The sequence below is a fragment of the Nocardia sp. JCM 34519.1 genome, from assembly GCF_020361265.1.
Lineage (GTDB): Bacteria > Actinomycetota > Actinomycetes > Mycobacteriales > Mycobacteriaceae > Nocardia > Nocardia arthritidis_A.
The window spans coordinates 286,881-402,223 of sequence record NZ_JAIRBR010000004.1 but is presented as its reverse complement, the minus strand read 5'-3'; the positions used below and the strand labels follow the sequence as shown (position 1 = coordinate 402,223).

At 68.0% G+C, this 115,343-nt stretch carries 101 protein-coding genes (1 of these 101 only partly in view); 34 read left to right on the top strand and 67 right to left on the bottom strand.

Annotated elements, in window-relative coordinates; translation table 11 throughout:
• Positions 1–390: 390 nt before the first annotated feature.
• The 5 genes from LGY53_RS13860 to LGY53_RS44390 all read right to left on the bottom strand — a co-directional run bounded on the left by LGY53_RS13860 (position 391) and on the right by LGY53_RS44390 (position 4,592).
• On the bottom strand, positions 391–1,386 hold the full coding sequence (locus LGY53_RS13860) for a sulfate/molybdate ABC transporter ATP-binding protein (RefSeq protein ID WP_225727223.1): 996 nt from the start codon (positions 1,384–1,386) through the stop codon (positions 391–393).
• 20 nt (positions 1,387–1,406) lie between these two features.
• Positions 1,407–2,213: a sulfate ABC transporter permease subunit CysW gene (cysW, locus tag LGY53_RS13855; protein ID WP_167473287.1), complete on the bottom strand. Its 807-nt coding sequence runs from the start codon at positions 2,211–2,213 to the stop codon at positions 1,407–1,409.
• 123 nt (positions 2,214–2,336) lie between these two features.
• Entirely contained in the window at positions 2,337–3,227 is an 891-nt protein-coding gene (gene cysT / locus LGY53_RS13850; RefSeq protein ID WP_225727075.1) for a sulfate ABC transporter permease subunit CysT, read from the bottom strand.
• Positions 3,228–3,258: 31 nt separating this feature from the next.
• Positions 3,259–4,302, bottom strand: a complete 1,044-nt coding sequence (locus LGY53_RS13845) for a sulfate ABC transporter substrate-binding protein (RefSeq protein ID WP_225727074.1) — start codon at positions 4,300–4,302, stop codon at positions 3,259–3,261.
• Between the two features lie 200 nt (positions 4,303–4,502).
• Positions 4,503–4,592 carry an Ms4533A family Cys-rich leader peptide gene (locus LGY53_RS44390; RefSeq protein ID WP_374111176.1) on the bottom strand — a complete coding sequence of 30 codons (90 nt, stop codon included), beginning with the start codon at positions 4,590–4,592 and terminating at the stop codon, positions 4,503–4,505.
• An 89-nt stretch (positions 4,593–4,681) separates the two neighbouring features.
• Between LGY53_RS44390 and LGY53_RS13840 the strand changes: the two genes are divergently transcribed.
• Positions 4,682–5,740, top strand: a complete 1,059-nt coding sequence (locus LGY53_RS13840; RefSeq protein WP_225727073.1) for a M48 family metallopeptidase — start codon at positions 4,682–4,684, stop codon at positions 5,738–5,740.
• Between the two features lie 77 nt (positions 5,741–5,817).
• Here LGY53_RS13840 and LGY53_RS13835 read toward each other — a convergent pair whose 3' ends face one another.
• Complete coding sequence (locus LGY53_RS13835; protein ID WP_225727072.1) at positions 5,818–6,117, bottom strand: hypothetical protein; 300 nt, start codon at positions 6,115–6,117, stop codon at positions 5,818–5,820.
• Positions 6,118–6,203: 86 nt separating this feature from the next.
• On the opposite strand from LGY53_RS13835, the gene LGY53_RS13830 reads away from it, so the two are divergent.
• A complete protein-coding gene (locus LGY53_RS13830; protein WP_225727071.1) occupies positions 6,204–8,186 on the top strand; it encodes a glycoside hydrolase family 15 protein in 1,983 nt (660 codons plus the stop codon).
• A gap of 52 nt (positions 8,187–8,238) precedes the next feature.
• Here LGY53_RS13830 and LGY53_RS13825 read toward each other — a convergent pair whose 3' ends face one another.
• The gene (locus LGY53_RS13825) at positions 8,239–10,047 is read right to left on the bottom strand and encodes a dynamin family protein (protein ID WP_225727070.1); all 1,809 of its coding nucleotides are present in this window, start codon (positions 10,045–10,047) and stop codon (positions 8,239–8,241) included.
• A gap of 70 nt (positions 10,048–10,117) precedes the next feature.
• Positions 10,118–12,337, bottom strand: a complete 2,220-nt coding sequence (locus tag LGY53_RS13820) for a hypothetical protein (RefSeq protein ID WP_225727069.1) — start codon at positions 12,335–12,337, stop codon at positions 10,118–10,120.
• Between the two features lie 334 nt (positions 12,338–12,671).
• On the opposite strand from LGY53_RS13820, the gene LGY53_RS13815 reads away from it, so the two are divergent.
• Genes LGY53_RS13815 through LGY53_RS13805 form a run of 3 tightly spaced genes read left to right on the top strand, consistent with a single transcriptional unit; the run spans position 12,672 to position 15,315 of the window.
• A complete protein-coding gene (locus LGY53_RS13815; RefSeq protein ID WP_225727068.1) occupies positions 12,672–13,046 on the top strand; it encodes a hypothetical protein in 375 nt (124 codons plus the stop codon).
• 26 nt (positions 13,047–13,072) lie between these two features.
• Entirely contained in the window at positions 13,073–13,765 is a 693-nt protein-coding gene (locus LGY53_RS13810) for a response regulator transcription factor (RefSeq protein ID WP_225727067.1), read from the top strand.
• The gene (locus LGY53_RS13805; protein WP_225727066.1) at positions 13,762–15,315 is read left to right on the top strand and encodes a HAMP domain-containing sensor histidine kinase; all 1,554 of its coding nucleotides are present in this window, start codon (positions 13,762–13,764) and stop codon (positions 15,313–15,315) included. Before LGY53_RS13810 ends, LGY53_RS13805 begins: the two co-directional genes overlap by 4 nt.
• Before the next feature lie 98 nt (positions 15,316–15,413).
• Here the strand turns inward: LGY53_RS13805 and LGY53_RS13800 are convergent, their stop codons facing one another.
• Both LGY53_RS13800 and lepA read right to left on the bottom strand, forming a co-directional pair.
• Positions 15,414–16,031 carry a Uma2 family endonuclease gene (locus LGY53_RS13800; RefSeq protein ID WP_225727065.1) on the bottom strand — a complete coding sequence of 206 codons (618 nt, stop codon included), beginning with the start codon at positions 16,029–16,031 and terminating at the stop codon, positions 15,414–15,416.
• Positions 16,032–16,067: 36 nt separating this feature from the next.
• Positions 16,068–17,963 carry a translation elongation factor 4 gene (gene lepA / locus LGY53_RS13795; protein WP_167473275.1) on the bottom strand — a complete coding sequence of 632 codons (1,896 nt, stop codon included), beginning with the start codon at positions 17,961–17,963 and terminating at the stop codon, positions 16,068–16,070.
• 390 nt (positions 17,964–18,353) lie between these two features.
• Here lepA and LGY53_RS13790 point away from each other — a divergent pair, with 390 nt between their 5' ends.
• Both LGY53_RS13790 and LGY53_RS13785 read left to right on the top strand, forming a co-directional pair.
• Positions 18,354–18,905, top strand: a complete 552-nt coding sequence (locus tag LGY53_RS13790; RefSeq protein ID WP_167473274.1) for a type II toxin-antitoxin system PemK/MazF family toxin — start codon at positions 18,354–18,356, stop codon at positions 18,903–18,905.
• Between the two features lie 17 nt (positions 18,906–18,922).
• Complete coding sequence (locus LGY53_RS13785; protein WP_225727064.1) at positions 18,923–19,330, top strand: DUF5360 family protein; 408 nt, start codon at positions 18,923–18,925, stop codon at positions 19,328–19,330.
• A 23-nt stretch (positions 19,331–19,353) separates the two neighbouring features.
• Here LGY53_RS13785 and LGY53_RS13780 read toward each other — a convergent pair whose 3' ends face one another.
• From LGY53_RS13780 to LGY53_RS13765, 4 genes are all read right to left on the bottom strand, one after another.
• Positions 19,354–20,142, bottom strand: coding sequence for an aquaporin (locus LGY53_RS13780; RefSeq protein ID WP_225727063.1), 789 nt, complete (start codon positions 20,140–20,142; stop codon positions 19,354–19,356).
• Between the two features lie 69 nt (positions 20,143–20,211).
• On the bottom strand, positions 20,212–21,054 hold the full coding sequence (locus LGY53_RS13775) for a transglutaminase family protein (protein ID WP_225727062.1): 843 nt from the start codon (positions 21,052–21,054) through the stop codon (positions 20,212–20,214).
• Positions 21,051–22,025: an alpha-E domain-containing protein gene (locus LGY53_RS13770; RefSeq protein ID WP_225727222.1), complete on the bottom strand. Its 975-nt coding sequence runs from the start codon at positions 22,023–22,025 to the stop codon at positions 21,051–21,053. Before LGY53_RS13770 ends, LGY53_RS13775 begins: the two co-directional genes overlap by 4 nt.
• On the bottom strand, positions 22,025–23,728 hold the full coding sequence (locus LGY53_RS13765; RefSeq protein WP_374111175.1) for a circularly permuted type 2 ATP-grasp protein: 1,704 nt from the start codon (positions 23,726–23,728) through the stop codon (positions 22,025–22,027). The genes LGY53_RS13770 and LGY53_RS13765 overlap by 1 nt, the downstream gene beginning before the upstream one ends.
• A 239-nt stretch (positions 23,729–23,967) precedes the next feature.
• Between LGY53_RS13765 and rpsT the strand changes: the two genes are divergently transcribed.
• On the top strand, positions 23,968–24,228 hold the full coding sequence (rpsT, locus tag LGY53_RS13760; RefSeq protein WP_167473270.1) for a 30S ribosomal protein S20: 261 nt from the start codon (positions 23,968–23,970) through the stop codon (positions 24,226–24,228).
• Positions 24,229–24,531: 303 nt separating this feature from the next.
• Positions 24,532–24,786, top strand: a complete 255-nt coding sequence (locus LGY53_RS13755; protein ID WP_167473269.1) for a hypothetical protein — start codon at positions 24,532–24,534, stop codon at positions 24,784–24,786.
• A gap of 10 nt (positions 24,787–24,796) precedes the next feature.
• On the opposite strand, the gene LGY53_RS13750 is transcribed toward LGY53_RS13755, so the two are convergent.
• Complete coding sequence (locus LGY53_RS13750; RefSeq protein WP_225727061.1) at positions 24,797–25,657, bottom strand: helix-turn-helix transcriptional regulator; 861 nt, start codon at positions 25,655–25,657, stop codon at positions 24,797–24,799.
• 159 nt (positions 25,658–25,816) lie between these two features.
• Between LGY53_RS13750 and LGY53_RS13745 the strand changes: the two genes are divergently transcribed.
• Entirely contained in the window at positions 25,817–26,890 is a 1,074-nt protein-coding gene (locus LGY53_RS13745) for an aldo/keto reductase (protein ID WP_225727060.1), read from the top strand.
• A 92-nt stretch (positions 26,891–26,982) separates the two neighbouring features.
• On the opposite strand, the gene LGY53_RS13740 is transcribed toward LGY53_RS13745, so the two are convergent.
• From LGY53_RS13740 to LGY53_RS13665, 16 genes are all read right to left on the bottom strand, one after another.
• A complete protein-coding gene (locus LGY53_RS13740; protein ID WP_374111174.1) occupies positions 26,983–28,239 on the bottom strand; it encodes an LCP family protein in 1,257 nt (418 codons plus the stop codon).
• A 65-nt stretch (positions 28,240–28,304) separates the two neighbouring features.
• A complete protein-coding gene (gene holA, locus LGY53_RS13735) occupies positions 28,305–29,276 on the bottom strand; it encodes a DNA polymerase III subunit delta (RefSeq protein WP_225727059.1) in 972 nt (323 codons plus the stop codon).
• A gap of 44 nt (positions 29,277–29,320) precedes the next feature.
• Positions 29,321–29,731: a PIN domain-containing protein gene (locus tag LGY53_RS13730; protein WP_225727220.1), complete on the bottom strand. Its 411-nt coding sequence runs from the start codon at positions 29,729–29,731 to the stop codon at positions 29,321–29,323.
• Positions 29,732–29,775: 44 nt separating this feature from the next.
• The gene (locus LGY53_RS13725; protein WP_225727227.1) at positions 29,776–30,066 is read right to left on the bottom strand and encodes a hypothetical protein; all 291 of its coding nucleotides are present in this window, start codon (positions 30,064–30,066) and stop codon (positions 29,776–29,778) included.
• Positions 30,067–30,125: 59 nt separating this feature from the next.
• Positions 30,126–32,609 (bottom strand): ComEC/Rec2 family competence protein, encoded by a 2,484-nt coding sequence (locus LGY53_RS13720; protein WP_225727058.1) that lies wholly within the window; start codon positions 32,607–32,609, stop codon positions 30,126–30,128.
• 28 nt (positions 32,610–32,637) lie between these two features.
• Positions 32,638–33,663 (bottom strand): helix-hairpin-helix domain-containing protein, encoded by a 1,026-nt coding sequence (locus LGY53_RS13715; protein ID WP_225727057.1) that lies wholly within the window; start codon positions 33,661–33,663, stop codon positions 32,638–32,640.
• A 178-nt stretch (positions 33,664–33,841) separates the two neighbouring features.
• A complete protein-coding gene (locus LGY53_RS13710) occupies positions 33,842–34,684 on the bottom strand; it encodes a DegV family protein (RefSeq protein WP_225727056.1) in 843 nt (280 codons plus the stop codon).
• Entirely contained in the window at positions 34,685–35,416 is a 732-nt protein-coding gene (octT, locus tag LGY53_RS13705; RefSeq protein ID WP_225727055.1) for a diglucosylglycerate octanoyltransferase, read from the bottom strand. It abuts the gene before it with no gap.
• Positions 35,406–36,065, bottom strand: a complete 660-nt coding sequence (locus tag LGY53_RS13700) for a histidine phosphatase family protein (protein WP_225727054.1) — start codon at positions 36,063–36,065, stop codon at positions 35,406–35,408. Before LGY53_RS13700 ends, octT begins: the two co-directional genes overlap by 11 nt.
• Entirely contained in the window at positions 36,062–36,466 is a 405-nt protein-coding gene (rsfS, locus tag LGY53_RS13695) for a ribosome silencing factor (protein ID WP_167473257.1), read from the bottom strand. Before rsfS ends, LGY53_RS13700 begins: the two co-directional genes overlap by 4 nt.
• Positions 36,463–37,137, bottom strand: coding sequence for a nicotinate-nucleotide adenylyltransferase (gene nadD / locus LGY53_RS13690; RefSeq protein WP_167473256.1), 675 nt, complete (start codon positions 37,135–37,137; stop codon positions 36,463–36,465). Before nadD ends, rsfS begins: the two co-directional genes overlap by 4 nt.
• A 93-nt stretch (positions 37,138–37,230) precedes the next feature.
• A complete protein-coding gene (locus LGY53_RS13685; RefSeq protein ID WP_225727053.1) occupies positions 37,231–39,294 on the bottom strand; it encodes a hypothetical protein in 2,064 nt (687 codons plus the stop codon).
• Positions 39,295–39,296: 2 nt separating this feature from the next.
• Positions 39,297–41,120, bottom strand: a complete 1,824-nt coding sequence (locus LGY53_RS13680; RefSeq protein ID WP_225727052.1) for an HSP90 family protein — start codon at positions 41,118–41,120, stop codon at positions 39,297–39,299.
• Between the two features lie 58 nt (positions 41,121–41,178).
• Complete coding sequence (locus LGY53_RS13675; RefSeq protein WP_225727051.1) at positions 41,179–42,603, bottom strand: VWA domain-containing protein; 1,425 nt, start codon at positions 42,601–42,603, stop codon at positions 41,179–41,181.
• A gap of 3 nt (positions 42,604–42,606) precedes the next feature.
• Entirely contained in the window at positions 42,607–43,482 is an 876-nt protein-coding gene (locus LGY53_RS13670; protein WP_225727050.1) for a MoxR family ATPase, read from the bottom strand.
• Between the two features lie 44 nt (positions 43,483–43,526).
• Positions 43,527–44,792, bottom strand: coding sequence for a glutamate-5-semialdehyde dehydrogenase (locus LGY53_RS13665; RefSeq protein ID WP_225727049.1), 1,266 nt, complete (start codon positions 44,790–44,792; stop codon positions 43,527–43,529).
• A 43-nt stretch (positions 44,793–44,835) separates the two neighbouring features.
• Between LGY53_RS13665 and LGY53_RS13660 the strand changes: the two genes are divergently transcribed.
• The 4 genes from LGY53_RS13660 (at position 44,836) to LGY53_RS13645 (ending at position 49,499) form a co-directional block, all read left to right on the top strand.
• The gene (locus LGY53_RS13660) at positions 44,836–45,714 is read left to right on the top strand and encodes a ribokinase (protein ID WP_225727048.1); all 879 of its coding nucleotides are present in this window, start codon (positions 44,836–44,838) and stop codon (positions 45,712–45,714) included.
• A 64-nt stretch (positions 45,715–45,778) separates the two neighbouring features.
• Positions 45,779–47,143: a glutamine synthetase family protein gene (locus LGY53_RS13655; protein ID WP_225727047.1), complete on the top strand. Its 1,365-nt coding sequence runs from the start codon at positions 45,779–45,781 to the stop codon at positions 47,141–47,143.
• Between the two features lies 1 nt (position 47,144).
• On the top strand, positions 47,145–48,206 hold the full coding sequence (locus tag LGY53_RS13650) for an amidohydrolase family protein (RefSeq protein WP_225727046.1): 1,062 nt from the start codon (positions 47,145–47,147) through the stop codon (positions 48,204–48,206).
• Positions 48,207–48,275: 69 nt separating this feature from the next.
• Complete coding sequence (locus LGY53_RS13645) at positions 48,276–49,499, top strand: RtcB family protein (protein WP_225727045.1); 1,224 nt, start codon at positions 48,276–48,278, stop codon at positions 49,497–49,499.
• 45 nt (positions 49,500–49,544) lie between these two features.
• On the opposite strand, the gene LGY53_RS13640 is transcribed toward LGY53_RS13645, so the two are convergent.
• On the bottom strand, positions 49,545–50,033 hold the full coding sequence (locus LGY53_RS13640; protein WP_167473246.1) for a hypothetical protein: 489 nt from the start codon (positions 50,031–50,033) through the stop codon (positions 49,545–49,547).
• 151 nt (positions 50,034–50,184) lie between these two features.
• On the opposite strand from LGY53_RS13640, the gene LGY53_RS13635 reads away from it, so the two are divergent.
• Positions 50,185–52,305 carry an ATP-dependent DNA helicase RecQ gene (locus tag LGY53_RS13635; protein WP_374111173.1) on the top strand — a complete coding sequence of 707 codons (2,121 nt, stop codon included), beginning with the start codon at positions 50,185–50,187 and terminating at the stop codon, positions 52,303–52,305.
• 175 nt (positions 52,306–52,480) lie between these two features.
• Here the strand turns inward: LGY53_RS13635 and LGY53_RS13630 are convergent, their stop codons facing one another.
• From LGY53_RS13630 to LGY53_RS13615, 4 genes are all read right to left on the bottom strand, one after another.
• The gene (locus LGY53_RS13630) at positions 52,481–52,696 is read right to left on the bottom strand and encodes a hypothetical protein (protein ID WP_225727044.1); all 216 of its coding nucleotides are present in this window, start codon (positions 52,694–52,696) and stop codon (positions 52,481–52,483) included.
• Positions 52,697–52,757: 61 nt separating this feature from the next.
• Complete coding sequence (locus LGY53_RS13625) at positions 52,758–53,339, bottom strand: hydrolase (protein ID WP_225727043.1); 582 nt, start codon at positions 53,337–53,339, stop codon at positions 52,758–52,760.
• A gap of 11 nt (positions 53,340–53,350) precedes the next feature.
• Positions 53,351–54,760, bottom strand: a complete 1,410-nt coding sequence (locus LGY53_RS13620) for an MFS transporter (RefSeq protein ID WP_225727042.1) — start codon at positions 54,758–54,760, stop codon at positions 53,351–53,353.
• The gene (locus LGY53_RS13615; protein WP_225727041.1) at positions 54,757–55,215 is read right to left on the bottom strand and encodes a MarR family winged helix-turn-helix transcriptional regulator; all 459 of its coding nucleotides are present in this window, start codon (positions 55,213–55,215) and stop codon (positions 54,757–54,759) included. Before LGY53_RS13615 ends, LGY53_RS13620 begins: the two co-directional genes overlap by 4 nt.
• A gap of 135 nt (positions 55,216–55,350) precedes the next feature.
• Here LGY53_RS13615 and ligD point away from each other — a divergent pair, with 135 nt between their 5' ends.
• Positions 55,351–56,310: a non-homologous end-joining DNA ligase gene (ligD, locus tag LGY53_RS13610; protein WP_225727040.1), complete on the top strand. Its 960-nt coding sequence runs from the start codon at positions 55,351–55,353 to the stop codon at positions 56,308–56,310.
• A gap of 88 nt (positions 56,311–56,398) precedes the next feature.
• A complete protein-coding gene (locus LGY53_RS13605; RefSeq protein ID WP_225727039.1) occupies positions 56,399–57,346 on the top strand; it encodes a D-isomer specific 2-hydroxyacid dehydrogenase family protein in 948 nt (315 codons plus the stop codon).
• A 41-nt stretch (positions 57,347–57,387) separates the two neighbouring features.
• Here the strand turns inward: LGY53_RS13605 and LGY53_RS13600 are convergent, their stop codons facing one another.
• On the bottom strand, positions 57,388–58,110 hold the full coding sequence (locus tag LGY53_RS13600; protein WP_225727038.1) for a helix-turn-helix domain-containing protein: 723 nt from the start codon (positions 58,108–58,110) through the stop codon (positions 57,388–57,390).
• Positions 58,111–58,355: 245 nt separating this feature from the next.
• On the opposite strand from LGY53_RS13600, the gene LGY53_RS13595 reads away from it, so the two are divergent.
• The 6 genes from LGY53_RS13595 to LGY53_RS13570 all read left to right on the top strand — a co-directional run bounded on the left by LGY53_RS13595 (position 58,356) and on the right by LGY53_RS13570 (position 64,434).
• Positions 58,356–59,171, top strand: coding sequence for an alpha/beta fold hydrolase (locus LGY53_RS13595; RefSeq protein WP_225727037.1), 816 nt, complete (start codon positions 58,356–58,358; stop codon positions 59,169–59,171).
• A gap of 92 nt (positions 59,172–59,263) precedes the next feature.
• Positions 59,264–60,247, top strand: a complete 984-nt coding sequence (locus LGY53_RS13590) for an alpha/beta hydrolase (protein WP_225727036.1) — start codon at positions 59,264–59,266, stop codon at positions 60,245–60,247.
• Position 60,248: 1 nt separating this feature from the next.
• Positions 60,249–61,154, top strand: coding sequence for an SDR family oxidoreductase (locus tag LGY53_RS13585; protein WP_225727035.1), 906 nt, complete (start codon positions 60,249–60,251; stop codon positions 61,152–61,154).
• A gap of 7 nt (positions 61,155–61,161) precedes the next feature.
• Positions 61,162–62,082 carry a ferritin-like domain-containing protein gene (locus LGY53_RS13580; RefSeq protein WP_225727218.1) on the top strand — a complete coding sequence of 307 codons (921 nt, stop codon included), beginning with the start codon at positions 61,162–61,164 and terminating at the stop codon, positions 62,080–62,082.
• Positions 62,083–62,096: 14 nt separating this feature from the next.
• Positions 62,097–63,593, top strand: a complete 1,497-nt coding sequence (locus LGY53_RS13575) for an NAD(P)/FAD-dependent oxidoreductase (RefSeq protein ID WP_225727034.1) — start codon at positions 62,097–62,099, stop codon at positions 63,591–63,593.
• Between the two features lie 79 nt (positions 63,594–63,672).
• Positions 63,673–64,434, top strand: a complete 762-nt coding sequence (locus tag LGY53_RS13570) for a MerR family transcriptional regulator (protein ID WP_225727217.1) — start codon at positions 63,673–63,675, stop codon at positions 64,432–64,434.
• Here the strand turns inward: LGY53_RS13570 and LGY53_RS13565 are convergent, their stop codons facing one another.
• Complete coding sequence (locus LGY53_RS13565) at positions 64,435–65,199, bottom strand: ABC transporter permease (RefSeq protein ID WP_225727033.1); 765 nt, start codon at positions 65,197–65,199, stop codon at positions 64,435–64,437.
• Between the two features lie 17 nt (positions 65,200–65,216).
• Entirely contained in the window at positions 65,217–66,497 is a 1,281-nt protein-coding gene (locus LGY53_RS13560) for a glycosyltransferase (RefSeq protein ID WP_167473236.1), read from the bottom strand.
• Between the two features lie 73 nt (positions 66,498–66,570).
• Between LGY53_RS13560 and LGY53_RS13555 the strand changes: the two genes are divergently transcribed.
• The gene (locus LGY53_RS13555; protein ID WP_225727032.1) at positions 66,571–69,120 is read left to right on the top strand and encodes a cytochrome P450; all 2,550 of its coding nucleotides are present in this window, start codon (positions 66,571–66,573) and stop codon (positions 69,118–69,120) included.
• Positions 69,121–69,125: 5 nt separating this feature from the next.
• Here LGY53_RS13555 and LGY53_RS13550 read toward each other — a convergent pair whose 3' ends face one another.
• Genes LGY53_RS13550 through LGY53_RS13515 form a run of 8 tightly spaced genes read right to left on the bottom strand, consistent with a single transcriptional unit; the run spans position 69,126 to position 79,986 of the window.
• The gene (locus tag LGY53_RS13550; RefSeq protein ID WP_225727031.1) at positions 69,126–70,037 is read right to left on the bottom strand and encodes a UbiA family prenyltransferase; all 912 of its coding nucleotides are present in this window, start codon (positions 70,035–70,037) and stop codon (positions 69,126–69,128) included.
• The gene (locus LGY53_RS13545) at positions 70,034–70,648 is read right to left on the bottom strand and encodes a nitroreductase family protein (protein ID WP_225727030.1); all 615 of its coding nucleotides are present in this window, start codon (positions 70,646–70,648) and stop codon (positions 70,034–70,036) included. Before LGY53_RS13545 ends, LGY53_RS13550 begins: the two co-directional genes overlap by 4 nt.
• A gap of 2 nt (positions 70,649–70,650) precedes the next feature.
• Positions 70,651–71,601 carry a ScbA/BarX family gamma-butyrolactone biosynthesis protein gene (locus LGY53_RS13540; protein WP_225727029.1) on the bottom strand — a complete coding sequence of 317 codons (951 nt, stop codon included), beginning with the start codon at positions 71,599–71,601 and terminating at the stop codon, positions 70,651–70,653.
• Positions 71,598–72,512 (bottom strand): nucleoside-diphosphate kinase, encoded by a 915-nt coding sequence (locus LGY53_RS13535; protein ID WP_225727028.1) that lies wholly within the window; start codon positions 72,510–72,512, stop codon positions 71,598–71,600. The genes LGY53_RS13540 and LGY53_RS13535 overlap by 4 nt, the downstream gene beginning before the upstream one ends.
• Positions 72,509–73,594 (bottom strand): SDR family oxidoreductase, encoded by a 1,086-nt coding sequence (locus LGY53_RS13530; protein ID WP_225727027.1) that lies wholly within the window; start codon positions 73,592–73,594, stop codon positions 72,509–72,511. Before LGY53_RS13530 ends, LGY53_RS13535 begins: the two co-directional genes overlap by 4 nt.
• Positions 73,591–73,854, bottom strand: a complete 264-nt coding sequence (locus tag LGY53_RS13525; protein ID WP_225727026.1) for an acyl carrier protein — start codon at positions 73,852–73,854, stop codon at positions 73,591–73,593. The genes LGY53_RS13530 and LGY53_RS13525 overlap by 4 nt, the downstream gene beginning before the upstream one ends.
• Positions 73,851–77,264 (bottom strand): AMP-binding protein, encoded by a 3,414-nt coding sequence (locus LGY53_RS13520; protein WP_225727025.1) that lies wholly within the window; start codon positions 77,262–77,264, stop codon positions 73,851–73,853. Before LGY53_RS13520 ends, LGY53_RS13525 begins: the two co-directional genes overlap by 4 nt.
• Entirely contained in the window at positions 77,254–79,986 is a 2,733-nt protein-coding gene (locus LGY53_RS13515; RefSeq protein ID WP_225727024.1) for a phosphoenolpyruvate synthase, read from the bottom strand. Before LGY53_RS13515 ends, LGY53_RS13520 begins: the two co-directional genes overlap by 11 nt.
• 186 nt (positions 79,987–80,172) lie before the next feature.
• Here LGY53_RS13515 and LGY53_RS13510 point away from each other — a divergent pair, with 186 nt between their 5' ends.
• The 3 genes from LGY53_RS13510 (at position 80,173) to LGY53_RS13500 (ending at position 82,776) form a co-directional block, all read left to right on the top strand.
• Complete coding sequence (locus LGY53_RS13510) at positions 80,173–80,886, top strand: ESX secretion-associated protein EspG (RefSeq protein WP_225727023.1); 714 nt, start codon at positions 80,173–80,175, stop codon at positions 80,884–80,886.
• A gap of 83 nt (positions 80,887–80,969) precedes the next feature.
• Positions 80,970–81,344 carry a hypothetical protein gene (locus tag LGY53_RS13505; protein ID WP_225727022.1) on the top strand — a complete coding sequence of 125 codons (375 nt, stop codon included), beginning with the start codon at positions 80,970–80,972 and terminating at the stop codon, positions 81,342–81,344.
• A gap of 187 nt (positions 81,345–81,531) precedes the next feature.
• Positions 81,532–82,776 carry a hypothetical protein gene (locus LGY53_RS13500; protein ID WP_225727021.1) on the top strand — a complete coding sequence of 415 codons (1,245 nt, stop codon included), beginning with the start codon at positions 81,532–81,534 and terminating at the stop codon, positions 82,774–82,776.
• Between the two features lie 556 nt (positions 82,777–83,332).
• Here the strand turns inward: LGY53_RS13500 and proB are convergent.
• From proB to LGY53_RS13440, 12 genes are all read right to left on the bottom strand, one after another.
• Positions 83,333–84,469 (bottom strand): glutamate 5-kinase, encoded by a 1,137-nt coding sequence (gene proB, locus LGY53_RS13495; protein WP_225727020.1) that lies wholly within the window; start codon positions 84,467–84,469, stop codon positions 83,333–83,335.
• 14 nt (positions 84,470–84,483) lie between these two features.
• A complete protein-coding gene (locus LGY53_RS13490; protein WP_225727019.1) occupies positions 84,484–84,954 on the bottom strand; it encodes a hypothetical protein in 471 nt (156 codons plus the stop codon).
• Positions 84,955–84,956: 2 nt separating this feature from the next.
• Positions 84,957–86,408, bottom strand: a complete 1,452-nt coding sequence (gene obgE / locus LGY53_RS13485) for a GTPase ObgE (protein WP_225727018.1) — start codon at positions 86,406–86,408, stop codon at positions 84,957–84,959.
• Positions 86,409–86,528: 120 nt separating this feature from the next.
• Positions 86,529–86,795 (bottom strand): 50S ribosomal protein L27, encoded by a 267-nt coding sequence (gene rpmA, locus LGY53_RS13480; RefSeq protein WP_167473223.1) that lies wholly within the window; start codon positions 86,793–86,795, stop codon positions 86,529–86,531.
• 31 nt (positions 86,796–86,826) lie between these two features.
• The gene (gene rplU / locus LGY53_RS13475; RefSeq protein ID WP_167473222.1) at positions 86,827–87,138 is read right to left on the bottom strand and encodes a 50S ribosomal protein L21; all 312 of its coding nucleotides are present in this window, start codon (positions 87,136–87,138) and stop codon (positions 86,827–86,829) included.
• 358 nt (positions 87,139–87,496) lie between these two features.
• Positions 87,497–90,652: a translation initiation factor IF-2 N-terminal domain-containing protein gene (locus LGY53_RS13470; protein ID WP_225727017.1), complete on the bottom strand. Its 3,156-nt coding sequence runs from the start codon at positions 90,650–90,652 to the stop codon at positions 87,497–87,499.
• A 483-nt stretch (positions 90,653–91,135) separates the two neighbouring features.
• The gene (gene ndk / locus LGY53_RS13465) at positions 91,136–91,552 is read right to left on the bottom strand and encodes a nucleoside-diphosphate kinase (RefSeq protein WP_167473220.1); all 417 of its coding nucleotides are present in this window, start codon (positions 91,550–91,552) and stop codon (positions 91,136–91,138) included.
• A gap of 197 nt (positions 91,553–91,749) precedes the next feature.
• A complete protein-coding gene (locus LGY53_RS13460) occupies positions 91,750–91,983 on the bottom strand; it encodes a hypothetical protein (RefSeq protein WP_225727016.1) in 234 nt (77 codons plus the stop codon).
• A gap of 94 nt (positions 91,984–92,077) precedes the next feature.
• Positions 92,078–92,242, bottom strand: a complete 165-nt coding sequence (locus LGY53_RS13455) for a hypothetical protein (RefSeq protein WP_225727015.1) — start codon at positions 92,240–92,242, stop codon at positions 92,078–92,080.
• Between the two features lie 123 nt (positions 92,243–92,365).
• Positions 92,366–92,776, bottom strand: coding sequence for a DUF4233 domain-containing protein (locus tag LGY53_RS13450; RefSeq protein ID WP_225727014.1), 411 nt, complete (start codon positions 92,774–92,776; stop codon positions 92,366–92,368).
• A 111-nt stretch (positions 92,777–92,887) separates the two neighbouring features.
• Positions 92,888–94,258: a folylpolyglutamate synthase/dihydrofolate synthase family protein gene (locus LGY53_RS13445; RefSeq protein WP_225727216.1), complete on the bottom strand. Its 1,371-nt coding sequence runs from the start codon at positions 94,256–94,258 to the stop codon at positions 92,888–92,890.
• A 74-nt stretch (positions 94,259–94,332) separates the two neighbouring features.
• Positions 94,333–97,011, bottom strand: coding sequence for a valine--tRNA ligase (locus tag LGY53_RS13440; RefSeq protein ID WP_225727013.1), 2,679 nt, complete (start codon positions 97,009–97,011; stop codon positions 94,333–94,335).
• Between the two features lie 607 nt (positions 97,012–97,618).
• Here LGY53_RS13440 and LGY53_RS13435 point away from each other — a divergent pair.
• The gene (locus LGY53_RS13435; RefSeq protein WP_225727012.1) at positions 97,619–98,203 is read left to right on the top strand and encodes a helix-turn-helix domain-containing protein; all 585 of its coding nucleotides are present in this window, start codon (positions 97,619–97,621) and stop codon (positions 98,201–98,203) included.
• 9 nt (positions 98,204–98,212) lie between these two features.
• Here the strand turns inward: LGY53_RS13435 and LGY53_RS13430 are convergent, their stop codons facing one another.
• Together LGY53_RS13430 and LGY53_RS13425 are read right to left on the bottom strand one after the other, a co-directional pair.
• Complete coding sequence (locus LGY53_RS13430; protein WP_225727011.1) at positions 98,213–99,166, bottom strand: diacylglycerol kinase; 954 nt, start codon at positions 99,164–99,166, stop codon at positions 98,213–98,215.
• On the bottom strand, positions 99,163–100,740 hold the full coding sequence (locus LGY53_RS13425) for an FAD-binding oxidoreductase (RefSeq protein WP_225727215.1): 1,578 nt from the start codon (positions 100,738–100,740) through the stop codon (positions 99,163–99,165). Before LGY53_RS13425 ends, LGY53_RS13430 begins: the two co-directional genes overlap by 4 nt.
• A 162-nt stretch (positions 100,741–100,902) precedes the next feature.
• Here LGY53_RS13425 and LGY53_RS13420 point away from each other — a divergent pair, with 162 nt between their 5' ends.
• Both LGY53_RS13420 and LGY53_RS13415 read left to right on the top strand, forming a co-directional pair.
• Complete coding sequence (locus tag LGY53_RS13420; protein ID WP_167473213.1) at positions 100,903–101,523, top strand: TetR/AcrR family transcriptional regulator; 621 nt, start codon at positions 100,903–100,905, stop codon at positions 101,521–101,523.
• A gap of 37 nt (positions 101,524–101,560) precedes the next feature.
• Positions 101,561–103,102 (top strand): glycerol-3-phosphate dehydrogenase/oxidase, encoded by a 1,542-nt coding sequence (locus LGY53_RS13415; protein ID WP_225727010.1) that lies wholly within the window; start codon positions 101,561–101,563, stop codon positions 103,100–103,102.
• Positions 103,103–103,222: 120 nt separating this feature from the next.
• On the opposite strand, the gene LGY53_RS13410 is transcribed toward LGY53_RS13415, so the two are convergent.
• Entirely contained in the window at positions 103,223–103,684 is a 462-nt protein-coding gene (locus tag LGY53_RS13410) for a MarR family winged helix-turn-helix transcriptional regulator (protein ID WP_225727009.1), read from the bottom strand.
• Positions 103,685–103,783: 99 nt separating this feature from the next.
• On the opposite strand from LGY53_RS13410, the gene LGY53_RS13405 reads away from it, so the two are divergent.
• Both LGY53_RS13405 and LGY53_RS13400 read left to right on the top strand, forming a co-directional pair.
• Positions 103,784–104,431 carry a nitroreductase family protein gene (locus LGY53_RS13405; protein WP_225727008.1) on the top strand — a complete coding sequence of 216 codons (648 nt, stop codon included), beginning with the start codon at positions 103,784–103,786 and terminating at the stop codon, positions 104,429–104,431.
• A 78-nt stretch (positions 104,432–104,509) separates the two neighbouring features.
• A complete protein-coding gene (locus LGY53_RS13400; protein ID WP_225727007.1) occupies positions 104,510–107,191 on the top strand; it encodes an FHA domain-containing protein in 2,682 nt (893 codons plus the stop codon).
• Here the strand turns inward: LGY53_RS13400 and LGY53_RS13395 are convergent.
• The 5 genes from LGY53_RS13395 to LGY53_RS13375 form a co-directional block, all read right to left on the bottom strand.
• Complete coding sequence (locus LGY53_RS13395; RefSeq protein ID WP_225727006.1) at positions 107,142–108,101, bottom strand: alpha/beta fold hydrolase; 960 nt, start codon at positions 108,099–108,101, stop codon at positions 107,142–107,144. The two genes, LGY53_RS13400 and LGY53_RS13395, sit on opposite strands and share 50 nt — an antisense overlap.
• A 214-nt stretch (positions 108,102–108,315) precedes the next feature.
• Positions 108,316–110,385, bottom strand: a complete 2,070-nt coding sequence (locus LGY53_RS13390) for a serine/threonine-protein kinase (protein WP_225727005.1) — start codon at positions 110,383–110,385, stop codon at positions 108,316–108,318.
• On the bottom strand, positions 110,382–111,389 hold the full coding sequence (locus LGY53_RS13385) for a hypothetical protein (RefSeq protein ID WP_225727004.1): 1,008 nt from the start codon (positions 111,387–111,389) through the stop codon (positions 110,382–110,384). Before LGY53_RS13385 ends, LGY53_RS13390 begins: the two co-directional genes overlap by 4 nt.
• A gap of 85 nt (positions 111,390–111,474) precedes the next feature.
• Positions 111,475–111,825, bottom strand: coding sequence for a hypothetical protein (locus LGY53_RS13380; protein ID WP_225727003.1), 351 nt, complete (start codon positions 111,823–111,825; stop codon positions 111,475–111,477).
• A 166-nt stretch (positions 111,826–111,991) separates the two neighbouring features.
• Positions 111,992–112,165: a hypothetical protein gene (locus LGY53_RS13375; protein WP_225727002.1), complete on the bottom strand. Its 174-nt coding sequence runs from the start codon at positions 112,163–112,165 to the stop codon at positions 111,992–111,994.
• 597 nt (positions 112,166–112,762) lie between these two features.
• Between LGY53_RS13375 and LGY53_RS13370 the strand changes: the two genes are divergently transcribed.
• Both LGY53_RS13370 and fdhD read left to right on the top strand, forming a co-directional pair.
• On the top strand, positions 112,763–115,060 hold the full coding sequence (locus tag LGY53_RS13370) for an FdhF/YdeP family oxidoreductase (RefSeq protein ID WP_225727001.1): 2,298 nt from the start codon (positions 112,763–112,765) through the stop codon (positions 115,058–115,060).
• Positions 115,053–115,343 carry the 5' end (the start) of a formate dehydrogenase accessory sulfurtransferase FdhD gene (gene fdhD, locus LGY53_RS13365; protein ID WP_225727000.1) on the top strand. 549 nt of this gene lie beyond the right edge of the window, so the window shows 291 of its 840 coding nt (coding positions 1–291); its start codon is at positions 115,053–115,055; its stop codon lies off the right edge, out of view. Before LGY53_RS13370 ends, fdhD begins: the two co-directional genes overlap by 8 nt.

Below are 115,343 nucleotides of genomic sequence, written 5' to 3'. Positions count from 1 at the left end.
CCGGCGTGTCGCCGATCACAACACGGCGGTTTACCAATTGATCATCGCATCTACCAGGCAGTATGCGTTACAAGTAAATCATTCCGCGAATATCTAATTCATCCGGTAATAACGGCGATTCCATAAATCAGCGGACAGGTGCACCCGATAGCCGCACCGGACGGGCAGCTCATACAACACCGCCGCGGATACATGACTTACCGAGAAGCGGTCGCCATACGAGCGCACGGCGGCCGAAATCGCGCGCCGGTGCGCGCACGCATCGGATCGGAATTCCATGACTCGATCATCGAGTGACGAACGCCCGCAAGCAACCCCCGAGGCGGCGAATGTGGATAACTCGGGGCTGTGGAGAACTCCGAATCCCGGTTCGGCACACCGGTATTCGAATCACTGCGCGGGCAGGTCCGGAATCCGGGTGGCACGCACGTACACCGTCTCGCCATCCGAGAGCCGCAGTGCCTCCGCGTCACCGCGCGTCACCTGCGCCGCGAACAGATCCCCCGTCGCGGCATTGCGCAGTTCCACCCGCACCTCGAAGCCGAGATGCACCACCCGCTCCACTGTCGCCCGGGTGACGCCTGCGGATTCCGCGGTGCCCTCGTGCGCGGCCAACGCCATACCGGGATCGCGCCCGACCCGGATATCGTGCGGCCGCACCAGATGCCCGTTCAACCGGGCCACCGCGCCGAGGAAGGACATCACGAATTCGTTCGCGGGACGGTCGTAGACATCCTCCGGCGTGCCCACCTGCTCGATCCGGCCCCGGTTCATCACCGCGATCCGGTCGGCGACATCGAGCGCCTCCTCCTGATCGTGGGTGACCAGCACGGTGGTCACATGGACCTCCTCGTGCAGCCTGCGCAGCCAGGTCCGCAGGTCGGCGCGCACCTTGGCGTCCAGCGCGCCGAACGGTTCGTCCAGCAGCAGCACCTGCGGATCCACCGCGAGCGCGCGGGCCAGCGCCATGCGCTGACGCTGGCCGCCGGACAGTTGCGCCGGATACCGGTGCTGGAAACCGTCCAGCCCCACGATGCCGAGCAGTTCGTCCACCCGCTTGGCGATCTCGGCCTTGGGCCGCTTGCGGATCTTCAGACCGAAGGCGACGTTGTCGCGCACCGTCATATGTTTGAACGCGGCGTAGTGCTGGAAGACGAAGCCGATATCGCGCTTCTGCGGCGGCACCCCGGTGACATCGCGGTCGCCGATCACGACGACTCCGGCATCGAGGGTTTCCAGTCCGGCGATGGCGCGCAGCAGCGTCGACTTACCGGATCCGGACGGGCCGAGCAGCGCGGTGAGCGCGCCGGACGGGATATCGATCGAGACGTCGTCGAGCGCGGCGAAGCTACCGTAGCGCTTCTTCGCACCCGAGACCGAGATCATGTTCTTGGTGTCGACCGAGGTCATTTGGTCGCTCGCTTACGTTCGAGGAGGGTCATCAGCAGCAGGGTCACCAGGGCCAGCCCCATCAACAGGGTGGCCGCGCTGTACGCGCCGAAAGTGTTGTGGTCGTTGATGTATCGGTTGTGCACCAGCAGGGTGAGCGTCAGCGATTTACCGGGCAGCGCCGAGGAGACCATGATCACCGCACCGAATTCGCCGAGTGCGCGGGCCACCGTGAGCACGATGCCGTAGGTCAGGCCCCAGCGGATGGCGGGCAGGGTGATCCGCCAGAACGTCTGCCAGCGCGACGCGCCGAGGGTGGCCGCGGCCTGTTCCTGATCGTCGCCGATCTCGTGCAGCACCGGTTCGACCTCGCGCACCACGAACGGCAGCGTCACGAAGATGGTGGCGATCACCATGCCGGGCAGATTGAAGATGACCTTGATGCCGAGATCTTCCAGTCCGCCGAACCAGCCGTCGACACCCCACAACAGGATCAGCGCGACACCGACCACCACCGGCGACACCGCGAACGGCAGATCGACGATGCCCTGAACCAGGTTGCGGCCCGGGAACTTTCCACGCACCAGCGCGATCGCGGTGACAATGCCGAAGATCACGTTCACCGGCACCGTGATCGCGACGATGAGCAGCGAGAGCTGGAACGCCGAGATGGCGGCGGGCGTGCTGATCGAATCGACGAACGCGCCGATCCCCTTCTCGAAGGTGCGCCACAGGATGATGATCAGCGGAAGCAGCAGCAATACGAACAGGTAGGCCAACGCCACCGTCCGCAGTGAAACCCTAGTAAGCGCAGAAAGTTTCATCCCACTCTCCCCTCGGAGCCACGCCACGCAGATCGGGGAAGCGAAGCGCCCCCGATCTCGGACCAACGCCTGGTACGCACGACGAAAGCCGAGCGCCAGCGAGGTGTCGTCGTGTGTACCCCTTCATCGCGTGGCCTGCTCTTTCCGTGCCGACCGCTCGGCGAGCAGCCGCAGCACCAGCAGCGTCGCGAACGAGATGACAAGTAGCGCAACCGAAACCGCGGCCGCGTTGACCGGCCGGTCGATCTCGATCTGCTTCTGGATGTACTGCGAGGCCATCTCGGTCTTGCGCGGGATATTGCCGCCGATCAGCACCACCGAACCGTATTCGCCGATGGCACGGGCGAATGCGAGGCCGCCGCCGCTGATGATCGATGGCGCGAGCGTCGGTAATACGATGCGGCGGAAGGTGGTCCAGTTGTCGGCGCCCAACGACAGCGCCGCCTGTTCGACCTCCCGGTCCGCCTCGATCAGCACCGGCTGCACCGAGCGCACAACGAACGGCAGCGTCACGAAGGCCAGCGCGACGATCAGACCCGGCTGCGTCGCGTTGAGGTGGATATCGATCGGGCTCTGCGGGCCGTAGAGCGCGAGCAGCACGATGCTGGCCACGATCGTCGGCAGCGCGAACGGCAGATCGATCAGCGCGTTGACAATCCCCTTGCCGGGAAACCGGTCACGCACCAGCACCCAGGCGACGAGGGTGCCCATCACCACGTTCACCAGCGCGACGATCACCGAGACCAGCACGGTGATCCGCAGCGCGTCCACCGCGGCGGGCGCGCTGACCGCGGCCCAGAAACCGGACCAGCCCTCGTCGAACGAGGTGACGGTCAGCGCGGCGAGCGGCAGCAGCACGATGACGCTGAGCCACAGCACCGCCGTCGCGATGCCGAGCGGGCCGACCGAACCGGTCACCCGCAGCCAGGACCAACGCCCGCGCGAAGGTGCCACCGACCCGCCGAGACTCGGATCGTCCCCGGTCTCGGTGTCTGTACGGTCTGTCACTGTCATGAGTATTCCGGGTGCGCTCTGGATTTCCGGTTTACTTCGTCGCCTTGTCGTAGATCACCGCGACCGAGCCGGTGTCCGGGGTGAACAGGTCCTTGTCCACCGTCTTCCAGCCGCCGAGGTCGGCGATGGTCCACAGTTTCTGCGGCGCCGGGAAATCCTTGGCGTAGTCGGCGCTCACCTGCGGGTCGACCGGGCGGAATCCGGCAGCGGCCCAAGCCTTCTGACCCGCGGGCGTGAACAGGAAGTCTTTGAACGCCACCGCTTTCTCCGCATTCTTGCTGTTCTTCAGCACCGCGACCGGATTCTCGATCTTGAAGGTGGTGGGCGGGATGAGGTGTTCCAGTTTGTCGCCGTTGCGCTCGGAGAAGATGGCCTCGTTCTCGTAGCTGATCAGCACGTCACCGGTGCCCTGCAGGAAGGTTTCGGTGGCCTCGCGGCCCGATTTCGGCTGCACCTTCACATGGTCCTTGGTGATCAGCTTGCTCAGGTAATCCAGGCCGGCCTGCGGGTTCTTCCCGCCCTCCGACTTGGCCGCGTACGGCGCCAACAGATTCCACTTGGCCGAACCGGAGCTGAACGGGTTCGGGGTGACCACCTCGACACCCGGCTTCAGCAGGTCGTCCCAGTCCTTGATGCCCTTCGGATTGCCGGGCCGCACCGCGAGCACCACCACCGAGGTGAACGGAATTCCCTTGGTGGCGTCGGCATTCCAGCTCGAATCCACCAGGCCCGCGTCGACCAGGCGGGTGATGTCGGGTTCGACGGAGAAGCTCACCACATCGGCGTCGGCGCCGTCCTTCACCTTGCGGGACTGATCGCCGGACGCGCCGTATGACTGCTGGATCTGGACGCCCTTACCCTTCTCGGACTTGTTGAACTCCGGAATCACCTTGTCGAAACCGGGTTTCGGCACCGAATAGGCGTAGAGGTTGAGCGTGCCGCCGCTCTTGTCGCCGCTGCCGCCGCCGACGGTGTCGCTGGCCCCGCCGCCGCATGCGGTGAGGACGACCGCCGCGAGCGCGGTGACGGCGACGGCGGCGTACCGGCGCGGAGCGAGCCAAGATTTGCGAGACATCGGCTGGTGCCCTTCCTGCGGGATCACCGTCGCCGCTGGGATGGCCGGACGGTGACGAAAAAATGATGGTGATCGGTAGACCCGCCGCACTGACAGTGCGGCGGCGGCGCGACTACGACCCGGAGGGCCGCCGGTGGGGTACGTCTGCGAAGGTGCGCGCCAGTCTACGGGGCAGGGACGCGCGGACGTACCGTCGCCGCTCAGCGACAGAGAATATCCGCGACGGCGAGCTCCCCGACCGCGATCAACGCCAGTTCATGGCGGACCTGCGGGACGGAACTCGAAGACACGGGCAGACTGTAGCAGAGCAGTTACGACGAATTCGAATCAGTCGAATTCGATCACTGTGAATTAATCCGCGACAACGGGGGTTTTACCTATGACGACAAGTCCGGACCGGATCCGCACCCGCTTTCCCGACATCAGCACACGGGCCTGGGAGCATCCGGCCGACCGCACGGCGCTGGTGACGCTGCGCACGCTCAGCGGTTTCGACACCATCCTGCGCACACTGTCGGGGCTGTTCCAGGAACGCCAGCACCGGCTGCTCTACCTGGCCACCGCCGTCAGGGTGGACGAGCGGCAGTTCCGCTCGCTGCACCAGCTGCGCCAGGACTGCGTCGAAATCCTGGACACCACAACGGTTCCCGAGATGTTCGTGATGCAGCATCCGACCGTCAACGCGTTCACCATCGGCATGGACCAGCCGTTCATCGTGCTGACCACCGGTTTGATCGATCTGATGGATACCGAGGAGCTGCGTTTCATCGTCGGGCACGAGCTCGGGCACGCCCTGTCCGGGCACGCCGTGTACCGCACCATGCTCATGCACCTGCTGCGGATTTCGTCCAGCATCGGCTGGATGCCGGTGGGCGGCTGGGCGATACGCGCGATCGTCGCCGCGCTGATGGAATGGAGCCGCAAATCCGAGCTGTCCGGCGACCGGGCCGGGCTGCTGTGCGGCCAGGACGTCGACGCGTCGGTGCGGGTGCATATGAAGACGGCTGGCGGCACCTGGATCAAGGAGATGGATCACGGCGCGTTCCTGATGCAGGCCGACGATTACGAGCGCTCCGGCGATCTGCGCGACGGCGTGCTGAAGCTGCTGAACCTGGAATTGCAGTCGCATCCGTTCTCGGTGCTGCGGGCCGCCGAACTGCGCAGCTGGATCCAGTCCGGCGACTACGGGCGGATACTCGACGGCAACTACCCGCGCCGCGAGCAGGACCGCGACATCCGGATCGGCGACGAGATCAAGGAGGCGGCGCGCGTCTACAAGCAGAACTTCGACCAGTCCGAGGATCCGCTGATCAAGACCGTGCGCAACCTGGGCCACGATTTCGGAGCGGCGGTGAATACGGTCGGGCAGGAGGTCAACGACGTCGTATCGAAGGTCGGCAGGGCGTTCACCGACTGGCGCGGCGGCAACGACCGCTGATCAGCGGGTGATCAGCCAGGCGACGATCACCAGCACCAGCAGGGCGACCAGGGCGAGCTGAACGCGGGACCGAGGCATCAGCGCGCCCCGCTCTGCACCACGGTGCGCGCCTCGGTCTCGGCGGGCGGCGGCAACGGCACCTCCACCGGCGCCGCCAGGCGCGACCCGAGCGATCGGCGTCGCGCCAGCTCGCGGCGGACCGCCGCCCGGTCCCGGCCGAGCAGATGCAGCGCGGCGCGCAGCGAACGGTCGAGGGTGTATGCGATGGCGAAGCTCACCGGCACCATGCCGAGCAGCACCACCAGAAATTGTGGGATGAAGGGCAGCCCCGCAACCCACAGCTCGACGCCGTCCCACCAACCCGCAATGCTGTGCACGAGGCCCAGCCTAGTACGACGCCGCCGGAGCGAGCGCGGGCAGTTTGGTTGTGGACGCCGGGCCCGTACCGACAGATCATGTGTCCATGGCGTACACGGACGACTACGACGTCGACGAACCGAAGGATCTGCCGATCCTCAGCCCGCTCACCGATATCCAGGGGCAGGCGCTCTATCCCCCGATCGATGACTACGCCTTCCTGTCCGACTGCGAGACGAACTGCCTGATCGCCAGCAATGGCGCGGTCGAGTGGATGTGCGTGCCGCGCCCCGACTCCCCCAGCGTGTTCGGCGCGATGCTGGACCGCAGCGCGGGTCATTTCCGGATCGGCCCGTACGGCGTCAACGTGCCTGCCGCACGCCGCTACCTGCCCGGCGGCATGATCCTGGAGACCACCTGGCAGACCGAGACCGGCTGGCTGATCGTGCGCGACGCGCTGGTGCTCGGCCCATGGCACAACAACGATCAGCGCAGCCGCACCCACCGCCGCACCCCGATGGATTGGGATGCCGAACACCTGCTGCTGCGCACGGTGAAATGCGTGAACGGCACGGTCGAACTCGAGATGAGCTGCGAACCGGCTTTCGACTACCACCGGGCCGGGGCGCGCTGGCAGTACACCGGCAAGGTGTACGAGGAGGCGACGGCCGTCTGCGCGGGCGATCCGTCGACCTGTCCGACGCTGGTGCTCACCACCGATTTGCGACTCGGCCTGGAGGGCCGGGAGGCGCGGGCGCGCACCAGGATGCAGGAGGGCGACGAGGTTTTCGTCGCGCTCACCTGGTCCGAGCTGCCGGCGCCGCGCACGTATGAGGATGCGGCGCAAAAGATGTGGCAGACCACCGAATATTGGCGGCAGTGGGTGACGCTCGGCAATTTCCCGGATCACCCGTGGCGTGGCTACCTACAGCGCAGCGCGCTCACTTTGAAGGGGCTCACCTACGCGCCCACCGGCGCGCTGCTCGCCGCCGCCACCACATCGTTGCCGGAAACCCCTGGCGGCGAACGCAATTGGGATTACCGCTACACCTGGGTGCGCGACTCCAGCTTCGCGCTGTGGGGCCTGTACACATTGGGGCTCGACCGCGAGGCCGACGATTTCTTCGCCTTCCTCAACGACGCGACCACCGATGAGAACGGCGATGCCGTTCCGCTGCAAGTGCTTTACGGCATCGGCGGCGAACGCGACATCACCGAGACCACCCTCGACAACCTCGGCGGCTACGACCAGGCCCGCCCGGTGCGCATCGGCAACGGCGCGTACAACCAGGACCAGCACGATATCTGGGGCACCATGCTCGACGCGGTGTACCTGCACGTGAAATCGCGGCAGCAGGTGCCGGAGACGCTGTGGCCGCTGCTGGAACGCCAGGTGCATGCGGCGATCGCGAAGTGGCGCGAACCCGACCGCGGCATCTGGGAGGTGCGCGGCGAGCCGCAGCATTTCACCTCGTCGAAGGTGATGTGCTGGGTTGCGCTGGACCGCGGTGCGAAACTCGCCGAACTGCACGGCCAGATCGAGCGGGCCACCGAGTGGTACGCCATCGCCGACGAGATCAAGGCCGACATCCTGGCCAACGGCGTGACCGGCACCGGCGTGTTCACCCAGACCTATGGCGGCGAAACCCTCGATGCCTCACTGCTTTTGGTGGTGCTGGTGCGGTTCCTGCCGCCGGACGACCACCGGGTGCGCGCCACCGTGCTCTCCATCGCGGACCGGCTCACCGAGAACGGCCTGGTGCTGCGCTACCGCACCGAAACCACCGACGACGGACTCTCCGGAGCGGAGGGTTCCTTCACCATCTGTTCGTTCTGGTTGGTGTCGGCGCTGGTGGAAATCGGTGAGCTGCAACGGGCCAAACACCTGTGCGAGCGGCTGCTCGGCTACGCGAGCCCACTGCAGCTGTACGCCGAGGAGATCGATTCGCGCAGCGGACGCCACCTCGGCAACTTCCCGCAGGCGTTCACGCATCTGGCGCTGATCAATGCGGTCACCCATGTGATCAGGGCCGAGGAGTCGCGCGACGCCGGGCAGTTCCAGCCCGCGCATGGGCCGTCCGGGCACTGAAAACGAAAGCGGCCCGGTCACATTCGACCGGGCCGCGCTGGGCTTCGAAATATCAACCGGCTCCGGTCAATTTGTCGGCGTGCGCGCGCAGCGCCTGCAGACGACCCAGCTGTGCCTCGAATTCGACGGACCGATCCTTGCCGTTGTCACCGTATTTGGCGTAGGCCTCCTCCGCGGCCCGCAGCGACTCGTCGGCGCCGCGCAGCACATCGGTCGCCACCTCGGTGAAATGGTCGCGCAGCGCACGCTGCATGGCGCGCAAGCGATTCCGCGATTCCTTGCCGACCTGGAAGATGACGTCGTCCATCAGACGGGACACCGCGACCTTCGCCTCGGCGCGGCGGCGCTGCTTGCGCGACCGGCGCACCTCCCACAGCGCGTTCACGCCGAGCAGCACGCCCGCGCCCACCGAATACCAGTTCACCAGCGACATTTTCAGCAGGCTGGTGACCAGGCCGACCATCAGTATGCCGCCGTAGGAACCGCGCAGCGCGGACAGGAATTGTTCGGTGACACCGGCTTTCGCGCTCTCCAGCGGTTCCAGCGGCTGCACCGGCTCCAGCACCTCGCCGGGATTGTTCAGGCGCAGATCCGGTGACGGCGGATTGCGGTGGTCCGCAGGGAATTTCGCGGCCACCTGATCGCACAGCTCCACCGATCGGTAGTGCGCCATGACGAAGTTCTCCTCGACCGCCTCGGCGATCTTGGCGTCGAGATCGGCGCCGAAATCCTTCCAGCGCCGGGCCGGATCGATCTTGCCGATCTCGATTTCGGTCTCCCGCACGATATTTCGCAGCCGATGCCGCAGATCATGCTCGACATCGGCCATCAGCTCCGTCGCGCCGTCCATCAGCGTGACCTGCCAGCTCGCGGTGCGCTGACGCAGCTGGTCTGCCTCGTCGCGGGCGGCGATCAGTCGCTGGGTGAGCTCGTTGCGGCGGCGCGGGTTGCGCAACCCGTCCGCCTCGGCGCGCAGCGTCTGCGCCAATTGGTCCGCGACGAGCCGGATATCGTGCACCGCGGCATCCAACGCGACCGAGTCGGCGCGGGCGACGACGTAATCGCGCAGATGGTCGATCAGCTGCGGCACACCGGATTCGATATCGCGCTGATAGTTGCCCGCGGCGTCGGCCTGCCGGTGCAGCAGCGCCGAAACCGGCGCCACCGCGAAACCGAGACCCGACGCGTCCAGCAGATCGCGGTTGCGCTGCTGGATATGCGACCACTGCGGGTATAGGTCGATCTTGTTGAGCACGCAGATCACCGTCGGGCAGACCTGCTCGATCCGGCGCAGATAACCGATCTGCTCATGGGTCAGCTCGGTGCCCGCATCAGCGACGTACAGCACGACATCGGCGGCCGCGATCATCGACCAGGTGGTGTTGTCCTGGGTGTGCCCGCCGGGGGCGTCCATCACCACGATGCCATCGGCGAGCAGTCGGCTCGGCTCGGTGAACTCGGCCCGGATCACGCCCTCCGCCGCCAGCGCCGGACCCGGATTCAGCGGGTCGACCGGCTGGCGTTCGGTGCGTCCCGGCGCGACCGCGCGCACCAGGGTCGCGGTCGATTCCGGACCGTATTCGACGATCACCGGCACGCTCAGCGCGCTGTCGGTGGCGCTGACCTCGGCCCGCACCAGGCTGTTCACCAGGGTGCTCATACCGTTCTTGGCATCGCCGACGACCACGAGCCGCACCCGCGGATCGCTCACCCTGGCCCGGACCATCGCAAGACGGCCGCCGAGGTCTTCGCGACCGGCGGATCGGGTCATCTCCCGCAGCTCGTCGAGAATCCGGATGACCGGGGCCATCGCGTCCGGATGTTTCACCGTCGCGGCCTTCATCCCGGCAGCGGCAGACAACCCGCCTCCTTACTCTGGTTCACTCGCACTGGCAACGACGCCCCCCTTTACTACCACCCCCCTGATCGGATCAGATCAGCCCGATACCGTCCGTAGGCATCAGGTGATGTGCGTCGGTAAGGGTCGTATCGGGCAGCACATGCGCCGAAAGGTGGTGTGTCGTGCCCGAGAGCGAACCACCCATCAGCGCGGACTGGTCGTATGACGGCACGTCCGCGACCGGCAGCACATGCACCGCGCCGTGATCGGCCACCGGGAAGATCGCACCGTTGTCGCCCGAGATGGGATGCGGCTGCGAGTACGGCGTCGGCATTGGCTGGATCGGGGTGACCGGCACCGGATGCGGATTCACCGACGGCACCGTATGCCCCGGATCGACGGCGGTCGGCGGCTTGATCGGCACCGTACTCGGCACCGGGACCGGCACATGCGTCGGCGGCTGGACCGGGACGGTCACCGGAACCGTCGGTTCGGTGGGCACGGTCGGCCCGCCGTGCGTGGGGACCGACGGCTGCGTGGTCGGCACCGATGGCAAGGTGCCGCCGGTTCCGGTACCGGTTCCGGGTTCGTCACCGGTCGAGGTGCCGGGGCGAGTGGTCGGCACGGTGCCCGACGAGTTCGGCACCGTCGGTTTGACGATGCCGCCGTCCGTGCCGGTGGGCGGGATCGTCGGAATCGGGACGGCCGGGGTGGTCACGCCGCCCGGCACATGGGTGGGAACGGTCACGTCGGAACCGGGCAGCTTGGTCGGCACCACCGGCGGGACGACCGCGCCGGTCGGCGGGACAACGGTGGACGAGATGGGACCCGGCTTGACCGGATCGACCACCGGGTGATCCACCGGCTTGACCGGCACCGGGCGAGTGGGCTCGAACAGCGCGGGCACGACCGCGGCGGGCGCCGTCAGCGGCGACGGACCCGTATGCACGCCAACGACATTCGCGATCGGAGTATGCGCGATATCCGGCTGGATGGTGGTCTGCAACGGCGTGGTCACCACCGGCTGCGCGACGCTCGCGATCGGCGCGGGCGCCGGGGCCGTCGGGATCGGCGCCGTGGTGGCCAGCGGTTGCGCGACCGGCTGGGTCGTGGCCAATTGGGTCGGGGCCTGGGGAGCCACCGGCTGCGCGAACGTCTGCGCGACGGGCTGCGGCTGTGCCAAACCCGGCGACTGCGTCAAACTCGGCGACTGGGCGCCCGCGACCGAGGTGGCGGGCGCGGTCGAGGAGATGCCGGTGGGCGCGGAACTTCCGGAGCTCAGCCCGAAGCCCTGGTTGCCCTGCTGATCCAGGCCGGATCGGGAGGTGCCGTCCGGAACATGCAGGCCGCTGCCGAGGTAGTCGGTGAAGTGATCGAGCTGGTCGCCGACCTTGCCCGCACCCACATCGACCTTCATCTCGGAGTGCACGTAGACGCCGTCGAGGCCGACGTGCACATCGAATTTCGTCTCGGTACCGAGGAAGAGGCCGACACCGTCACTGTGACCGACGCCGTCGAATGGGCCGCCGTCGCTGACGGGCTGTGTGCCGGGGATCTCGAACGGATTCGAACCGCCGGTGAACCCGGTGGTATCCGGAATGCCGAAGCCGTGATCGCCACCGAGGCCGTGCCCGGGCAGACCGAAACCGCCCGGCTGGTTGAACGCGCTGCCGCCGAAATCGGGCAGGCCGAAACCGCCCGACTGCGCGCCGGGAATCGTGAAGCCGCTCGACTCATCGACCATCGCATCCGCGGCCTCGTCCGACGTGCCGGGCAGGGCCATACCGGACGACGGATGGCTGCCGGGAATATGCATACCGCCCGGGTATTCATATCCGTGCGTGCCGGGGATGCTCATGCCCGAGCTGTCCGGAACGGGGTCGGCGCCCGGAATCGGCAGTCCGGCGTCGGTGCCCGTGCCATCGAAACCCGGCAGCGGAAGACCGGACGCGCCATGGCCGACGCCGGTCTGGCCCGGCAGGGCGAAGCCGTCGTGCTCGCGCGATACCTGCTGGTTGGGCGAATGATGGGCGGGCGGGGTGGAGTCGGGAGCGGGATCCGGGAAGGTCACCGTCGGGCTCGGCCCGGGATCGGGATCGCCGCCGTGCACCCAGCCGGTATTCCAGCTGTCCAACCGGGAGGAACCCGGCGGCTGCGGATGCCCGGCGCCCGCGGAGGCCACAAGGGCGCCGCCTGTGACTATCGCACCGGCCCGCGCCACCCGGGCGACGCCGGTCGCTACCCGGTACGCGGTGTCGCCCGCCTGCTCGCCGGCCTCGGTGTCGTCGTCGAAGGGCAGGTCACGCGTCATCGAAACTCACTCTCGTCAATCCAGCATCCTCACACGCCGGGTCGACCGAGTGAAGATCACCTAAAACGATATCCGGAAAACCCAACCAACACAGTCCCGGGGCAAACCTTGCCAGCCGTGAAACCAGAACGGAAGCCCCCTATTCACTGGCCTTCCGTACTGGGTCGAGCTCGGTTATCTCCCCATGATCGCGGAGTTATCTCCGCCCGGCAGTCCGTTCCGTCCGGAACTAAGAGTTCTCTAATAGACGCTCAACGAGCGGTGAAGATCCGCTTCCTACCGTCGGACTGGCCGACCACCCGGTCGGTGGCTATCGACGCGAAGGAGCAATCAGATGAAGGCAACCACCCGACGCAGACGCATCGGCATCGTCCTCGCCGGGGCGGGGTTGACCGCCATCGCGCTCGCCAGCGGCAGCGCGGCAGCCGAGCCATCGGTCTCCGCAGTACCCCGGGTGATGGTGAATCCCGAAGGTTCCGGCGGACCGACGTTGACGCAGATCACCCCGCACGACGCCGTCCCGGCCCAGGTCGGCCCGTCGGGTCAGGCACCCGAATTGACCTGTGTGCTCCCGACCGCGCCCGGCGACCCGAGCGTCATCGCCTACCGATGCGACCATCCCGGTGTCGAGGTCCGCCCCGCCATCCCCTCCGACGCCGTCCCCGCTCGACCCGCCGCCCCACTGCCGAGCGGAAGTGCGGGCTTCTGACACACCGCCGGCCGTAGGGTGACGCCATGACCGGTCATCGGATCCTGGTCGTCGACGACGAGGTTCGCGTGCTGACCTCGCTGCGGCGCGGGCTGGAACTGTCCGACTTCGAGGTCGTCACGGCGGGTGACGGGGCGCAGGCACTGACCATGGTGCGCAATACCGCGCCCGACGCGATGGTGCTCGACGTCAATATGCCCGTACTCGACGGTGTCGGGGTGGTCACCGCACTGCGCGCGATGGGCAACGACATCCCGATCTGTGTGCTGAGCGCGCGCACCGCGGTCAGCGATCGGATCGCCTGCCTGGAGCGCGGCGCGGACGACTACCTCACCAAACCCTTCGATCTCGGCGAGCTCGTCGCCCGGCTGCGCGCCCTGCTGCGCCGCCGGGCGGCCGCGCCGGAACGCCCAGCCGAACTGCGGCAGGTCGGCGAGGTGCAGATCGACCTGGCCGGGCACCGGGTACTGGCCTGCGGCGCGCCGGTCGAGCTGACCAAACGGGAATTCGAGGTGCTGGCACTGCTCGCCGAGAACACGGGCATCGTGCTCAGCCGCGAGCAAATCCTTTCCGCCGTATGGGGTTACGACTTTGCCACCGATACCAATGTGGTCGACGTCTTCGTCTCCTACCTGCGGCGCAAACTGGAGGCGCCGGGCGCGGCCCGGGTGGTGCATACGGTGCGCGGCGTCGGATTCGTCCTGCGGGAGCAGCCATGACCGGAGTACTGGCCGAACGTCCGTCGAGTCCGGATCGGCAGCATCTCGGAAAGACGGCCCGGCCGCCGCACCGGCGGGAACATCGCTCGCCATCGCTGCGGACCCGGGTCGCGCTGGTGTCCGGGGCCGTCGCCGCGCTGGTGGCGCTGACATTGGGCATCACCTATACCGCGCTGCTCGGTGCGGCGGGGTCGCGTCAGCTCGACGACACCCTTTCCTCGCTCGGAATCATCGTCGCGGGACCTCGGCAAGGTGTTCCGGCGCAACCTCTTTCGCCGGATGTCGCCGGACCGCTGGCCAAGACCGGGACGCCGTTCGCCACCGCGCAACCGAATCCGGGTTCGCCGCATGTGGGTAATGCGCCGACGCAACCGGACCAGACACCGTCGCAGCCCGGTAACGCACCGGCGCCACCGAATCCCGCGACGCCACAGCCGAATCCTGGATCGCCGAACGCGGGTAGCCCGCCGTCTCCATCGCAGACGAAACCCGCTGAACCGCAAGTGAATCAGGCGCCTGAACCGCGAGACGAGCGGCAGGTCACCGTTCCCCGCGACGAGACGCTGGCCAAGGTGGACGGGCTGCCCGGCGTCACGGTAGCGCTCAACCCCGACCGCGACCGGGTCGATGCGGCGGTGCGGGACAGCCAATTGATCGGTGTCGCAATAGGAGTCGCGGGCGTCGCACTGGCGGCGCTGCTCGGCTGGCTGCTCGCGGGCTACGCGGCCCAACCGCTGCGCAGGCTCGCCACCGCCACCCACGGCATCGACACCCTCGACGAGCTGCCGCCACTGTCCGGCCGCGGCGCCCGCGAGGCGGAGGAACTCTCCGACGCCATCACCAGGATGCTGGCCCGCCTGGAGTCCGCGCACACCGCGACAACTCGCGCACTGGCCGGCGCCCGGGATTTCGCCGCGGTCTGCGCACATGAGCTGCGCACCCCGCTCACGGCGCTGCGCACCGATCTACAAGTGTTGGCCACCAAGGACATTCCCGCCGAACAGCGCCACACCATCATGTCCGACGTCCTGCTGGCCGAACAGCAGATCGAGACCACACTCACCGATCTCGAGCGCCTGGCCGTCGGCGAACTCACCGAATCCGACGCCTTCGAACCCTTCGAACTGTGCGAAACCCTGGACCGCGCAGTGCAGGACGCCCAGCGTCGGCATCCGGATACGCATATCGAACTCACCACCTGCACCCCGGTAACCGTCACCGGGCTGCCCGGCGGAATCATGCTCATCGTCAACAACGCCGTGGCCAACGCCGTTCAGCACGGTAAGGCCCGAAACATCAGCGTCACAGCCGATTCCACCGGCGACACGGTCGAGCTGCTGATCGACGACGACGGCACCGGCATCCCGGAACCCTTGCGCCACAAAGCCTTCGACCGTTTCGTCAAGAGCCCCAGCTCCCCCGGCTCCGGCCTCGGCCTCGCCCTCATCCGCCAACAAGCCGAACTCCACTCGGGCACAGCCGAACTCACCGAAAGCCCGTCAGGCGGCACCCGCCTGCGGGTGCGTCTCACCGCGGAACCGCCGGGGTGAGGTCGGCCCTGGTGTGGCGCTGAGCCGAGCTGCCACGCTGCCGTCCGAGGCCGAAGATCTGCGCCGCCGGATCGACGTCCAGCCCGGCCGCGCCGGGTTCAGATTCGCTCCAAATCCTCGAAGGCGACGTTGATCTTCATCCCGAGCGGCAGCTCCGTCGCCAACACCTCACGGTGCGGTACGACCAGCTGATAGTTGCGAGCGCTCCAGTCCAGCCGATACTCCTCGATCGAATGGATCCGGTCACCGTCCATGACGACGATCAAATAGACCGGAATCCCTTGCGCCGCATACTCCGCCCGCTTGTCGTTGAAGTCGACCTCGACATCGGAGGAGGTGATCTCGATGGCGACGATGACGTCATCGGACCACAGCCGAGCACCGGCCTCGAGGCAACGCAGGACGCTGATGTCGGGACGGCGGAAGGTGAATCGCTTGCCGTCCCGGGTCGAATGCGGATTCTTGCTCCGGAATCGCATATCCGTGTCTTGGAGAACATCGATGCACGGATCCGCGACACCCGTAGGCCTGGCCGCCAGCAGCGCCATCGTCAGGTTTCGCGACACGCGCTGATGCCCCGGCGTCGGCGATTCGCAGAATACGACCCGACCGTCGACCACCTCGATCGTCCGGCAGACCTCGGCGGGCAACGCGTCGTACTCGGCCTCGGTCAGCAGAAGACTGGACGGGTCCGTCGCCCATGCGGGCAGCGACATGATCGAACTCCTTCGCGATCAGCGGTGCTGTCGAACCTACTTCTTATCCTTCGGCTTATCCGACTGCGCGTCGGAGGACAGCGCGGCGACGAAGGCCTCCTGCGGGACGTCCACCCGGCCGATGGTCTTCATCCGCTTCTTGCCCTCCTTCTGCTTTTCCAGCAGTTTGCGTTTGCGGCTGATGTCACCGCCGTAGCACTTGGCCAGCACATCCTTGCGGATGGCCCGAATGTTTTCGCGGGCAATGATTTTCGAGCCGATGGCGGCCTGGATGGGCACCTCGAACTGCTGGCGCGGGATGAGCTCGCGCAGTTTGGTGGTCATCTTGTGGCCGTAGGCCTGGGCGGCGTCCTTGTGCACGATCGCGCTGAACGCGTCCACCGCCTCACCCTGCAACAGGATGTCCACCTTCACCAGCTGCGATTCCTGCTCGCCCGCCTCCTCGTAGTCGAGCGAGGCATAGCCGCGGGTGCGTGATTTCAGCGAGTCGAAGAAGTCGAAGATGATCTCGGCCATCGGCATGGTGTAGCGCAGCTCCACCCGGGTGTCGGACAGGTAGTCCATGCCGCCGAGTTCACCGCGGCGCGACTGGCACAGCTCCATGATCGAGCCGATGAATTCGCTCGGCGAGATGACTGTGCATTTGACGATCGGCTCGAATACGCTGCGCGTCTTGCCTTCCGGCCAGTACGACGGGTTGGTGACGATATGTTCGGTGCCGTCCTCCATCTCCACCCGGTACACCACGTTGGGCGCGGTGGAGATGAGGTCGAGATCGAATTCGCGCTGCAGCCGCTCGCGGGTGATCTCCATATGTAGCAGTCCGAGGAAGCCGCAGCGGAAGCCGAAGCCGAGCGCCACCGACGTTTCCGGGGTGTAGCTGAGGGCGGCGTCGTTGAGCTGCAACTTCTCCAGCGCGTCGCGCAGGTCCGGGTAGTCGGAGCCGTCCACCGGGTACAGGCCCGAGTAGACCATGGGCCGCGGTTCGCGGTAGCCGGTGAGCGGTTCGGTGGCGCCGCCGCGCGCGTGCGTCACGGTGTCGCCGACCTTCGACTGGCGCACATCCTTCACGCCGGTGATCAGATAACCCACCTCGCCGACGCCGAGACCGCTCGTCGGCTTGGGTTCCGGTGAGACGATGCCGATTTCCAGCAGTTCGTGGGTGGCGCCGGTGGACATCATCTTGATCTTCTCGCGCGGGGTGAGCTTGCCGTCCACCACGCGGACGTAGGTGACGACACCGCGGTAGGTGTCGTACACCGAGTCGAAAATCATTGCGCGCGCGGGCGCGTCGGCATCGCCGACGGGCGGCGGCACCTGCCGGATCACCTCGTTCAGCAGTTCCGGGACGCCGACGCCGGTCTTACCGGAGACGCGCAGCACCTCCGACGGATCGCAGCCGACGATGTGCGCGAGCTCGGCGGCGTAGCGGTCCGGGTCGGCGGCGGGCAGATCGATCTTGTTCAGCACCGGGATGATCGTCAGATCCTTGTCCAGCGCCAGGTACAGGTTGGCCAGCGTCTGCGCCTCGATCCCCTGCGCCGCGTCGACCAGCAGGACCGCGCCCTCGCAGGCCTCCAGCGCACGCGACACCTCATAGGTGAAGTCGACGTGGCCGGGCGTGTCGATGAGGTGCATGACGTAGTCGGTGCCGTCGACCTGCCACGGCAGCCGCACGTTCTGCGCCTTGATGGTGATGCCGCGTTCGCGTTCGATATCCATCCGGTCCAGGTACTGGGCGCGCATAGCCCGCTCCTCGACCACACCGGTGAGCTGCAACATCCGATCGGCCAGCGTCGATTTGCCGTGGTCGATATGCGCGATGATGCAAAAGTTCCGGATCCGGGACGGATCGGTGAACGTCGTGTCGGCGAAGCTGGGGGCCACGGGACTCCTGGTTGATGTCGGAAACTGCGCACCATATCGTCCCATGGCCCGCGACCCCGCCCGGCCTCAGGTATTGCGCCACGCCCGCCGACAAGCGGATTCACACCGCGGCCGGGCTCGGCAACCGGCCATCGATCACACCGGGCCATAGGCTTCAATTGGGTGGAATCGGCGTTCTGAGCGTCACCGTGACGTCGGTTACACCTGCTTCGCCGAGCGACCATGACGCCCCGGCCGGCACTGGTGCGGCCGGCTGGAGAACCACGCATCGCGGTTGGGCCCGAAGGACCCTCGAGACAAGCCATATCGCGGACCGACCGCCGAAATCACGGCCCACGAATCGCCGATTGACCGGGGAGTTCAGCAAATTCGCAGCGGCCGGATCCGAAATCCGGCTCGGGTGAAGGTTTCTCGGCGCGCGGTTATTCTCCGAAGATGGCCCGAAGTTGGAACTCACTCGGCAAACAGCTAGGTCTCCTTGCGAAGGAGCAGGGGCCTCGACTCGTTCGCCAGCAGGGACCGCGACTGGTCGACAAGCTGGTCGGGACGCTGGCCCAGCGCCGCCCTTCGGGGGTGGCGGTGCGTCCCGCGGCCTCGACGCCGGTGCCGACCGGGGAGCGGGCCCGCCAGATCGTGTACGCACCGCACCTGGACGGTCGGGCCGATCCCGGCGAGATCGTCTGGACCTGGGTGCCGTTCGAGGAGGATCCGCACAACGGCAAGGACCGCCCGGTGCTGGTGGTGGGGCGCGAGCGCCGCACGCTGCTCGGGCTCATGCTGTCATCGAATCCGGAACGCGCATACGATCGCAATTGGATCGGAATCGGCAGGGGCAGTTGGGATCCCGACGGCAGGCCGAGCTGGGTCCGGCTGGACCGGGTGCTCGACGTGCCGGAGGCGGGCATCCGCCGGGAGGGCGCCATCCTGGCGCGCAAGACATTCGACCTGGTGGCCCACCGGCTCTGCGCCGAATACGCTTGGCACTGAAGATAATCGGAGATTTCATGAATCGGGTGCTCGGGCCGACCAAGGTGGCCATGCTGATCACCGATATCGGCTTCCTGCTGTACTGGGCCGCCGCCTTCGCCCGGCTGATCCCACCGGATCTGGCCTACAAGGATTACACCAACCCGATTCTCAGCGACTGGAATTTCTCGTTCGTCGCACTCGATCTGGCCGCCAGCGCAACGGGTTTGGCGAGCCTGTGCCGGGTGTCCGGATCGCGGACGCTGATGACGGTTTCGCTGACGTTGACGAGCACTGCCGGACTGCAGGCGATCGCGTTCTGGGCGCTGCGCGGCGATTTCAGCGTGCTGTGGTGGGTGCCCAACCTCTTCCTGCTGCTGTTCCCGCTGCCCGCCCTGGTGACGTTGACTTGCACGCCAACGCCACCAGGCCGCACCGCCGACTGAAATCGCCCCGCGCACAACGCCGTTCAGGACACCAGCGGCCGCGATCGGCCGAACAGCATTCCGTAGACGAGCGCGCCGAGCGCCCCGCCGATCAACGGGAACACCACGAACGCCCACACCTGCCCCATGGCCCCGTCCTGATAGGGCGCGACGCCGAGACTGCGGGCCGGATTCACCGAGGTGTTGTCCACCGGAATGGAAACCAGGTGGATCACGGCCAGGGTGACGCCGATCGACAACCCGGCAAGTGGCACGTCCGACAGCTGATCGGTCGAGGCCAGCACCACGAACACCAGCAGCGCGGTGAGCATCACCTCGACGATGATCATCGCCGCCATCCCGTAACCGTCCGCGACCACCACCTGGCCCAGTGGGCCGGTCTCCGCCGACGGGCTGTGCCTGCCCCAGCCGTTCGCGCCGAGACCGTTCACCGCGCGATCGTAGGACGGCAGGTTCTTCGCCAGCGCGAACAGCACGATTCCGGCCAGGAACGCGCCGATCAGCTGCGCGATCACATAGCCGGCCGCGGTGAGCCCGGAAATCCGGCCGAGCAGCAACTGACCGACGGTTACAGCCGGATTCACATGACAGCCCGAAATCGGCCCGATCGCGTAGACGAGGAACATCAGCGTCAGCCCGAAGGCCAGCGCGGTACCGAGCGCGCCGACCCGCTGGCCGGCCAGCACCGCGGTGCCGACGCCGCCGATGACCAGTACGAAGGTGCCCAACGCCTCGGCCGCCCACTTCTTGGATTCCGGAGTCGGCACGTTCTCGGTTACGTCCTCGACCACTTCCTGAGCCGTTGGAGACATCGATCCACCTTCCGACGCGGTTGCTGAACGCAGAACTGCCTGACGAGATGGGGTATCGCAGTCCGGACGCTACGCGAGGCGGGTGATCTCCACAACGACCTCGAGGTCTGTCGAGCCGCCGCCCGAGAAAATGCCCTTCAGCGGCGGCACATCGGCGTAATCCCGCCCGACGCCGACCGAGACGTGCTGTTCGTTGACGGCGATATTGTTGGTCGGGTCGTAGCCCCACCAGAGTCCGGTCCACGCCTCGATCCAGGCATGCGACTGGCCCGCCTCCGTCGCGCCGATCTCGGCCACCGGATTCGGGTGCAGATATCCGGAGACGTAGCGACTGGGAATCCCCATGCCGCGCAACAGGACCAGGGTCAGATGCGCGTAATCCTGGCACACCCCTTCGCGTTCCGCGTACGCCTGCACCGCCGAGGTGTGCACGGAGGTGGTGCCCGGGATGTAGTCCATGGTGTCGTGCACCCATTGCGCCGCCGCCACAACGGCTTGCGCCGGTGACAGGTCGCGGGCGAGCCGTTCGGCGACGGCGGCGAGCTTGCGATCGTGCGGGACATACGTTGTGGGCGCGAGCATTTCGTCGAAGCGGTCAGCGATCTGACTGCTGTGCAAGGCCGCCCAGTCCAGTTCCTCGCCGGGGCCGCCGAACGGTTCGGTCTCCACCACCGATGAGCCGGTGACCTCCAATTCGGTATGCGGCGCATGCAGATCGAACGCGGTGACGGCGGTGCCCCAGTAGTCGGTGTAGCGGTAGGAGCGGGTGGACGGAACGGTTTCCACCCGGTTCAGGATGACGTTCTGCCTGCTGTCGGCGCGCGGGGTGAGCCGGGCCTCGTTGAACGAGCGGGTGACCGGTGCGTCGTACACGTATCCGGTGGTGTGCACCACCCTGATTCGCCAACTCACAGCTCCCCCTCCACCACCGCGTCCCGACCGCGGCCGCCGCGCAGGTCGGTCCACGCCACCCAGGGCGCGGCATGGAAGTATTGCAGCGCGATGGCCTCGCCGACCTCGCGGCAGGTGGTCTGCAGCGCGTCGAGGCGGTTCTGCAGATCCTCCAACAGCGCTCCGGGCGGCAGGAATTCGAGTTCGCTGCGGGCCCGGCCGAGCAGCCGCTGCGCCTCGTGCCTGGCGCCGACTCGGCTGTTCGGACGCTGATCCAATTCGGCGAGGCAGGTCTCGGCGACCTGCAGCGAATGAAATACCGAACGCGGGAAAAGCCGGTCCAGCAACATGAATTCGACGACGAGCGTGGCATCGAGCAGGCCGCGATGGGTGCGCAGATAGGTGTCGTGCGCACCTGCCGACCGCAACACCGTCACCCAGGCGGGCGACGACGCGCGGTCGCCCGCGCGCGAAAGCAGCAGGCGCACCGTCATATCCACGCGTTCGATGGAGCGGCCGAGCAGCAGGAAGCGGTAGCCGTCGTCGCGGCTGAGCGTGGAATCCGACAGCCCGGCGAACATGGCCGCCCGATCCTTGATGTAGTGGAAGAATTCGTGCGGACCCAGCGCCCTGGCCGCCCGTTCCGCGGCGGGCAGTCCGTTGTAGGTGGCGTTGAGGCATTCCCACATCTCGCTGGAGGCCACTTCCCTTGCACCCCTGGCATTTTCGCGGGCCTTGGCGATCGAGTCGATAATCGAGCCGCCATGTTCGTCGCTGAACGCGACCAGATCGGTCACCGACCAGACATCCAGGTCGCCCTCCGGCGGTTCGATGCCGAGCACCCGCAGCAGCACCCGGGAGGTGCGATCGGGGTCGACGGTGGCATCCTCCAGCAGTTGATGCACCGCGACATCGAGGATGCGGGCGGTATCGTCGGCGCGTTCGACGTAACGCCCGATCCAGTAGAGGGATTCCGCGTTGCGAGCCAGCATCACGGTCCCATTCCCATTGGGCGGCAGGATATTCCGGACGACTGCTGTTGTTGCTGCTGTTGCTGATTCGCTTGGGCGGCGGTCAATTCCCGTCCCAGTTCCCGCGCTCGGGCGGGCGGCGGATCGGTGACCAGCTCGCCGCCCGCCAGTTCTCGATCGGCGGGCGAGGCCCGGCCCGCCAGCACCCAGGTGTCCTTACTGCCGCCGCCCTGACTGGAATTCACCACCAGCGAGCCGTCGGGCAAGGCCACCCTCGTCAGCCCGCCGGGCAGCACCCACACGTCCTCGCCGTCGTTCACCGCGAACGGTCGCAGATCCACGTGCCGGGGCACCAATTCGTTGCCGACCTTGGTCGGCACCGTGGACAGCTGCACCACCGGCTGAGCGATCCAGCCGCGCGGATCGGCCCGGACCTTGCGCCGAATCGCTTCCAGCTCACGGGAATTCGCATCCGGCCCGATGACGATGCCGTAACCGCCGGACCCCTCGACCGGTTTGATCACCAATTCGGCGATGCGGTCGAGCACCTCGGCCCGCTCGGCGTCGTGCCAGCAGCGGAGGGTTTCGACATTGGGCAGCACCGGCTTCTCGTTCAGGTAGTACTCGATGATCGCGGGCACGTAGGTGTAGATCAGCTTGTCATCGCCGACACCGTTGCCGACCGCGCTGGAGATCACCACATTGCCCGCGCGCGCCGCGTTGAGGATGCCCGCGACGCCGAGCACCGAATCCGGCCGGAAATGCATGGGATCCAGGAATGCGTCATCGATGCGGCGATAGATCACGTCCACCTGCCGCTCCCCCGCCGTCGTCCGCATGTAGACGACGTTGTCGCGGCAGAACAGGTCGCGCCCCTCCACCAGCTCGACGCCCATCTGCCTGGCCAGCAGCGAATGCTCGAAATACGCCGAGTTGTAGACCCCTGGCGTGAGCACGACCACCGTCGGGTCCGCCTCGTTCGGCGCGGCCGACGCGCGCAACGCCCGCAGCAGATGACTCGGATAGTCGCCGACCGCGCGCACCCGGTGCGAGGCGAACAGGTCCGGGAAGACCCTGGCCATGGTGCGGCGGTTCTCCATCACGTACGAGACGCCGGACGGCGAGCGCAGATTGTCCTCCAGCACCCGGAAATCGCCCCTCTCGTCGCGGATCAGATCGATACCCGCGACGTGGATGCGCACCCCGTTCGGCGGCACCAGGCCCGCCGCCGCACGGTGGAAGTGCTCGCACGAGGTGACCAGCCGCTTCGGAATCACCTCGTCGCGCAGGATGTTCTGCTCGCCGTACACATCGGCGAGGAACAACTCCAGCGCCACCATCCGCTGCTTGATCCCGCGTTCCAGCTTGTTCCACTCCGCCGCCGCGATCACCCGCGGCACCAGGTCCAGCGGGAACGGCCGCTCCTTACCGGACAGCGAGAAGGTGATGCCCTGATCGATGAACGCCCGGTCCAGCGCGTCGGCCCGGCGGGCCAGATCCGCGACATCGATCGGCGCGAGCGCGGCATAGATGCCCTTGTACGGCTGACGCACCCGGCCCGCCGCGTCGAACATCTCGTCGAAGGCGTCGGCGAAACGACCGGGGTGATAGCCGTCGAACAGGCCCGTCGGCCCGGCCCGGCCGTTGCCAGCGATTTGCCCATTGCCGCGCCCCGGCGCGGGCGCGGCACCTCGCGCCGAACGCGGAGTCGCGGCGGATGTCATGCAGAAATCGTGCTACACGCAGCGGCGATGCCGGGCAGGTCACAGATAAATTTCTGGCATCACTCGGGCGGCGCCGCACCCGCTCCGGTGACCCGCGCGACCACCGATTTCTGGTTCTACGCTGCGGCTGGTAACCTCGACCTTCGGCATTGCGTTACCCATATTCATGGTGCGACGCACGCTCACGAACTTTTCGTCAGTACCAGACCACTCAGTGACAGGAATCAGAGGATACAGGCGTGGCCAACATCAAGTCCCAGATGAAGCGGATCCGCACGAACGAGGCGGCGCGCAAGCGCAACCAGTCGGTCAAGTCCGAGCTGCGCACCCAGATCCGCAAGGTCCGGGAGGCCATCTCGGCGGGCGATAAGGGCAAGGCCACCGACCTGCTGCAGTTCGCCAGCCGGAAGTTGGACAAGGCCGCCTCGAAGGGCGTCATCCACGCCAACCAGGCCGCCAACAAGAAGTCGGCGCTCTCGCAGGCCGTCAACAAGATCTGATTTTCGGCATAGAGCCGATCGACTGACGCAGCCGCCGTGGCCTCGATGACCATGGCGGCTTTTGTCATGTACACATAATCTCGCCGCCCGAACGAATCGGTGCGACATGCCGATATCCGGCACCCGCTCCCGATTGGATGCCGAAGGTTTGCCGTCCGCCTAGGGTCAGCGTGAGTTCCCTACTCGGCCCACCGGCAAGACCCTGATTCCCCCGGCACGACCCGCCGACGAACTCCCCCCGGTCAGCGGCCTGTTTTCGGATCACGGCGGGCCTTGTCACCCGAGCCAGCTACGATGCCGCGCATGGTAACCGTGTACGCCAATCAGACTGTGGTGCGAGCCGAGGATCTCCCGGACATCATCCGGGCGGCCGAAGTGTTGGGCTTCGGCCTGAAGATCGAAAACGTCATGGTCCCGGACGATGACGGCGGGTACTCGCTGGAGTGGGTCGTCACCCGAGACGAGGAGGTGCCCCTCTACGAGGACTGGGAGGGCCGCTACGACGAGTCCGACGAGGGCGAGGACGCGGAACTGACAGCCGTGCTGTTGGGCGAATAATTCCGGCCCACTACCGCGCGGCGGATGCGGCGAGGCGGTCCAGTGCCGCCTGTGAGTCCGGATCCGCCGCGCGGTAGATGACCAAACGCTGATCCGGGTCCTGCGCCGAGATCAGCACCTCGAAATTCACCGCCAGCGCGCCGACATCGGGATGCCGCAGCGGTTTGCAGCCCCGGCCGCGCACCATCACGTCGTGCTGCGCCCACGCGGTCGCGAATTCGTCGCTGCGGGCCTGCAGCTCCGTGATCATGTCGCCGAGCACCCGATCGTCGGGATGCGCCGCCCACGCGGCGCGCAGGTCGGCGATGCCCTCGCGGATGGTCTGGTCCCGGTTTGCGTAGAAGTCACGCAGTGCGGGATGCATTACGCACAGCCACATAGTGTTGCGATGCGCCGTCGGCAGGGTGGCGAAATCCACCACCATCAACCGCGTCATCTCCGGATTCCACTCGAGGATGTCGTAGCGGTGGTTGACCAGCATCGCGGGCAGTGGACGCAGATCCTCGATCAGCCGGGCGAGCGCGGGCGCGGCGACACTGCTCGGCTTGCCGCCCCCGGGCTGGCGCTGCTGGGCCAGATCGAACAGGTAGGCGCGTTCGGCGTTGTCCAGGCGCAAAGCGTCGGCCAGCGCCTCCAGCACCTCCGGTGAGGGGCGCAGCCCGCGGCCCTGCTCCAGCCGGACGATGTAGTCGATGCTGACCCCGGCCAGCTCGGCGACCTCCTCGCGGCGCAGACCGGGGGTGCGCCGGACCTGCTTACGCTCAGGCAGCCCGACCGCGGCCGGCGCGAGGCGCTCGCGCCGGTCCCGCAGGAAGGCCGCCAGTTCCTGTATCGGATTCGTGGCGCTCCCGGGCGCTATCTGGTTACGCAAGCCACCGCCCTGTCGCATTCGCCGTTGCAGTCATCACCATTGATATTACGGCTGCCTGGTACTGGCCTTCCCAGGAAGAACCTTCCCTTATCCGCCGGTTTCACCCGTCGCAGACTCATTGTCGAACAACGAGATTCACGAGATCGACAGGAGTTCGACATGACCGGAGCGCTCACCCTCGACACCTACCGGCTGCTCGGCCGCTCGGGTCTGCGGGTGTCGCCGCTGTCGCTCGGCACCATGACCTTCGGCACCGATTGGGGCTGGGGCGCCGAGCAGGACGAGTCCCGCAAGATCTTCGACACCTATGTCGAGCGGGGCGGCAACTTCATCGACACGGCGAGCATGTACACCAACGGCTCGTCCGAGCGGCTGCTCGGCGAGTTCACCAAGGACAATCGCGAAAGCCTGGTGCTGGCAACGAAATACACCATGCTGCGGCGGCCGGGCGACCCCAACTCCGGCGGCAACCACCGCAAGAGCATGGTCGCCTCGGTGGAGGCCAGCCTGCGCAATCTGAACACCGATTACATCGACCTGCTCTACCTGCACGCCTGGGACTTCCTGACCCCGGTCGAGGAGATCCTGCGCGGGCTCGACGACCTGGTGCGCCAGGGCAAGGTGCTCTACCTCGGCATCTCCGACGCGCCGGCCTGGCAGATCGCGCGCATGCAGACCATCGCGGACCTGCGCGGCTGGTCGCCGCTGATCGCGCTGCAGATCGAGTACAGCCTGATCGAACGGACCGTCGAGCGCGATCTGATCCCGATGGCCCAGGAACTGGGGCTGGGTGTGATCCCGTGGTCGCCGCTGGCCAGCGGTGTGCTCACCGGCAAGTACACCCGCGCCGACCTCGAACATCAGGCCGACGCGTCGCCGAGCGGTACCAGGAAGAACGTCGCCGCGGCCAACGGGGCATTGAGCGAACGCGGACTCGACATTGCGGATACCGTGAAAGACGTTGCGGCACAATTGGGTAAGACACCCGCACAGGTGGCGCTCGCCTGGGCGCTGCGGCGGCCGGGAGTGACCGCGCCGATCATCGGGGCGCGCACCGCGGCACAACTGGATGACAACCTCGGTGCGCTCGAGGTGACCTTCGATGCCGAACAGCTCGCTCGGCTGGAGCAGGCCAGCGCCATCGAACTCGGCTTCCCGCACGATTTTCTGGCACGCCCGATGACGCAGAACGTGACGTTCGGCGACCTGAAGGTGGCGGGCCGGATCGCCTGATTCGGCGTGGCGCAGCTCCGCATTCCTTCGGGACGAAAATTTCGCCCGCACAGCATATTTCGCTGTGCGGGCGAATCATATTGTGGGAGAGATCAGTTCACGCAGGGTATGGAGTCGCCACCGATGACGGTATCGACCGGTTGCCCGACATCCGGTGCGGGAGTTTCCGATACGGTCGGGGTCGTTGTGGTCGGTGCCGCAGGCGCGGGGTCCTGATCGCCGAACGCGGCCCGCACCTCGCGCCGGATGGCGTCCTGGTCGACGATATTGACATCCTGCCCGTTGATCACGTCGTAGCTCAGCACCGGCAGGGTGCGGAATTCGACGGTCGGGTTGTCGGCCGAGCCGACGGTGCGCAGAAAATCGGTGGCATTCCAGCCGTCGGACAGCACGACATTGCGATGCGCGACCTCCATCAGCGCCGAAAGCTTGCGCATATCGGTGAAGGTGCCCGCACTCTTCAGATCCTTGGCCACCGAGGTGAGAAAGGCCTGCTGGCGATGGGTGCGGTCCAGGTCACCGTTTTCCAGGCCGTGCCGCTGCCGGACGAAGGCCAGCGCCTGCGCCGGATCCAGGCGCTGGCGTCCGGCCGGGAAATCGGCGCCGGAATATTCGAGATCGCGCACTGGATGGTTCAGGCAGACCTCGACGCCGCCGAGCGCCTTGGCCAGATCGTAGAAACCACCGAGGGTGACCTCGGCGAAGCGGTCGATCGGCACCCCGGTCAGGTCGCGCACCGCCTGCACGATGGAGGCGCGCCCGGCCTCCCGGCCCGCATGCTCCAGCGTGGCCTGATCGGTGATGCCCTGGCTCATCAGCTGATCCTCGACCGCGGCCTTCTTCAGCCCGTACGCCTCCTTGATCTTGGCGTGGGTGTAGCCTGGTATGCCCTGCACCGGGACGTAGTCGTCGCGCGGAATCGACACGGCGACAATCCTTTTCATATCGGCGGGGATATGCACCAGGATCAGCGTGTTCGCGTTGTAGCCACCCTCGTCGCCGTCGCCGGCATGCAACTGGGACAGGATCTCCGGCGGCAGATTGTTGCCGTTCTGATCCTTCCTGGTGTCCAGGCCCACCAGCAGGACGTTCAGATCACCACCGAGGGAGCGCGGCGCGTCGGCCGCCACCGCGCCGGACCGGGTGAAGCCGCTGTCGAAGCTGCCCGCCGTCGCCCAGCCCACCGCGGTCGCGGCCAGTACCGCGGCGGACAGCCCGGCCGTGCACACCTTGGCCGTCGCGCGACCGATCCGCCGCCGCACCGCGCGCCGATGCGCGCCGCGGATCCGGCGGTGCCGGGCGCGCGCTCGCTCGCCGGGGCTGGACTTCAGTGGAGTTTGCTCATTCATAACCAGTTTCCAGTTTGCCTGGATCAACTGGTCATTTCGGGGGTCGAGTGACCGATATCTCCTGGTCAGCCCGCCGCGTGTAAATCGAGAATCTTGGTGAGCGCGTATTCCAGGGCATAACTCGAATCCGCCGCGCCGCCCTTCACATCGGCGTTGAGCGTCGCGACCACCTGCAGCGCCGAGCCGATGGTGGCCGGGGTCCAGCCGCGCGCCTGCTGCTGCGCCTTCTTCACCTTCCACGGCGGCATACCCAGCTCGGAAGCCAATTTGAACGGGTCGCCCCGGCCCGCCGAGCCGACCTTCGCGATGGTGTGCACCGAATCGGCCAGCGCGTCGGCGAGCAGCACATGCGGGACGCCGCGATCGTTGGCCCAGCGCAGTGCCTCCATCGCGGCCGGGCGATCACCCGCCACCGCCAGCTCGGCCACATCGAAGCCGGAAACCTCGGCCTTACCCGAGTAGTAGCGATGCACGGCCGCCACGTCGAGCTTGCCGCCGGTATCCGCGGCCAACTGCGAACACGCGGCGGCCAGCTCACGCAGATCCGAACCGACCGCCTCCAGCACCACCTGGACGACATCGCCGGACGCCTTGATGCCCGCCGCGCGGAATTCGCCGCGCACGAACTCGACCCGCTCGGCCGCCTTGGTGAGCTTCGCGCAGTTGTGCACCGCGGCACCCGCCTTCTGCAGCGCGGGAGCCAGCGCCTTGGCCCGGCCGCCGCCGGAATGCAGCACCACGAGCACCACGCCGGGCGGCGGATCCGCCGCTGCCGCGGTGATCACCGCGACGGCCTCCTTACCGGCCTCGGCCGCGGAATCCAGCACGATCACCCGGTCCTCGGCGAACAGGGACGGGCTCAACAACTCCGCCAACTCCGCGGTGCTCGCATCGCCCGCCCGCAGACGATCCACCGGCACCGCGTCCGGATCCGGCGCACCCGCCCGCACCTGGCCGGTGATCTCCGCGATCGCCCGCTCGATCAGCAGTTCTTCTTCCCCGAGCACCAGGTGCAGGGGTGCAATGGAATCCGCCACGGGAAACGATCCTACGGGTGCGGGCCGACAGAACTCGGTGGCGCTCACAGTGTTCCCCGTTGGGCGACCCACTCGTGTCGGAATTCGGGAGCGACCGCGCCGATGTGCTCGAAGTCGTTGTCGTAGTGCACGACCGTGGTGTCGTATTGCACGGCGATCGCGGCGATGTAGATATCGGCGGAGCCCGCGGCTCGTTTGCGGCCTTGCTGCCAGAGCCGTCGCTGAATGCCGGTGGCTATTCGGTGCGTTCGAACGTTGGCGTGCAGCAACGGATATCGCGCCATTACGGTGTGGAGCCTTTCCCACTCCGCAGGACTCTGCGCGGTGAACAGGATCTCCAGCAATTGGATCGTCGTCGTGACCAGCATCGAGCCAGGACCGGCATATCGCTTCCGGATTGCCGTGTAATCGAGCTGCCCTGACTGCACCCGAGACCACGCACTGCAATCGAGCAGGTACCGACCCGGCTTCCTGGTCGGCGGAGATTCCTGGCAGAGAACTAGCGGCGCGCCATCGCACGAAATTCCGGATCCGCCAGCAAAGCCAGACCTGTATGCGCCGAAATGATATCGAACGCCCTTTGCTGTTCCTCCTGCAGTGTGGCTAGGTCCATAACTTCCAGCTCGCCCTCCCCCGGTCCTTCCAGCACATAGAGCTGACGCTCCTGCTCCAGTGCCTGCTGGACCAGGGCCAGCATCATGTCCTGTGTCGTGGTGTAGCCCAACTCCTTCATCGCGAATTCCAAAAATCCGGCCGGAGCCGACACCGTGGTGATACTCATGTCCGTCATGATCACGCTCCTCGTTGATAGCCAACTCCTCTCATAAAAGACTAAGTCGATTGCGGCCATCAGTCGCCGGAATTTCGCTGGCGCGCAACGGTGCGCAGGGTCGGGCCGGATCCGAGGATCAGCACGTCACCCTGGTGGTCCGTCCGAACGACGGTCGCGCCGAGGGCCGAGAGATGGGCGAGGATGGCCGGATTCGGGTGGCCGAAGGTGTTGTCCGCGCCGACGCTCACCACCGCCAGTCGCGGATGGACAGCGTCCAGGAATTCCGTTGCGGTGGTTCGTGATCCGTGATGCGGGACCTTGAGGATGTCGGCCTGTACCGGTGCACCGGAGTTAACCAGCGCGCGTTGGGCTTCGACCTCGATATCTCCGGTGAACAGGATTCGACCCGCAGGAGTTTTGGCAGCGAAGACAATCGAGCGGTCGTTGGCGTTGTCGACGGAAGATTGTGCGGCACCGCTCGATATCGGGGCCAGAATCGTCAATTCGACCGGGCCGAAATTCAATTCCGCACCGGACTGTAATTCCAGGAGTGGAATGTCTGCCGCCCGTGCGGCGGCGACCACCTCGGCGATATCGGCGACCGGCTCACGCTCGAAGCTGGTTTTCGACGAATGATGCTGTGCCGCAGTACCATTCGCCGGAGGTGAGTGAGAGGCCGCCACCTCTCCCTCGGCCACCGCAATCGCCGCGACCGTACGGCCGCGCAGTGCTCCCGCGAGGCCGCCGATATGGTCGGCGTGCGGATGCGACAACAGCAACAGCGGAATTGTGGTGATACGCAACCGATCCAGGCAGGAGCGAATGAGTCGCGGCTGCGGACCGACATCGACGACGATCGCCGCGCCACCGCCGAGCGAGAGTGCGAGCCCGTCGCCCTGACCGACATCACAGGCGGCCAGCACCCAGCCCGGCGGCGGCCAGCCCGGATGCCAGACCCGGACCGGAACCAGCACGGCCGCAAGGCAAATCGCGATAACGGCGGCCAGCCTGCGCACCCGCCGCGACCGCAGCGCCAGCACGGCGACAACGAGCAGTAGGCATGCCAGGATGCCGCCGCTGGTTCCGCCGGGTATCGCCAGCTCCGCGCCCGGCACGGCGGCCAAGCGCTCGGCGACCGAGAGCAGCCACCACAGCAGTGGGCGCGCACACAACAGCACCGCTTCGGCGAGCGGCGGCCAGACGACCGAGAGCACGGCCGCGAGCACGCCGAGCACGGTGATCGGACCGATCACCGGCTCCACCAGGATGTTCGCCAGAATCGATACCGTGCTCAGCTTGCCGGACAGCGCGATGAGCAGCGGAGTGGTGACCACGAACGCGGCGACGGCCACCGCAACCGATTCGGCGGGCCCGCGCCACCAGCCGCGTGCCCGCAACCAGTCGGACCAGCTCGGTGCCAGCAGAATCAGGCCCGCGGTGGCCAACGCCGACAGCGCGAATCCGGCTCGCATCGCCAATTCCGGTGCCAACGCGAGCAATCCGATGATCGCGGCACACAGGGCGGGCAGCGCCTGCTTACGTCGGCCGGTCACCATGGCGAGCAGGGTCACCGCACCCATCCCGGCGGCCCGCAGCACGCTCGGATCGGGCCTGGCGATCACCACGAACAGCAGCAGCGTCAGCGTGGCGACGGCCGCCTGCGCGCGCGGTCCCAGCGTCAACATCCGGACCACGCACAGCACGGCCGAGAGCAGAATCGAGAAATTGGCTCCGCTCACCACGTAAATGTGTTCCAGCCCCGCGATTTCGAAATCCTCGGTGACATGTTCGGGCAGCCGAGAGGTATCGCCGACGACCACGGCGGGCAGCAGTCCGGCCGCATCCGGGTCGAGCGCGCCCGCGGCGGCGGCCGACAGTTCGGCGCGCACGTAACCGGCGACCCGCTGCCACCACGGCGGTGCGCCGGCCGGTTCCGGCGGACCCTGCGCCCGCAGGGTGGCCACCGTGAGATCGTGTCTGCGCGGCGGCTCGGCGCGGGCCCGGAAGGTCACCGGCCGCCCCGGCAGCAGGGCGGCCCACTCCTCGCCCGATGCCAGGATCACCACCGCGCCGCCCACCGTGGTGGATTGCGCGCCGCTACGGTACTCGCGCAGCGTGGCTCGCACCACCCAGCGCTGTTCGCCGAAAGCGTTGGACCGCACCGCCTTCGGGTCCGCGCTCGGTGTGACGACCACCTGCATCGACCGCCCGGCGACGGCCCGCAGCGGATGGGTCGCCACCCGGTACTCCCGCCATGCGGCGGCCACCGCGAATCCGGCGCCGAGCAGCACCGCCGCCAGCGCGACCAATGCGACCGCCCGCAACCGCTCACTGCGATGCGCCATCGCCCACAGCAGCAGCACCCACAACCCGATGGCCGCCACCATCAACCCCGCAGCGAGCAGCAGTCCGGCAACCCACCCCGCCGCCAACGCCACAATCGTTGCGGCCCAACAGCACACCGCCGCGGGCACCAGCCGCGCATCCAGTGCGGCCAACTCCCCCGCATGCTCATCCGCCGCCCGCGGATCAACATCCCCGGCCCCATCGATTCCGCTCATCCGCGCGCCTCGCCGGCACGTTTCCGAGTCATACGGTCACCAGGTCGCGGAGGCGAGAGAGTTTGGCCGGGCCGATGCCGTCTATTTGGGATAGCTGGGATACGTCGGTGAAGCGGCCGTTGGTGGCGCGCCAGGTGAGGATGGCACGGGCGGTGGCCGGGCCGACGCCGGGGAGGGCGTCGAGTTCGGATTCGGTTGCGGTGTTGAGGTCTACGCGAACGGCGGGGCGTCCGGACGCGGTGGTGTTCGCGCCGCCGACGGTGCTGCTGCCGGATCTGGCTTGGCTCTGCCGGGAGCCGACGACGACCTGGTCGCCGTCCTGAAGGCGCTGCGCCAGGTTGAGGCCGGTGAGGTCGGCCTCCTCGGTGGCGCCGCCCGCGGCCGCGACGGCATCGGCGACCCTGGACCCGGGCGGCAGCCGATGCAGGCCGCCGCGCCGAACCAATCCGACCACGCTGACCACCAATTCGGTGTTCGCGGGCGGCGCGACCGAGGGTGCGCCCGAGGTGTGCGCGGACCGGGCCGAGGTGGCCGCCGGATGAACCGTCGGCGGCGGCACCGCCTGGGCGACGGGCCGGTCGCGCACCACCATGACGACGGCGACGGCCACCGTGGCGAGTCCGACCGCGGCGAGGGTGAGTACGCCACGGCGGCCCGGATCGAGCCGGGTCCCGCGAAACCGTTCCGGCACAAGGCGTTCCCACCAACCGGCGCGATCCGCCGGTTCGTCGAGCCATTTGGGTCGTTCGACGGCGGCGAATTCCCCGGCACGGCGGCCGGGCTCGGGCGCGAGCTGTTCGAGCTCCCACTTCCCGAAATCCGTTGCGGCGCCGCACACGTCGGAGTCCGCGGCGTCCGGTCGCGCGACGGATCTCGGATCGCCGGGCCGTCCGCGGAATCCGCTGATCGGCGAGCCGAGCGGGATGGGACGCATCCGCACCCCACCGGCCCGCGCCGGGTCCGCCCCGATCACCGAAGCCCGCCCGGCCCCGATATCGCGCTGCAGCGCGCCGAGCCGCCGCCTAATCCGCTCGCGCTCGTCATGTCGTGACATGGCCGCGACGTTAAGCGCGGCCTACCGCCGAATCCGCGCTGCGACCAGGCATTTCAAGAAGTCTGGGGATAACCGCGCCGCTGTGCACAACTCGCCGCCGCCACGCCGCACGATCAGCGTCGCACCAGATTCTCGGCGAAACAGTCGGACCGCGGCGGCCGCGAAGTGCGGGTGGTGGTCAGGCGCAGCCGCCGGGCACGACGAGCACGCCGACCGCACCGAGGCCGAGGTGTACGCCGAGCGCTGGGCCGAATTCGGCGACGACGAGTTCGCGAATGCCCGGAATCAGCTCGCGCAATTGTGCGGCAACGGTTTCGGCCGCGTCCGCCGCGCCGAGGTGCTGCACCGCGACGGCCGCCCCGTCCTCGCCCGCCGCATCGACCGCGGCGGCGACGAGTTTCGCGTACGCCTTGGACCTGGTGCGGACTTTCTCCCGAAGTTCGAGCCGTCCCTCGACGATCTGCAACAGCGGTTTGGTGACCAGCTCGCTGCCGAAAAACGCTGCGGCACTGCTCAATCGGCCGCCGCGCCGCAGCTGTTCGGTGCGGTTGACCAGGATGAAGGTGCGCGCCCGGCTCGCAGTCGCCACCGCGGTGTCGTAGACGACGTCCAGCGCGGCGCCCGCCCGCGCCCGCCGCGCCGCCGCGAGCACCGGCAGCCCGGTGGCCAGCCCGGCGCCGAGCGAATCGACAAGGCGCACTTGATCTGCTGCGTCCATATCCCGCACCGCCTGCCTGCCCGCCTCCCAGGTTCCGGACAGCTGACGCGAAATATGTACGGCCACAACGCCGTCCCCGCCGCTGCGGACCAACGCCCGTTCGTAGACCTCGCGCAGCTCACCAGGCGACGCAGCCGAGGTGGTGACGGTGTCGGCGGCATAGTCGATCTCGATCGGGTCGATGCCCTCCCGGATCGCGCGGTCGCCGATCAGCACATGCAGTGGGACGACGGCGATTCCCAGTTCGTCGACGAATTCGGCGGGCAGACAGGCGGACGAATCGGTGACGACCACGACGGCCAACTACCGAACCTCCTGCAGGGTTTTCACCATGGCCCTGGCCACCTCGACGTGCGCGGCCCAGCCCCAGTGGATGCCGTCCGGATTCGCCTCGCCGGAGAATATGTTGTCGCGCACCGCTTTCGCGAGGTCGACCAGTGGAACACCGGTGCGCCCAGACCATTCCAGCAGCGCACGCACCGCCGGCTCACGTCCGGAATGCACCCGGCCGTACGCCGCGCAGTCGTGCACCGACGGCAGCACGGCCACCATCGGCAGCTCGGGCCGCAACTGCGCCAACGCATTTCGCGACTGCTCCAGATAGTCGACGCTCACGTGCGGCGGTAGCGCGACCGGCCTGCCGAGTTTGGACAGCCGCGGTTGCAGCCAGTTGTAGGTCTGTCTGACCCGCCTGCGCACCGCGGGCGGGCGCAGGTAACGGATGAGCTCGCGCAGCGCGGTCGGCAGCGGGGACGGCAGACTGTCCATGCCGCCGACCGCGAACACCACCGCGCCGGCGCGCGGCACCGCCGCCCACACCCGCGGGTCGCCGATCAGCGCCCAGTATCCGTCCCGGCAGGTCCAACCGATCCTGGCCACCAACTCGACATCCCAACCCAATTCGGCCGCAACGAGATTCGGCCAGATCCTGGGGTCGTCGGCGGGCAGCCCGCCCTTCGGGCCGAAATAGGCCAGCGAGTCGGCGATCACCAGCAGCACCGGCCGGCCCTGCCTGGTCGGATCTTCAGAGGACATCCGGTGCCACCTTCGCCGCCGCATTCCACACGTCCAGGCGCCAGCCGGGTTGATCGATGCTCGGGCCGTGGCTGCTGAGCTGCACCCAGCTGGTGTTGGCCAATCCGCCGAGGGCAGGCCAGTTGCGGGGCGGCAGGTCGAGCAGCGCGGCCGTGAGGGCGGCGATCAGCCCGCCGTGCGCCACCAGGATGATAGTGCGGCCGGGCCAATCCTGTCGCTCGGTGTACAGCTCCCGCACGACCGGCAGCGCCCGCGCCCCGACCCGCAGTTTGCTCTCTCCATCCGGCGGCGTGAACTCGGCGTCCAGCCGCCAGGCCACCCGCGCGCCCGGGTATTCGGCGTCGACCTCGTAATGGGTCAGCCCCTCCCACCGGCCGAGGTTCGTCTCGCGCAGCCGGGGATCGGTCTCGACCGAGAGCGAGGTGTGCTCGGCCAGCGCCGTCGCGGTGTCGTACGCGCGACGCAGATCGGAGGAGACGATCGCGATGGCATTGCGCGAAACCAGTTCGCGCGCGGCCTCTTTCGCCTGACGCCTACCGAGTTCGGTGAGATCGGTGTCGATCTGCCCCTGCATCCGGTCGACAGCGTTCCACTCCGTCTGCCCGTGCCGCAACAGAATCAGCGTGCGAACACCGGCATACTTACTCACTCGGCGCCTTCCACATCCGTTCTGACCTGACGCGGATCGACGCCGATGCCATCGACGGGAACCACCGGGCAGTCCTTCCACAACCGTTCCAGCGCATAGAAATTGCGCTCGTCGTTGTGCTGGATGTGCACCACGACGTCCACGTAGTCGAGCAGCGCCCAGCGGCCCTCCCTGGTGCCCTCGCGCCGCACCGGCTTGTGCCCGGCCGCGCGTAGCTTCTCCTCGACATTGTCGACGATGGCGTTGACCTGCCGCTCGTTCGGCGCGGATGCGATGACGAAGCAGTCGGTGATCACCAGTTGCTCGGACACGTCGAGCACCACGACGTCGGAGGCCAGCTTCTCGTCCGCGGCCCGCGCGGCGACCTGCGCCATCTCCACCGACTCCACCGATGCCGTCATTCCTGTGCCTCGCTCCGCTTACCCACGCTCAATGGACCTTCCGCTTCCTGCGCGGCATATAGGTGCCGCTTCGATATGTACTGCACCACGCCGTCGGGGACGAGGTACCACACCGGCCGATTCTCGGCGGCGCGGCGCCGGCATTCGCTCGACGAGATGGACAGGGCCGGGATTTCGATCATGGTCACCGCATCGGCGGGAAGATCACGCAGATGTTCCTCGAGATGGTCGGTGTTCAGCTCGTATCCGGGACGGGTCACTCCGACGAACTTGGCCAGTTCGAACAGTTCCGCCCAATCGTGCCATGTCAGGATGTTGGCCAACGCATCCGCTCCGGTGATGAAGTACAGCTCGGCGTCCGGATAGGCGGCCTGCATCTCGCGCAGGGTGTCCACCGTGTAGGTGACCTTGCCCCGATCGATATCGGCGCGACTCACCGAGAACCGCGGGTTGGAGGCGGTCGCGATGACCGTCATCAGGTAGCGGTCCTCGGCCGGGCTGACCGCCACGCCCGCCTTCTGCCATGGTTGACCGGTCGGGACGAAGATCACCTCGTCCAGTTCGAACCTGTTGGCAACCTCACTCGCGGCGACCAGGTGGCCGTGGTGGATGGGGTCGAAGGTGCCGCCCATCACCCCCAGCTTGCGTCGGCGCCGACCGTTCTCGTGCATGATTGCCGAGCTTAGTGGTTGACGTTACGAGCGGTACGTTCGCTGTGAGCGAGCTCGCGAGCGAACCATGGACACCGTGAGCTACCGAACCGTTCAGTCGGCCCTGCCGGTACCATCCCGCCGCCGCAGCATTTCGGCCAGCTGATCCCTGGCATCGGCGAGTTCGGCCGTAACTTCCGGCGCGGTATCCCTGGCCGCCAGTTCCGTCAGCTCGGCCAGCACCGCGGCCATCGTGTCCAGCCATGGACGGCCCCCGGCCTCGGGCGCGCCGAGCCAGCGCTGTGTCCGGGCCGCGGCGCGCAGGCAGCGGGCCCGGTCGAGTGCCCGTCCGGCGCGGCCGAATATCTCGGCGGCATGCAGGTACGCCGCGAGCGCGCGTTCGTCCTCGCCGCAGGCGCTCAACGCCGCCGCGGCCGAGCGCGCGAGTTCGGCGCGCAGCACGCCGCGGTCGCTGTCGGGCGGCACCAGTCCGGCGCCGAGCGCGAACTGCTCGATCGCCTCCCGGTCCCGGCGCAATGCCCGCAGTGACTCACCGAATTGGCCGCGTACGACCGCCAATTCGACGTCCGGATAGGGAATCTCGGTACCCGCCAACGCCTGTTCGAACAGGGCGACCGCCTCGCCGTGCCGTCCGGCCCGGTGCAGCGCCCGTGCCGCGATCAGCGTGTGGTGCACCGCATCGGCGACGGAGATCTCCTCCCACCGGGCGGCCGCCCGCAGGGCCGCGTCGGCCAACTTCAGCTCGTTACCGGGCTGTCCGGCGATCGCGATGACGAGTTGCGCGCTCATCCGCGCCGTATGCTCGGCGGGCAATACCGGGGCGCCGAGTGAAAGGGCATGGCGCAGTAGCGCTTCCGCCGAGCTCGGATCATCCGAGAGCTGGGCGGTGCCGAGTTCGGCCAGCCGGCGCGCCTCGGCGGCCCGGTCCGCGGCGTCGCTGTCCGGCGCGACGGCCGAATCGGCCAACTCCGTGGACGCCGCGGGACCACCGGATCGGGTGATGACCGTCCCGCGTTCGGTGATCGCGTCGGCGAATGCGGGTGCGGCGGATCCGTGCATCCGTTTCACGAAGGTGGCGCCCAGCCCGAGCGGCAGCTGGTCGACGAGCGGTTGCCGGGCCAGCCGCCCGGCGATCCTGGTGCTCACGACGGTATTGCCGTTGCGCAGGTCATACCGGGTGCACAGCTCGGCGATCTCCGAATCCAGCTCGGCCAGCAGCGAATTCGCCGATCCGGTGCCGATGGTCAGTTCGCCGAGACCGAGTACGGTCAACCGCCGCAGCAGCACGCACACCCCGGTCACGAACGAAAGCCGGTGTGCCACATCCGAGCCCGGATCGGTGAGCCAACCGGCATGTGCCGCCAGGATTTCCAGACCGCGCGCCTCGTTACCGGTCAACGCGCAGAATTCGATATGCATACCAACCGAATGCCGCAGGTCGGGCGCGTGCCGCACCAGCTGATAGCCGGTGAGGTGCGCATTGCGGGCGTCGGCCAGTCTGCCGGTGCGTACAAGCGGCAGGAGCGCCTGCGCGAATACCCGGTGCGGTTCCTCGACACAGGTGCGCTCGGAGTCGAGCACCGGCTGCCAGTGCGTCAGCGCCGCCTCGTCATCGCCGAAATACGCACTGGTCCTGCCCCATTCGTTGCGCTCGCAGGCCACGCAGTCGGACATGCCGTCGCGCGGCGCGGCCATCGACGCGTCGAGCAGCGCCCGCGCCGAATCCGCGTCACCGGTCTCCCTGGCCAGCTCGGCGCGCAACGCGAAAACCGGTCGCAGACTGTAACCGCGCAGCCGGTAACGGTTTTCGAGTTCGTCGAGCCAGCGGTGCACGGTGGACAGCGGAATGGCCGGGTTATCAATCAGGCCCCACGTCATCCACTTCAGGTACCAGTGGATCGATGACGTGAGCGGCCCGAGTTCGGCCGGGAATTCGTCGTAGATGTGCAGCAGCCTGCCGTAGGCGACCGGGGCCAGGTCGCGTTCACCCGCGTAGCTGTACGCCTGCACCAGGTCGAGCAGCACCTGCCCTTCCAGCCGCCGGTCCGGACCGGATTTCGCCGCCGCGGCAAGGGTTTCCAGGTGTTCGGTCCGGATCCGGCCGTGCGGCAGCGCCGCGCTCCGGTCGAGTGCGGCGCGGATTTCGTCGGGGTTCATGGTCAGCGTTCTCCTTCACCGTTCCCGACGGCGTACCGCGTCGCCCAGTCGAGGAATTCGCCGAAGGCGCGGTTCAGCAGCGCGGTATCGGCGGGCCGCAGCGGACGGTGGGTCATCAGCAAGGCCTGGCCGTACAGCGATTCCACGGCCGTGCGCAGGAAGGCGGGGTCGTCGATGCGGCGCAGGCCGCGCACCACCGGGCTGTGCAGATTCAGCACCAATTGCGCACGCGGAACCGAGGATTCGAGGGCGCCGAGGATTTCGGACCACAGCTCGTCGGCGTCGGCGGCGATCTCGGCCCTGGCGCGCTCGTTGCGCGCGGCCCGGCCGTCCAGGTACAGCGCGGGTACCGAAACCGGATGGAAGGCCCGCACGATCACCTCGCAGCCCACCCGGTCCAGTGCGGCGCGCGCCGTCGCCAGCATCGGAGCCAGCGCCAATTCGTCGGCTGCCGCGACGGTATCGAGTGCCGCGGTGAGCGTGTCCGGATCCAGCTCCGCGACCGTCACCTCGGGCAGCACGTGCGGGAGCAGCGAGATCAGTTCGCGGTCATAGACATAGCCGCCGTTGACCACCCCGACGCCCTGAGCCGCCGCGATCGCGGCCACCTGGCGGAACTCCTCGACGGTCGCGGTGACCCGGACCACCGGATGGTTGCGGGCGAATTCGCTCAGTGGGACGCGACCGTCCGTCGTCTCGAACAACAAGTGCGGCAGCATGATTCGCAGCAGCTCCGGCGAATGTCTGGCCATCGCCTTCACACCGAGCGTATGCACCGCGAGGAAGGCGGCCAGCCGGTTCGGCGCGGTGGCGGCGATCTCGGTGAGCCAGCAGCGCACCTGCTCGCCGAGCACCTCACGCACGATGGCGAGGCGCTCGTCCTCGTAGAGACCCTCGCGCGAGGCGGTGGGCCGCAGCGAATCGGTATCGAGCACACAGCGCACGAAAAACGCCCAGTCCGGCAGCAATCCGCGCACGGCCGCGCCGAGCAGCATCCCTTTCAGGTAGACCCGGTGCGCGCCGGTGTCGGCGGGATTGCCCGGTTGTGCGAGCACATAGGCCACGCCGTGCACCCCGGCCAGGTCCGCATCCAGTTCGATGACGTCCAGTGGTGCGAAACCCAGTGTGCGCGCGCCGTATTCGAGGAGGGCGAGCCTGCGCTCCTCCGGCGAACCGAACTTCCGCCGCCACACCGGCAAACCCTCGGTGACACAGACGGTTTCCCCCTCGGCGCACACCGTCACCGGATACGGAAGCAGCGAACCGTACTCACGGGCCAGCTCGACGACCCGCTCGGGGGCGAACCACGATCCGGCCCCGGCGCGCGGCGTCACATGGACCGTCGTACCCGGCTCCGGATGGTCCTGCGGCGCGAGCACCCGCACCGAATAGGTGCCGTCGGCGGCGGCCACCCATTCCACCGGTGCGGCGGCCGGATCGATCGCCGAGCGGCTCACCACCCGGATATGTTCGGCGACGGTGAAACAGGCCAGCAACCCGATGCCGAACTGTCCCAGGAATTCCCGACGCGCGCCCCCGATATCGTCGCGCTTGGCGGAGCGGCCGATGGTGGCCAGGAAACGGTGCACATCGGCCTCCGTCAACCCGATACCGGGATCGGTGACGCACAGGCCGCCCTGTTCGATATCGAGGCGAATATCGCTCGGCGCCAACGGATCGTGCTGCCGCCGGGCGGTGACCGCGTCCACCGCGTTCTGTAACAGCTCGCGAACGTACACGCGCGGGCCCGAATACAGATGGTGCGACAACAGATCGACGATTCCCCGCAGATCGACCTGGAAGACGTTGTTGGTCGTATTCGCCATGCCGCGCATGGTCCCGCAAAGACCCTATGGTCGGCTTAACGAAAGCTGATCGCTTCGATCACACCGGCAGCAGCCGGGAGACCACCGCGGTGAGTTGCCGGGCCGACCGGCATTCGTGCATCTCGATCACCTGCCGGTATTCGTCGGCGGCGGAGTCGCCGGAACCCCACTGGCCCATCGGTTCCGGGTTGAGCCAGTGCGCGTGTTTCGCGACGCCGACCAGGTCGCGCAGCGTATTCAGGCGCGGGTCCCGGTAGTTGGTGCGGGCGTCGCCGAGGATCAGCAGCGAGCTGCGGCTGGTGACGGCGTCCGGCCAGCCCGCGGCGAATCCGCGCAGCGCCGCACCGTAATCCGAATGCCCGTCGCTGCCGACCACATGTGCCTCGGTGAAGATCCGGGCCATCGCCTTATCCAATTGCGTTCGCGGATCGAAGAATTGGGTCACCTCGTCGACATCGTCGACGAATGCGAAGATCCGCACCCGGGAGAACTGCTGGCGCAGCGCGCTCACCAGCAGCAGGGTGAAGTTGCTGAATCCGGCGACCGAACCCGAAACATCGCACATCAGCACCAGTTCCGGACGACCGGGCCGCGGCTTGCGGTTCACCAGATCGATCGGCACGCCGCCGGTGGACATGGACTTACGCAGCGTGCGCCGCAGATCGATCTCGCCGCGCCGGGAATGCCTGCGCCGCACCGCGAGTCGCGAGGCCAGGATGCGGGCCAGCCGCTGGGTGCTGCGGCGCAGCTCGGCGAGTTCGCGTTCGGAGGCGCGCAGGAAATCCACGTCCTCGGCCTGCCGGGCCACCCCGTAGCCCGCGACGCGCTCGCGGCCGACGCGCTCGGCGACCCGCCTGCGCGTCTCGGCCTCCACCGCGCCGCGGAAGCCATCGATGCGCTGCCGGGCCGCGCGGCGCGCGATCTCCATATCGAATTCGCTGGTGTCCGGCCCGGCCGCCAGCCCGGCCAGGATCCTGGCCAACAGCGTCTGCGGCTGTACGTCTTTCAGCGCCTGGTACGCGGAAAACGAAGGGCCGCCCCCGGATTGGTATTGGCCGAGCTGGTCGACCAGCTGCGCGGCCAGCAGCTCCAGCTGTCGGGTCGCATTGTCCTGGGCGAGGAGTCCGGCGAGCAGTTCACGCAGCGCCGGAATGTCGACCTCGCCGGACGGCCGATGCGGGATCTCGATCTCGTCCAGCGCGCCGGTTCGCTCGCCGAGCGCCACCGGGAACCACAGATCGAACAGCCCGTCGTAGGTGGCGCGGTGGGTGGTGCGGCGCAGCAGCGCGCACGCCAAACCCTCGCGCAGCACCTCACGATCGAGCAGATCGAGGACGGTCAGCACCCGGCCCGCGTCAACGGTTTCCGCGGGACCGACCGGAATTCCCCTGGCCCGCAACGCTTCCACGAAACCGACGAGATGACCCGGCAGCCCGTGCGGCGCATCGAGCGGCAGCCCCGTCGGCGCCGAACCCGCGGCCACGGCTCAGGCCAGCTTCAGCTCGGTCAGGGCGCGCTGATGGTCGCTCTGATGTTTCAACACGACGCCGAGTGTCGCGCGCACGGTGGCATCGTCGAGATCGCGCAGGCCCAGCGCGAGCAAAGTGCGGCCCCAGTCGATGGATTCGGCCACCGACGGCAGCTTCTTCAGCTGCATACCGCGCAGCACGTGCACGATCCGCACCAGTTGGGCGGCGACGGCGGCGGACAGCTCCGGCACCCGGCTGGCCAGGATGCGCCGCTCCAGCTCCTCGTCCGGGAAGTCCAGATGTAAATAGAGGCAGCGTCGTTTGAGCGCCTCGGACAGTTCGCGGGTGGCGTTGGAGGTGAGCACGACGAACGGTTTCCGGCTGGCGGTGATCGTGCCCAATTCCGGGACGGTGACCGCGAAATCGCTGAGCACCTCCAGCAGCAGTCCCTCGATCTCGACATCGGCCTTATCGGTTTCGTCGATGAGCAGCACCGTCGGCTCGGTGCGCCGGATCGCGGTGAGCAGCGGGCGCGATAGCAGGAATTCCTCGGTGAAAACGTCGGCCTTCGTTTCGGCCCAATCATTTTCGCTCGACGCCTGGATGCGCAGAATCTGCTTGGCGTGATTCCACTCGTACAGCGCGCGGGCCTCGTCGACGCCCTCGTAGCACTGCAACCGGACCAGCTCCGCGCCCGAGCTCTGGGCGACGGCGCGGGCCAGCTCGGTCTTGCCGACACCGGCAGGGCCCTCGATCAGCAATGGTTTACCCAGCCGGTCGGCGAGGAAAACCGAAGTGGCCGTTGCCTTGTCGGCCAGATAGCCGGTCTCGGCGAGACGCTCGACGACATCGTCGACCGAGGTGAAGATCGGCTTCTGCTCTGCATCGGCCACTGTGCAGTCCTTCCTGTAGAACCGCCGCGCTGCGGTGCTCGCGGCTAAACCGGCCGGATCTGGCCGTCGCCCCACACGATCCATTTGGTGGAGGTCAGTTCCGGCAGCGCCATCGGGCCGCGGGCGTGCAGCTTCTGGGTGGAGATGCCGATTTCGGCGCCGAACCCGAACTGCTCGCCGTCGGTGAAGGCGGTGGAGGCGTTCACCATGACCGCGGCGGCATCCACCCGGGCGGTGAATTCGCGGGCGGCGGCCAGCTCACCGGTGACGATGGCCTCGGTGTGGCCGGTGCCCCAGGTGTTGATGTGCTCGACCGCGGCGTCCAGGTCGGCCACCACCTTGAGCGCGATATCCAGGGTGAGGTACTCCTCGCCCCAGTCCGCGTCGGTGGCGGGGACCTGACCGGGCAGGTCGCCGTGAATGGTGACGCCGTGCCGCTCCAGCGCCTGCGTCAGCCTCGGCACCGCGACATCGGCGATGGCGGCGTCGATGAGCACCGTCTCGGCGGCGTTGCACACGCTGGGCCTGCGCGTTTTGGCGTTGATCAGGATCTGCTCGGCCATGTCCAGGTCGGCGGCGGCGTGCACGTAGACGTGGCAGTTGCCGGTGCCGGTCTCGATGGTCGGCACCTGCGCGTCGCGCACGACGGCGTTGATCAGTCCGGCGCCGCCGCGCGGGATCACCACGTCGACCAGGCCGCGCGCCTGGATCAGATGGGTGACGCTGGACCGGTCCGCACTCGGCAGCAACTGCACCGCGTCGGCCGGAATATCTTGTGCCGCAAGCGCTTCCCGCAGCACCGCGACCAACGCCGCATTGGATTTCGCGGCCGAGGACGAGCCGCGCAGCAGCGCGGCATTACCCGATTTGAGCGCGAGCCCGAAGGCGTCGACGGTGACGTTCGGCCGCGCCTCGTACACCATGCCGACCACGCCGAGCGGCACCCGCACCTGCCGGATCTCCAGACCGTTCGGCAGCGTCGAACCGCGCACCACCACGCCGACCGGATCCGGCAGGCCCGCCACCTGACGCAGGCCGGAGGCGATACCGTCGATCCTGGCCTTGGTCAGCCGCAGCCGGTCCAGCAGCGAATCCTCGGTGCCCGCGGCGGCGGCCGCGGCGATGTCCTCGGCATTGGCCGCGAGCACGGCATCGGCGGCGGCGAGCAGCGCATCGGCCGCGGCGTGCAGGGCCGTATTCTTCTGTGCGGTCGTGAGCTGGGCCAGCGCCCGCGACGCGATCCGAGCCCGGCGCGCGGCCGCGTGCACCGCCTCGCGAACATCCAGCTCGGGCGTCGTACCTACCGTCATGGGTACAGCGTACTGACCCGCGGTTACGGGTAGCGTCCGGTATATGTGTCCCGATCGAGAGCCACTGATCGCCGTACTCGGCAGCATCAATATGGATCTGGTGACCACCACCGAGCGGCGGCCCGCGCCGGGGGAAACCGTGCTCGGCACCGGTTTCCGGCTGGTGCCCGGCGGTAAGGGCGCCAATCAGGCCATCGCCGCGGCCAGGAGTTCCGGGCATACCGTCGAATTCGTCGGCGCGGTCGGCGACGATCTGTTCGCCGCCGAATTGCGGCGGGTGCTCGCGGATTCCGGTGTCGGCACCGGCCTGCTGCGCACCGTCGCGGGCCCGAGCGGGGTCGCCGCGATCGTCGTCGACGCATCGGGCGAGAACAGCATCATCGTGGTCGGCGGCGCGAACGCGACGCTCACCACCCTCACCGCCGCCGAGCTCGATGTCATCGCGAAGGCGGATATCCTGCTGTGCCAGTTGGAGATTCCGGTTCCGACCGTCGCGGCCGCGGCCCGGCACGCCCGCGCGAACGGCACCATGGTGATGCTCAATCCGTCACCGGCACAACCCCTCCCGGACGAGTTGTGGGCGAATGTCGATATCGCCGTCGTGAATTCCGGTGAGGCCGAACAGCTCGGCGACACCCTCGACAAGGTCGCGCATCTGGTGATCACCCAGGGCGCGGCGGGCGCGACCTATCGCGGGCCCGGCGGCGAATCACAGGTGCCGAGCCCGCGAGTCGAGGTGGTCGATACGACGGGTGCGGGTGACACCTTCACCGGCGCGCTCGCCGCCGCCTGGCACCGCGGCCCGGAACGCGCACTGGCCTGGGCGAGTACCGCAGGCGCGCTGGCCACGACGAAACTCGGTGCGAGCAGTTCCATTCCGGCCCGCGCCGATATCGCGGCCGCGCTCGCCGGCGAACAGTAGTGCGGCATCCGCCGATTCATCGACTCGGCAGCACACCCGGCCGCGGCCGTTTATCGTCGATTCCATGTCCTCAACGCCGGAACGCATACCGGCCGACGGCGATTTCGGCGCGATCGGTCGTATCGATGCACAGATGGTCGTGTTGTCCTTCGTGGACAATGCGGGCATCACACGGGTGAAAACCGTGCCAGCGGCTCGGTTGGCCGATGCCGCGCGATTCGGGGTCGGGGTATCGCCGTGCTTCGAAACCTTCGCCTTCGACGACCTGATGACCACCGGCAAATATCTGGGCGGTCCCGACGGTGACCTGCGGCTGATCCCGGATCTGTCCCGGCTCACCGAACTGGCCTGCCAGCCCGGCTGGGCCTGGGCGCCCGCCGACAAGTACACCCAGGAGGGCACCCGCTTCGTCGCCTGCCAACGCGATTTCGCGGCCCGCCAGACCGAGGCGGCGCGGCGGCAGGGGTTGCGGCTTTCGATGGCGTTCGAAACCGAGTGGGCGCTCGGCGCCGACACCGCCGAATTCGACCCGGTGCTGTACGGTCCCGGGTACGGCATCACCCGGCTGGGCCAAATCGCCGACTACGCAAGGGATCTCGTCGATACGCTGACCCGCCAGCAGATCGAGGTGCAGCAGTTCCACCCCGAATACGCGCTCTCCCAGCTGGAGCTGTCGGTGTCGCCGAACGAACCGGTCGGCGCGGCCGACGACGCGGTGCTGGTGCGGCACACCATCCGGGAGCAGAGCCGCCGATACGGCTGGCGGGCCATGCTCGCGCCGTGCATCGAGCCCGGCGGCGCCGGATCCGGTGCGCACCTGCACTTTTCGGTGCGCGACGGGAGCGGCTCGCTGTTCGCCGGCGGCACCGGCCACCATGGGATGCGACCGGCGGGTGAGGCGTTCCTGGCCGGCATCCTGCGCGAGCTGCCCGCGCTCGTCGCGGTCGGCGCGGGCAATCCGGCGAGTTTCCTGCGACTGGAACCGTCGCGCTGGGCCGGGGTCTGGCAGTGCTGGGGCCGGGAGACCAGGGAGGCGGCGCTGCGTTTCATCACCGGTGTGCGCGGCACCGAGGAGCGGGCGGCCAATGTCGAGGTGAAATGCCTTGACGCGACCGGTAATCCGTACCTGATCGTCGGTGCGGTGATCGCGGCGGGTCTGGCCGGAGTGCACGAGGAACTGCGGCTTCCACCCGAAATCACCGGGGATCCGATGACTTTCGACGCCGAGCAGCTCATGCTGTCCGGGGTGCGGCGGCTGCCGATGTCGTCCGTCGAGGCGGCGGAGCGGCTGGCCAAATCCACCGTGCTGGCCGAGGCGATGGGCCCGGAACTACACGACGCGCTGCTCACGGTGCGCCGGGCCGAGGCGGAGCGGTACGCGCAGACCGATCCGCTGGAACTCGTCGAGCTGACCCGCTGGCGGTTCTGACGTGCGCACCACCGAGATACCGCTGACCGATCACCACTGCCACGGCGTCGTCACCGAAGAACTCGACCGGCCCGGCTTCGAGGAATTGCTCAGCGAGGGACCGCACGGCACCTTCGATTCGGCGATCGGTCTCGCGGTAAGGCGTTGGTGCGCACCGATACTCGATCTGCCACCACATGCGAGTGCCGAGGAGTATCTAGCTCGACGGGCCGAAATCGGTTGGCGCGAAGCCACTTCCCGACTACTCGGCGCGGCCGGGGTGACCCGCTGGTTCCTCGACACCGGCTACGGCGGTGCGGACCTGGCCGGCTTCGCCGAGCTGAGCGGCGGCGAGGTGCGCGAGATCGTCCGGCTGGAACAGATCGCCGAGCAGGTCATCGCCGAGAACGGCCCTACGGCAACGATATTCGAGGATATCGAGGCGGCCCTGCGCGCTCGCATCGGCACGGCCGTCGGGCTCAAAACCATCGCCGCCTACCGCTGTGGGCTCGACTTCCCGGTCACCCATCGGCCGCCCGCCGCGCTCATCCCGCAGGACAGGATCACCGACCGCAACCTCATCGGCTGGCTGGTCGGGCTCGGCGCCCGGCTCGGCGCCGAATACCGTCTGCCGCTGCAGATCCACACCGGATTCGGCGATCCGGACCTGCGCCTGCACCGCGCGGATCCGGCGCTGCTCGCCGATTTCCTGCACGCGACGGCGGGCACCGGACTTTCGGTGATGCTGTTGCACTGCTGGCCATTTCACCGCAACGCGGCCTATCTCGCACACGCCTTCGACCACGTCCGGCTGGACCTCGGGCTGGCCATTCCCTTTGTGGGACAACGTGCCTCGGCACTGCTGGCCGAAACGCTCGAACTCGCGCCGTTCGGCGCGCTGCTCTATTCATCGGACGGTTACGGGCTGCCCGAACTGCACTACCTCGGCGCGAAACTCTGGCGCGACGGCCTCGGCGCCGTCGTCGACGGCTGGCTCGCCGACGACGTGCTCACCCTCGCCGATGCCGACCGCCTGATCGCGGCGATCGCGTACGGCAACGCCGAGCGCACCTACCGGCTCTGATATTCGAGTGCGTCGCGACCGCTCGGTCCCTACCGTTGATGGTCACGGACACGAGAAAGGACGACCGAGATGTTGCCCGTCGAGCTGCACGGAACCCGTGCGCGGACGCTGATGTGGGCCACCGAACAGGATATCGAGCCTGCCGCGGTGCAACAGCTGCGCAATATCGCGCGGCTGGAATGGGTCCACGGCGTGCGCGTCATGCCGGACGTGCACCTCGGTAAAGGTGCGACGGTCGGTTCGGTCATCGCCATGCGGGACGCGGTCGCCCCGGCGGCCGTCGGCGTCGATATCGGCTGCGGGATGGAGAGCGTGAAGACCGATCTCACCGCCGCCGACCTGCCGGACGATCTGCGCTCGCTGCGTTCGCGCATCGAGGCTGCGGTGCCGGTCGGCTTCCAGGCGCACGACGATCCGGTGAACGTCACCCGGCTCGGCGCGGAATTCGCCGCATCGCACGGTGCGGCGGCCCGCAGCGCACGCGGCTGGGACACCTTCTGGGGCGCGTTCGGCTCGCTCGACGAGGGGGTGCAGGCACGGGAATCCAAGGCGCACAAGCAGATGGGCACGCTCGGCGGCGGTAACCACTTCATCGAGGTATGCCTGGACGAGCACGACACCGTATGGATCCTGCTGCACTCGGGCAGCCGCAATATCGGCAAGGAACTGGCCGAGCGGCATATGACGGTGGCCCGCGCGCTGCCGCACAACCGCGACCTGGCCGATCGCGACCTGGCCGTATTCCTTTCCGGCACACCGGAAATGGCCGCCTACCGGCGCGATCTCACCTGGGCGCAGGAGTATGCCGCGCGCAACCGCGCCGTGATGCTCGCCCTGGTATGCCGCGCGGTTCGCGACGAATTCGCCGGGCGCCCGGTGCATTTCGACGAGCCGATCTCCTGCCACCACAACTATGTCGCGGAGGAGTTGATCGACGGAATGCCGATGCTGGTGACCCGCAAGGGCGCCATCCGGGCGGGCGTCGGCGATCTCGGCCTGATTCCGGGTTCGATGGGCACCCGCTCGTATGTGGTGCGCGGCAAGGGAAATCCGGATTCCTTCCAGTCCGCATCGCACGGTGCGGGCCGCCGGATGAGCCGGGCCGCGGCCAAGCGCCAGTTCACCGTCGCCGATCTGGTCGCGCAGACCGAGGGCGTGGAATCGCGCAAGGACGCGGGTGTCGTCGACGAGATCCCGGCCGCGTACAAGGACATCGACGAGGTCATCGCCGCGCAGCGGGATCTGGTCGACGTGGTGGCGACGCTGCGCCAGGTGCTCTGCGTCAAGGGCTGAAAAACGAGGCGGGCCGGGTGAATTCGCGGCCCGCCTCGACCCCGGTCAGTCGGTGCGCCGTCGCAGGGTCGCCGCGACCGCGGTGGCGATCAGCAGCGCGCCGAGCAGCAGCGGGAAGCCGTTGATCACCCACGAGTACAGCGCCTGACGCAGTGAATCCGACAGCGCGGGCAGATCATGGATCTGGGTGAAGGTGTCCTCCGGGAAGAACACGTGCGCCAGCCCCGGCACCAGACCCCATACCAGTCCCGCGATCGCGGTACCGGCGGGTGAGTAGGCCGCGAACGCCGCGACCAGGAACAGCAGCAGCGCGCCGCCGATGATCTGGAACGACGAACCCCAGCGCGCGGTGGCATCGCCGAGGATGATCCACTGCCTGGTGTCGGCGGCGCCGTTGGCCGCTAGACCTATCCCGATCGGGGTCACCACCAGCGCGAATACCGTTCCGAACACGGTGCGGCCCACCGTGGACTTGCTCCGGAACTGGGCGCCGGGCGGGGACCAGCCCGCCGGCGGCTGATAGTTGCTCGACATGCTTGGCCTCCTGCGCGCTCCCACCGATGGGGATGATGTTCGCCCTATTCTCCTTCCTCCCCAGACAATTCGCGGTGAATGAATCGGCGCGGTCCGATGTCGGACCGATAGCCGACAACTCTTGTCGGTGTCTTCGGGCAGTATGGTCCGGGTGACCACGGCGACCGGAACCATCGCAGACCTGGCGAGCCCCGAACTGCGCGCACGCGCCGAGCAACTGCTGCGGGAGTTGGCCGGGCCGTCGGCGCGCCTGCGCGAGGACCAGTGGACCGCCATCGAGGCGTTGGTCGTGCGGCGGCAGCGGGCGCTGGTGGTGCAGCGCACCGGCTGGGGTAAGTCGGCGGTGTACTTCATTGCCGCCAAACTGCTGCGGGCGGCGGGGCGCGGGCCGACGGTGATCGTCTCGCCGCTGCTCGCGCTGATGCGCAATCAGGTGGCGGCCGCGGGGCGGGCGGGGGTCGTCGCGGCGACCATCAATTCGGGCAATGTCACCGAATGGGATGAAATACACGCCGGTGTCGCGGCGGGCGCGGTCGACGTGCTGCTGGTGAGTCCGGAACGGCTCAACAATCCGGACTTCCGCGATCAGGTGTTGCCGAAGCTGGCCGCCGACGCGGGACTCGTCGTGATCGATGAGGCGCACTGCATCTCGGACTGGGGGCACGATTTCCGCCCCGACTACCGCCGCATCCGCACCCTGATCGCCGATCTCGGCTCCGACGTCCCGGTGCTCGCCACCACCGCGACCGCCAACGACCGGGTGGTCCGTGACGTCGCGACGCAGATCGGCGCCGACACCCTGGTGCTGCGCGGCACCCTGGACCGCGAATCGCTGCACCTGTCGGTGGTCCGATTCGACGATGCGGTGGAGCGCACGGCGTGGCTCAGCGGCCACCTGCGCCGGCTGCCCGGCTCCGGCATCGTGTACACGCTCACCGTCGCGGCGGCGCACGATCTGGCCGACGTGCTGAATTCGCACGGGCACACCGTCGCCGCGTACACCGGGCAGACGGATCCGGCCGAGCGGGAGGCGCTGGAGGCCGCACTGCTGAACAACGAGGTGAAGGCGCTCATCGCGACATCGGCGCTGGGCATGGGGTTCGACAAACCCGACCTGGGCTTCGTGGTGCACGTCGGCGCACCCTCCTCCCCCATCGCCTACTACCAGCAGGTCGGCCGCGCCGGTCGCGGCACCGAACGGGCCGAGGTGGTGCTGCTGCCCGGCCCCGAGGACCAGCGGATCTGGAGTTACTTTGCCTCCGTTGCCTTTCCGCGCGAACACGTGGTCCGCGCGGTACTCGACGCGCTGGACCGGGAGCGGCCGATGTCGACGCAGGCGCTGGAACCGCTGGTGGAATTGAACCGGTCGCGGTTGGAGATGGTGCTCAAGGTGCTCGATGTGGACGGCGCGGTCCGCCGGGTGCGCGGCGGCTGGCTCGCCACCGGCGAACCGTGGACCTACGACGCCGAGCGCTATGAGCGGTTGAACGCGGCCCGCGAGCTGGAACAGCAGGCCATGATCGACTACCAGTCCACTGCCAGCTGCCGGATGGAGTTCCTGCGCCGCCAGCTCGACGACCCGGGATTGCCTGCCGCCCAATCGGATTCACCCGGCTGCGGCCGCTGCGACAATTGCACCGGCACCCGGCCCGACACCGCGGTGGCCGCCGACGCCGTCGCCGCCACCCGCGCCCGGCTCGACCGGCCCGGTATCGATCTGGCGCCACGCAAACAGTGGCCGACAGGTCTGGCGAAACTCGGAATCCCGTTGTCCGGCAAGATAACCGACACCGCCGAACCGGGCCGGGTACTCGGCAGGCTCACCGATCTCGGCTGGGGTCAGCGCCTGCGCGGCGTCCTGGACGGCCCCGACGCCCCGGTACCGGACAGCGTCTTCGACGCATGCATAGCGGTGCTGCGCGACTGGAATTGGGTCGCGCGCCCCACCGCCGTCATCGCCATCGATTCCGCCGACCATCCGATCCTCACCACCAGCCTGGCCGCCCGACTGGCACAGGTGGGCCGCCTCCGCGACCTCGGCGTCCTGCGCACCCGCCCCGACCGCACCCCGGCCTCGGCCGCCAACTCCGCCTACCGCGTCGCGGGACTCTTCGACTCGTGGGAAGTACCGGATCTCACCACCGTCGACGGACCGATCCTGTTGGTGGACAGCCGCACCGACACCGGCTGGACCCTCACCCTCGCCGCCCACACCCTCCGCCGTGCGGGCGCCACCGCGGTACTGCCGTTCGCACTGGCCTCGGTGACATAGCGCACCACGGATGACGTTGCCCCCGCGTGGGTTTCAGCTTCCTGCGCCTGCAATAGTCAGAGCGGGAAGTTGATTGCCGTGCGTGAACTCGGGGTTGTGGCGTGTCGCCAGCGATCCGATTGAACGATACTCGCCTCCGGTCCACTAGAGACTCGTTGCGCCCCAACCAATTACGCTACTGACGCGCATCCGGCAGCTCCACCACCCGCGTTTCGCGCGGAAGGTCGCTTGCCGCGTGCAGTGGACGATCCGGCGGGAGCGGGCGGCGGGGTTCGCGCACGCCCGCCGTGCCGCCGGGATCGTCGTCGGAGCCGCGTGCGCCGCCAACGGGTGCGGTGCGTCTTCGGATGAACAGTCGCCGGATGATGCGTCGCCGCGGTTTCTTCGCCATGCGGCCAGTGTGCGCTGATTTCCGGTGCCCGCCCAGACTGTTCGCCGCCAGCGAAGACAGGTCAGCGGGTCTTGTCGAGCAATTCGACGATTTCGGCGGTGGTCCCGGTCTCGCCGAGGCGCGGGAAGATCTTGCCGACGCTGTGCTCGTGTGCGGCGGCGTCGGAATCGCTCATCGCGTCGACGGCGAGCGTGACGTGGTAGCCGTGTTCGTGCGCGGCCCGCGCGGTGGATTCGACGCCGATGCTGGTCGCGATGCCTGCCAGCACGATTTGGGTGATGCCCCGGCGGCGCAGTTGCAGGTCGAGGTCGGTGCCGTAGAAGGCGCCCCAGTTCCGCTTGGTGACGTTGATGTCCTCCGGATGGCCGACGAGTTCGTCGACGATCCGGTCCCAGCCCTCCGGCGGCGTCCCCTGCGGGAACGGAAATTCGTTGCGGCCCTTGGCCTGATCGGCGCCGTCGGGTGCGAAGCTGACCCGCACCAGCACCACCGGCAGGCCGTGCGCGCGGAAGGCGTGTGCGAGCGCGGCCGAGTTCGCGACGACGGTTTCGGCGCTGTGCGGCGCCCTCGGCGCGGCGACGATGCCGTGCTGCAGGTCGATGATGACCAGCGCGGTCCGCTCGTCGAGGGTGGTCACGGTCATGGCTATCCCTTTCAGTGTTGTTCTGACACAGCTTGTTTCACGCCGACGCGCCCGAGCGAGCGGTCGGCGAGCGTCAACAGCAGCAGCAGCGCCGAGACGACGATCAACAGCACCGCGAGGTGATGCATCCCGGCGCTGTCGGCGACGTGCGGGAACACCGCGGCGGTCGCGGCGGAGGCCAGCAGCGCGCCCAGGTACATGCAGGTGCGCAGCAGACCCGCCGATGAGCCCATCCGGGCCGGATCGGCCTGGTGGTACAGCGCGTTCTGATTCGCCAATCCGTTGAGCCCCTGCGGTAATCCGGCCAGGGCGCCGACGCCGACCAGCAGCCACACCGCGCTGCCCCCGCCGATGAACAGCAGGCAGACGCTCACGGCGACCTGCAGCAGCGCGCCCGCGACGAGTTTGCCGCGCACCTGACTGCGCCGCCCGGTGATCGCGGTGATCGCGATGGCGCACACCGACATCGGCAGCAGCACCAGCCCGGCCGCCGACGCGCTGAGCGAGCGTCCCTCCTCCAACCACTGCGTGAAGCCGTAGAGGAAAGCGTATGCGGTGATGAAGGCGAGCATTTGCCGCCCGTAGGTCGCCAGCAGCGCGGCATTGCCGCCGAGCACCCGCAGGTCGATGAACGGCGCCGCGGTGCGCAGCTCACGGATCGCGAACGCGACGCCGAGCAGTATCGCCAGCACCGGCAGATACCAGTGCGCCGCAAGGGGTTTCATCAAGAACAGCAGTGCGGCGACGAGCGTACCGGCGAACAGCGCCATACCGAGCATATCGACACCGGTGTCGCGGCCCTGCCGCACCACGGCGGGCAGCTGCGCGTATCTCGGCAGCCACAGCCAGCCGAATACCAAGCAGGCCAACGACAGTGGCGCATTGATGGTGAAAATCAGATGCCAGCCGCCGAGCGCGGTCAGCACCCCGCCGAGCGTCGGGCCGACGACGGCCATCACCTGGTTCGCGATCGACAGCGCGGCGAGTATGCCCGCCGGATTCGCCAGCCCGGTGCGCTCGGATTCGCTGCGCAGCAGGAACATCGACGCCGGATAGGCCGCCGAGGTACCGAAGCCGAGCAGCACCCTGGCCAGGATCAGCACGCCCAGGTTCGGCGCGAAAGCGCCCAGCAGACCGGCGATTCCGACGAGTCCGGTGCCGATCAGGTAGAGCGGGCGCGGCCCGTAGCCGTCCACCAACCGACCCATCACCGGCTGCCCCACCGCCGTGGCCAGATACAGCGCGGTGACCAGCCACGCCGTCTGCGCGGGCGGCGCGCCGAAGGCCTGGCCGATCGGGATGAGCGCGACCGCGAGCATCGAGGAGTTGATCGGGTTCAGTATCGAACCCAGGATCATCGGCGCGATCAGCTTCCGATCGAATCGCGTTGTGCTGTCGGATCTTTCGGATACCGCCGTCACGACTGCGCGACCTCGTCGAGCAATGCCATCGCCTCGATGATGGTGCGGCGCTGCGCCTCGGTGAACCGCTCGTGCAGAGCGTGCGACAACCACTCCTGGCGCGCCGCCCGGTCACCGAGCGCCTTGACCCGGCCCGTCTCGGTCAGCGAGAGCAGTTGCCTGCGGCCATCCGCCGGATCGGGCCGCCGCTCCACATATCCGTAACCCACCAGCGCGGAGACCGTCATCGCCATCGATTGCGGCCGCACCCGCTCCGCGGCGGCCAGGTCGCTCGTCGACGCGGGGCCGTCCTTCTCGAGCCGGCTGAGCACCGCGGTCTGCGACGGGGTCAGATCGTCGTCGACCGCCAGCTCACGGAATCTGCGGCGCAATCTGCTGAAGACGGTGCGCACGTCGTTGGCGGCGCGGACGGCGGATTCGGCAACCCGGCCATCGAGTTTCGGTGCGTTTCCCATAGTCGCTCGCAATCACTCGGTCTGTCACCGACCCTAATTTATTCAGTTAAAACTGTCCAGTTGTACCTGTTCAGTTTTGACTGACTATCCGGCGGATCCGCACATCGGACCGGATGACCCGTTATCGTCGGACGGGTGGCCAGCAAGTCCGCGGCGCCCGCCATCGAACTCGAGGTCGGCGACCACACCGTGCGCGTGTCCAATCCGGACCGGGTCTACTTCCCGGAAACCGGTGCGACCAAGCTCGACCTGGTGCAGTACTACCTGAGCGTCGGCGACGGCATCGTCAACGCGCTGCGCGAGCGGCCGTGCATGCTGCATCGGTTCCCGAAGGGGTTGGCCGGTGACAAGGTGCACCAGAAGCGACTACCCGCGGGCGCGCCCGACTGGATCAATACGGTGCGCGTCTACTTCCCGCGCTACGGCAGACACGCCGACGAACTGTGCGTACGCGAACTGGCCGATGTGATCTGGGCGGTGCAGATGTCGACGGTCGAATTCCATCCGTGGAACTCGCGCGCCGCCGATACCGAGAGCCCGGACGAATGGCGGATCGACCTGGACCCGATGCCGGACTGCCCGTGGTCGCGGGTACAGCAGGTGGCGGGCGTCGTACGCGAGGTGCTCAACGAACTCGGCGCCACCGGATTCCCGAAAACGTCCGGCGGCAACGGAATTCACGTCTACGTGCGGATCGCACCGGAGCACGGATTCCGCGAGGTGCGCCGCGCCGCACTGGCCTTCGCCCGCGAGATCGAGCGCCGCGCGCCCGACGACGTCACCACCACCTGGTGGCGGCGCGATCGCGATCCGAAAATGCTGTTCGTCGACTACAACCAGAACGCCCGCGACCACACCATCGCCGCCGCCTATTCGGTGCGCGGCGTCCCGGCGGCGACCGTCTCCGCGCCGGTCCACTGGGATGAGATCCCGGATATCGACCCGCACGATTTCACCATCTCGACCATGCCCAAACGCTATGCGGCACTTGGCGATCTACACGCCGACATCGATAACACCGTATTCCGGCTCGATCCGCTGCTCGACTGGGCGGACCGCGACAAGATCGACGAGCTGCCCGAGGACGAGCAGTAGCCGGCGCGCGATAAGGTCGAGGCGGCAGCGCCTTTGGCAGACCAGGAACGAACGCGGCGGCCGAACCGGGCGCGGGCGAGGAGGAATCATGCGGCAAACCGTCCCGGTGGCGATCGGTCCGGCCGTGCCGCCGCCTCCGCTGCTGGAGAAGGCCGTAGTCGAGGGCGGCGCCCGGCTGGCCGAACTCGATGCGGCGCGGGCGCTCGTCTGGTCGGGCGGCCCCGGCGAATTCCCGAATGAACTGCCCGGCAGCATCGAATGGGTGCAGCTGCCCGCCGCCGGTATCGAGGACTGGTTCACCGCGGGCATCTTCGCACGCCACCCCGACGTTCGATTCACTTCCGCCGCAGGAGCTTTCGCCGCGAGCGTGGCCGAGCACGCGCTCATGCTGCTGCTCGCCGGAGTGCGCTATCTGCCCGAGCAGCTGCGCGCCGCCAGCTGGCGGCAGCGGGATTTCTTCCCGCACGTCGGGTCGCTGCGCGGCAAGACGGTCACCATCGTCGGCGCGGGCGGGATCGGCCGGGCGCTGATCCCCATGCTGGTTCCGCTCGGCGCGCACGTCATCGCGGTCAACCGGACCGGCAATCCGGTCACCGGTCCCGGCATTCCGGACAGCGTGGAAACGGTACCCGCCGATCAACTCGGCAAGCTGTGGTCACGCACGGATCATGTGGTCGTCGCCGCACCCGCGACAGCCGCCACCCGGCACCTCATCGGAGCCGACGAACTCGCCCGCCTCCAGCCGACATCGTGGGTGATCAACGTGGCGCGCGGCAGCCTGATCGATACCGACGCACTCGTGGCCGCACTGGCCGCGGGCCAGATCGGCGGCGCCGGGCTCGACGTCACCGATCCGGAACCGCTGCCCGACGGACATCCCCTCTGGGTGCTGCCGAATGCGATTGTGACACCGCATGATTCGAATCCCCCACAGCTGCGGCTCGCGGCGTTCGCCGATCATGTCTCGGCGAACGTCGCACGATTCGTCGATGGACGAGAACTGCTGGCACCAGTCGACGTCGAGCGCGGGTACTGACGAGTCGCACGGATCATCGACGTCTATCGCACTTCCATGGCCTATTGGGTTGTTCCGGATTTCGGATACAGGACCTCGCGGCTGCGCGCCACGGCCTGCAGGATGGTTTCGCTGATGAAGTCGGTGAAGCGAGCCATATCCTCCAGGCGTCTGGCGGTCGGGGTGCCGCAGCCGAAGATTTCGACGCCTTGTCGGGTGATCTCGGCGACCTCGGCCATGCCGCGGGCGCTGTCGATCGTGGATTGGTACCAGACGTTGTCGTCGACGATGTAGCGCGCGCGCCGACGTTCGTCGGATTCGCGGCGCACGAGGCCCTGGACTTCGAGGAACTTGATCGACTTGGAAACCGACGGCGGGCTGATCTGCAGGCGTTCGACGAGTTCGGATGTGGTGAGACTGCCGGCGTCCGAGGTGAAAAGGCAGGTCAGCACCCTGGCTGTGGTTCTGGGCATGCCCTGGTGCATGAGCAGGGTGGTAAAGGTCTCCTCGTACCGGCGCACGGCCGCGGCGTCGCGTCCGTGACTCGGCGCCAGCGGTTGTCGCGTTCGGGGCGCGCTCTGTGTGCGCCGGTGGGCGCGCTGTTCGGTGGCGCGCTGGGCCCGATCGGCACGGTAGGACGTAGGTCCACCGTTGCGCATCACCTCCCGGGTGATCGTCGAGGTCGGACGATTCAGTCCGCGGGCGATCGCCGCATAGGGGAGGTTGTCGGCCAAGCCGAGCGCGATCTTTTTGCGTTCGGCTCGAGTGAGCCTGCCTCCCGACATAAGTGATCTCCCGGGTGTCTTTCGTATCGGTCACTGGTCACCTCACTGTAGGTGCCTCGTGTTGCTCATCGCAACGAGCTATCTGAGCTTCGTTGCGTTAGCTCGAAGCCAATCGCAATAATTAATAGGCTTTTAGCTGCTCCAATACAAACGTCGGCTCAATCTTCTGATTGCCTGATATAGGAAAGCTACGTAGCGTTTCTGCAGTCAGGAAAGAGTTGCAGAACGCCAAAAGGAGTCGACCGATGACGAACAACACCACCACCGCGACCGATTCGACATGGACCGGCATGGTGGCCGTCGATGACACGGCCCTCGCTGTCACCGACACCGGCGGCCCTGGCGTCCCGGTGCTCTATGTCAACGGCCACGTCGCTACGCAACGGAATTGGCGGCGCGTGATCACCGAACTCGGGCCGGGGTGGCGCCACATCACCTACGACATGCGGGCCCGTGGCAAGTCGAAGACGTCGGCGGACTATTCGTTCGAGACCAATGTCGCTGATGTCGATGCCGTTCTCGCGGCCAGAGGTGTGGAACGGGTGCTGGTGGTCGGCTGGTCCTACGGAGCTTTCGTCGCGGCGCATTGGGCCAGCCGCAATCCTGATCGGACGGTGGGCGCGGTCCTGGTCGAGGGCGCGCAGCCGAACGACTGGATCGATGAGGTCGATATCGAGGCGATGCGCAGATTGTGGCGGCGCCTGGGCTGGATGATGCCACTGTTGCGACCGTTCGGGATGGCCGCGCGCATGACCGCGGAACAGATGGCCGACAGCAATATAGAGGCAGGGGAGATCGCCCGCGAACGAGTCCTGGGCCCGGTCATCGACAGCATCACCGTTCCGACCCGCTACGTAAACGCCTCGGGGAACTCGTTCGGCAGCAAAGGCGATTCGCAGGAACGCATCCGCGCCAGCCTGCACAAGGTGGTCGAACGGAACCCGAATATCGAAATCCACGCGAAGGTTCCGAGCAACCACGGCAACATCCTGCGTAAGGACTTCCGCACCATCGCCGAGGCCGTTCGGGCAGTCGCGGACCTGGGTCGCAAGCAGTCCTGACGCGGGCCAGCCGGCTCGCGCGCCCAAACTCCAAATATTCTTCATCAAATGTGCCATTGACAAATGGCACATTGATCTCTGACTATCGATGCATGACAAGGTCAACGAGGACCTCGGTCCCCGGCGTTCCCACCGTGCCGTCCGCCCGGTCCCGCCTCGCCGCGACGGCAACCGAGATCGGGTTGCGGCCGCTCAACAACGCGATTCCGCTGAACGCGCCGGGCGTCTGGTTCTCCCGCACACTGATCGCCACCATCATGGCCCTCGGTGGTCCGCCCATCCGCGGCACCAGGGTGAGCCGGGTCCGCGCGGGCGCGGTGCGCGGCGAATGGGTCCGCGCGCCCGGGGTGGAGTTCGGCCGCCAGGCGGTGTACTACATCCACGGCAGCGGATATGTGCTGTGCTCCCCGCGCACGCACCGCGGGCTGGCCTCGCAACTGTCCCGCCGGACCGGCCTGCCCGTATTCCTCACCGACTACCGGCTCGCCCCGGAACACCGGTTCCCGGCGGCCGCCGACGACGTCGAGGCTGGCTACCGCTGGCTGCTCGACCGCTACGCCGCGAAAGACCTTGTGATCGGCTGTGATTCGGCGGGCGGTCACCTCGCCCTCGATCTGCTGATCGAAAACGGCCGCGGCACAACGCCGCAACCCGCCGGCGTCGTCATGTTCTCGCCGCTGCTCGATCTCACCCTCGGCCTGGCCGCCGAGCAGGAACGGCTGCGCCGCGATCCGGTGATCTCGGCCCGCGCCGCCGGCCGGCTGCCCCGCAAGTACACCCGCGGCCTGCCGGATGACGCACCGCGCCTTCGGCTTTCGATTCCGCCGGGCACCGGCCTGCCGCCGATCCTGGTGCAGGCGGGCGGTGCGGAGATGCTCAGCGCGGACGCCCGCGCGCTGCATGCCATGGTGCGCGCCGCGGGCGGCCACTGCGACCTGGAGATCTGGCCGGGTCAGGTGCATGTATTCCAGGCGCTGCCGCTGGTGACGCCCGAGGCGGCCCAAGCATTGGACCGGGCCGCCGATTTTCTGCGCACCGCGCTGCGCGCCACCCTGGTCCCGGAGAAGGTGAGTTGACATGTTCGGACTGGAAAAGCTGCTGCCCCTTGGCATTCGACCGCGCCGGTCGTACGGCGCGCGAGCCGTGGTCACCGGCGCGGGCAGCGGTATCGGACGCGCGTTCGCGCTGGAGATCGCCGCCCGCGGCGGCCAGGTGATCTGCGCCGATATCGACGAGGCGCGCGCCGATCACACCGTCGCGCTGATCGAACGCGACCATCCCGGCAAAGCGCACGCCTTCCGCTGCGATGTGTCCCACCGCGCCGACGTGGAGAACCTGGCCCGCTTCGCCGAATCGATATTCGCGGCCCCCGCCACCCTGGTGATCAATAACGCGGGCGTCGGAATCGGCGGAAAACCGGTGGGCGACATCGGATTCGAAGACTGGGAATGGACGCTCGGCATCAATATGTGGGGCGTGGTGTACGGCTGCGAGATCTTCGCGCCGCGGCTGCGCGCCGCGCGCGCGGGCGGCATCATCAATGTCGCCTCGGCCGCCGGATTCGCCGCCCTGCCGACGATGGCTGCGTACAACCTGTCCAAGGCGGCGGTGATGTCGCTGTCGGAAACGATGTCCGCCGAGCTGCGCGGCAGCGGAGTCGCGGTGACGGTGCTGTGTCCCACCTTCGTCAAGACCAACGTCGCCAAGGACGGCCGGATCACCCGGCAGGGCCTGCAAATCGCCGAAACCTTCATGCGCTGGACCGGTTTCAGCCCCGAATACGTCGCGCGCACCACCCTCGACGCACACGACCGCGGCCAGCTGTACGTGCTGCCGCAGCTGGACGCCCACCTCGTCTGGATGCTGAAGCGCTACTTCCCCGCGCAGTACACCTTTGCCCTCGGACTTATGGAACGGCTACTGCCGCACGAGGATTCGACAACCATCGACCGCACGTCGGTCTCGGACAAGACGGGAGTCTGACATGGCGATCACCATGGACTTCGACGATATGCTCCGCAAGATCAAGGATCGGCAGTGGGCGCTGGCCGATATCGACTGGGACGCACCGGGTTCGGAGACGATAACGCCCGAACTGCACGCCAAGCTCAAGCCCTTCATGGCCGACCTGATGTGGATCGAGAACGTCGGCGCGCGCGGATTCGCCGCCATGGCGAAGAAGGCGCCCAACGAAACCCTGCGCGAGATCTACCAGTACTTCCATGCCGAGGAGCAGAAGCACGCCAATGCCGAGCTGGCGCTGATGCGCCGGTGGGGCATGCTGAACGGCGACGAGATCCCGCAGCCGAACGTCAACGTGAAGCTGGTGATCGACTTCCTGGACAAGTACTCCGACGAGATGTCGCTGTCCTTCCTCGGCACCGTCATCCCGATGCTCGAGGTCGCGCTGGACGGCGCGCTGATCAAATTCATCGTCGACGAGATCGAGGATCCGGTATGCCAGGAGGCGTTCAAACGGATCAATAATGACGAATCCCGGCATCTGGCAGTGGATTTCGCGGTGATGGATCTGCTCGGCCACGCGCACGCGCGCAAACTGCTCATCGATCTGGTGGGCGGCTGGGCCAAGCCGTCGTTCATCATCGGCGTGCTGAGCTATGTGCCGCTGCTGAACAAGATGCGCGACAATATCGTCGCGATGGGCGTCGACGAGGAGAAGCTCTACGCCGCGCTCAAGCGCTACGCGAATGTCGGTGAGCGCAGCGAATTCGCCAAGCGACTGCCGATGTATCAGATCGTGAAGATGCACGGCGGCTGGGTGATCAACCGCGATCACCCCTATCACCTGCTGGCCGACGCGCTGGTGAAGATCACCGCCCGGATGCCGCAGCGGCTGCTGCGCAAGGACCCGACGTGGTCCAAAGAACTCACCTACGAGCCCGCGGCATGATCGGAGACCACGGCATGGCAACACTCGACGTGGCGATCATCGGCGGTGGATTCGCCGGGATCGGCACCGCTATCCGGTTGACACAGCAGGGGATTCGCGACTTCGCGATCCTGGAGCGGGACAGCAGGATCGGCGGCACCTGGCGGGACAACACCTATCCCGGTGCGGCCTGCGACATTCCGTCCCGGCTGTACTCGTACAGCTTCGCGCCCAACCCGAATTGGTCGCGCACCTACTCGGGCAGCGACGAAATCCTCGGCTATATCGAGGCGATGGCGGCCGAGTACGGGCTGCATTCGCGTATCCGGTTCGGGCACAACGTCACCGGTATCGAATTCGACGAGGCCGCGGGCGAGTGGGATATCGCGGTGGACGGCCGGGCCGACACCATCCGCGCCCGCACCGTCGTCCTCGCCTCCGGTCCGCTGGCCAATGTCAGCTTCCCGGACATCCGCGGCATCGAAACCTACGAGGGCCACAAGATCCACAGCGCCCGCTGGGATCACGACTACGACTTCACCGGTAAGAAGGTGGCGGTGATCGGCACCGGGGCCAGCGCGGTGCAGATCATTCCGGAGCTCGTCGAAAAGGCCGCGTCCGTCAAGGTTTTCCAGCGGACACCCGGCTGGGTGCTGCCACGGGTGAACCGGCGCACCAATGGGCTCACCAAACAGCTGTATCGCCAGGTGCCCGCCACCGAATCACTGGCCCGGCTGGCCTGGTTCTACGGGCACGAGTCGGTGGCGCTCGGCGTCGTCTGGAATACCCCGCTGACCAGGGTCGTCGAGCTCGTCGGCCGGGCGCAGCTGCGGCGGCAGGTCGCCGATCCGTGGCTGCGCCGTCAGCTCACCCCGGACTTCCGGGCCGGCTGCAAGCGCCTGCTGATGACCGACGACTACTACCCGGCGCTGCAGCGCGACAACTGCAAGCTGATCACCTGGCCCATCGCCCGCCTGGCGCCGAAAGGTATTCGCACCGCGGAAGGTGTTGAGCACCAAGCGGATTGCATTGTCTTCGCGACCGGATTCGACGTATCCAAGACCGGGACGCCCATTCCGGTGCGCGGCCGCGGCGGGCGGGTGCTGGCCGACGAATGGTCGCGCGGCGCGTACGCGTACAAGAGCGTCGCGGTGTCCGGCTATCCGAACCTGTTCCTCACCTTCGGACCGAATTCCGGGCCGGGGCACAATTCGGCGCTGGTGTATATGGAGGCCCAGATCGACTACCTGGTGCGCGCCATCGGCATCATCCTGAATCGCGACCTGCGGCTGCTCGACGTGCGCAGGGACCGGCAGGATCGGTACAACGCGCGCATCCAGCGCAGGCTCACCGGCACCACCTGGAATTCCGGCTGCCGCAGCTGGTACCTGACCGAGGACGGGTTCAACGCGACGATGTACCCCGGATTCGCCACCCAGTACGTCAACCAGCTGCGCACCGTGCGGCTGGAAGACTACGACGCGGTGCCGATGGCGGCGGACCGCCCGGCCCGGGTCGCCGCGGTGTCGTAGCCGGAGGCGGTGGGTGGCCTGCGTACTAGACTCTGCTCGATCAGCAGGCCACCCGGCTCGCACGGAGGAGGTGAGTTCGATACCGGAATACCGCATCGATGACCTCGCGCGTGCCGCGGGCACCACCACCCGGAACGTGCGCGCCTACCAGGAGCGCGGCCTGCTGCCGCCGCCGGTCGGCAAGGACGGCCGGGCCAGCATCTACGACGATTCGCACCTGGACCGGCTGCGCCTGATCGATGCGCTGCTGCAGCGCGGATTCACCACCGCGCACATCTCGGACTTCATCACCAGCTGGGAAACGGGTAAGGATCTCAGCGAGGTGCTCGGCCTGCAGCACGCCGTGACGGCATCTTGGGGCAGGGACGAAACATTCGAGGTGCCAAGGGAATTGATCGGCACCATCCTCGGCGCCGAGGCCGACGAGCTGGTCGGGCGGCTGCTGGAGATGAAGCTGGTGCGGATCGAGGGCGAGACGGTGGTGTTCACCGACACCCAGCTGCTCACGGCCTTCGCCGAATTGCACGAGTACGGCCTGGAACTGCGCACGCTCATCGAGATATACGCCAAGGTGGCCGACCGGATCGATGACATCACCCACATCATGATCACCGCCGCCAAACAGCACATCGTCGACGAGCACGGCCCGGGCTGGCTGCCCGAGACCAATACCGAAATCGCCGACACCACAACGATGCTCAACAAAATGCGGGAGCTCGCGGTGGCCTCGGTGCACACGACGCTCGCCCGCTCGCTCGACGTCACGCTGGGGCGCGAGCTCGGCGACTATCTGGCCGTCGCCGCCGAGCGCGACCGCAAGAGTTCCAGGAAGAACGGCTGATCAATCGGTCAACCGCCGAAAGAGCCGTGCGGCGCAGGTATATCCGGCGACAGTGAGCCCGACGCACCACAGCACCGCCACCCAGGCGGTGCCGCCGACCGCATCGCCCATGAGCAGTCCGCGGATCGTCCCGACCACCGGGGTGGCCGGCTGATGTTCGGCGAATCCGCGCAGCCACGACGGCATCGAGCCGGTCGGCACGAATGCGCCGCTGACATAGGGGATGAACATGATCGCGTAGGTGAACCCGCCCGCCGCCTCCGGACTGCGGGCCAGCAGACCGAGCGCCACCGCGATCCAGGTGATCGCGATGACGAAGAGCGCGATCGTCACGACCGCGCCCAGCCACCCGAAAACACCCGCACCGGAACGGAATCCGAGAATCACCCCGAGCACCAGCACGATGCCGACGGCCGCCAGGTTGCGCAGCACACCCTCGCCGACATGGCCGACGAGCAACGCCTGCCGGAAGCTGGGCAGGGTGCGGAACCGGTCCACCGCGCCCGTGCGCAGATCCGTCGCCACCGCGGTCGCGGTGATCGATGCGCCGAATCCCGTGCACAGCAGGATGATTCCGGGGATCACGAAATCGATGTACGGTCCACCCACCTGGATCGCGCCGCCGAAGACGTAGACGAACAGCAGCATGATCAGCACCGGCAGCGTCAGTGAGATGAGCAGGGTGTCGGGGCTGCGCAGGGTATGCCGCACGCTGCGCAGGAACATGACATACGAATCCGCGAAAGCCGCTGCGGTACGGCCCATTCAGCGGCTCCCCCGGCTCATCCGGCGGCCGCCTCGACGATATCGGCGGTTCGCATCGTCGCGTCCGAATTCGACTGTAGCTGCTCCACAAAGGATTTCACGCGCGCCGCGGTGGCATCCGAGAGCACCTTGCGCAATCCATCGGTCAGGGTATCCCGGTTCAATTTGCGGAAGGGCACGTGCGCGCCGACGCCGAGCCGCTCCATCTGCGCACCCCACAGCGGCTGATCGAAAGACACCGAACACACCAGGGTCGGCAGCCCGGCCCGCAGACTCTCGAAGGTGGTGTTGGGCCCGCCATGATGCACCGCTGCGGCGCAGAGCGGGAAGACGATGTCGTGTGCCAGCGGGCCGACCACCTTGGTGTTCGGCCCGGTGCGCGCGTCCTCGGGAGACAGATCGCTCCAGCCCGCGCTGACCAGCGCCCGCTTGCCGAGCCGCGCGCATACCTCCTCCACCATGGCGAGCACCGCCGCGCCGTCGCGAATCGGCATGCTGCCGAAGCCGAAATAAATGGGCGGTTCGCCCTCGATGGCCCAGGCCACCACCTCACCGTGATCGGCGGCGAGCTCGCCGACCGCCTCGCGCGCGGAGCGCTCCAGCGGCAGGAAGCCGACCAGCGGACGGCGCTCACCCCACTCCTCGGCCAGCCCGGGTATCAGCGCGCGATCGTAGATCTGCACCTCGGGCACACCGCGCCGGTCCATTTCCGCGGCCGGACTGGCCATCGTCTTCGGCAGGCCGAGCTCGGCGCGCAGCTGGTTCAGATAGCGCATGAAGACCACCCGGCGCAGGTTCTCGCCGAGCGTCCAGGTCGCGCCGTTCACGACACCCGGCGGCTGCCAGTGCGGCGGCAGCGTGCCGGGCACCGGGTAGGCGTGATTCTTCCGGCACGGGAATCCGTGCAGCACGACCAGCGGCACCCGCATCGCCTCGGTCACCGAGGCCGCCCGATCCTCGGTGGTCATCGTGGCGACCACCACGTCGGCACCCTTGCAGACCTCGATCACCTCGTGGTTCATCTGATCCGCGTAATCGGCCATCTGCTTGCCGACCAACTGCATCAACCGGAAGCTGCTGCCCGCGGCCAAGGTGCGCTGACCTTCATCGGACGAATAGAGCTGCTGCACATCGGGTCCGCACGGGATGGCGGACAGTCCGGCGCTGGTGACGAAATCGACCAGATTCGGCGGTGCGCCCACCAGTATGTCGTGGCCGCGCCGTTGCAGTTCCAGGCCGAGGGCCAGCGCGGGCTGCACATCGCCGCGGGTGCCCGTCAGTGGTATCGAGATCCTCATGCCGCCGCCCCCAGTTTTTTGGTGGCTATCCGAAAGTGGCTCATCGGCCCTCCTCATCATTACCGTGATCAGCATGCATGTAGTGCTGTTCACCGACTTTCATCCCGCGACCATCGGTGGGATTCAGACCTCGGTGCGTGCGCAACGGCGCGGATTGGAACGTCTCGGCCATCGAGTCACCGTATTCACCGCGCCCGCGCCGGAATCTACCGAACCGGATCCCGATGTGGTTGTTCTTTCCGCGCTCGCGGGCGTCGCGGTGAACGGATTCGCCATGGTGTTGCCGACGCCGGCGAACAATCACCGCGTCGATGCGGTGTTCGCCGAGCGCGGCCCGGTCGACATCGTGCATGTGCACACGACCTACGGGGTGGCGATCGCCGGGCTGCGGGCGGCACGGCGGCACGGAATTCCCTTGGTGCAGACGGTGCACAGCCGCGATGACGCATTCATCGAGCACACCTCCCCTGTCCCCTATCTTTCCGCGCTCACGCTGCGGTTGCTGCACGGCAGGTTCGTCTCGCACCGCTGGCCGATGCCGCGCAACGCCGAATCCAGGGCGGCCAGGCACGCATGGCGCACCATGGTCGGGCAGGCGCAGGCCGCCGACGCGGTGATCGCGCCGAGCGCGCATTTCGCGGCACGGCTGCGGGCGCACGGGTTGACCCGGCCCGCGCACGTCGTCTCGAATGGCGTCGACGATGAACTGCTCGACCGCGCGCGGGTCGAAATCCCCGGTACCACAGCATCTTCCGGCCCACTGCGGGTGCTGTGGTGCGCGCGCCTTTCCGCGGAGAAGCGGCCGCTGGCGGCCATCGAGGCGGTGGCGGCGGCACCCGGCTGCACCCTCGATATGTACGGTGACGGCGATCTGCGCGAGGCCGTGCGCGCGGCGATCGAAGAGGCGGGCATCGCGGACCGGGTGCGGCTGCACGGCGATGTGCCGCAGGCGGATTGCCTCGCCGCGATGGCCGGGCACGATGTAATGCTTTTCCCCTCTTCGGGTTTCGATACCCAGGGCATGGCGGTGCTGGAGGCCGTCGCGATGCGGCTGCCCGTGGTCTACTGCGATCCGGACCTGGCCGAGACCGTGCCGGAGGGCGGCGGCGTTCGCACCGGCGATCCGTCGTCCGCGGCGATCGCCTCGGTGTTGCGTGAATTGTCCGGCGATCGGGCGCTGCTCGCGCCGATGCGCAAGGTCCTTGCCCAGCATGCCGATTCGGCCAGGCAGTCGGGCCTCACCGCTACCATCCTCGACATATACGACGAGGTGCTGGATAGTCCGAAATCCGCTGCGCCGGTTGGTATTCCGACAGCACCGGGCCGGATTCCGCTGCTCGGGCACAGCCTGGTCGCGCTGCGCGGCGGGTTGGACTTCGTCCGGTCGCTGTCCGATGTCGGCCCTATCGTTGCCATCTACCTCGGGCCCCGGCCCGCCTACGTGGTCACCACACCCGAACTCATTCGCGCGGTCGCGTTCGGCGACGCGGGCGAATTCCACCGCGAGGAGCTGCGCGGCGCCATCCAGGAGGTCATCCGGGGCGCCTCCAACGTGCTCAGCGGCCCGCCGCACGAATTGCGCCGCCGGATGATCGCGCCCGCGCTGCGCCAGCGACGGTTGAACGAATACGCCGGTGTCGCCGCCGATCTCGCGAATTCGTGGGCGGCCGCACTGCCGTCGGGCCAACGGCGCAACCTGGTGGACGAGGCGCACCGCCTGGTCCTCGACACGATCTCGGCGACGCTGTTCACCGCCGATTTCAGTGCCGACGCCAAACGCGAAGTGCGCCAGAATATCCCGTGGCTGCTCGGTCAGGTGATCCAGCGCGCCGCGCTGCCCGAGCCGGTGCGCCGCCTGCGAGTGGTCGCCAATCGCCGCTTCACCGCCAAGGCGGCCCGCGTGCGCGCCGAGATCAGCAAGGTCGTCACCGAATACCGCCGCGCCGACCGCGATTTCCACGATGTGCTCTCGGCGCTGGTCCGGCACACCGACCCGGAGACCGGCACCCAACTCTCCGACGCCGACATCATCGACGAGCTGCTGCTCATGCTGGCCGCCGGTGTCGGATCCACCGCATCCATCCTGTCCTGGGTATGGCACGAGATCATGCGGCATCCGGACGTCGAGGCCGCGGTGCGCGCCGAGCTCGACGCCGTCGTCGGCACCGAACCCGTACGGCCGGACCATATTCCGTCCCTGCCGTATCTGCGTCAGGTCATCATGGAGACCCTGCGGATCTGGTCGCCGTGGGTGAGTACCCAGACCGCCGACGGCCCGGTCACGCTGGGCGACACCACGCTGCCGGACGGATCGATGATCGCGTACAGCCCCTACATGATTCACCACGATCCCCGTTATTACCCGTCTCCCGAAACCTTCGACCCCGGCCGCTGGGCACCGGATCGACTCGTCGAGATCGATAAGAAGGCCCTGCTCCCATTCGGCCTCGGACCCCGCCACTGCCCCGGAAACACCTTCGCCACCATGACCATCACCCTCACCACCGCCGCTCTGTTCACCCGCTGGCGGCCGACTCCGGATCCGGAGTACCGGGTGCGGCCGACAACGCTCGACTTCGTTCCGACCCCGTCCGGCCTCCCGGTGACGCTCACGCGCCGTTAGGGAATTCAGGAGCGGACCAACGCTTGGACCATCAGGACGGCGTAGAACGCGAGCACGAACACCGCCGAGGGGACGACCGGATGCACCGGACGTTCCTCTCGGAGGAACGTCCACGTCGAATATCCGGGAATAAGCAACAGCGCCAACGGGATCAAGGTGACGACCGCCTGGCCGCCCGGTCCCAGCAGCAGCAGGTCGGTGAGCACCGCGCCCGCCGCGAGCAGCAAGGTGACGACGGCGCTCACCGTGGGTCCCAGCACGGCCGAATAGCTGTGCTCGTCCTGTTCCGGCGGTTGCGCGGTCTTCCTGGCGAATTCGAAGTGCAGGAAGGCTCCGGTGAATATGAGTACGACAAGCACCGCGCGCCAATGGAAATGGATCTGGCCGGTGGCCGCCGCGGCGGTGAGCACGTACGCCGCGAGCAACAGCTGAATCGGATACGTGACGGCCAGATTCAGCAGGGCGTTGCCGCGCACCGCCGCCGACCGAACCTCGAGCGCCCACAGCGCCAACCCGTAAAGCAAGGTGGCGGTGAGCATTACGGCGGACCAGACGGACTGTGTGAGGCTCAATGCGATCGTGCCGACACCGAGCACCGCCATCGCCGCACGCAGCTCGTTGGCCGACACCGCCCCCGTGACGAGCGGCCGGTCCGGGTTGTGCACCCGGTCGTATTCGAGATCCTTCTGCTCGTCGACCATCCGCAGATACAGCAGCACCACGGCGACCACCACGATGCGCACGACGGTGGCGCCGCCCGGCCGCCACGCCGAATCCGGTTGCGCCGCAACGGCCGCCGTACTCTCGACGGCGAGCACCCACAGAATCCCATAAACCAAGTAGTGCGGCTTGTACATCACCGCGGTGAAACGCGCTACGCGGGTGAGGGATTCGAGGGCGGGAGCGGCGACGCTCACGTCGCGCTCCAGCGATCCCAGTTCGTCACCTCGGCGGCCGGGACGCGCGGCCCCGGGCGCTCGGCGCCGGGACGCAGATGGGCCACCGGAACAAGGGCGACCTGGGTCACCTCGTCGAATGGAATGTCGAGCAGTTCCGCGATCTCGCGCTCGAACGCCAGATGGGCCGTGGTCATGGTGCCGCCCAAACCCCGATCGTGCAGGGCCAGTAGGAAATTCCACACCATCGGATAGACCGAGCCGTAGAAGCTGGCCAACCGCAGCGCCGAACCGTCGGCGGGCGGGCGGCCCGGCGCGCACACCAGCACCAGCGCGGGCACCTCGTGGAAATGGTCCGCGAGATACTGTCCGGAGGCGATATCGCCGAGCTGATCCGGGCGCGGGCTGCGCGCGGAAAGCAGTGCGGTGAAACTCTTCCGGTAGTACTCGGCGACGCGCTGCCGCAGTTCGGCGTCCTGGATCACCAGGAACCGCCACGGCTGCCGGTTGCTGCCGCTCGGCGCGCAGACGGCGATATCCAAGCAGGCCAACAGATCCTGCCGCGACACCGGCCGGGTCAGATCGAGCCGCCTGCGGAAGGACCGCGTCGTGGTCAGGAGTTCGGCGTTCATCGCTATGCCCCCTCGGCGAATTCGAGTTCGATCCGGGCGGTGATCGCGCCCGCCTGCTGGATCTCGCAGTGCAGCAATGTCCGCCCGACCTCGCGTTCGGCGACCACCGCCCGGCATTCGGCCGGCAGGTCCAGCTCCACGAACTTGTCGAAAGTGCTTGCGATACCGGCCAATCGCGGCGATTCGCCGCCGACGAGGGTGAGCCCGAGCTGACGGCATGCCTCGAGCAGCAGGCTGCCCGGCACATGATCGAGCTGGTGGTCGAACAGGAAGGGATGGGTCGTATCGGCCACGATCACCGCCGCCGCGGACCCATCGGCCGCCGAGGACGGCGGCCCGATCACCACGTTGCGCCGGTTCTCCCGCCAGACCGTCGCCGCGACGGCCTGTTCGGCAGGTGCCGCCGCGCCGCGGAACGGGCCGAGCCCGAGGCTTTCCCGGAAGCCCGAGCGCAACCGCGCCCACCGCGCCTGCGTGGTCCAGGAGAACGAACCGTCGACGGTCAGCATCGGCGTGCCATCGCATTCGATATCGAGCACCATATCCAACCCGTGCAGCACGCCGTCCTGCCGATGCTGCCGCGGCGCCCGCACGGACATCACGAGATCCGCCGGGGCCGAACCGATCTCCCATACCGCGCCGTCGGACGCCGCACCGTTGAAGGTGCGCACGATGAACGCCATCTCCGGCGGCACACCGAAGAATTCGTGGCTCACCGCCAGCGCCGCCTGCCGCGCCGCCTCCATCACCAGCAGCGGATCATGGCGGGCCGCAAGCGATCCCGCATGATCGCCGTAGTAGGCGTGCATGCGCGGCAACTGGGCTCCGACCACGAATTCGCCGGAGCCCGCGTCATCCAGCGAGGTGACGAACACCTCGGAAACCGCGCACCGGTGCGCCAATTCGCGTGAGATCGTGCGCAGATGCGTTGCCGCGCCGACACTTGCCGTCATAGAGGGCCCTCCAACCACTCTTTCGCGGAAACCGGCCGCAGGGTCTGCGGCCCGGTTCCGATTCGCATGGGAAGCACATGGGAACCCAGCACCAGCACCGACCACGGATCCAATTGCTGTCCGGCCGCCCACGCGTCGTACAGCAACCGCGCGCAGTCCGCATCGGATTCGAGGTCGGCGGGAACCGGTGCGCCCCCATCGGTGATATCGCGCCGGATCCGCTCCAGCGCATCAGCCCGATCGAAGCTGCGGGCCGGTGTGCCCGCGTACAGTTCGGCCGCGATCTCGCGGGCCCGCGCCGTGCCGTCCGCGCCCGCCTCGGCCCGCGCGATCACCTCGCGGCGGCGCGGCTCATCCCAGTAGATGGCGAATTCTCGCAGCGTATCGGCCGGATCGTCGGGCGAATGCACCAGGTTCAGCAGGTAGCTGTGCCTGCCGAGCAGATGGCGCAGCTCACCCGGCTTCCGCTTGCGCGGATCGGTCGGCCCCTTCGCCTCGGTGAGCCGCACCGACACCGGCAGTTCGGCATCGGCGGCCCGCACCACCAGCACCAGCACATCCGAAATGCCGACGAGCAGATCGGCGAGCCGCCTGCGTTCCGGCGATGCGATATTCCACGCGAAATACCACAGCGCCCGCGCGACATGCCGGTTCACCGCGACCCGTTCGGCACCAACTACCTGGAATCCGTTGTCCGCCAACCACTCCAGTGTCGGCTCCACCGCGCGGGCGACGATCGCGTCCGGTTTGAGCAGCAGCAGTGAATGCTGCCTGCCGAATTTCGCTGGGTCGATGCCGAGCCGGTCCAGGTGGTCCACCATCTCCAGCAGATAGGTGTCGGCGACGTACGCGTCCACCTTCTCCGCCTGCGGCGTCAGCGTCGCGAGCAGCTCCCGCACCGTATCGGTCATCGCGGCACGCTCCCGAAGTCGTTGCCCGCCAGCACATCCTCGATGGACGGCAGCGGGGCTCCGAGGTATCCCGACTCCAGGCAGTAGTCCAGCAGCAGCCGCAGATAGTCCTTGCCGGTGGCCGGTGCGGGCCTGCCGAGCAGCACCTGCGCGCGGGCGGTCTCGAACGTCAACCGCCGCTTGAAATAACTCGTGTAGAGCACGCCGATGCGGCGGTAGTACTCGCGCTCGATCGAATCCAGCGCCGCCTCGTCGAAGGTGGCCTCCGGGACGAAGGTGGCCACCGCGAACGACGGATACTCGGCAAGTACATCCGATACCTCGCGCAGCGACAGGGTATCCCGGCCGAGCGCGTGCAGGGTCCGTCCCTCCGCCGAATCGAAATCCAGTACGGCCGCGGCGATCACGTCGGCCACGTGGTCCACCGGGGCCAGCGACAGCGTCGCGTCGTAGCGCCCGGGCAGCGACCGCAGCTTGCCCTCCACCATCAGCTTCACCACGGTGTAGAGGTTCTTGTATTCGCGGATCACGCCGGTGCCGGTGGCTCCGGTGACGATGCCGGGACGCACGATGGCCCACCGCAGCCCGGCCGCACCGCGCACCAGCTGTTCGGCGCGGAACTTGCTCTCCTCGTACGCACTTCCGAATGTCTGGCCCGCGTCGAGTTCGTCCTCGGCGATGACACCGCCGCGCATACCGCACACGTACGCGGTGCTCACCTGCACCAGCGGCACGCCCCAGCGCAGCGCCAGCGCGACGGCGTTGGCCGCGCCGTCGACATTCAGCTGCTCGTAATCCGTTGCGGGCGCGTCGAATGCGGTGGTGGCCGCGCAGTGCACGATGATCCCGACCCGGTCGGCCAGGTCCGTGAGGTCACGCTCGGCGAGGCCGAAGCCTGGTGCGCGGATATCGCCCGCCACCGCAGTGCCCGCCACCAATACGGTGCCGTCGTTACGCACGATCCGGCCATTGCTGTGCAGTACCGCAGCCACCGGCCGACCGGCCGCCGACAACCGGGCCATCACCTCGGCCCCGACCAAACCCGTTGCGCCGGTGAGCAATACCGTATCCCGCTCGGTCATGCCCGCACCTCGCTCGACTCATCCTTCGCCCGCAGGCTGCCCGCGATCAGCTCGACGACATCGCCGACCCGGCGCACGCCGATCAGCTCCTCGGGCCGGTAGCGCGGCAGGTCGAAGGCGCGCTCCAACACCACGGTCAGCTCCATCAGGCGCAGCGAATCGAATCCGAGGTCCTCGATCAGCCTGCGGCCGTCCTCGACCGGAACCCCGCGGTCGGGGGCCATGGCCGAGATCAGTCCGCGTACCCGGTCCGCCGTCATGACGACCCCTCTCGACGCAGATGTGGTTGCTGCCCACCGGAACTCAACAGGTCCCTGGCCTCGTCCAGCGGCAGTTCGCTATTCAGGTATCCGGCGAGACGCAGCCAGTCGTAACCGATGGCGAGCGTGCGCCGCCACTGCTCGCGCGAATCGAAGGAGGCGGGGAAGTCCGCGCCGCCCGCGAGCTTTCGGACCCGGGCGACCAGATCGTCGAGTGCGACGATCGCCGCATCGGTGCCGACGCCGGATCGGATGAGTTCCGTGAATCGTTGGCGCTCGGCGGTTTCCAAGCACACCAGAAGTTCGTCAGCGCCGCCGCCGAGGATTCTGCGCAGGGTTTCCACCGGCGCGAGATCCGCGGGCAGCGGGTGAATTCCGTAAGCGGACAAAACCATTCGCACCGTCATGGCGATGAGCCGATGCGCCGCGATATCGGCCACCTCGCCCTGGCCGTCCTTCACCGCGCCCGCCAGATCCTCCCTGGCGTTCTCCAGCACCACATTCGACCAGACCAGATCGAGCGCGCAGCCGGTGAAACGGTCCGCGGGCAGCGGTGACAGGGTGGCGATGGCGCCGTCACGGGCCGCGCCCGCGACGCCGAGCGCCGGAATCACCGAGCACGGCACCGGGGTATACGGCTTCACCGGCTTACACATGGCCAGCGCGGGCGTCACGAATCCGGCTCCGCGCCACTGCAATCCGACCAGGCCGAGCCGGACGAATTCGGCCAGCTCCGCGCGGTGGTCCTCCGGCGCACGCCCGAGCACATCGCGCAGCGAGTGCCGGAAGACGACACCGCGCCAGGCCCGGCCCGCCTTCTCGGACAGCGCGAAAATATCGCGGTCGTCCCGGAGTACATGTACGCGGCCACCGATACTCCATGTGGTGACCCGGGGCACCCGGGCGAAGAGCACCTGGTGCGGATCGTCCGCGACATCGGTCACGCCGAGCGCGGCCGCCAATTCGAAGGACTGCTCCCACGGAATCCGTTCGGCCAGTTCACGTGCCGTCGCGTCACCGAGAATGCCCTGCGTGGGTTCACCGTAGTTCCGGTCCGGGTCGGACCAGGCGGCTGGATCGCTCAATTCCCGGTAGCGCGAGATCAATTCGTCGGTGCCGAGCCGATCCAGCTGCTGCGGCAGCCATTTCGTCTCCAGGTAGGTTTCGCCGCGCCGGGCCGCCCACCCCTTCATGGCCTGCAGCAGGCCGTCGCGGATCCAGCCGACCGCCTCCGCCCGTGCGTCGAATGCCCGCAGAGCCACCGCGTAGCGCATGGCCTGCGTCGCGCGATCGAGCCACCAGCGCGCGACTATCTCGCGAAACTCGTTGTATGGCAGCAAGTCCCGCAACTCATCGACATCCGCTGCACCCGGCCGCAGGACGGTCGCGCGCAGGAAGCGCTGACACCGGTTCAATACGTCCTCGTCGAGATCCGTGCCCGCGGCGACCCGTTCGAGCTGGCCGCGCAGCTGGGCCTGCGACCGGGTGCGCACCTCCACTCGGCGGCCGTCGAGGAACAGCACCGTCGGCAGCGTCGGCAGCTCGTCGTCGCCCGCGACCAGGACCAGGAAGTCGATATCCGATCCGGCATTGCCGAAACCCTCGGCTAGTGAACCCTCGAACAGGATCGTCGAATCCTGCGGCACCGCAACGTCTTCCAGGGCCATATCGAGCAGCTGGTGAATGCGGTCGAGCGGCAGCGCCGGTTCGGGCACGGCGGCCGCCGATTCGGCGTCGTGCACCACCGCACCGTCGAGCTCGCCGGCCCGGAACAGCTGCCACATATGCCTGCGCCGCGGTTTGCCGCTGGAGGTGCGCCGGATCAACCCGCGCGGGCCGGTCACCACGGTGATGGTTTGCGCCGGGCCGAGCTCACCGCGAATGGTGGCGCGCGCCTTGGCGATCCACTCACCGGACGCGGCCTCCGCGAACAGCGCGATGCCCTGCCCGGCCGCCTCGGTGATCGCGACGGCGGCCAGCTTGCCCTTGGTGATGCCGGTCTCCTGGGACACCCGCGACTCGATGTCCTCCATGAATACCGAACGCCCACGCACCTTCAGGCTGGTACCCATCCGGCCGAGTACGAAAACCTCACCGCGGTACAGGAATCCGGCGTCACCGCTGAACAGCTTGCCGTCGGTGATGGCGGTGGCACCGGTCGCGTCACCGGTGTAGCCCAATGCCACCGAATCGCCGATCACCACCATCTCGCCCAGCGTGCCGTCGGGCAGTTCGTTCCCGTCCTCGTCCACCACGCGCACGGTGGATTCGGGCGTCGAATAGCCGAGCCCGGTGATCCAGCCCGGACCCTCGATCGGCCCGCCGATGCCGAGGCGTCGCTCGTCGAGCACCGTGATCGGTTCGCCGAAGCGCAATTTCGCGTTATCGATGCGCAGCGCCGTCACCGGTTCGGTGCGCGAGGAGGAGGTCACCATCAACGTCGCCTCCGCCAGCCCGTAGGCCAGGGTGTACGCGCTGGTCGAGAAGCCTTGCGGCCCCGTGAGTTCGGCGAACGATTGCAGATCGGCCAGTTCCACCGGCTCCGAACCCACCGCCAGGGTGCGCCAACCGGACAGGTCGAGGTCGGCGATCTCCTCCGGACGTACCCGGTGCGCCACGTAGCCGAGCGCGAACGATGGCGACGGCGAATGCTGTGCGTGCGCCATCGCCCGCAGCCAGCGCGCCGGGTCGCGGACGAATTGATCGGGGCGCATCAGGTAGAGGTCGCCCTGATTGGTCACGGTGGTGAGAAACGCGCCCACCAAACCCATGTCGTGATAGAGCGGCAGCCAGGACACGCTGGTATCGCCGGGCCGCCAACCCATCAGGCGCGAGATCATATCGATGTTGTTCGCCAGGTTGTGCCAGCTCACCCGGACCCCGCGGGGGCTGCCGGTCGATCCCGAAGTGAACTGCAGCAGCGCGCATTCGGCCGGTTCGCCGAAGGTCCGGTCCACGGGCGGGGCGGCCAGTGCGGCCGCGTCGACGATCAGCGGCTCGTCCGTCCGGCCCGCCTCGGTGACCGCCCGCCGGACCAGGTCGGCGAATTCCGGCGAGGTCACCACCAGCCGAGGCTGCGCCCGCGCGACGATGCCCGCGATATGGGCGATGATCTGTTGCAGATCGCCGAACATCGGCGGCGCCACCGGCGTGAATACCCCGCCCGCCGCCCAGACCGCGTAAAACGCTGCGGCACAAGTGAATCCGGTCGGCATGATGACGCAGACGCCGTCGCCGCCCGACATGCCGCGCGCCCGCATCAACGCGGCGATGGACCAGGCCGTATCGGCCAGCTCACGATAACTGCGGTACGCCCAGCCGTCGGCCTCGTCGGCGAGGTAGATTCCGGCGTCCTGCGCCGGATCGGCCAGCCACTGCCGGACCGTCGAGACATCGCGCTCATAGGTCATCGCGATCATCTCCTTCGGACAGCACGGTGACCGTTCCGGCGGCGCCGTCGACTCTGATTCGCATATTCGTCCGTATCTTCCGGGTGACGTCGGGGACCTGAACCACGGTCGGCACGCCCAGTTCCCGCGCCACGATCGCGACGTGGGTCAGCGGGCTGCCCCGCTCGATGATCAGCGCGGTCGCCGACGGCAGCGCGGCGACCCAGCCGGGGTCGGTGCGATAGGCGATCAAGATGCCGCCCGCGACGTCGCGCGGCTCGTCGACGACGACGGCGATCCCCTCGACCGTTCCGGCAGAGGACGGCGTTCCGGTGAGCACGGTGCCCGCCTCGGCGGCCGGGGTATCGGCGATCGGCACCCACCCCTGCTCGGCCAGTTCGGCCCGGCCGAAGGATGTTCCGTGCGTGACGAATCGCGCGGGCGCGACCAGCCCGGCATCCTTGGCGCGCTGGCGTTTACGCGCGACGATCAGCGGGCGCAGCTCCGCCGCTTCCGCGCCGTCGTAGCAGTTGCGCAATTCATCGATGGTCAAATAGAACACATCGGCGAAATCGTCGATCATGTCGCGCGCCACCAGATCTCGGCCCATCGTCCGCAGCATCCGCTTCACCATGCCGAAAGCCCTGGTCCGGCAGAAGCGCAGCCGCTCGCGATGACCCGCGCACCGGGAAACCTTGCCGCGCAACCGTTCATAGACGCGCCGCCGCCAGCCGCGCAGCCGCTCGTCCAGATAGGCTTCGGCCTCGGCGCGCCGGTCCACCGGTTCGGCGCCGGGCAGCGCCGTATCGGCCGCCCGGCCGAGCGCGCTGCGCAGCATCACGAACAGACCCGACGGATCCTCGCGCAGATCCGGCGTTTCCAGCTTCAGTTCGTCGAGGCTGCGGTACCCGTAGCGGTTCAGGTAGTCGTCGACCAGCGCCAGGAATTCGGTCCGTCCGGTGCGCTGGAGCTCGGCGTAGATCCGTTCCGGCGCCGTCGAATTCACCAGTGCGGTCAGTTCGGGATCGGCGTGTGCCGCCGCGGCGAGCGCCGTCATCGCGCGGGCGGGCTCCGCCGACTCCACATCGGCGCCCGGCCCGACGATGGCGTACATGAACCATTCCGGCGCCTTCGGCAGCAGCAGTTTGGTCAGCGCGAACAGTAATCCGGTGGTGGTCAACAGAATCGCGTCGAGCACCATCAGCGGTCCCCAGCGCCGCACCAGATCCCGGTCCACCCGCCGGTACGCGGCGTACGCCTGCGCGCCGGAAATCGTTGTGTAGTCGATGGCGTCGTATTCGTCGTACACCCGGTAGAAATCGTCGAGGAATTCCTCGACCAGATCGTCGATACCGTTGAGCCTGCGCAGGTAGGTGGCCGTGGTAACGGCCCGCGACCGCAGCCGGGCCAGCGGATTGCCGAAGGTGAACGGGCGCAGCGTTTTCGCGAGTTCGGCCGACAGCGGTTCGCCTACTCCGAGCGCCGCCTCCAGCACCCGCCGGTTCAGCGGGTAGCCGGGCGCGATGCCGACCATTCGGTACCAGTGCAGCAGGTTGTAGTAGACACGTCCATGAAAGTAACCGAGCAGCACCGGAGTCCAGCTATCGGTCTGACGCAGCTGGGCGGCGGGCACCCGCAGCGACTCGGCGTATCCCCGGTACACCCGGCCGTAGATATCCGCCGCGACGGTGTAGGTGAGCGGCGAGGTGATGCCGCTGAAACTTTCGATGATGTTGGAATTATCCCAGATTCGCAGTTCACCGTCGGGCACGTCCTCGCCCGCGCCCATGATGATCGCGTCGACGGGCGCGCCGATCGCCGTGGTGATCGGGCGCGACTGCAGCAACCAGATCCCGTCGTCGTCGATGGCCCATTCCACATCCTGCGGCGCGCCGAAACCGTCCTCCAGTTTGCGGCCGATCGCCACCAGCTCGGCGATCTCACTGTCGGACAGGCTTATTCGCTCGCGCAGCGCCGAATCCACCTCCCGCACTTCACTTCCCTGGCCAGCCGCGGGCAGATAACTGCGGTCCTTGTCCCCGACCACGGTATCGGTCACCACACCGGAGGCCTTGTCGACGATCACCGAATCGGCGTCGACGAAGCCGGATACCAGTCCCTCACCCAGCCCGTACACCGCGCTCAACACCAGTTCGTCGGCGGCGCCCGATACCGGGTTGGCCGTGAACAACACCCCACTCACCCGCGCGGGCACCAAACGCTGCAGCACTACGGCGGCCGCGGTGGCCCGCGGCTGACCATGTGCGAACGCATAGCGCAGCGACCGCTCCGAAAACGCCGAGATCCAGCAGTCGCGCACCCGCTCGGCCACCGCATCGGCGCCGTGCACGTTCAGGTACGAATCGAACTGTCCCGCATAGGAATACCCGGCACCGTCCTCGGCGACCACCGAGGAGCGGACCGCGATGGCGCCGCCGCCGATCCGTTCGTAGGCCGCGCCGATCAGCTCGCGGATAGCCTGTGGCAGCTCCGCACCGGCTATTTCGGCGCGCAATTCGGCGGCCGCCGCGAGCGCGGTTTCGAGATCTTCGGCGGTCGTGACGTTTATCACAGCCCGGGTCAGATCGTATTCGGCGAGGAACCAGGTGAACGCGTCGGTGCCCAGAACGGCCCAGTTCGGGACCCGGAATCCGGCGTTGTGCAGCGCGTGCAGACCGCGTGCCTTGCCACCTGCGACTGCGGCGAATGTCTCGCTATCGGTCCACGCTCCGAGTACCTGCACAAACACACTCCCATCACCCCTGATAACCGGGGCAGGGACAGGGTGTCCCGGCCCGTGTGACAAGCGATAACCAAAGGGGTTGTTTGGATATATCCCAGAATTCACCGTTGCGTTAGCCGGTAATCCTGGCGGGATCACAGCTACGCTAGTCCGAGTTCGTGGGTGCGGTGAGGATGTGATCTAACGGTGAGCTGGACCTTCACCCCGGACGAGTTCGCCCACATCTGGCGGGAAACAGACACCGATCGGCACCCGTATCCGATCCGGATTCTGGAGACGCCGCGCACCGACACCGAGGCCGAGAAGCTGCGCACCCAACTCGCCGAGCGACTACCGCTCGGCGGCGATCCGGATCTGACCGCATGCCTGCGCATCCTGGCCCGGCCGCACACCAGAATCGTCGCGGTCGGCGGCGGCCACCGGCCCGGCACCGAGCTGCGAATGCTGGCCTGCGCCATCTTCGATCACGCCGTGCTCGCCGTGCAGGAGCCCGGTGGTTCACCGGATTACGGTGGGCGGGTGCGGATTTCGATCGGCCACAGCGGTAAACTCGGCGTCCGTATCGCGGCAATGCTGCCGCAGACGCCGCCGGGACACGAACCGGCCAGAGCTGCCGCGACATCCGCGGTGCACGACGACGGCGACCGGACCGCGGATCAGCGCGCGGCCCAGCTGATTCGGCGGCTGCTCCTGAAACCGCATACGGCAGAAGGACATATCCGCATCGAATCGCGGCTCGACCAACCGACACCGCAACCACCGGTCCACTACACCTGGATCGACGTCAAAGGCGACGGGCGCTATCTACTCCGGGCAGGCGCCGAGGTGCACATCGTCCCGGCGGCCGCCGAACAGATAGCCGCGCAACTCCAGAAACGCATTCCAGCACAGGTCCGCTGACGAACGCATAACGGAGAACTATTGCTGACCGGACACTCGGCTTCCCGCTACGCTGAGCGGACCGACCGATTCAGGGGTGCACCATGACGATCGAGACCAGCCGCGCCGACATCGCCCGGTTCAAGGCCCAGGTGCAAAGCGGCGGTGTGCAATTCGATCCGGCCGCGGCGCGACGGTGTGCGCAGATGTACGAAAACCAGGCCGAACAGCTGCACTACCTGCGGCAGCGGCTCGAATCCGTCTCGGATCTCACAGGTTTCGGCGGCTTCGTCTCAGCGCAGCAGCTACAGGCCGGTTTCGGGCACAAGGCGCGCGATGCCGCCGCACTGCTCGACCGGTACATCGAGGCCGCGTACCGGATGAAGGAGGCGTTCCTGCTCAGCGCCGGGCTGTACGAGGAGGCCGACGCCGCCAACGCAGCCGCGCTGCGCGCCGTGCAGTCGAGGTTGCCCCGATGAACGCGGAGCCGGGCGCCCATAGGCCCTGCGTCGAAGTCCGGCCGGATGTGTCCGTGGCCCAGCTCGTCGGACGAGCCGATACCGGGCTTGTATCGGCGGCGACGACAGCACGGCCAGGCGGCGAGCTGGACCGCGCAGCCGCCGAATGGGACTCCCGCACAAGGCATATCAGCCGTGGGGTGCGGTCATGACCGGAACGGACCCCACCTACATCAGCTCGATGGAACACTTCGAATCGCTGACGCACGAGGAGATCTACGCCAAGACCCAGCAGATCGACGCCGCGGAAATCCTGAAGGCCTCGGCCGCCTGGGTGGAGGTCGCGGGCACGCTCGCCACCTCCTTCCCACTCACCCGCGGCGGCGCCGACCGAGTGATGAACGCGACGGGCTGGCAGGGCGCCGCGGCGGACGCCGCATACGCGAGCACCCGCAGCTTCGCCGCCTCCGTCGACGAACTCACCGCGGTACTCGGCCAGGTCGGCGCGCGCCTCGGCGCGGTCGCCGCGGCCGCCGAGACGGTGAAGATCGCCGTCGCGCCGCCGGGCAATACGGGCCCGATCGGCGCGATAGCGCAACTGCTGGAGGCCGCACACGTCATCGATGCGCAGATGGCGCAGGAGACGCTGCGCCAAGAGGCCGTGCTCGCCATGAACATGATCTACAAACCGGCCTACACCCTCGCTGGCACCGGCGTACCCGCCCTGCCCGCCCCGCCCAACGGCCCCGACACCACCCCGGCCCCGCCCCAGCCCAGAACCCAACCGCAGCAACCCGAACCCGCACCACCGCAACGGGATCAGCAACCACAGCGTCCGCAACAGGGCCCGCCCCCACCGGAAACCCAGACCCCCCAACCCGTCCCGGACCAGGCCACCCCACACCCCAAAGACCAAACCCCCCAACCGGTTCCACCAACGGCTCCCTCCACTGAGTCGCCTAAACCGCCCTCCACTCAACAGCCAACGCCGCCAACCCAATCGGCGCCATCGACACAGCAACCGGCCCCATCCGACCAACCGGCACCACCACCGCAGCCCGCACCAACTCAACAACCAGCGCCATCAACCGAACAACCGGCACCAACCCAGCAGCCGGCCCCACCGACTCAACAGCCAGCACCATCAACCGACCAACCGGCACCACCACCACAGCAGCCCGCACCAACTCAACAACCAGCACCGCCAACCGAACAACCGGCACCCCCACCACAGCAACCAACCCAACAACCAGCGCCGCCACCACAACCGGCCCCGGTCCCGCCCAGCCAATCGCCGACCCAACCGAGCCAACCCGGCGTAATCCCGCCCCCGAGCCAACCCGCCCCACTCCCCGACCCCGGCGGCCAACCCGGCATAACCGGCCCCATCCCAGCCGCAGACCGAAACACCCCCCGTGGCGACACCGACCAACCAGGCGTCATCCCGAGCTGACCCGACGCACCTCAGGGCACCGAAACCCCGGTTCCGGCATAGCAATTGGCTTCCAGCGCACGCAGCAACCCATACGAGAAGCCGAAACCTAGACGGGTACAGAGTCATCCGCGGTGACACCGACCAACCCGGCGGCATCCCGAGTTGACCGCAAACCGCCCCGCACGCGAATGATGTTCGCGGGCACCACTGTTCGCATCCGGCTCGGAGAAATCGGTGCGACGAGCAGTTGGTTGCGCCGCTACCACGACGTGATCGCCCCAGGCAGGCCCGTGGTGCGTTGATATGCGGCGGTAACGTTCACACCATGCGAGCCCCACACTCCGCGCACGTTGTCGCTGCCACACCCCGTTCGCAACTGCCACACCCCCTTCATAAAAACCAGCGGCGTGTCGTGCGGCGTGTCTTCCGACAACGGGTCCGGCAGCCCAGATTTAAACCGCCGCACCACATGCCAACGCACCACGCGCCTACCTCGGGCGATTACGTCGTCGTAGCGGCGCGACAACCCACCTGACGCACCGACACCTCCCCGAACCGGGGACCGGCCTCGCGTTCAGACCTTTACGAGGTCGTCGGCGTGGATTACCGCGCGGCGCATGGTTTCCGGAAGTTCGGCCGTGGAGCGACCCAACATGCCTTCGAGTTCGGTGCTGTCGTATTCGACGACGCCGCGGGCGACGATGCGATCGTCGGGGGCGATCAGGTCGACGACGTCGCCGCCGGAGAATTTGCCGCGCAGGCCGGTGATGCCCGCGGCGAGCAGGGAGCGGCGGCAGCCCGCGACGGCCCGGACGGCGCCCTCGTCGATGAGCAGCGCGCCGCGGCTGTCGGCGGCGTGGCGCACCCAGAATTTGCGGGCGGACATGCGGGTGGGTCGCGCCGCGAACGCGGTGCCGACGGTGCCGGTGCTGAGCGCGGTCGCGGCCGCGGTGGCGGCGGCGAGCAGCACGGGGACGCCCGCGTCGGCGGCCAGCCGGGCGGCGGACAATTTGGATGCCATGCCGCCGGTGCCGAGCGCGCCGCCGCTGCCCGCGATCACGCCGTCCAGGTCGGCGGTGCCGCGCACCTCCGGGATGAAGTTGGCGGCGCCTTTGCGCGGATCGCTGTCGTACAGGCCGTCGACATCGGACAGCAGCACCAGCGCGTCGGCGCCGACCAGGTGCGCGACGAGCGCGGCCAGCCGGTCGTTGTCGCCGAATCGGATCTCTTCCGTTGCGACGGTGTCGTTTTCGTTCACCACGGCGACGGCGCCGAGCGAGCGGAGCCGGTCCAGGGTGCGCTGGGCGTTGCGGTGGTGTTCCCGGCGGGCGAAATCGCCCGCGCTCAGCAGCACCTGTCCGACGGTGCGGCCGTAGCGGCCGAACGAGGTGCCCCAGGCATGGGCGAGGGCCAACTGCCCGACGCTGGCCGCCGCCTGCTTGGTGGCCAGATCCTTTGGGCGGCTGGATAATCCGAGCGGCGCAATCCCGGCGCCGATGGCACCGGACGAGACGACGACCACATCGGATCCGGCGCGCATCCGCGCCTCGACGGCATCGGCGAGCCGGTCGAGCCGGTCGGTGTCCAGCCCACCCTTCAGGCTGGTCAACGCGGACGAACCGATCTTCACCACCACGCTGCGCGCCGAGGCGATCGCCTGCCGCGCCTCACTAAGCGAATCCGCCTCGGCCTCATCCACATTCGCCCGCATCGCCACCGAACTCCCTACACCGCAGCGGAATCTGTCTCGTCGCCGGACATACCCCGGCCGAACCCTCCTGCGACGCCGCCACCGGGCGCGTCGAATCCATTTCCGCGCCCACCATCCGGTAGACGCCGCGCAACAGCCGAATCCTCCAGCACATCACCGGAGCTCGACGAACCAGCGAACGGCGCACCCATCACGAACTCGGCGCGCCGACTGCCCGGCGATCCGACTCGCCGAATAGACTGCGCCGCAATGGAATCCGTCTGACGCACGACCCAGCCCGAGCTCAGCCGTTCGGCGAACCGCGAGTCCACCGCGCGTGCATCCCGGTCGAACCGGCGCACGGAACGCCCACGAGTCGACTCCAGCACCGCCTGCACGGGCGCGGCGACATGGTCGCGCAGCACCCAGCCGCTGGCCAGTCGACGGCTCCGCAGCTCCTCCGAAAGCCCTTGCGCACCAACAGTTCCCGGCGTCCAGCCCGCCACTGCTATTCCTCCTCGTCGACCAGCCCGCGCCGCACCCGCGACGCGTGTTTGCGCTCGGCCGCGCTGGTCCGATTGCTCTGCTCGAGGCGAACGTCGGTTCCGCGACCGGTGGGCACCATATCGATACCGGCCGAGATCTGCGGCTCCCATTCGAAGGTGACGTCGCCGATGGTGACCGGTGCGCCGGGCTCGGCGCCCATCTTCACCAATTGATCCTCGACACCGAGGCGGGCCAACCGGTCGGCGAGGTAGCCGACGGCTTCGTCGTTGTCGAACTGTGTCTGGCGCACCCAGCGTTCGGGGCGCACGCCGCGCACGATGAACCCGCCCGGCTCCTCCGGATCGGTGAGCACCGTGAAACCGGTCTCGTCCACCGCGATCGGCCGGATCACCGGACGCTTCGGCGCCGCCTTCGGATGTTCCTCGCGATACCGGCGCACCAGATCCGCGAGCGCGAAGGTCAAGGGCCGCAGGCCGGCCCGGCTCACGGCGGAGATTTGGAAGACCGGCCAGCCGCGCTCGGCGAACTCGGGGGCAACCATTTCCGCGAGTTCCTGGGCGTCGGGCACATCGGTCTTGTTCAGGATCACCACGCGCGGCCGATCGGCCAGATCGCCGAGACCGGCGTCGGCGTTCAGCGCGGGCTTGTACGCGGCGAGTTCGGCCTCCAGCGCGTCGACGTCGGACACCGGATCCCGGCCGGGTTCCAGCGTCGCGCAGTCGACGACGTGCGCCAGCACCGCGCAGCGTTCCAGATGCCGCAGGAAGTCCAGTCCGAGCCCGCGGCCCGCGCTGGCGCCGGGGATGAGGCCGGGCACGTCGGCAATGGTGAATGTGGTGTCACCACTGGCCACGACGCCGAGATTCGGCACCAGCGTGGTGAACGGATAGTCCGCGATCTTCGGCTTGGCCGCCGACAGCACCGAAACCAGCGACGACTTGCCCGCCGACGGGAACCCGACCAGGCCGACATCGGCCACCGACTTCAGCTCCAGGACGAGATCGAGCTCCTCGCCCTCCTCGCCGAGCAGCGCGAACCCGGGCGCTTTCCGCGCCTTCGAGGCCAGCGCCGCGTTGCCGAGCCCGCCGCGGCCGCCCTTGGCCACGATGAACCGGTTGCCTGCACCGATCAGATCGACGAGCACTTCACCGTCGGTGCTGAGCACCACGGTGCCGTCCGGCACCTTCAGCAGCAGATCGGCGCCCATCTTGCCGTCGCGGTTGCCGCCCTCGCCGGGTTTGCCGTTGCCTGCCTTGGCGTGCGGGTGGAAGTGGAAGTCCAGCAGGGTGTGCACATTCGGGTCGACCTCGAGGATCACATCCCCGCCGTTTCCGCCGTTACCGCCGTCGGGACCGCCGAGCGGTTTGAACTTCTCCCGATGCACCGAGGCGCATCCGTGGCCGCCCTTTCCGGCGCGCACGTGAAGCACGACACGGTCGATGAACTTGGACATACGCCGAATCATCCTCCTTCCGAGGTGGTCGTACTTCAGGGCTTGTTATCTGCACAAAGAAAGCGGGCCAGGGGTTTCGCACCCTGACCCGCTCTAAGTCTTACGGAGTGGCTTCGGCGGTCAGGCCTCGACCGGCTCCGGGACGACGATGTTGACGGTCTTGCGGCCCCGCTTGGAACCGAACTCGACCGCGCCCGCCTCGAGGGCGAACAGGGTGTCGTCGCCGCCGCGGCCGACGTTCACGCCGGGGTGGAAGTGGGTGCCGCGCTGGCGAACCAGGATTTCGCCCGCCTTGACGACCTGGCCACCGAACCGCTTGACGCCGAGTCGCTGGGCGTTGGAGTCGCGACCGTTCCGGGAGCTGGATGCACCCTTCTTATGTGCCATTGCTCGAGTCTCCTCGTACTTTCGAAGTCGCTTACTTGATGCCGGTGACCTTCAGGACCGTCAGCTTCTGACGGTGTCCCTGACGCTTGTGGTAGCCGGTCTTGTTCTTGAACTTGTGGATGCGGATCTTCGGACCCTTGGTCTGGTCGACGATCTCGGCCGACACCGAAACCTTGGCCAGCTTGTCCGCATCGGTGGTCAGCTGGGCGCCGTCGACCACCAGCACCGGGGACAGCGCCACCGCGGTGCCCGGCTCACCCTCGATCTTCTCGACCTTCACCAGGTCACCGACCGCGACCTTGTACTGCTTTCCGCCGGTCTTGACGATCGCGTACGTTGCCATCGGTCGGCTGCCCTTCTTCCTCTAAGTAGTGCTAGGCACTTGCTGGCGGCGGACATTTCCGGCCGGATCATTCCACCGGAAACCGCCGCACGACTGGTCTGGTAATTTACCGCCGCCTCGGCATCTGGTGGCTCTCGGGATCGAGCGAATTCGAGAACCGGGCCACGAAGACAGAACATGCTGTCACCGGGCAGCGACTGTCCAAGATTACAGGACGGGCACCGTCGCGACAAAACCGGGTGCCGCGCCAGCGCCGGAAAGCTGCCTCGACACGCCTGCCGAAACCGGTGCCCGCAAATGCGAGTGGTCCCCACCGCTCACCGCGATGGGGACCACCCGAGCTGTTCCGGCCGAGGATCTAGCTGCCCGCCTCCGGCGCACCGGCCGGACGCCCGACGGCTCGCCGCCGCGGCCGACCGCGGTGCGGCAGCTCGACCGGCTCCGGGTCGGAGTAGTCGATCACCGCGGCGGGTGGCTGATCGGCGGACAACACGAATACGGCACTCGCGCTGTCGGCCGCGGGCGCGGCGGCCGACCGGGCGACCCGGCGCCTGCGCGCCGGGCGGGCCGTGCCATTGCTTTCGGCGGCCGGAACCGCTTCAGCGGCAACCGGTTTCGTCTTCTCGTCAGCGGCGGGCGACACCTCGGCCGTCACCGCTTCCGCCGCGGCCTCGGCGGCGACCTGAGCGGCCACCGCGGCCGTGGCGGCAGCCGAATCCGCCTCGGAGGCAACCGTTTCCGCCGCAGCCGCGGACGACTCCGCAGCGGCGGCGGCCGATTCGGCCTCGGCTGCGGCGGACGCCGCGTCCACGCCCTCGGCGACGGCCGAAACCGCCTCTGCCGCAGCGATTTCCGCAGTCACCGCGGCGGCACCCGCCTCGCTCGCATGCTGTGCGGCCGACTCCGCCTCATGGACGGCGGCCTCCTCGGCCAGATGGGCCGCCATCGCCAACGCCACCGGATGCGCCCGCTTGACCGCAGCATCCTCCTCGGAGGCCTCGTGCGCCGGCTCGACGACCACCGGCGGCACGGCCGGCGTGGTTTTGTCCCGGCCCCGGCGCCTGCGCGAACCGGACTCCTTGGTACGAACCACGCTGTCCTCGGACGAGGACGGCTCCACCGGATAGGTGTGCACGATGATGCCGCGGCCGTGGCAGTGCTCACAGGTGGAGGAGAACGCCTCGACCAACCCGGTGCCCAGCTTCTTACGGGTCATCTGCACCAGGCCGAGGGAGGTCACCTCGGACACCTGATGCCGGGTGCGGTCGCGGCCGAGCGCCTCGGTCAGCCTGCGCAGCACCAGATCCCGGTTGGATTCCAGCACCATATCGATGAAGTCGACGACGATCATGCCGCCGATATCGCGCAACCGCATCTGGCGCACGATCTCCTCGGCGGCCTCCAGGTTGTTCCTGGTGACCGTCTCCTCCAGGTTGCTGCCGCCCGAACCGGTGAACTTGCCGGTGTTCACGTCGATCACCGTCATGGCCTCGGTGCGGTCGATCACCAGGGTGCCGCCCGAGGGCAGCCATACCTTGCGATCCAGCGCCTTGGCCAGCTGTTCGTCGATGCGGTAGGTCTCGAAGACGTCGATACCGTTGTTCTCGTGCCGGGACACCCTGGCCAGCAGGTCCGGCGCGACGGTGCGGATGTAGTTCTCCACCGTGCTCCAGGCCCGCTCACCCTCGATGACCAGCCGGGAGAAGTCCTCGTTGAACAGGTCGCGAATCACCTTGACCAGCAGGTCCGGCTCTTCGTACAGCGTCTTCGGGCCGCCGGAATCCTTACCCTCCGCGGCCTTTTCGATGGTGCGCCAGGTGGCCTGCAGCCGCTCGACGTCGCGGGCCAGCTCGGCCTCGCTGACACCTTCGGAGGCGGTGCGGATGATCACGCCCGCGTCGGCGGGGACGATATCGCGCAGGATCTCCTTGAGCCGCTTGCGCTCGGTGTCCGGCAGTTTGCGGCTGATGCCGGTCGAGGTGCCGCCCGGCACATAGACCAGGAAGCGGCCCGCGAGGCTGATCTGGGTGGTGAGCCGGGCGCCCTTGTGGCCGACCGGATCCTTCGACACCTGCACGAGCACCTGATCGCCCGGCTTGAGCGCCTGCTCGATCTTGCGCTCCTTACCGCCGAGCCCGGCGGCCTCCCAGTTCACCTCGCCCGCGTACAGCACGCCGTTGCGGCCGCGGCCGATATCGACGAACGCGGCCTCCATGCTCGGCAGCACGTTCTGCACCTTGCCCAGGTACACGTTGCCGACCATGGACGCGGAACCGGTATTGGTGACGAAGTGCTCGACCAGCACGTTGTCTTCCAGCACCGCGACCTGGGTGGTAGTCGGATGATCGTGCCCGTTCGCCCCGGGGAACGACTTCTCGCGCACCACCATCACCCGGTCGACCGCCTCGCGGCGGGCCAGGAATTCCGATTCGGTCAGGATCGGCGGGCGGCGGCGACCGGCCTCCCGGCCGTCGCGCCTGCGCTGACGCTTGGCCTCCAACCGGGTGGAGCCGGTGATGCCCTGCACCTCGTCGGATGCGGCGCGGGCACGGCTCTTGTTGCGCGGTTCGCGCTCGTGCACAACGGTATTCGGCGGATCGTCATCTGCGGGCTCGGCCTCGCCCGATTCGCCGGCCACCTTGCGACGGCGACGACGACGGCGACGGCGGCTCGCACCCTCCGGCACGGCCTCCTCGTCGGCATCCCCGTCATCGGTGGATTCGGCGGATTCGTTCGCCTCGTCGGCAGATTCCTCGCCGGGCCGCTCCGTCTCCCGCCATTCGGGGGCGGTGTCGGAATCGGTGTCCTGCTCGTCGCTTTCGGCGTGCTGCTCACCCCGGCCACGGCCGCGGCCACGGCGACCCCGCCTGCGACGGCGCGGCTGATCGTCGGCATCGCCGGACTGCTCGGCGGTCTCCGGTTCCTCATCGGCGGTGATGGTGTCGGGCTCTTCCTCGACCACCTCGGCTACGGGCTCCTCCGCCCGGCGGGCCTGCCGCTCGGCGCGGCGCTGTTTGCGCGCGGCCTCCGCGGCGGCGGCGTCCGGCGGTAGGAACAACGGCACGTGCACCGCGGCGGATTCGAAGACGACCGGCGCGGAGACGTGCGGATCCTCCTGCACCGGGCTGGTGAACAGCTGCATCCCCGGCGGCTGCGACGGCTCGGCCTGCGCCTCGGCGGTTTCGGTCACCTCGACGACGGGTTCGGTGACGGGTTCCGCGGGCTGTTCGGCACCGCTCTGTTCGGCGGTCTGCTTCGAATCGGTGGTCTGCTCGGGGACCGGGTCGGGTGCGGCCTCGACCGCTCTCGGCCCGAAGGCGTCGACCACCGATTCGGCGACCGCACGGTCCACATTCGATTGCGCGCTACGCGCGTCGGCACCCATTTCGCTCAGCTTGGCCAGGATGCGCTTGCTCGTTACACCAAGCAGCTTGGCCAGTGCATGAACTCGGATTCGCTCCGGCAATTGTTCGGCATCCTGTTTTGTTGTGTCCAGCGGCTCTTGATCGGCCACGAAGTCTCCTCGGGCCCCCGGGCGCGTCCCTCCCGGTACGGAGTGACGCGGCCAGCGCGGGGGCGCTGCTTATTCGACTCACGCCCACTGGCGCGAGGTCAAGTGGTCTCGCCCCGCGTGCCCGGTTATCTCCATTATCTTCGTCGTCGGGCTAACTGGTCACGCGGCGCCTGGCTGTTGGCTGAACTCCGCGAGGCGAGCGTTCATCCAGCGTGCCGACGCGAACTGCGGGCCCGAGGTAACGGGCCGCTCGTCCGTGGCAGCGATGATCGGCATCGAACCGCGGTGTCATCCGGCTGCCACGTCACCGACAACTCGCGTACCTGCGCGAACAGTCGGCATCGAAAGCAACCAGTGCCAGTATCCCACACCGTGCGCCGAGGCTTTGCCACTGGCGCGCGACTCCGGTCGGTCCGTTCGGACGAGTCGCGCGCCACATGGGCTCGGGCGCGCCTGGTGCGCGCAGCGTCGGCGGTGGGGAAACTACGCAGGGAACTCCGGGAACCACAGCGCGATCTCGCGCTTGGCCGAATCCGCCGAATCGGAGCCGTGTACCAGGTTGAACTGGGTTTCCAGGGCGAAATCACCGCGGATGCTGCCGGGTACGGCCTTCTCTACCGGGTCGGTGCCGCCGGCGATCTGCCGGAACGCGGCGATGGCGCGCGGGCCCTCGAGGATGGCCGCGACGACCGGGCCGGAAGTGATGAATTCGATCAGGGAGCCGAAGAACGGCTTCTCGGCATGCTCGGCGTAGTGTTCGCCGGCCAGTTTCTCGGATACGTTCTTCAGCTCGAGGGCCGCGATCTTCAGGCCCTTGCGCTCGATCCGGGTGAGCACCTCGCCGACGAGGCCACGGGCCACACCGTCCGGCTTGATGAGTACCAACGTCTGCTCTGTCACGGCGCTCAGCCTAATATGCGGCGTCGGCGAAGCTGTCCGCAGACCGCGCATGGCCGGAGGAAGGCGGAGGTACGCCTAATATGCGCCGTCGGCGTAGCCGTCCGCAGACCGCACCGGCCCGAACTCGTTCACCTGACCAGCGCGCACCGCCGTCGGCGGGACCTGCCGGTTTCCCTGTCAGAGCATGCGTCGGGATGTCAGCGGGCGTTCGACCGCAGGCCGTACTCGACGGCGGTGGCATCGGTGTGCGCTATGCCGCCGGACTTCGCAGTGCCGTACTCGATCGCCGTCGCATCGGGGCCGGCCGATCGGCCGTGGGTCGTCGCCTGCACGTGGATCACCCCGTTGTCGGCGGCGGCCGATCCCGCGGTAATCGCGATACCCGCAGCGATCGCCCCCGCGAAGACAGTGCCCGCGATGATTCGCTTCATGGTTCCTCCCATGCCTCGATACCCGCGTCGAACACCGGGTACCCAGTGAAAAGGCTACGCGCGCAGGAGAACTCGCTGGTAGAACGCTTGTGATCTAGTACTCCATCGCGGAGGCGTCGGTATGCGCCCAACTGCCGGATGTCGAGTCGGGTCCCATCAGCAGTAGTCCGTACTCGGCGCTGGCCTGCGCGGCGCCGACCGCGATGCCGACGGCGAGCGCCCCCGCTACGACCACACCCGCGAATACGCGCTTCAGCACTGTCTTTCCTCCCGTTCGAACATCCGTCGCAATCACGGATGTCGAGCGAAAGACTATGGGCGCGGACGATATCCGCGGCAGACCGAACTTGGCCTGCCCCGATATCTCGGGGCGGGAGGCGTTTCAGGACGAGCGCTGGGTGCGCTGGCTGGGCAGCAGACCCTGCTCCATGCGCTTCTTCACATCCGAGCGCAGGACCAGGATGAAGGCCCAGACCGCGGCGAACAGTACGCCGATCACGCCGATCGACAGGTGGATGAACAGCCCGAGGATGACCAGCACCTGGAGTCCGAGGTTGAACGGCACCGCCCAGGAGCGTCGTTGCAGTCCCGCGCCGACGATCATCAGTAAGGCCAGCACCACCAGATAGCTGCCGGAGAACCAGCCGATGCCGCCGCCGACCGTGCCGACCACCGGCAGTGCGAGCAGCACGACGATCGCCTCCAGGACGAGGGTGCCCGCCATGACACCGCGCAGCCCCTTCCACGGATCGGGGGCGGGCGGTGGCGTCTGATCCTGCTCGGCGTCGGTCATGTCGCGTCCTTTCCGATGCTGCCTCCGGCCGCACCGATCATGCTGCGTCCACCCCGGCATGATCGGCACGGCCTGCGTGGTTACGCAAGCTACCGCCTCCGGCCGCACCGATCACGCCGGGTCTTTCCCGAACAGCGCGCGCGCCGCACCCGCCGTCACCACCGAGCCGGTGACGACAACGCCTGCGCCGGAGATCATTTCGTCACCGTCGCCCGATTCCTCGGCGAGCGCGATCGCCGATTCCAGCGCATCGGGCAGGGTGGCCGCGGTGATCACCCGCTCGTCGCCGAAGCGCTGCACCGCCAGATCGGCGAGTGTGTCGACATCCATGGCGCGCGGGGAACCGTTTGTGGTGACGACGATTTCGTCGAACACCGGCTCCAGCGCGGCCAGGATGCCCGCCGCATCCTTGTCGCCGAGCACCGCGACGACGCCGACCAGCTTGCGGAAGTCGAATTCCGCGGTCAGCGTCGCCGCCAGCGCCTTCGCACCATCCGGATTATGTGCGGCGTCGATGAAAATCGTTGGCGCGCTGCGCATCCGCTCCATCCGGCCGGGGCTGGCCACGGTCGCGAAACCGGCGCGCACCGCGTCGACGTCGAGCTGGCGCTGCGCACCGGCCCCGAAGAACGCCTCGACGGCGGCCAACGCGAGCACCGCGTTGCGGGCCTGGTGTTCTCCGTGCAGCGGCAGGAAGATCTCGTCGTAAACCCCGCCGAGGCCCTGCAATTGGAGCTGCTGACCGCCGATGGCGATCTGGCAGGCCAGCACTCGGAATTCCGAACCCTCGCGGGCGACGGCGGCATCGACCTCGACGGCGCGGCGCAGCAGCACCTCCATCGCCTCGGGTTCCTGTTCGGCGATGATCGCGACGGTGTCGCGCGGCACCAGACCCTCCGGCGCGCGCTTGATGATGCCCGCCTTCTCCCCCGCGATGGATGCGAGGTCCGGGCCGAGGTAATCCATGTGGTCCAGGCCGATCGGGGTGATCACCGCGACCTGTCCATCGATGACATTGGTGGCGTCCCAGGTGCCGCCCATGCCGGTCTCGACCACCGCGACGTCGACCGGCGCCTCGGCGAAGGCCGCGTACGCCATGCCGGTGAGCACCTCGAATTTGCTCATGGCCGGACCGCCCGCGGCCGCCGACTGCTTATCGATCATCTCGACGTACGGCAGCAGCTCCCGATATATCTCGACATACTTCGCCGGGCTGACCGGCGCGTTATCGATGCTGATCCGCTCGGTGGCCAGCTGCAGATGCGGGCTGGTGATCCGGCCGGTGCGCCGGTGCAGCGCGGTGAGCAGGGCGTCGATCATCCTGGTCACCGAGGTTTTGCCGTTGGTGCCGGCGATGTGGATGGCCGGATAGCTCTGCTGCGGCGAGCCGAGCACATCCATCAGCGTCGCGATGCGGGTGAGCGACGGCTCGATCTTGGTTTCCGGCCAGCGCTGATCGAGTTCGGCCTCCACCAGCGCCATTTCGGCCAGGTCCACCGGGGATGGCCCGGTGCCGAGGCGGGCGGCGGCGCCGTGCTGGGGTTCCGGTTCGTCGTTCACTTGCCGCTCAGCTCCGCCAGTCGCGCGGTGATCCGGTCGACCTCGGCGGCGGCGACCTCGCGGCGAGTCTTGATCTTGTCGACCACCTGCTCGGGCGCCTTGGCCAGGAAGGCTTCGTTGCCGAGTTTGGCGGCGGCGCCCGCCAACTCCTTCTGCGCGGCGGCGAGATCCTTTTCCAGGCGGCGCCGTTCGGCATCCAGGTCCACGGTGCCGGAGGTGTCGATCTCGACGGTCACCGTCGCGGTGCTCAGCCGCACCTCCAGTGAGGCGGTCGCCGCGAAGCCGGCCTCCGGATCGGTGAGCCGGGCCAGGTTGGTCACCGACTCGTGCAGGCCGCCGAGGTCGGCGTCGGCGAGGCCGATGAGTTTGGCCGCCACCTTCTGCTTCTCGGCGAGGCCCTGATCGCTGCGGAATCGGCGGATCTCCGTGATCAACCGCTGCACATCCGAAATACGCCGCGCCGCAACCTCGTCCGGCGCGGCGCCGGTGGCCTGCGGCCACGGTGCGACAACCACCGATTCGCCGCCGGTGAGCGCCTGCCACAGCGTCTCGGTGACGAACGGGATCACCGGATGCAGCAGCCGCAGCACCGTCTCCAACACGGTGCCGAGCACGACACGGGTCGCCTCGACGCGCGAATCATCCTGAGCGAACTGGACTTTCGCCAATTCCAGGTACCAGTCGCACAATTCGTCCCAGAAGAAGTGGTAGAGCGACTCGCAGGCCTTGCCGAATTCGTAGCCGTCCAGGGCCGAATCCACCTCGGCGCGAACCGCTTCCAGCCGGTCGATGATCCAGCGGTCGGCATCGGTGAGCTGCGCGCGGTCCGGCAGATCGCCGGGGCGGGCGCCGTTCATCAGCGCGAGTTTGGCGGCGTTGAACACCTTGGTGATGAAGCTGCGCGAGGCCAGCGCGTGCGGTTCGCCCACCGAGAGGTCGCTACCCGGCTGCGCGCCGCGGGCCAGCGTGAAACGCACGACGTCGGCGCCGTATTCGTTGATCCACTCCAGCGGATCGATGCCGTTGCCGCGCGACTTGGACATCTTCTTGCCGTGCTGGTCGCGGATGAGGCCGTGCAGGAACACGTCTTTGAACGGCACCTGGTACGCGCCGCCCTTGCCCGAGGTGAGCACCGGATCGTTCGCCACGAAGGTGCCGAACATCATCATCCGGGCCACCCAGAAGAACAGGATGTCGTATCCGGTGACGAGAACGCTTGTGGGATAGAACTTTTCGAGTTCCGCGGTGGCATCCGGCCAACCCATGGTGGAGAACGGCCAGAGCCCGGAGGAGAACCAGGTGTCGAGCACGTCCGGATCCTGAACGTACCCCTCCGGCGCCTGCTCATCCGGTCCGACGCAGACGACCTCGCCCTCCGGGCCGTACCAGATCGGAATGCGGTGGCCCCACCACAGCTGGCGCGAGATACACCAGTCGTGCATGTTGTCCACCCAGTCGAACCAGCGCGGCTCCGAGCTGGCCGGGTGAATCACGGTGTCGCCGTTGCGAACCGCGTCGCCCGCGGCCTTGGCGAGCGATTCCACCTTGACCCACCACTGCATGGACAGCCGCGGCTCGATCGGCTCGCCGGTGCGCTCGGAGTGGCCGACGCTGTGCAGGTACGGCCGCTTCTCGGCGACGATGCGACCCTCCGCGGCCAGCCGCTCGCGGATGGCGACGCGCGCCTCCATCCGATCCATTCCGTCGAATTCGGTTCCGGTGCCTGCGATTCGGCCGCGCTCGTCCATGATCGTCGGCATCGGCAGGTTGTGCCGCAGGCCGATCTCGAAGTCGTTCGGATCGTGCGCGGGGGTGATTTTCACCGCGCCGGAACCGAATTCGGGATCGACGTAGTCGTCGGCGATCACCGGGATCTGCCTGCCGGTGATCGGGTGGTACAGGGTGGTGCCGATCAGCACCCGGTAGCGCGGGTCGTCGGGGTGCACGGCCACCGCGGTATCGCCGAGCATCGTCTCCACCCGCGTGGTGGCCACCACGACGTGCGGTTCGGCGTCGTCGAGCGAGCCGTACCGCATCGAGACGAGCTCACCCGGCACCTCCTCGTACTTCACCTCGATATCGGAGATGGCGGTGCGCAGCACCGGCGACCAGTTCACCAGTCGCTCGGCGCGGTAGATGAGGCCCGCGTCGTACAGCCGCTTGAAGATGGTCTGCACCGCGCGGGAAAGGCCGTCGTCCAAGGTGAATCGGTCGCGGCTCCAGTCGACACCGTCGCCGAGCGCGCGCATCTGCCACTGGATCTGGCCGCCGGATTCGCGCTTCCAATCCCAGACCTTCTCGACGAACAGTTCGCGGCCGAAGTCCTCCTTGGTCTTCCCGTCGACGGCGAGCTGCTTCTCGACGACGGTCTGGGTGGAGATACCCGCGTGGTCCATGCCCGGCAGCCACAGCACCTCGTACCCCTGCATCCGCTTGCGGCGGGTGAGGGTGTCCATCAGCGTGTGGTCGAGGGCGTGGCCGATATGCAGGTTGCCGGTGACGTTCGGCGGCGGCAGCACGATCGAGTACGGCGGCTTGCCGCTGGTGGGGTCCGCGGTGAAATAGCCAGCGTTTACCCAGCGCTCGTACATCGGAGCCTCTACGTCACTGGGGTTCCAGTTCTTCGGGAGGGCATCGGCACGATTACGCGTGTTGTCAGGGGTTGCGCTGGTCACGCGGTGATTCTAGTGGTCACCTCCAAGGCATTTACGCAGGCCTCCGTGACCAGCGCATCCGGTCGGCTCGTCAGCCGTGGGAGGGGACCGCGCCGATCGTCGGTCGCCGTCGGCGAAGATGGACGGATCGCCGTGGAAAACGTGTCGCACGGATGTTGCCCGCACGGGCATCCGCTTCCCGCGCTTGCGACGGGTGGGCCGATGCGGGAGACCGATCGCTCAGGGATCGCGAGATCGGCTGTGCGGCAAGGGAATGCGGTGTGGGCATAAAAGAAGGCGGAGCCTTCGGTGGATGAGGGACACCGAACACTCCGCCTATGCGTTAAAGCTTACCGCTGTTCTAGGTCGCGATCCGGAATCCACAAGTAATTCTCAGATTCCGGCATTCTTCACCCCCGCACTCCGACTTATCCGACGCAATGGGACAGGTCACACCGCGTCGGCCGGTACCGGCGCATCCTCTTCTACCAGGCTGCCGTTGACGGCGATCTCGGCGGCACCGGCCTCGTTCACCCATCGGTGCTCACCTCCGGGCCCAGCGTGCCGCGGCGGTCCAGTACCGGCAACGATTGTTGCCGTTTACGGGAAAGCGATGTCCACTGTGGTCATGAACAATCCAGCCATCACCGAGACCATCATGAATATCGGTCCGCGGCTGAGGGCGCTGCGCACGCACCGCAACGTCACGCTCACCGCGCTCGCCGAGGCCACCGGGATCTCGAAGAGCACCCTGTCCCGGCTGGAATCCGGTCAGCGCAAGGCCAGCCTGGAGCTGCTGCTGCCGATCGCCGACGCGCACGACGTGCCGCTCGACGAACTCATCTCCGGCCCGCGGGTCGCCGATCCGCGGGTGCATACGACCGCGCGAAATATCAACGGCACCACCATCATTCCACTCACCCGCCAGCCGGGGCCGCTACAGGCGTACAAGATGATCATCCCGGCGGACCGCACCGAACCCGATCCGCGGGTGCACGAGGGTCACGAGTGGATGTACGTGCTGGCCGGTCGGCTGCGCCTGATACTCGCCGAGCACGATATCGTCCTCGGGCCGGGCGAGGCCGCCGAATTCGACACCCGGCAGCCGCACTGGTTCGGCAGCACCGGACGCGGGCCGGTCGAGGTGCTCAGCCTGTTCGGCAGCCAGGGCGAGCGGATGCATCTGCGCGCCCGCACGAAAACGCGCTCCTGACAACCCCTTTCAGGGCACGAGCACATCGAGCGCGCCGGGGACGGCGCGGATGGTGACGGGCAGGCCGCCCGCCGGTTCGCCGTCGGCGGTGGCGGGAACGCCGGGCGCGGTAAGGGTGATCCCGGCGGCGCGATACTGCTTGACGTCCGGATGGTCGAGTCGCTTGCCCGCCGACAGGGCGGGCAGCAGACGCAGCATTTCGAGGCGGGACAGCGCGCCGACGACGGTGACGTCCAGCAGGCCGTCGTCCATCACCGCGTCGGGGCAGATCAGCATGCCGCCGCCGTAGGCGCGGGTATTGCCGACCGCGACCATCACGGCATCGGTTTCGACGACGGTGTCGCGGTCCGCCGCCGGTGTGGTGCGGCCCGTGGCGGAAACGCCGGTCAACTCGATGCGGTAGGGCACCGTGAGTCCGGTCGAAAGCTCCCTGAGCGCGGCGACGGTGTACCGGAGACGCCCCTTCGGCCAGCGCATCTCGTTGGCGCGCAGGGTGACTCGCGCATCGAGGCCGGTGCCGGTGACGGTGGCGAACCACATCGGTTCCGCGTCGCGCGCCTCGACCCGGCCGAGATCGATGGTGCGGATACGCCCGTCGAGCACCAAATCGGCTGCGGCGACGGGATCTTCGGTGGGAACGCCGAGTTCGCGTGCCAGGTCGTTGCCGGTGCCCGCGGGGATCAGCCCGAGCGGGACGCCGGTCCGCGCGACGGCCGCGAGCAGGATCGACACCAGACCGTCGCCACCGATGCAGACCACCGCATCCGGTCGAGCCAGCGGGTCGTCGATCGAATCACGCACGCGCCGCACCGATTCCGCGGGTGAGCCGGTTCGCACCTCGGTGACCGTCACGCCGCGTTCGGCGAAGCGGGCCAGCGCGGCACCGGCCGCGTCGGCGCCCTTGCCGAGCCCCGACAGCGGATTGGTCACCACGGTCACGTTGCGGCGGCCATCCTCGTTCACGGGACCAGCTTTCCAGGGTTGAGGATCCCGGTGGGGTCCAATTCCGCTTTCACCGCGCGCAATACGCGCACACCGAGTTCACCGATCTCGTCCGGCATCCACGGCCGGTGATCGGCGCCGACGGCGTGATGGTGGGTGATGGTGCCGCCCGCGGCGACGATCGCGTCACCCACCGCGCGTTTGGCCGAGTGCCACTGCGTGATCGGGTCGTCGAGCTGTTTGGCGACGATGGTGAAATACAGCGACGCGCCGGTCGGGTAGGTGTGCGAGATGTGGCACATCACCAGCGGTGGCGTGCCCTGGGCGGACAGCGAGTCGGTCAGCGCCGCAGTCACTTTCGCCTTCAGGTTGGCGAGATTGGCCCACGATGTCGCGGTTTCCAGGGTCTCGCAGAGTACGCCGACGTCGAGTAGCGCATCCCGCATGTACGGCGCGGCGAACCTGCCGTGCTCCCATTCCTGAGCGGGCTTGTCCCCCAGCACTTCACCACCGGCGGCCGCGAGCAGCGCGGACGCCTCGGCGGTACGCGCCGCCACATGCGCCTTCGTGCCCTCGAAGGTGGTGATGGCCAGGCAGCCCGCCACCGGCCTGCCGCCGATATCGCCGGAGCGAGCCAGGTTGATACCGGTCTCCGCCTCGTCGGACAACCGCATGACCGTCGGCGCCGCACCCGCCTGCACCACCGAACGCAGTGCGGCCGCGCCGGTTTCGAAGTCGGGGAACGACCATGCTTGGTAGGCAACGGTTTCCGGAATCGGATGCACCCGGACGGTCACCTCGGTGATCACCCCGAGCGCGCCCTCCGAACCGACGAACAGCTCGCGCAGATCCGGGCCCGCGGCCGAGGCGGGCGCTCGGCCCAGTTCGAGGGTGCCGCTCGGGGTCGCGATCCGCAGGTGCTGCACCATGTCGTCGAAGCGGCCGTAGCCTGCCGATGCCTGCCCGGACGAGCGGGTGGCCGCAAAACCGCCGATGCTCGCGAATTCGAAGCTCTGCGGGAAGTGTCCGAGCGAAAGTCCATGCGCGGCAAGCAGTTCCTCGGCCCGCGGACCGGTCAGGCCGGCGCCGAGGGCAGCCGTCGCACTGATCGGGTCCACCCGCGCGATGCCATCGAGGCGACGCAGGTCCAGCGCGATGACGGCGCCGAAGCGGCCGCGCAGCGGATCGACACCGCCGACGACGCTGGTGCCGCCGCCGAACGGGACCACCGCGATGGCGTTCTCGGCGCAGTGGGCGAGCACGGCGAGCACCTGCTCGTGATCGGCGGGGAATACGACCGCATCGGGTGCGTCCTGCGGACCTTCGGCGCGACGACGCAGCAGATCGGGAGTGCTTTTACCGCCCGCATGGCGCAATCGGTCCCGATGGTCGGACGACACGTACCGCGCGCCGACCACCGCGACCAGCCCATCGCGCTGGGCCGGCGTCAGCGCCGACTCGCGCAACGGCACGTCGCCCTCATCGCGGCGCGCCACCGGATCGCCGGATATTCCGAACACCTGCGCGAGCAGGTTCCGGATCTGCGCCGACAGCGGTTTGTGACCGGCCGGAATACCCCAGGCGTCCCACACCATACTCGCTGCAGGCGCCGCCACGCCCGGCTTTCCAGCCGGAGCCGAATCGTTATCGCCGTGCTGCTGCATCTCGACCATGCGTTACAGTTTGACATAGACTGTCAAGCAGTAACGCACGCTTCGGCGCTCCGGCGCCGCCGACCCCCGGTGGTGATCACCCGTATGTCCACCCCCGATGAGCCCGAAACCGCGCCATCGGCCATCGATCTCGCGATCTTCGACGCCGCCCGCGCCTGCGTCGAGGAATTCGGCGTGCGGCGCACCACCCTCACCGAGGTGGCGCGCCGCGCCGGCGTGAGCAGGCCGACGGTCTACCGCCGCTGGCCCGACACCGGCGCGCTGGTGGCCGAACTGCTGGTGCGCGAACTGCGCGGCATCGTCACGGCCACCATGCCCGCGACGGGCACCGGCCGCGTCCGGCTGGTCAACGGGATTGTCGCGGGTGCGGCGACGATTCGCTCGAATCCGTTGTTCGGCAAGATCTTCCGCACCGACACCGACCTCATGCTCACCTATGTGTTCGGCAGGCTCGGCCGCAATCAACGCACCTTGATCGACCTGTTCGCGACGGGCATCCGCGAGGGACAGGCCGACGGCTCGATCCGGGATGGCGATCCGACACAGCTGGCCACGATGCTGCTGCTGATCGCCCAATCGGCGGTCCAGTCGGCGGGCACCGTCGCACCGCTGCTCGCGGGCCCGGCACTGGATACCGAATTGGCAAGGGCCGTCAACGGATATCTCGCACCACCGCCCGACGAGCAACGGAAATCGCGGCGGTGAGCCGCGAATCCCACCCCACCGCCGGAAAGGACCTGTGATGACGGCGAATTCGATGACCACCGGCGATTCGGCGCTCAATGCCGACCGGCGGGCGCGGGAGCTGCGCGAGCTCGGCGACCGCCCCGCGATCGATGTGCTGGTGATCGGCGGCGGCGTCACCGGTGCGGGCGCGGCGCTGGACGCCGCGGCGCGCGGACTGCGCACGGTGCTGGTCGAACGGCATGATCTGGCGTTCGGCACCAGCAGGTGGAGCTCCAAGCTCGTACACGGCGGGCTGCGGTATCTGGCCAGCGGACAGGTCGGGATCGCACACGAGAGCGCCGTCGAACGCGGCATCCTGATCCGCACCACCGCACCGCATCTCGTGCGGCCGCTGCCGCAGCTGGTTCCCCTCCTGCCCGAAATCCGGTCCTTCCAGCGCACTTTGATCCGGGCCGGGTTCGTGGCCGGAGATATGTTGCGCCGCAGCGCGGGAACCCCGCCCGCACTGCTGCCGCGGTCGCGGCGGGTCGCGGCGGCCGAGGCGCTGCGGCTCGCACCGACCGTGCGCAGGGACGGACTGAGCGGCGGTCTGCAGGCCTGGGACGGCCAGCTCGTAGACGACGCCAGATTGGTTGTGGCACTGGCCAGGACGGCCGCCGCCGCGGGCGCATCCGTCCTCACCCGCGTGGAAGCCCTTGCGGTGACCGGTGATTCGGCCACCCTTCGGGACACGTTGACCGGCCAGACCGTCGACATCCGGGCCCGCGCGGTCGTCAACGCCACCGGCATATGGGCCGACACCGTCGACGAGAGCATCGAATTGCGTCCGAGCCGCGGCACCCACCTGGTGTTCTCGGCCGAGGCGTTCGGCGGGCTCGGCGCATCGTTGACCGTCCCGGTGCCCGGCAGCACCAGCCGCTTCGTCTTCGCGCTCCCGGCCGCGCACGGCCGGGTGTATCTCGGTCTCACCGACGAGGACGCGCCGGGCCCCGTCCCCGACGAGCCGCGGCCGACCGACACCGAGATCGATTTCCTGCTCGACACCATCAATGGCGCGCTGCGGGAGCCATTGACCCGCAAGGATATTCGCGGATCGTTCGCCGGGCTGCGACCGCTGCTCAAAACCGCCGACAACAGCACCGCCGACATCTCCCGCAAGCACGCGGTGTTGTGCTCCCCCACCGGCATCATCACCATCGTGGGCGGCAAGCTCACCACCTACCGGCAGATGGCGGAGGATGCGATCGATGCCGCGGTGGCGCGCGCCGGGCTGGCCGCGGGTCCGTGCCGCACCAAACGACTTCCGTTGGTGGGAGCCGTATCCGGTGCGGCCCGCGATCGCATGACCGCGCCGCCGGTCTGGATCGAACGCTACGGTAGCGAGGCAGCGCACCTGATGGCCGCGGCCGAACGGGACCCGGCGCTGCTGGAGCCGGTCGCGCCCGGAATCGATGTCACCGCAGCGGAATTCGCGTTCGGGGTAACGCACGAGGGTGCGCTCGATCCTGGCGATCTGCTGGACCGTCGGTCTCGGATCGGACTGGTGGCCGCGGACCGGGCCGCGGCGATGGCCGCTGCGGAGAAACAGTTCCAGTAGACGTAGATCCGCGGACCGCTCCGTTCAGCTTCGGCCCCATATCCCGCGTATGTATCTGCTTCTCGCGCATGCTATTCCACGCGTTGGAGCCTGATTGCCGTGCGGGAATGGGCAGCCGCGTCAGTCCGCTACCCGCAGGAGTTTGCCGAGCAGCCCGGCCAGCTGCGCACGTTCGGCGGCGGTCAGCGGTGCGAAGGTGTCGTCCAGGAAGTCCGCGACGGTGGCTTCCGCCTCGGCGAGCCGGGCCCGGCCCGCATCGGTGATGGTGACCGCATAGGACCGACGGTCGTGCGGATTGCGTTCGCGGCGAACGTATTCCGAGCTCTCCAGGTCGTCGCAGACGCCGACCATCACGCTGCGGTCGATGCGCAGTTCCTCGCTGAGCGCCTGCTGGGAGCAGGGGCCCTGACTTTCCAGCATCTTCAGCACCAGATGTTGGCCGACGCCGAGTCCGTGTGCGCCCGCGTGAATTTCGGCGGCGCGCGCGACCAGCGTCGAGGCGCGGTACAGCGCGATATCGACGCGTTCGGTGGCCAGCCGCGGGAAATAGGCCGGGCGAACGGCGGGGGCCCCTTTGATCATGCGCTCAGCCTACCATCCGTCTGCTCACAAATCGTTTGACAACAGATTATCTCTGAACATACTTTTAGGATATTCGAACCCGACCCACCGGAGCAGACGATGACCCTCGAGCTCACGCCGGATGAACTGCTGTCGACCACCCGCGCGGTGCGCAAACGCCTGGATTTCGATCGGCCGGTGCCGCGCACGCTGATCGAGGAATGCGTCGACCTGGCCACCCAGGCGCCCACCGGGCGCAACCGCCAGCATTGGCATTTCCTGGTGGTCACCGAGGAGGCGCAGCGCAGGCGGGTGGCGGATATCTTTCGGCGCGCCATGGCCGTGGCCGAGGGACAACCATTGCGCGCCAATGATATTCGCCGAATGAACAGGTATCCCGATTCCACCGCAAAGGTTTTCGACGGCCTACGCTACCTGCTGGACAACGCGCACCGGGTGCCGGCATATGTGATTCCCGCCATCGAGGGCCGCACCGATCACGCGCCCGTTCAGGTCCAGGCGGGTACTTGGGGTTCGATTCTGCCCGCGGTCTGGAGTTTCATGCTGGCCGCGCGGGCCCGCGGCCTCGGCACGGTGTGGACCTCGGCACAGGGACCGCTGGAGGGCGAACTCGCGCACACCCTCGGCATTCCGCACCGCGATGTGATGCTGGCGGCGCTGATTCCGCTGGCCTACACCATCGGCACCGACTTCCGGCCGGCCCGCCGGATACCGCGCGCGCAGGTGTTGCACTGGAACCGGTGGTGACTTCGCCGCGCCGAGGCAGTCCGCACGAGCCACTATCCTGGCTTGGACGCCGGTTTCGATGCGCCGGGAAGGAGGCGCATGATGCGCAGGAAATTGTCCGTGGGAATCGCGGCGGGTGACGGACTCGTCGCACGCTTCGGCGAGGTGGTGGTGTACCTCGCGAAGGAGACCGCGTCCACCGACCGCATTCTCGGCGCGGTCGAGGCGGTCGCGCAGGAGCGGCACGCGGGAGCCGCGATCGCGCAGCGGCTGGCCGCCGTCGTCTTCGGCAGCGGTTCGGAGCCGCCACCGTTCGGCGTCGTCGCACCGACCGCCGACGGCACCCTGGTGCTGCTGCGCGGCCCGGTGAGCGCGGTTGTCGAAGGCGCGGAAGGGATTCGGCGACTCGACGGCGCGCGGGCGTTCACCTGGGTCGACGAAATCGTGCGTGAGCCCGTGCGGCGCATCACCGTCGGCGCGGACAGCGGCGCCCCGGTACGCGCCTTCCCCCGCACCGACCTGCAGGCGGGCGTGGTGCCCGGCAGCGGATTCGTCCTCGCGACGGTGCGGCGCAACGGAAAGTACCGGCCCGCCGAAACCGTCGCACCCGAACTCCCCACCACCGCCGCATCCGGTTTCGCGGCAGCCGAGTCGACCGCGGGCTCCGGCTTCGAGGCGCTGCCGGAGCCCGGCCAGCGCATCTCCCGAACACCCAGCGCCCCAAGTGGTTCCGGATCCGGCGCAAACGACCGGTCCGTGAGCGGGGTCGACCGCAATCCCGGCGGATTCGGCGCGTCGCGAGGTCCGGCCGATACATCGCGCGGAGTCGGCCGCAACGCACCGCGCAATCCTAGTGGCATCGAGAAACCAAGCACCGCATCACAATTCAATGCCACCAGCCAACCGGTCGCGAACGACCGGCCCGGAACCGGTAGGTTCGGCGCACCCCTGACACCTGGCAACAGACCATTTGGTGCCGAGACACCCGGCACCGCAGGACGATTCGGCACAACCGGACAACCCACCGCCAGCGACCATTCCGACGCCGACGGTGGCGGATCCGACGCATCCCCGGAACCGGGCAACGCGGTTCCAAGTTTCGAGACGCCGGGAGCCGCCGGGCGGTTCGGTACGACTGGACGATCCACCACCGGCAACCAAAGCGATAGTGGCACCGGTGACGCTGATGCACCGCGGGAACAAGCCCCGACACCGCAGATCCCCGAAGCACCAAGTGCCGCAACCGAATCCGGAGAGCTCGGGAAATCCGTCGCAGGCGAGCGACCCGACGACGGTGCGATCCGCGGCGCGGCCGGATTCGACACCGGCGCCGGGGTGCTGGGCGAACTCCACAGTGGTGGGCGCGAGCGAGCCGGTGCGTCCGATGTGACCGTGCGGTCCGAAACGGTCGCCAGCCCCGACGTACCCGGGATAAGCGTTGCCGGAGCGCCTGATCGCGCGGCCGAGCGGATGGATACGGCAGATCAGCCAGCCACCGCGCCCTGGGACGCCACCGCAGACGAATCAGACGACAGCGCACACCTCCAATCCCTCCCGTGGAGCCGAACTCCCTATGGTGCAGGCGCTTCCAACGCACCCCAGCAGGCAACCGACGCCAAAGACACGGAACCGAGCAGACAGACGCGCGGAACAGCCGCGGGCGACGCGCCAGGGCAGACGACGACCGACGCCAAAGTTGCGAAACCAGCTGAGCAGTCGCGCGGGGCAGAACGGATCGATACAGCGGACCAGCCAGCCACCGCGCCATGGGACGCCACCGCAGACGAATCGGACGACAACGCGCAGCAAGAGAGCACCGGACAAGCTCTGGCGTGGAGCGAAACTCCGTACGGTGCAGGCACTTTCAACGCATCAAGCCAGGCGGCCGACGCCGGGACCATCGAACCGGGCAGACAGTCACGCAGGCCAGGCGTTTTCGATGCACCGGGGCGTGCGACGACCGACGCCGAAGCCGCGGAATCGGGCGGACAGTCGCGCGGGGCGGAACGGATCGATACAGCGGACCAACCAGCGACCGCGCCATGGAACGCCGCCGATGAGTCCGGTACGGGGGAAGCGGATTCGGCGGCGGTGACCATGAAGGCGGACCTGCCGAGTCCAGCGCCGAACCAACCTTGGGCGTGGAGCCGAAGACCGGGGGCTGCGAACCAGTTCGGTCCGGCGGGGCAGTGGCCGGATCCGGCGGCGGCCGAGCCGACCATGATCGCCCGACCGCGGCCGGTCGGACCCGGCCGCGTGCTACCTCCGCCGAATTCGCCTGGCGCGCAATCGCGTCCGCCTACCTGGCCGCGGCCGTATCCGCCGCCGCGCACCGTCGCGCCCGCCCCGCTGGAACCGGCGAACCTCTTCCCGCCGGATGAGGGGCAGACCCGGATCATGCGGCCCGCCGCGGGCATCGGCTCGCCCGACACCGGACCGGGCGCCCTGGTAATGCCCGACGGCGCTGTGTATCCGCTGGATCGCCCGTATGTGATCGGCCGCAGCCCGCAGTCCGATGATCTGGTGAAGAAGGCGTCCGCCTCACCCATCGTGCTGCCCCGCGACCGGCACGTATCCCGCGTGCACGCATACGTATCGCTGGATCGCGGCAAGGTTTTCGTGCGCGACGCCTCGACCCGCTCCGGCACGTTCGTCGCCGCGCCCGGCACCGATCAGTGGACCCGCATCGGCGCCGAGCCGGTCGAATTGCCGCCCGGCTGGCGGATCAAGATCAGCAGCCGAGTGCTGACATTCCGGGCCGCCGAGCCGCCCCGCGTCTGAACCGCCTGTTGCTCAACAGGTTTCGCGTATCGGCGCGCTCAACGAGCCCGGCGATGTGATCGGCGAATACCGGCCACAGCTCGCGCGGCAGACTGTGGCCCATCCCCGCGAAGGTGATCAGTTCCGCGTCGGGCACGGCCGCCGCGGTCGCCTCTCCGCCGCTGATATCGATGACGAGATCGGCGGTCCCGTGGATGACCAGTGTCGGCACCCGCAATTCGCGCAGCCGGGCGGTGCGATCGCCGGAGGCGAGCACCGCCGCCGCCTGCCGTATCAGCGCACCCCGGTCGTTGTCGCGGTCGTAGGCGCGCCCGGCCAGGTCGGCGACCGCCGCCGCGTCGTAGGCGAATCCCGGCGAACCGAGGGTGCGCCGCAGCCGAACCTGCCATTCGATGAATTCCGCGCGACCTTCCGGCGCGGGCCCTTGGGAACCGAACGCGTCCATATCTGTCCGCCCAACCTCCGGGTTGCCGGTGGTGGATATGATCGACGTAAGCGACCGCACTCGGTGCGGATATTCGATCGCGATCGACTGCGCGATCATCCCGCCCTGCGATGCGCCGACAATATGTGCGCTCTCGTAGCCGAGCGCATCCAGCAGGCCGATCGCATCGGCCGCCATATCCGACAGGGTGTAGCGCACCGTCGTGAAATCACCCGCCAGCGCCGCCTGGAAATCGGGCTGCGGACCATCGGTGAAATGCGTCGACCGTCCCGCATCGCGGTTGTCGAACCGGATCACCTGCAAACCGCAGTCGACCAGCTCCGCACAGAACCCATCCGGCCAGTGGATCAGCTGCGCACCGCAACCCATGATCAGCAGCACGGGCGGCCCCGCCGGATCCCCGAGCCGCTCATACGCCATGTCGATCCCGGCCGGACCCACATTCGACACAATTTCCTCAGCCATATATCTCCCCGAATCCTCGACACAGAATCAGCGGAACCACGGACCCGCGCGGCCCGAATATCGCGCCGCGCACATCCCAACCGACCGCCCAGACCAGCGATTATGGACCGTCACCCGGCCCTTGCGGCAACCCCGCCCACCCGGTATATGTTTAAGTGGGAGGGAAATTCGAAACCCAATTCTTCATGGCGCGTATGCCGACAACCGCCGTAAGTCAGGTGGCTGGGCGGCGGACTCGTAATCGGATGCGTCGTAGATAGCGATAACGTTTGCCGATTCGGCGGGCGCCGAAGGATGTCGCCAGCCCGGCGGCCGCCGCGAGTGCGGCGCTCACGACGATGGTCGCCGCGGTGGCCGGGTGGTCGAGCAGAATCCAGGCGGCGCCGACCAAGGCCACCGCCAGCAGGGCAGCGCTGAGCATCAGGCCGACGCTGTTGGCGAATCCGCCTCTGCCCCTACGTAATACACGTATATTCGATTCGATGTAGGCCAGGGCGAACAGCAGGAGAATGACGATGCCGACAGCGGTCGCGGTGGTGGTCGGCGGTTGGGTACTGCGCAGGCGCAGCCGCTGGGTGGCGACCTCGGTGCCGTTGCGGCGCAAGGAAAGTTCGGCCGGGAGCATTCCGGCGATGACGTATCGATTCACCGGAGCGGCCAGCGTCGTGGGGGTGCCAGGACGAATCGGCACCGGATCCGCGCCGATCGACAGCCCGAGCACCCGTAGCCGCAACGCTCCGGAGTCCACATCCAACCCGTTGACGCGCAACGGAATCCGCTGCGACAGGTCGACCCGGATCGGATCCGTCGCAACCGGATCCACGTCCGCGACGGTCACGGCGCCGGGTGCCAGATCACCACCCGTTGCCGGACCGCCGATCCCGATCAGCGCCGCCGCGACGGATGCGACCGCCAGCACGGCCGCCAAGCCGAACGGCGCGCACGGCGAAGCGAAGGTGACGACCTCACGGATCGGCACCAGGTCGCGACGATCGACCTCGATCAATCGAATACCGTTGTCCACCAATGCCTCAGCGGGCCGAACCCGATGAGTCGGCGGTAACCGCCGCTGCCCGCCCACCGGCGCTCCCTGCGGACCAGACCTCCTCGGCACAGCCGATGTCTCCTGACGGCCCGGCGTACCAATGGGATTCACCCCTGGAGGACTCGGCATCTGCTGGGGAGTTCGCGGCGGCCAGGAGTTTCCCGACTCGGGCGGCATCCCACTCGGAAACGCTACGGTCGCCGGTGCGGGTGGACCCATCGGCGGCGGGGTGCGGACCGAACCCGACGCGGTCGTCGTAAACGGCTGTGGCGGACGCGGACCCGGTCGCGGCACCGGGGTAATCGGTGCTCCACCACGATAACCACCGGTCGCGGCGGCGATTATGGTGTCGGCGCCGATGACCGGAATGCCAACGGGGCCGAGCCAATCACCACCCCAGCACCATGCGGCGGGTTCGGCCAGTGCGATGCCGAATGCTTCGGCGGTGGCGAACCGCTGCACCGGATCCGTTGCCAGGCCGCGCATTACGGCGTCCGCGATGGGTTCCGGCACGGTCGGCGCGACCTCGCCGAGTCGACGCGGTTCGTCGTACGCGTGCGCGAACAGCATGGCCAGCGGTCCACCGCCGGACGGGAACGGCAGCACGCCGGAGAGCAGTTGGTAGAGCATGGTCGCCAGCGCGTACACGTCGGTGGCCGGTGAAAGTGCCTCGCCCCGAGCCTGTTCCGGCGCGATATACGCGGGTGTGCCGACGATGTCGCCCGCCTTCGTCACCAGGGTCTCGTCGCCGCCGACGATCTTGGCGATGCCGAAGTCGGTGAGTTTGATCGCCCCGCCCGCCGCGAAGATCAGGTTCGCCGGTTTGACGTCGCGGTGCAGCACGCGCTGCCGATGCGCCGCCGCCAGCCCCGCGGCCGCGGCCAGCGCGACGGCGACCGCCGCGGCGGTGTCGAAACCCGCGGTGGCGAACCGATCGGCAACCGTACCGCCGGGCAGATATTCGAGCACGAGCAAACACAACTCGTCCTGTTCGACATAGTCGAAAACCCTTGCCACATGCGGATGGTCGATCGCGGCCATCACCCTGGCCTCGGCGACGAACCGCCGCCGCACCAACTCGTCGTGCGCGAACTGCGGCGGAATCTGCTTGATCGCCACCGGCCGACCCAACCGCCGATGCTTTCCCGCCAACACCACACCACACCCACCCCGGCCGAGTTCACCGCCCACCTCATACCCCGGCAACGCCCGCCGCACCCATTCGATGGATTCGGTCACCGTCCCACCCCCTCCTCACGAACCCCTTTCGCGGAGCCCGGCACAGGAAACCGCACCGTCTCCGGCGCACCCGAAAGATGTTGCGGCCCTTGGCCCGAACCGGGATCGGCGGTAGCGAATCGAACGGTATCGGGTTCGTCGGAAGGAAACCGCGCGGCAAACGGGATCGGCGGATTCGGGGCGACGGGGTCCGGCGGACCGACGAGATCGTCGTCCAGATCGCCTTCCAGCTCGGCGAATTCCGGGACCTCGTAATCGGGTTCGGGTGTGGGCGAGCAATATCCGAGCAGGAAGGCCATGGCGGCGCAGCCGCCGCCGACCGCGAGCCAGAGCTCGGTTTGCGGCACCCACCACCGCAGCACCGAGGCGGTGAAGCCGAATACCAGCCCGATGCCGATGCCGGGGGCGAGCAGCCGCAGCCCGCGCTGCCACCGGTTGGCACCCAACCGGTGGCGCGCGATGGACAGGGCGGCATCGGCGATTGCCAACGCCGTCAGCACGGACAGCGCGACGCCGAACAATCCGTACACCGACCACACCGATCCGCGCACATCGGTCACCGTGGGCACGGTGGCTATGGTGGCGCCGTCGGTGCCGACGACGGTGAGCTTCGCACCGATGAGCCCGGTGGCTTGGCCGCGCAGTCCGGTCAGGTCGAGCGAGTACCGCAACGTATCGGATTTGCCTGCGGGAATGGTTAATTCGACGGCCGTCGAGTAGGAGAAGAAGGTCAGGCCGAGCACATGACCGGCGAGGTCGACGCGGTGCACGACGATCGGCGAACCCGTGCCGTTGGCCACCATGACCGTCAACCGCACCGCGCTATCCGGATTCAATCGCACCGGCGCGTCCGAGGTTGCGCCAGAGATCTCCCGGTCGTCGATGGTCGCCACGATCCCGATCCCGCCCGACGCGGTCGCGGGCACCGCACGCGCCATCCCACCGGAACCGGCGAACAGCCCGAAAGCACAGAGCAGCAGGGCGATTCGAATTACATAATTCACGGCCGACTCCCCCCACGCACAGCATGTGCCGCCCAACACGAACCGGCGAACAACTCGAAAGCACAGAGCGACAAGACAATCCGGATCACATCCGCCTCCGCTCCGGCAGGTGCGAGATCAGCCGGTGACCATAGAACCAGCCGCCGAGCAGCAGAAAGAACAGGATCACGGTGAGCGTCGCCGAATCGGTGCCCACCGAACCGGCCAGCACCACATCGAGCGACGCGGCCAGCGTCGGACCGCATTTCGCGGTGACATCATGGCGGCCGACCGCGACGGCGGCCAGCGTCAACGGCGTACGGAACACCCCGTCGGGATCTGCGACGGTGCCGCCGACCCGCGTATCGCCGATGGTCAACTCCACCGGCGCCTGCGGTGCACAGCCCATACCGGCCGCGGTGACAGTGCCGCCCGGCGCGACAGCAACCGGTGTCAACTGCAATCCCGGCACGGAAGTCGACCCGGGCGCAGGCGGAACAGGCTGCGGCACAGCGACACTCGTGGTCGGTACGGATCGCGCCGAGGTCACCGGCGGCACGGCGGTCGGCACCGGTCCTGGCCTCGGGCCGGGTACAGGTCCCGGCACCGGCACGGGTCCGGGCTCAGGCGACACGGAGGTCGGCGACGGAACATCGGATGATGTCGGCGGAGCCTGCGACGAACTCGACGGCGCCGGAGTCGTCGAAGTAGTAGGCACCGGCCTCGTCGGCGGCACCCGCGACGATGTGGGCGGCGGAATGGGAATCGCCGTGACCGGGATGCACCCCCGCGCGCATGGATCTTCCGGGCGCTGTGAGACGGGTGGCACGCTCGTCCGCACTCCATCACGGGTTCCCTGCGGGACCGGCGACACAGTCGTCTGGCTGACAACCCGGGTTCCGGGCCGTGGGACCGGTGACACAGTTGTCTGAACGCCATCCCGGGTCCCCGAATACGTGCGCGGCGTCGTGGTCGCCGGGTCCGCGAACGCATCCGGCCGGCTCGCGGGAACGGCAACCATCGCGGCCGACCCGACTGCGACAATCAGAATCCCCAGTCGGACAACCAATTTCGCGAAAACCCGAGCGCTCGAACCGTGACGCTCACCCATCGACTCCTGGCCGCACAACACCCTCCGATGCCGACGCTCCCCGCCGGCCCGCTCGGCCTCTGCCCGCGTCCCCATCGGCGTCGCCCCCGAATCGGAGTGTGACCAATATCATCGTAAAGCCCTGCGCGCCAACGCGGGTCCTTCCGCCCTACTCGGTGGTAAATCGCGCTTACCGCGGTGATCGTGAACACTGGCGGTATATCGAGATCGCGAACAACAGGTGACTCCAGCGGGCAGGCGAGGGCGCACCGACCGGCCGCCGAGTGGAGAGGACAATGGCCATATGCACCGAAATGGGCCGACCGAGGACATCGACGAATCCGCCCTCCGGGTCTCCGCACCGAAGGATCAGGCCGCGGGCGTGACCGCGGTGGCGGTGGCGCTGAAGCGCTCCGTCGAGGAGATGGGCGTCATCCGCACCGCGCGCACCCTCTCCCGGGTGAATCAGGCGCACGGCTTCGACTGTCCCGGCTGCGCCTGGCCCGAGCCGACGGGGCACCGCCGCCCGGCCGAATTCTGTGAGAACGGCGCGAAGGCGGTGGCCGAGGAGGCCACGCTGCGCACGGTGACTCCCGAATTCTTCGCCGCCCACTCGGTCGAGGAGTTGGCGGGCAAGTCGGGTTACTGGCTCGGCCAGCAAGGCAGGTTGACCCATCCGATGGTGCTGCGGCCCGGCGCGACCCACTATGCGCCCATCGCCTGGGACGACGCCTACCGGTTGATCGTGGATCACCTGCGTGCGTTGACGACTCCCGACGAGGCGGTCTTCTACACCTCGGGCCGCACCGCCAACGAAACCGCGTTCCTCTATCAGCTGCTCGTCCGCAGCTTCGGCACCAACAACCTGCCGGACTGCTCGAATATGTGCCACGAATCCTCCGGCGCGGCGCTCACCAGCTCGATCGGCATCGGCAAGGGTTCGGTGTCGATCGACGATTTCGGCAAGGCCGACCTGATCATCGTCGCGGGCCAGAATCCGGGCACCAACCATCCGCGCATGCTCAGCGCGCTCGGCACGGCAAAGGCCAACGGCGCCAGGGTGATCGCGGTGAACCCGCTGCCCGAGACCGGCCTGCTCGGCTTCCGCGATCCGCAGACGGTCAAGGGATTCACCACCGGCATCCCGATCGCGGACGACTTCCTGCAGATCCGGCTCGGCGGCGATATGGCGCTGTTCCAGGGACTCGGCCGGCTGCTGTTCGAGGCCGAGGACCGCGCACCGGGCACGGTGGTCGACCACGCCTTCGTCGAAGCGCATACCGCGGGCTTCGCCGAATACGAAAAGCAAACCCGCGCGGTCGATCTCGACGTCGTCGCGCAGGCGACCGGACTCACCAGAGCCGAATTGGAGCACACGGCTCGCCTGCTCGCCGAGGCCAAGAGCGTCATCGTCTGCTGGGCGATGGGCCTCACCCAGCAGACGCACGCCGTCGCCACCATCGAGGAGGCCACGAACCTGCTGCTCATGCGCGGCATGATCGGCAAGCCCGGCGCGGGCGTCTGCCCGGTGCGCGGCCACTCCAACGTGCAGGGCGACCGCACGATGGGCATCTGGGAGAAGATGCCGGAAACCTTCCTCGCGGCGCTGGATCGCGAATTCGGCATTCGCAGCCCGCGCGAACACGGTTGGGACACCGTCGATGCCATCCGCGCCATGCGCGACGGCCGCGGCAAGGTGTTCTTCGGCATGGGCGGCAACTTCGTCTCGGCCACCCCGGACACCGAGGTCACCGAGGCCGCGCTGCGCGGTTGCGAACTCACCGTGCAGGTTTCGACGAAACTCAACCGCAGCCATGTCGTGCACGGCAAAACCGCGCTGATCCTGCCCACCCTCGGCCGCACCGACCTCGACCTGCAGAACGGCGCCAAACAGCAGGTGTCGGTGGAGGATTCGATGTCGATGGTGCATCTGTCCACCGGCAGGCTGCGGCCGGTGAGCGATGAGCTGCGCAGCGAGGTCGCCATCGTCTGCGAACTCGCCCAGGAGCTGTTCGGCCCGGATCACCCCGTGCCGTGGCGCGAATTCCGGGGCAACTACGACCTGATTCGCGACGCCATCGCCCGCGTGGTGCCCGGCTGCGCCGACTACAACGCGAAAGTGCGCCAGCACAACGGTTTCCAGCTGCCGCATCCACCGCGCGACGCCCGCGAGTTCCGGACCGGCACCGGTAGGGCCAATTTCGCGGTGAACGAGCTGACCTGGCTGCCGGTGCCGCAGGGCAGGCTGATCCTGCAGACCCTGCGCAGCCACGACCAGTACAACACCACCATCTACGGCCTCGACGACCGCTACCGCGGTATCCACAACGGCCGCAAGGTAATTCTGGTCAACCAGGCCGATATCGCCGAATTCGGTTTCGCCGACGGCGATCTGGTGGACATCGTCTCCGAATGGACCGACGGTGTCGAACGCCGGGTCACCGGATTCCGGATCGTCGGCTACCCGACCCCGCGCGGCAACGCCGCCGCCTACTATCCGGAGACCAACCCGCTGGTTCCGTTGGATCATGTTGCGGCACGGTCGAATACGCCGGTCTCCAAGGCGGTCATGGTACGGCTGGAACGGCACCGTCATGAGTAGGGTCACCGCCCGCCGCCCCATGCACCGGATCGCGCCGACCGGCGCGGTGCGGCGGCCGGACACACTCGCTGTGGAGGAACCGCTGGAGATCCGGGTCGGCGGCCGGTCGCTGGTGGTCACCATGCGCACACCGGGCAACGATATCGACCTGGTGCACGGATTCCTGTTGAGCGAGAACCTCATCGGTGACGCCGACGATATCGTCGCGGCACGCTACTGCGCCGGTACCGACGAAAACGGGCACAACACCTACAACGTCCTCGACGTCACACCGCGCACGCCG

Coding starts and splice junctions, on each gene's coding strand:
- cysT (WP_225727075.1), bottom strand. CDS start 3,227: ATGACAGTGACAGACCGTACAGACACCGAGACCGGGGACGATCCGAGT.
- LGY53_RS13525 (WP_225727026.1), bottom strand. CDS start 73,854: ATGACGGCGGACCGGGTACGCGGACTGATCTCGGCCATGGCCCCCGAC.
- nadD (WP_167473256.1), bottom strand. CDS start 37,137: ATGCACGAGAACGGTCGGCGCCGACGCAAGCTGGGGGTGATGGGCGGC.
- LGY53_RS13500 (WP_225727021.1), top strand. CDS start 81,532: ATGACCGGAACGGACCCCACCTACATCAGCTCGATGGAACACTTCGAA.
- LGY53_RS13845 (WP_225727074.1), bottom strand. CDS start 4,302: ATGTCTCGCAAATCTTGGCTCGCTCCGCGCCGGTACGCCGCCGTCGCC.
- LGY53_RS13770 (WP_225727222.1), bottom strand. CDS start 22,025: ATGCTGGCTCGCAACGCGGAATCCCTCTACTGGATCGGGCGTTACGTC.
- rpmA (WP_167473223.1), bottom strand. CDS start 86,795: ATGGCACATAAGAAGGGTGCATCCAGCTCCCGGAACGGTCGCGACTCC.
- LGY53_RS13400 (WP_225727007.1), top strand. CDS start 104,510: ATGATGCGCAGGAAATTGTCCGTGGGAATCGCGGCGGGTGACGGACTC.
- rplU (WP_167473222.1), bottom strand. CDS start 87,138: ATGGCAACGTACGCGATCGTCAAGACCGGCGGAAAGCAGTACAAGGTC.
- LGY53_RS13605 (WP_225727039.1), top strand. CDS start 56,399: ATGCGGCAAACCGTCCCGGTGGCGATCGGTCCGGCCGTGCCGCCGCCT.
- LGY53_RS13805 (WP_225727066.1), top strand. CDS start 13,762: ATGACCGGAGTACTGGCCGAACGTCCGTCGAGTCCGGATCGGCAGCAT.
- LGY53_RS13625 (WP_225727043.1), bottom strand. CDS start 53,339: ATGACCGTGACCACCCTCGACGAGCGGACCGCGCTGGTCATCATCGAC.
- proB (WP_225727020.1), bottom strand. CDS start 84,469: ATGCGGGCGAATGTGGATGAGGCCGAGGCGGATTCGCTTAGTGAGGCG.
- LGY53_RS13765 (WP_374111175.1), bottom strand. CDS start 23,728: ATGACATCCGCCGCGACTCCGCGTTCGGCGCGAGGTGCCGCGCCCGCG.
- LGY53_RS13370 (WP_225727001.1), top strand. CDS start 112,763: ATGCACCGAAATGGGCCGACCGAGGACATCGACGAATCCGCCCTCCGG.
- LGY53_RS13640 (WP_167473246.1), bottom strand. CDS start 50,033: ATGTCGAGCAACTATCAGCCGCCGGCGGGCTGGTCCCCGCCCGGCGCC.
- LGY53_RS13815 (WP_225727068.1), top strand. CDS start 12,672: ATGAAGGCAACCACCCGACGCAGACGCATCGGCATCGTCCTCGCCGGG.
- LGY53_RS13830 (WP_225727071.1), top strand. CDS start 6,204: ATGGCGTACACGGACGACTACGACGTCGACGAACCGAAGGATCTGCCG.
- LGY53_RS13505 (WP_225727022.1), top strand. CDS start 80,970: ATGACGATCGAGACCAGCCGCGCCGACATCGCCCGGTTCAAGGCCCAG.
- LGY53_RS13820 (WP_225727069.1), bottom strand. CDS start 12,337: ATGACGCGTGACCTGCCCTTCGACGACGACACCGAGGCCGGCGAGCAG.
- LGY53_RS13660 (WP_225727048.1), top strand. CDS start 44,836: ATGTGTCCCGATCGAGAGCCACTGATCGCCGTACTCGGCAGCATCAAT.
- LGY53_RS13445 (WP_225727216.1), bottom strand. CDS start 94,258: ATGGCGCTGGTGGAGGCCGAACTCGATCAGCGCTGGCCGGAAACCAAG.
- LGY53_RS13585 (WP_225727035.1), top strand. CDS start 60,249: ATGTTCGGACTGGAAAAGCTGCTGCCCCTTGGCATTCGACCGCGCCGG.
- obgE (WP_225727018.1), bottom strand. CDS start 86,408: ATGTCCAAGTTCATCGACCGTGTCGTGCTTCACGTGCGCGCCGGAAAG.
- LGY53_RS13840 (WP_225727073.1), top strand. CDS start 4,682: ATGACGACAAGTCCGGACCGGATCCGCACCCGCTTTCCCGACATCAGC.
- LGY53_RS13680 (WP_225727052.1), bottom strand. CDS start 41,120: ATGGCGAATACGACCAACAACGTCTTCCAGGTCGATCTGCGGGGAATC.
- LGY53_RS13630 (WP_225727044.1), bottom strand. CDS start 52,696: ATGGCGAAGAAACCGCGGCGACGCATCATCCGGCGACTGTTCATCCGA.
- LGY53_RS13460 (WP_225727016.1), bottom strand. CDS start 91,983: ATGAAGCGAATCATCGCGGGCACTGTCTTCGCGGGGGCGATCGCTGCG.
- LGY53_RS13560 (WP_167473236.1), bottom strand. CDS start 66,497: ATGAGGATCTCGATACCACTGACGGGCACCCGCGGCGATGTGCAGCCC.
- LGY53_RS13790 (WP_167473274.1), top strand. CDS start 18,354: ATGGCCCGAAGTTGGAACTCACTCGGCAAACAGCTAGGTCTCCTTGCG.
- LGY53_RS13595 (WP_225727037.1), top strand. CDS start 58,356: ATGACGAACAACACCACCACCGCGACCGATTCGACATGGACCGGCATG.
- LGY53_RS13575 (WP_225727034.1), top strand. CDS start 62,097: ATGGCAACACTCGACGTGGCGATCATCGGCGGTGGATTCGCCGGGATC.
- octT (WP_225727055.1), bottom strand. CDS start 35,416: ATGTCCTCTGAAGATCCGACCAGGCAGGGCCGGCCGGTGCTGCTGGTG.
- LGY53_RS13555 (WP_225727032.1), top strand. CDS start 66,571: ATGCATGTAGTGCTGTTCACCGACTTTCATCCCGCGACCATCGGTGGG.
- rsfS (WP_167473257.1), bottom strand. CDS start 36,466: ATGACGGCATCGGTGGAGTCGGTGGAGATGGCGCAGGTCGCCGCGCGG.
- LGY53_RS13860 (WP_225727223.1), bottom strand. CDS start 1,386: ATGATCTCGGTCTCGGGTGCGAAGAAGCGCTACGGTAGCTTCGCCGCG.
- LGY53_RS13535 (WP_225727028.1), bottom strand. CDS start 72,512: ATGACCGATACGGTGCGGGAGCTGCTCGCGACGCTGACGCCGCAGGCG.
- LGY53_RS13800 (WP_225727065.1), bottom strand. CDS start 16,031: ATGTCGCTGCCCGCATGGGCGACGGACCCGTCCAGTCTTCTGCTGACC.
- LGY53_RS13745 (WP_225727060.1), top strand. CDS start 25,817: ATGACCGGAGCGCTCACCCTCGACACCTACCGGCTGCTCGGCCGCTCG.
- cysW (WP_167473287.1), bottom strand. CDS start 2,213: ATGAAACTTTCTGCGCTTACTAGGGTTTCACTGCGGACGGTGGCGTTG.
- LGY53_RS13665 (WP_225727049.1), bottom strand. CDS start 44,792: ATGACGGTAGGTACGACGCCCGAGCTGGATGTTCGCGAGGCGGTGCAC.
- LGY53_RS13405 (WP_225727008.1), top strand. CDS start 103,784: ATGACCCTCGAGCTCACGCCGGATGAACTGCTGTCGACCACCCGCGCG.
- LGY53_RS13810 (WP_225727067.1), top strand. CDS start 13,073: ATGACCGGTCATCGGATCCTGGTCGTCGACGACGAGGTTCGCGTGCTG.
- LGY53_RS13755 (WP_167473269.1), top strand. CDS start 24,532: ATGGTAACCGTGTACGCCAATCAGACTGTGGTGCGAGCCGAGGATCTC.
- LGY53_RS13520 (WP_225727025.1), bottom strand. CDS start 77,264: ATGACCTATGAGCGCGATGTCTCGACGGTCCGGCAGTGGCTGGCCGAT.
- LGY53_RS13450 (WP_225727014.1), bottom strand. CDS start 92,776: ATGACCGACGCCGAGCAGGATCAGACGCCACCGCCCGCCCCCGATCCG.
- LGY53_RS13725 (WP_225727227.1), bottom strand. CDS start 30,066: ATGACGGACATGAGTATCACCACGGTGTCGGCTCCGGCCGGATTTTTG.
- LGY53_RS13715 (WP_225727057.1), bottom strand. CDS start 33,663: ATGTCACGACATGACGAGCGCGAGCGGATTAGGCGGCGGCTCGGCGCG.
- LGY53_RS13415 (WP_225727010.1), top strand. CDS start 101,561: ATGACGGCGAATTCGATGACCACCGGCGATTCGGCGCTCAATGCCGAC.
- lepA (WP_167473275.1), bottom strand. CDS start 17,963: ATGGGACGATATGGTGCGCAGTTTCCGACATCAACCAGGAGTCCCGTG.
- LGY53_RS13540 (WP_225727029.1), bottom strand. CDS start 71,601: ATGACGGCAAGTGTCGGCGCGGCAACGCATCTGCGCACGATCTCACGC.
- LGY53_RS13590 (WP_225727036.1), top strand. CDS start 59,264: ATGACAAGGTCAACGAGGACCTCGGTCCCCGGCGTTCCCACCGTGCCG.
- LGY53_RS13685 (WP_225727053.1), bottom strand. CDS start 39,294: ATGAACCCCGACGAAATCCGCGCCGCACTCGACCGGAGCGCGGCGCTG.
- LGY53_RS13600 (WP_225727038.1), bottom strand. CDS start 58,110: ATGTCGGGAGGCAGGCTCACTCGAGCCGAACGCAAAAAGATCGCGCTC.
- LGY53_RS13615 (WP_225727041.1), bottom strand. CDS start 55,215: ATGGGAAACGCACCGAAACTCGATGGCCGGGTTGCCGAATCCGCCGTC.
- LGY53_RS13395 (WP_225727006.1), bottom strand. CDS start 108,101: ATGGCTGAGGAAATTGTGTCGAATGTGGGTCCGGCCGGGATCGACATG.
- LGY53_RS13425 (WP_225727215.1), bottom strand. CDS start 100,740: ATGGTGTGGGACGCCTGGGGTATTCCGGCCGGTCACAAACCGCTGTCG.
- LGY53_RS13545 (WP_225727030.1), bottom strand. CDS start 70,648: ATGAACGCCGAACTCCTGACCACGACGCGGTCCTTCCGCAGGCGGCTC.
- LGY53_RS13655 (WP_225727047.1), top strand. CDS start 45,779: ATGTCCTCAACGCCGGAACGCATACCGGCCGACGGCGATTTCGGCGCG.
- LGY53_RS13435 (WP_225727012.1), top strand. CDS start 97,619: ATGAACAATCCAGCCATCACCGAGACCATCATGAATATCGGTCCGCGG.
- LGY53_RS13785 (WP_225727064.1), top strand. CDS start 18,923: ATGAATCGGGTGCTCGGGCCGACCAAGGTGGCCATGCTGATCACCGAT.
- LGY53_RS13565 (WP_225727033.1), bottom strand. CDS start 65,199: ATGGGCCGTACCGCAGCGGCTTTCGCGGATTCGTATGTCATGTTCCTG.
- LGY53_RS13645 (WP_225727045.1), top strand. CDS start 48,276: ATGTTGCCCGTCGAGCTGCACGGAACCCGTGCGCGGACGCTGATGTGG.
- LGY53_RS13530 (WP_225727027.1), bottom strand. CDS start 73,594: ATGACCGAGCGGGATACGGTATTGCTCACCGGCGCAACGGGTTTGGTC.
- LGY53_RS13375 (WP_225727002.1), bottom strand. CDS start 112,165: ATGCGCGCGGGGGTGCATCCCGGTCACGGCGATTCCCATTCCGCCGCC.
- LGY53_RS13740 (WP_374111174.1), bottom strand. CDS start 28,239: ATGAATGAGCAAACTCCACTGAAGTCCAGCCCCGGCGAGCGAGCGCGC.
- LGY53_RS13420 (WP_167473213.1), top strand. CDS start 100,903: ATGTCCACCCCCGATGAGCCCGAAACCGCGCCATCGGCCATCGATCTC.
- LGY53_RS13720 (WP_225727058.1), bottom strand. CDS start 32,609: ATGAGCGGAATCGATGGGGCCGGGGATGTTGATCCGCGGGCGGCGGAT.
- LGY53_RS13410 (WP_225727009.1), bottom strand. CDS start 103,684: ATGATCAAAGGGGCCCCCGCCGTTCGCCCGGCCTATTTCCCGCGGCTG.
- LGY53_RS13780 (WP_225727063.1), bottom strand. CDS start 20,142: ATGTCTCCAACGGCTCAGGAAGTGGTCGAGGACGTAACCGAGAACGTG.